This window comes from Burkholderia sp. YHN3-13 (assembly GCF_055810675.1).
In genome coordinates, this window is record NZ_JBVVNQ010000002.1 from 340045 (window position 1) to 455387 (window position 115343).

General features: G+C 68.3%; 99 protein-coding genes and 1 tRNA gene (2 of these 100 only partly in view). 50 read left to right on the forward strand and 50 right to left on the reverse strand.

Annotation, left to right across the window (positions count from 1 at the left end):
* The 3 genes from AC0KUR_RS06440 to mreB all read right to left on the reverse strand — a co-directional run.
* On the reverse strand, positions 1–2310 hold the 5' portion of the coding sequence (locus tag AC0KUR_RS06440; protein WP_473375565.1) for an autotransporter-associated beta strand repeat-containing protein. Its footprint begins 6237 nt before the window's first position; 2310 of the gene's 8547 nt are visible here — the first part of the coding sequence; the start codon lies at positions 2308–2310; the stop codon falls past the left edge of the window.
* A gap of 779 nt (positions 2311–3089) precedes the next feature.
* On the reverse strand, positions 3090–3749 hold the full coding sequence (locus AC0KUR_RS06445; protein ID WP_473375566.1) for a YdcF family protein: 660 nt from the start codon (positions 3747–3749) through the stop codon (positions 3090–3092).
* Between the two features lie 230 nt (positions 3750–3979).
* On the reverse strand, positions 3980–5014 hold the full coding sequence (gene mreB, locus AC0KUR_RS06450) for a rod shape-determining protein (protein ID WP_034189331.1): 1035 nt from the start codon (positions 5012–5014) through the stop codon (positions 3980–3982).
* Positions 5015–5284: 270 nt separating this feature from the next.
* On the opposite strand from mreB, the gene AC0KUR_RS06455 reads away from it, so the two are divergent.
* Positions 5285–7693 (forward strand): patatin-like phospholipase family protein, encoded by a 2409-nt coding sequence (locus AC0KUR_RS06455; RefSeq protein ID WP_034189330.1) that lies wholly within the window; start codon positions 5285–5287, stop codon positions 7691–7693.
* An 18-nt stretch (positions 7694–7711) separates the two neighbouring features.
* Here the strand turns inward: AC0KUR_RS06455 and AC0KUR_RS06460 are convergent, their stop codons facing one another.
* Together AC0KUR_RS06460 and AC0KUR_RS06465 are read right to left on the reverse strand one after the other, a co-directional pair.
* On the reverse strand, positions 7712–8842 hold the full coding sequence (locus AC0KUR_RS06460; protein WP_034189329.1) for an ATP-binding protein: 1131 nt from the start codon (positions 8840–8842) through the stop codon (positions 7712–7714).
* Between the two features lie 64 nt (positions 8843–8906).
* On the reverse strand, positions 8907–9617 hold the full coding sequence (locus tag AC0KUR_RS06465) for a response regulator (protein ID WP_034189512.1): 711 nt from the start codon (positions 9615–9617) through the stop codon (positions 8907–8909).
* A 219-nt stretch (positions 9618–9836) separates the two neighbouring features.
* Between AC0KUR_RS06465 and AC0KUR_RS06470 the strand changes: the two genes are divergently transcribed.
* Together AC0KUR_RS06470 and AC0KUR_RS06475 are read left to right on the forward strand one after the other, a co-directional pair.
* Entirely contained in the window at positions 9837–10751 is a 915-nt protein-coding gene (locus AC0KUR_RS06470) for a glutaminase (RefSeq protein WP_049028318.1), read from the forward strand.
* Positions 10752–10962: 211 nt separating this feature from the next.
* Positions 10963–11361 (forward strand): hypothetical protein, encoded by a 399-nt coding sequence (locus tag AC0KUR_RS06475; protein WP_473375567.1) that lies wholly within the window; start codon positions 10963–10965, stop codon positions 11359–11361.
* A 431-nt stretch (positions 11362–11792) separates the two neighbouring features.
* On the opposite strand, the gene AC0KUR_RS06480 is transcribed toward AC0KUR_RS06475, so the two are convergent.
* Positions 11793–12578 carry an IclR family transcriptional regulator gene (locus AC0KUR_RS06480; protein ID WP_034189327.1) on the reverse strand — a complete coding sequence of 262 codons (786 nt, stop codon included), beginning with the start codon at positions 12576–12578 and terminating at the stop codon, positions 11793–11795.
* A gap of 188 nt (positions 12579–12766) precedes the next feature.
* Here AC0KUR_RS06480 and AC0KUR_RS06485 point away from each other — a divergent pair, with 188 nt between their 5' ends.
* Complete coding sequence (locus AC0KUR_RS06485) at positions 12767–14050, forward strand: MFS transporter (protein ID WP_034189326.1); 1284 nt, start codon at positions 12767–12769, stop codon at positions 14048–14050.
* A 4-nt stretch (positions 14051–14054) separates the two neighbouring features.
* A complete protein-coding gene (locus AC0KUR_RS06490; RefSeq protein WP_049028320.1) occupies positions 14055–14501 on the forward strand; it encodes a type II 3-dehydroquinate dehydratase in 447 nt (148 codons plus the stop codon).
* Positions 14502–14829: 328 nt separating this feature from the next.
* On the opposite strand, the gene AC0KUR_RS06495 is transcribed toward AC0KUR_RS06490, so the two are convergent.
* Together AC0KUR_RS06495 and AC0KUR_RS06500 are read right to left on the reverse strand one after the other, a co-directional pair.
* Positions 14830–15072, reverse strand: coding sequence for a hypothetical protein (locus AC0KUR_RS06495; protein WP_473375568.1), 243 nt, complete (start codon positions 15070–15072; stop codon positions 14830–14832).
* A gap of 153 nt (positions 15073–15225) precedes the next feature.
* On the reverse strand, positions 15226–16143 hold the full coding sequence (locus AC0KUR_RS06500; RefSeq protein WP_034189323.1) for a LysR family transcriptional regulator: 918 nt from the start codon (positions 16141–16143) through the stop codon (positions 15226–15228).
* Between the two features lie 113 nt (positions 16144–16256).
* On the opposite strand from AC0KUR_RS06500, the gene AC0KUR_RS06505 reads away from it, so the two are divergent.
* The 4 genes from AC0KUR_RS06505 (at position 16257) to AC0KUR_RS06520 (ending at position 20015) form a co-directional block, all read left to right on the forward strand.
* A complete protein-coding gene (locus AC0KUR_RS06505; RefSeq protein WP_473375569.1) occupies positions 16257–17129 on the forward strand; it encodes an alpha/beta fold hydrolase in 873 nt (290 codons plus the stop codon).
* An 83-nt stretch (positions 17130–17212) separates the two neighbouring features.
* Positions 17213–18004, forward strand: a complete 792-nt coding sequence (locus AC0KUR_RS06510) for an MBL fold metallo-hydrolase (protein ID WP_156444739.1) — start codon at positions 17213–17215, stop codon at positions 18002–18004.
* 75 nt (positions 18005–18079) lie between these two features.
* Positions 18080–19096, forward strand: coding sequence for a carbon-nitrogen hydrolase family protein (locus tag AC0KUR_RS06515; RefSeq protein WP_034189322.1), 1017 nt, complete (start codon positions 18080–18082; stop codon positions 19094–19096).
* 289 nt (positions 19097–19385) lie between these two features.
* Entirely contained in the window at positions 19386–20015 is a 630-nt protein-coding gene (locus AC0KUR_RS06520; protein WP_473375570.1) for a cysteine hydrolase family protein, read from the forward strand.
* A 157-nt stretch (positions 20016–20172) separates the two neighbouring features.
* On the opposite strand, the gene AC0KUR_RS06525 is transcribed toward AC0KUR_RS06520, so the two are convergent.
* Positions 20173–20904: a ribonuclease T2 gene (locus tag AC0KUR_RS06525; protein WP_034189320.1), complete on the reverse strand. Its 732-nt coding sequence runs from the start codon at positions 20902–20904 to the stop codon at positions 20173–20175.
* A gap of 230 nt (positions 20905–21134) precedes the next feature.
* Here AC0KUR_RS06525 and AC0KUR_RS06530 point away from each other — a divergent pair, with 230 nt between their 5' ends.
* Entirely contained in the window at positions 21135–21524 is a 390-nt protein-coding gene (locus AC0KUR_RS06530; protein ID WP_059556839.1) for an OsmC family protein, read from the forward strand.
* A gap of 83 nt (positions 21525–21607) precedes the next feature.
* Here the strand turns inward: AC0KUR_RS06530 and AC0KUR_RS06535 are convergent, their stop codons facing one another.
* On the reverse strand, positions 21608–22186 hold the full coding sequence (locus AC0KUR_RS06535) for a hypothetical protein (RefSeq protein WP_200086344.1): 579 nt from the start codon (positions 22184–22186) through the stop codon (positions 21608–21610).
* Positions 22187–22280: 94 nt separating this feature from the next.
* Complete coding sequence (locus tag AC0KUR_RS06540) at positions 22281–23684, reverse strand: HdeD family acid-resistance protein (protein ID WP_034189317.1); 1404 nt, start codon at positions 23682–23684, stop codon at positions 22281–22283.
* A 340-nt stretch (positions 23685–24024) separates the two neighbouring features.
* On the opposite strand from AC0KUR_RS06540, the gene AC0KUR_RS06545 reads away from it, so the two are divergent.
* From AC0KUR_RS06545 to AC0KUR_RS06575, 7 genes are all read left to right on the forward strand, one after another.
* Positions 24025–24663, forward strand: coding sequence for a hypothetical protein (locus tag AC0KUR_RS06545; RefSeq protein WP_473375571.1), 639 nt, complete (start codon positions 24025–24027; stop codon positions 24661–24663).
* A 37-nt stretch (positions 24664–24700) separates the two neighbouring features.
* Positions 24701–25258: a helix-turn-helix domain-containing protein gene (locus tag AC0KUR_RS06550; RefSeq protein WP_473375572.1), complete on the forward strand. Its 558-nt coding sequence runs from the start codon at positions 24701–24703 to the stop codon at positions 25256–25258.
* An 81-nt stretch (positions 25259–25339) separates the two neighbouring features.
* Positions 25340–25921, forward strand: a complete 582-nt coding sequence (locus AC0KUR_RS06555) for an HD domain-containing protein (protein WP_059556841.1) — start codon at positions 25340–25342, stop codon at positions 25919–25921.
* Positions 25922–25976: 55 nt separating this feature from the next.
* The gene (locus tag AC0KUR_RS06560) at positions 25977–26705 is read left to right on the forward strand and encodes a class I SAM-dependent methyltransferase (protein ID WP_473375573.1); all 729 of its coding nucleotides are present in this window, start codon (positions 25977–25979) and stop codon (positions 26703–26705) included.
* A 262-nt stretch (positions 26706–26967) separates the two neighbouring features.
* Complete coding sequence (macA, locus tag AC0KUR_RS06565) at positions 26968–28152, forward strand: macrolide transporter subunit MacA (protein WP_226252670.1); 1185 nt, start codon at positions 26968–26970, stop codon at positions 28150–28152.
* A gap of 2 nt (positions 28153–28154) precedes the next feature.
* The gene (locus AC0KUR_RS06570; protein WP_473375574.1) at positions 28155–30200 is read left to right on the forward strand and encodes a MacB family efflux pump subunit; all 2046 of its coding nucleotides are present in this window, start codon (positions 28155–28157) and stop codon (positions 30198–30200) included.
* A gap of 13 nt (positions 30201–30213) precedes the next feature.
* A complete protein-coding gene (locus tag AC0KUR_RS06575; protein WP_473375575.1) occupies positions 30214–31587 on the forward strand; it encodes an efflux transporter outer membrane subunit in 1374 nt (457 codons plus the stop codon).
* Between the two features lie 30 nt (positions 31588–31617).
* Here the strand turns inward: AC0KUR_RS06575 and AC0KUR_RS06580 are convergent, their stop codons facing one another.
* The gene (locus tag AC0KUR_RS06580) at positions 31618–33156 is read right to left on the reverse strand and encodes an MFS transporter (protein ID WP_473375576.1); all 1539 of its coding nucleotides are present in this window, start codon (positions 33154–33156) and stop codon (positions 31618–31620) included.
* A gap of 178 nt (positions 33157–33334) precedes the next feature.
* On the opposite strand from AC0KUR_RS06580, the gene AC0KUR_RS06585 reads away from it, so the two are divergent.
* A complete protein-coding gene (locus tag AC0KUR_RS06585) occupies positions 33335–34255 on the forward strand; it encodes a LysR family transcriptional regulator (RefSeq protein ID WP_069706733.1) in 921 nt (306 codons plus the stop codon).
* 43 nt (positions 34256–34298) lie between these two features.
* Here AC0KUR_RS06585 and AC0KUR_RS06590 read toward each other — a convergent pair whose 3' ends face one another.
* The 6 genes from AC0KUR_RS06590 to AC0KUR_RS06615 all read right to left on the reverse strand — a co-directional run bounded on the left by AC0KUR_RS06590 (position 34299) and on the right by AC0KUR_RS06615 (position 41849).
* A complete protein-coding gene (locus AC0KUR_RS06590; RefSeq protein WP_069706732.1) occupies positions 34299–35438 on the reverse strand; it encodes an enoyl-CoA hydratase/isomerase family protein in 1140 nt (379 codons plus the stop codon).
* The gene (locus AC0KUR_RS06595) at positions 35435–36226 is read right to left on the reverse strand and encodes an enoyl-CoA hydratase (protein ID WP_049031013.1); all 792 of its coding nucleotides are present in this window, start codon (positions 36224–36226) and stop codon (positions 35435–35437) included. Before AC0KUR_RS06595 ends, AC0KUR_RS06590 begins: the two co-directional genes overlap by 4 nt.
* Complete coding sequence (gene mmsB / locus AC0KUR_RS06600; RefSeq protein WP_049031012.1) at positions 36226–37125, reverse strand: 3-hydroxyisobutyrate dehydrogenase; 900 nt, start codon at positions 37123–37125, stop codon at positions 36226–36228. Before mmsB ends, AC0KUR_RS06595 begins: the two co-directional genes overlap by 1 nt.
* Positions 37126–37143: 18 nt before the next feature.
* Positions 37144–38673 carry a CoA-acylating methylmalonate-semialdehyde dehydrogenase gene (locus AC0KUR_RS06605; RefSeq protein ID WP_034189305.1) on the reverse strand — a complete coding sequence of 510 codons (1530 nt, stop codon included), beginning with the start codon at positions 38671–38673 and terminating at the stop codon, positions 37144–37146.
* A 109-nt stretch (positions 38674–38782) separates the two neighbouring features.
* Positions 38783–40489: an AMP-binding protein gene (locus AC0KUR_RS06610; RefSeq protein ID WP_473375577.1), complete on the reverse strand. Its 1707-nt coding sequence runs from the start codon at positions 40487–40489 to the stop codon at positions 38783–38785.
* Between the two features lie 226 nt (positions 40490–40715).
* Positions 40716–41849 carry an acyl-CoA dehydrogenase family protein gene (locus tag AC0KUR_RS06615; RefSeq protein ID WP_034189303.1) on the reverse strand — a complete coding sequence of 378 codons (1134 nt, stop codon included), beginning with the start codon at positions 41847–41849 and terminating at the stop codon, positions 40716–40718.
* 137 nt (positions 41850–41986) lie between these two features.
* On the opposite strand from AC0KUR_RS06615, the gene AC0KUR_RS06620 reads away from it, so the two are divergent.
* From AC0KUR_RS06620 to AC0KUR_RS06630, 3 genes are all read left to right on the forward strand, one after another.
* Positions 41987–43021, forward strand: coding sequence for an AraC family transcriptional regulator (locus AC0KUR_RS06620; protein ID WP_473375578.1), 1035 nt, complete (start codon positions 41987–41989; stop codon positions 43019–43021).
* A gap of 121 nt (positions 43022–43142) precedes the next feature.
* On the forward strand, positions 43143–44702 hold the full coding sequence (locus tag AC0KUR_RS06625; protein WP_473375579.1) for an NfeD family protein: 1560 nt from the start codon (positions 43143–43145) through the stop codon (positions 44700–44702).
* Positions 44699–45472, forward strand: coding sequence for a slipin family protein (locus AC0KUR_RS06630; protein ID WP_034186196.1), 774 nt, complete (start codon positions 44699–44701; stop codon positions 45470–45472). The genes AC0KUR_RS06625 and AC0KUR_RS06630 overlap by 4 nt, the downstream gene beginning before the upstream one ends.
* A 22-nt stretch (positions 45473–45494) precedes the next feature.
* Here AC0KUR_RS06630 and AC0KUR_RS06635 read toward each other — a convergent pair whose 3' ends face one another.
* A complete protein-coding gene (locus AC0KUR_RS06635) occupies positions 45495–46772 on the reverse strand; it encodes an HAD family hydrolase (protein ID WP_049035200.1) in 1278 nt (425 codons plus the stop codon).
* Between the two features lie 500 nt (positions 46773–47272).
* Here AC0KUR_RS06635 and AC0KUR_RS06640 point away from each other — a divergent pair, with 500 nt between their 5' ends.
* From AC0KUR_RS06640 to AC0KUR_RS06665, 6 genes are all read left to right on the forward strand, one after another.
* Entirely contained in the window at positions 47273–48172 is a 900-nt protein-coding gene (locus AC0KUR_RS06640; RefSeq protein WP_473375580.1) for a M24 family metallopeptidase, read from the forward strand.
* A gap of 38 nt (positions 48173–48210) precedes the next feature.
* Positions 48211–49998: an SDR family oxidoreductase gene (locus tag AC0KUR_RS06645; protein ID WP_124669659.1), complete on the forward strand. Its 1788-nt coding sequence runs from the start codon at positions 48211–48213 to the stop codon at positions 49996–49998.
* A 29-nt stretch (positions 49999–50027) separates the two neighbouring features.
* Complete coding sequence (locus AC0KUR_RS06650) at positions 50028–50933, forward strand: metal-dependent hydrolase (RefSeq protein WP_049035203.1); 906 nt, start codon at positions 50028–50030, stop codon at positions 50931–50933.
* Between the two features lie 79 nt (positions 50934–51012).
* Positions 51013–51300: a hypothetical protein gene (locus tag AC0KUR_RS06655; RefSeq protein WP_034186191.1), complete on the forward strand. Its 288-nt coding sequence runs from the start codon at positions 51013–51015 to the stop codon at positions 51298–51300.
* A gap of 251 nt (positions 51301–51551) precedes the next feature.
* A complete protein-coding gene (locus AC0KUR_RS06660) occupies positions 51552–51929 on the forward strand; it encodes a DUF2917 domain-containing protein (protein ID WP_049035205.1) in 378 nt (125 codons plus the stop codon).
* 326 nt (positions 51930–52255) lie between these two features.
* Entirely contained in the window at positions 52256–52630 is a 375-nt protein-coding gene (locus tag AC0KUR_RS06665; RefSeq protein ID WP_473375581.1) for a DUF2917 domain-containing protein, read from the forward strand.
* A 160-nt stretch (positions 52631–52790) separates the two neighbouring features.
* On the opposite strand, the gene AC0KUR_RS06670 is transcribed toward AC0KUR_RS06665, so the two are convergent.
* The gene (locus tag AC0KUR_RS06670; protein ID WP_034186190.1) at positions 52791–53069 is read right to left on the reverse strand and encodes a hypothetical protein; all 279 of its coding nucleotides are present in this window, start codon (positions 53067–53069) and stop codon (positions 52791–52793) included.
* Positions 53070–53828: 759 nt separating this feature from the next.
* Between AC0KUR_RS06670 and AC0KUR_RS06675 the strand changes: the two genes are divergently transcribed.
* Complete coding sequence (locus AC0KUR_RS06675) at positions 53829–55130, forward strand: NCS2 family permease (protein ID WP_034186189.1); 1302 nt, start codon at positions 53829–53831, stop codon at positions 55128–55130.
* Between the two features lie 238 nt (positions 55131–55368).
* On the opposite strand, the gene AC0KUR_RS06680 is transcribed toward AC0KUR_RS06675, so the two are convergent.
* Together AC0KUR_RS06680 and AC0KUR_RS06685 are read right to left on the reverse strand one after the other, a co-directional pair.
* A complete protein-coding gene (locus AC0KUR_RS06680) occupies positions 55369–55656 on the reverse strand; it encodes a DUF1488 family protein (RefSeq protein ID WP_011354308.1) in 288 nt (95 codons plus the stop codon).
* 240 nt (positions 55657–55896) lie between these two features.
* A complete protein-coding gene (locus tag AC0KUR_RS06685; protein ID WP_226103934.1) occupies positions 55897–56172 on the reverse strand; it encodes a DUF2964 family protein in 276 nt (91 codons plus the stop codon).
* A 185-nt stretch (positions 56173–56357) separates the two neighbouring features.
* On the opposite strand from AC0KUR_RS06685, the gene AC0KUR_RS06690 reads away from it, so the two are divergent.
* The 8 genes from AC0KUR_RS06690 (at position 56358) to AC0KUR_RS06725 (ending at position 61558) form a co-directional block, all read left to right on the forward strand.
* Positions 56358–58271: a sigma-54-dependent Fis family transcriptional regulator gene (locus tag AC0KUR_RS06690; protein ID WP_034186188.1), complete on the forward strand. Its 1914-nt coding sequence runs from the start codon at positions 56358–56360 to the stop codon at positions 58269–58271.
* A gap of 81 nt (positions 58272–58352) precedes the next feature.
* A complete protein-coding gene (locus AC0KUR_RS06695; RefSeq protein WP_049031263.1) occupies positions 58353–58655 on the forward strand; it encodes a 2Fe-2S iron-sulfur cluster-binding protein in 303 nt (100 codons plus the stop codon).
* A gap of 58 nt (positions 58656–58713) precedes the next feature.
* Positions 58714–59208 (forward strand): SRPBCC family protein, encoded by a 495-nt coding sequence (locus tag AC0KUR_RS06700; RefSeq protein ID WP_473375582.1) that lies wholly within the window; start codon positions 58714–58716, stop codon positions 59206–59208.
* Positions 59209–59300: 92 nt separating this feature from the next.
* Positions 59301–59675, forward strand: a complete 375-nt coding sequence (locus AC0KUR_RS06705) for a DUF2946 domain-containing protein (RefSeq protein ID WP_049031262.1) — start codon at positions 59301–59303, stop codon at positions 59673–59675.
* 96 nt (positions 59676–59771) lie between these two features.
* Complete coding sequence (gene copC, locus AC0KUR_RS06710) at positions 59772–60137, forward strand: copper homeostasis periplasmic binding protein CopC (protein ID WP_473375583.1); 366 nt, start codon at positions 59772–59774, stop codon at positions 60135–60137.
* 40 nt (positions 60138–60177) lie between these two features.
* Positions 60178–60624 carry a copper chaperone PCu(A)C gene (locus tag AC0KUR_RS06715; RefSeq protein WP_034186185.1) on the forward strand — a complete coding sequence of 149 codons (447 nt, stop codon included), beginning with the start codon at positions 60178–60180 and terminating at the stop codon, positions 60622–60624.
* A gap of 32 nt (positions 60625–60656) precedes the next feature.
* Positions 60657–60830 (forward strand): hypothetical protein, encoded by a 174-nt coding sequence (locus AC0KUR_RS06720; RefSeq protein WP_167361905.1) that lies wholly within the window; start codon positions 60657–60659, stop codon positions 60828–60830.
* A 98-nt stretch (positions 60831–60928) separates the two neighbouring features.
* A complete protein-coding gene (locus AC0KUR_RS06725) occupies positions 60929–61558 on the forward strand; it encodes a LysE family translocator (RefSeq protein ID WP_034186184.1) in 630 nt (209 codons plus the stop codon).
* Between the two features lie 13 nt (positions 61559–61571).
* On the opposite strand, the gene AC0KUR_RS06730 is transcribed toward AC0KUR_RS06725, so the two are convergent.
* A complete protein-coding gene (locus AC0KUR_RS06730; protein WP_301742224.1) occupies positions 61572–62885 on the reverse strand; it encodes a leucine-rich repeat-containing protein kinase family protein in 1314 nt (437 codons plus the stop codon).
* Positions 62886–63026: 141 nt separating this feature from the next.
* Between AC0KUR_RS06730 and AC0KUR_RS06735 the strand changes: the two genes are divergently transcribed.
* Positions 63027–63111: transfer RNA gene (locus AC0KUR_RS06735), tRNA-Leu, on the forward strand.
* 76 nt (positions 63112–63187) lie between these two features.
* Here the strand turns inward: AC0KUR_RS06735 and AC0KUR_RS06740 are convergent.
* On the reverse strand, positions 63188–64060 hold the full coding sequence (locus tag AC0KUR_RS06740) for a LysR family transcriptional regulator (RefSeq protein WP_301742225.1): 873 nt from the start codon (positions 64058–64060) through the stop codon (positions 63188–63190).
* A gap of 139 nt (positions 64061–64199) precedes the next feature.
* On the opposite strand from AC0KUR_RS06740, the gene AC0KUR_RS06745 reads away from it, so the two are divergent.
* Positions 64200–65441 carry an MFS transporter gene (locus tag AC0KUR_RS06745; RefSeq protein ID WP_473375584.1) on the forward strand — a complete coding sequence of 414 codons (1242 nt, stop codon included), beginning with the start codon at positions 64200–64202 and terminating at the stop codon, positions 65439–65441.
* Between the two features lie 41 nt (positions 65442–65482).
* Here AC0KUR_RS06745 and AC0KUR_RS06750 read toward each other — a convergent pair whose 3' ends face one another.
* The 10 genes from AC0KUR_RS06750 to AC0KUR_RS06795 all read right to left on the reverse strand — a co-directional run bounded on the left by AC0KUR_RS06750 (position 65483) and on the right by AC0KUR_RS06795 (position 86306).
* Positions 65483–66730 carry a RhtX/FptX family siderophore transporter gene (locus tag AC0KUR_RS06750; RefSeq protein WP_049032323.1) on the reverse strand — a complete coding sequence of 416 codons (1248 nt, stop codon included), beginning with the start codon at positions 66728–66730 and terminating at the stop codon, positions 65483–65485.
* Between the two features lie 22 nt (positions 66731–66752).
* Positions 66753–68264: a PepSY-associated TM helix domain-containing protein gene (locus tag AC0KUR_RS06755; protein ID WP_473375585.1), complete on the reverse strand. Its 1512-nt coding sequence runs from the start codon at positions 68262–68264 to the stop codon at positions 66753–66755.
* Position 68265: 1 nt separating this feature from the next.
* A complete protein-coding gene (locus tag AC0KUR_RS06760) occupies positions 68266–68529 on the reverse strand; it encodes a hypothetical protein (protein ID WP_034186179.1) in 264 nt (87 codons plus the stop codon).
* On the reverse strand, positions 68529–70649 hold the full coding sequence (locus AC0KUR_RS06765; protein ID WP_473375676.1) for a TonB-dependent siderophore receptor: 2121 nt from the start codon (positions 70647–70649) through the stop codon (positions 68529–68531). Before AC0KUR_RS06765 ends, AC0KUR_RS06760 begins: the two co-directional genes overlap by 1 nt.
* A 211-nt stretch (positions 70650–70860) precedes the next feature.
* The gene (locus AC0KUR_RS06770; protein ID WP_473375586.1) at positions 70861–72630 is read right to left on the reverse strand and encodes an ABC transporter ATP-binding protein; all 1770 of its coding nucleotides are present in this window, start codon (positions 72628–72630) and stop codon (positions 70861–70863) included.
* A complete protein-coding gene (locus AC0KUR_RS06775; protein WP_473375587.1) occupies positions 72627–74351 on the reverse strand; it encodes an ABC transporter ATP-binding protein in 1725 nt (574 codons plus the stop codon). The genes AC0KUR_RS06770 and AC0KUR_RS06775 overlap by 4 nt, the downstream gene beginning before the upstream one ends.
* The gene (locus AC0KUR_RS06780; RefSeq protein WP_473375588.1) at positions 74348–75400 is read right to left on the reverse strand and encodes a Gfo/Idh/MocA family oxidoreductase; all 1053 of its coding nucleotides are present in this window, start codon (positions 75398–75400) and stop codon (positions 74348–74350) included. Before AC0KUR_RS06780 ends, AC0KUR_RS06775 begins: the two co-directional genes overlap by 4 nt.
* The gene (locus tag AC0KUR_RS06785; protein WP_473375589.1) at positions 75397–80874 is read right to left on the reverse strand and encodes a non-ribosomal peptide synthetase; all 5478 of its coding nucleotides are present in this window, start codon (positions 80872–80874) and stop codon (positions 75397–75399) included. Before AC0KUR_RS06785 ends, AC0KUR_RS06780 begins: the two co-directional genes overlap by 4 nt.
* Positions 80871–85241: an amino acid adenylation domain-containing protein gene (locus AC0KUR_RS06790; protein ID WP_473375590.1), complete on the reverse strand. Its 4371-nt coding sequence runs from the start codon at positions 85239–85241 to the stop codon at positions 80871–80873. The genes AC0KUR_RS06785 and AC0KUR_RS06790 overlap by 4 nt, the downstream gene beginning before the upstream one ends.
* A 123-nt stretch (positions 85242–85364) precedes the next feature.
* Positions 85365–86306, reverse strand: a complete 942-nt coding sequence (locus AC0KUR_RS06795) for a helix-turn-helix transcriptional regulator (RefSeq protein WP_124669649.1) — start codon at positions 86304–86306, stop codon at positions 85365–85367.
* A gap of 218 nt (positions 86307–86524) precedes the next feature.
* Between AC0KUR_RS06795 and AC0KUR_RS06800 the strand changes: the two genes are divergently transcribed.
* From AC0KUR_RS06800 to AC0KUR_RS06820, 5 genes are all read left to right on the forward strand, one after another.
* Complete coding sequence (locus AC0KUR_RS06800; protein ID WP_059556867.1) at positions 86525–88177, forward strand: (2,3-dihydroxybenzoyl)adenylate synthase; 1653 nt, start codon at positions 86525–86527, stop codon at positions 88175–88177.
* The gene (locus AC0KUR_RS06805; RefSeq protein ID WP_034186170.1) at positions 88174–88947 is read left to right on the forward strand and encodes a thioesterase II family protein; all 774 of its coding nucleotides are present in this window, start codon (positions 88174–88176) and stop codon (positions 88945–88947) included. Before AC0KUR_RS06800 ends, AC0KUR_RS06805 begins: the two co-directional genes overlap by 4 nt.
* Positions 88944–89249, forward strand: a complete 306-nt coding sequence (locus AC0KUR_RS06810; protein ID WP_367188686.1) for an isochorismate lyase — start codon at positions 88944–88946, stop codon at positions 89247–89249. The genes AC0KUR_RS06805 and AC0KUR_RS06810 overlap by 4 nt, the downstream gene beginning before the upstream one ends.
* The gene (locus tag AC0KUR_RS06815; protein ID WP_034186168.1) at positions 89246–90670 is read left to right on the forward strand and encodes an isochorismate synthase; all 1425 of its coding nucleotides are present in this window, start codon (positions 89246–89248) and stop codon (positions 90668–90670) included. Before AC0KUR_RS06810 ends, AC0KUR_RS06815 begins: the two co-directional genes overlap by 4 nt.
* A gap of 377 nt (positions 90671–91047) precedes the next feature.
* Entirely contained in the window at positions 91048–92880 is a 1833-nt protein-coding gene (locus tag AC0KUR_RS06820) for an ATP-binding response regulator (RefSeq protein WP_473375591.1), read from the forward strand.
* Here AC0KUR_RS06820 and flhC read toward each other — a convergent pair.
* Complete coding sequence (gene flhC / locus AC0KUR_RS06825; protein ID WP_059556870.1) at positions 92877–93509, reverse strand: flagellar transcriptional regulator FlhC; 633 nt, start codon at positions 93507–93509, stop codon at positions 92877–92879. The two genes, AC0KUR_RS06820 and flhC, sit on opposite strands and share 4 nt — an antisense overlap.
* On the reverse strand, positions 93506–93829 hold the full coding sequence (gene flhD, locus AC0KUR_RS06830; RefSeq protein WP_473375592.1) for a flagellar transcriptional regulator FlhD: 324 nt from the start codon (positions 93827–93829) through the stop codon (positions 93506–93508). The genes flhC and flhD overlap by 4 nt, the downstream gene beginning before the upstream one ends.
* Positions 93830–94091: 262 nt before the next feature.
* Here flhD and AC0KUR_RS06835 point away from each other — a divergent pair, with 262 nt between their 5' ends.
* A complete protein-coding gene (locus AC0KUR_RS06835; protein ID WP_226252690.1) occupies positions 94092–94916 on the forward strand; it encodes a response regulator in 825 nt (274 codons plus the stop codon).
* Positions 94917–94930: 14 nt separating this feature from the next.
* Here the strand turns inward: AC0KUR_RS06835 and AC0KUR_RS06840 are convergent, their stop codons facing one another.
* From AC0KUR_RS06840 to AC0KUR_RS06850, 3 genes are all read right to left on the reverse strand, one after another.
* Complete coding sequence (locus AC0KUR_RS06840) at positions 94931–96244, reverse strand: right-handed parallel beta-helix repeat-containing protein (protein ID WP_034186165.1); 1314 nt, start codon at positions 96242–96244, stop codon at positions 94931–94933.
* Positions 96245–96923: 679 nt separating this feature from the next.
* Complete coding sequence (locus AC0KUR_RS06845; protein WP_473375593.1) at positions 96924–98231, reverse strand: dicarboxylate/amino acid:cation symporter; 1308 nt, start codon at positions 98229–98231, stop codon at positions 96924–96926.
* 299 nt (positions 98232–98530) lie between these two features.
* Complete coding sequence (locus AC0KUR_RS06850; protein WP_473375594.1) at positions 98531–99415, reverse strand: LysR family transcriptional regulator; 885 nt, start codon at positions 99413–99415, stop codon at positions 98531–98533.
* Positions 99416–99493: 78 nt separating this feature from the next.
* Between AC0KUR_RS06850 and AC0KUR_RS06855 the strand changes: the two genes are divergently transcribed.
* Positions 99494–100795: an aspartate aminotransferase family protein gene (locus AC0KUR_RS06855; protein ID WP_059556872.1), complete on the forward strand. Its 1302-nt coding sequence runs from the start codon at positions 99494–99496 to the stop codon at positions 100793–100795.
* Between the two features lie 72 nt (positions 100796–100867).
* Here the strand turns inward: AC0KUR_RS06855 and AC0KUR_RS06860 are convergent, their stop codons facing one another.
* Positions 100868–101617 (reverse strand): SDR family oxidoreductase, encoded by a 750-nt coding sequence (locus AC0KUR_RS06860; RefSeq protein ID WP_069705459.1) that lies wholly within the window; start codon positions 101615–101617, stop codon positions 100868–100870.
* Positions 101618–101718: 101 nt separating this feature from the next.
* Between AC0KUR_RS06860 and AC0KUR_RS06865 the strand changes: the two genes are divergently transcribed.
* The 3 genes from AC0KUR_RS06865 (at position 101719) to AC0KUR_RS06875 (ending at position 104007) form a co-directional block, all read left to right on the forward strand.
* Positions 101719–102636 carry an AraC family transcriptional regulator gene (locus AC0KUR_RS06865; protein WP_034186160.1) on the forward strand — a complete coding sequence of 306 codons (918 nt, stop codon included), beginning with the start codon at positions 101719–101721 and terminating at the stop codon, positions 102634–102636.
* A gap of 73 nt (positions 102637–102709) precedes the next feature.
* Positions 102710–103555, forward strand: coding sequence for an AraC family transcriptional regulator (locus AC0KUR_RS06870; protein WP_473375595.1), 846 nt, complete (start codon positions 102710–102712; stop codon positions 103553–103555).
* A 44-nt stretch (positions 103556–103599) separates the two neighbouring features.
* On the forward strand, positions 103600–104007 hold the full coding sequence (locus AC0KUR_RS06875) for a DUF2000 domain-containing protein (RefSeq protein WP_034186158.1): 408 nt from the start codon (positions 103600–103602) through the stop codon (positions 104005–104007).
* A 35-nt stretch (positions 104008–104042) separates the two neighbouring features.
* On the opposite strand, the gene AC0KUR_RS06880 is transcribed toward AC0KUR_RS06875, so the two are convergent.
* The 4 genes from AC0KUR_RS06880 to AC0KUR_RS06895 all read right to left on the reverse strand — a co-directional run bounded on the left by AC0KUR_RS06880 (position 104043) and on the right by AC0KUR_RS06895 (position 107395).
* Positions 104043–104393 (reverse strand): VOC family protein, encoded by a 351-nt coding sequence (locus AC0KUR_RS06880; protein ID WP_034186157.1) that lies wholly within the window; start codon positions 104391–104393, stop codon positions 104043–104045.
* Between the two features lie 65 nt (positions 104394–104458).
* Positions 104459–105382: a DMT family transporter gene (locus AC0KUR_RS06885; RefSeq protein WP_175026789.1), complete on the reverse strand. Its 924-nt coding sequence runs from the start codon at positions 105380–105382 to the stop codon at positions 104459–104461.
* A 13-nt stretch (positions 105383–105395) separates the two neighbouring features.
* Entirely contained in the window at positions 105396–106385 is a 990-nt protein-coding gene (locus AC0KUR_RS06890; protein ID WP_175026788.1) for a 2OG-Fe(II) oxygenase, read from the reverse strand.
* A gap of 29 nt (positions 106386–106414) precedes the next feature.
* Positions 106415–107395 (reverse strand): hypothetical protein, encoded by a 981-nt coding sequence (locus AC0KUR_RS06895; protein WP_069245987.1) that lies wholly within the window; start codon positions 107393–107395, stop codon positions 106415–106417.
* Positions 107396–107528: 133 nt separating this feature from the next.
* Between AC0KUR_RS06895 and AC0KUR_RS06900 the strand changes: the two genes are divergently transcribed.
* Positions 107529–108380, forward strand: a complete 852-nt coding sequence (locus AC0KUR_RS06900; RefSeq protein WP_034186154.1) for a LysR substrate-binding domain-containing protein — start codon at positions 107529–107531, stop codon at positions 108378–108380.
* An 89-nt stretch (positions 108381–108469) separates the two neighbouring features.
* Here AC0KUR_RS06900 and AC0KUR_RS06905 read toward each other — a convergent pair whose 3' ends face one another.
* The 5 genes from AC0KUR_RS06905 to AC0KUR_RS06925 all read right to left on the reverse strand — a co-directional run bounded on the left by AC0KUR_RS06905 (position 108470) and on the right by AC0KUR_RS06925 (position 113452).
* Positions 108470–109171 (reverse strand): ABC transporter ATP-binding protein, encoded by a 702-nt coding sequence (locus tag AC0KUR_RS06905; RefSeq protein ID WP_006484776.1) that lies wholly within the window; start codon positions 109169–109171, stop codon positions 108470–108472.
* Positions 109171–109944: a high-affinity branched-chain amino acid ABC transporter ATP-binding protein LivG gene (livG, locus tag AC0KUR_RS06910; protein ID WP_059556876.1), complete on the reverse strand. Its 774-nt coding sequence runs from the start codon at positions 109942–109944 to the stop codon at positions 109171–109173. Before livG ends, AC0KUR_RS06905 begins: the two co-directional genes overlap by 1 nt.
* Positions 109941–111212, reverse strand: a complete 1272-nt coding sequence (locus AC0KUR_RS06915) for a high-affinity branched-chain amino acid ABC transporter permease LivM (protein WP_049035043.1) — start codon at positions 111210–111212, stop codon at positions 109941–109943. The genes livG and AC0KUR_RS06915 overlap by 4 nt, the downstream gene beginning before the upstream one ends.
* An 11-nt stretch (positions 111213–111223) precedes the next feature.
* Entirely contained in the window at positions 111224–112150 is a 927-nt protein-coding gene (livH, locus tag AC0KUR_RS06920; protein ID WP_034186151.1) for a high-affinity branched-chain amino acid ABC transporter permease LivH, read from the reverse strand.
* Positions 112151–112333: 183 nt separating this feature from the next.
* Positions 112334–113452 (reverse strand): branched-chain amino acid ABC transporter substrate-binding protein, encoded by a 1119-nt coding sequence (locus tag AC0KUR_RS06925; RefSeq protein WP_006484706.1) that lies wholly within the window; start codon positions 113450–113452, stop codon positions 112334–112336.
* An 814-nt stretch (positions 113453–114266) separates the two neighbouring features.
* Here AC0KUR_RS06925 and AC0KUR_RS06930 point away from each other — a divergent pair.
* The gene (locus AC0KUR_RS06930) at positions 114267–114884 is read left to right on the forward strand and encodes a hypothetical protein (RefSeq protein WP_034186149.1); all 618 of its coding nucleotides are present in this window, start codon (positions 114267–114269) and stop codon (positions 114882–114884) included.
* A 78-nt stretch (positions 114885–114962) separates the two neighbouring features.
* Here the strand turns inward: AC0KUR_RS06930 and AC0KUR_RS06935 are convergent, their stop codons facing one another.
* Positions 114963–115343: the final stretch of an amidohydrolase family protein gene (locus AC0KUR_RS06935; RefSeq protein WP_473375596.1), read on the reverse strand. 552 nt of this gene lie beyond the right edge of the window; 381 of the gene's 933 nt are visible here — the last part of the coding sequence; the start codon falls outside the window, past its right edge; the stop codon is at positions 114963–114965.

A 115343-nucleotide genomic window follows, 5' to 3' on the forward strand; every position in this document is an offset into this window, starting at 1 on the left:
GCCGATCGCCAGCGTGCCGGCGTTGATCGTCGTGCCGCCCGTATAGGTATTCGCGCCGGTCAGGGTCGTCGTCGCCGCACCGCCCTTCACGAGCGCCCCCGTGCCGGAAATCGCGCCGCTCAGCCCGAGCGCATTGCTGCCGCCGAGCGTCAGCGTCGCCCCCGTGCCGAGATCGATCGCGTTGGCCACCGACAGGTTCGCATTCGTGTCGAGCGTCGCCGCGCCGCCGACGCTCAGCGCACCCGTGCCGAGCGCCGTGTTGTTGCCGAGCACCAGGCCGCCGGCGTTCAGCGTCGTGCCGCCCGTGTAGGTGTTCGCGCCGGAAAGCGTCGTGGTCGCCGCACCGTTCTTCACGAGACCGCCGCCGCCCGAAATCGTGCCGCCCAGACCGAGCGACGTGCTGCCGCCGAGCGTCAGCGTGGTGCCCGTCGCGATGTTGACGCCGTTCGCCAGCGACACGTTGGCGGTCGCATCGAGCGACGACGAGCCGTTCACGTTCACCGCACCGCTGCCGAGCGCCGTATTGCTGCCGACGACAACGTTGCCGCCGTTCAGGTTGGTGCCGCCCGTGTACACGTTCGTGCCCGTCAGCGATTGCGTGCCCGTACCCGACAGCGTCACGCTGCCCGCACCGCCGATCGTGCCGGCATAGGTTGCATTGATGCTGCCGTTGAGCGTCAGCGAATTGCCGCCGAGGTTCACGCTCGTCCCGGCCGCCCCCGCCAGCGCGCCGATCGTCCGCGCGCCCGAGGCGCCGCTCACGTCGAGCGCCGCGCCCGCCCCGGTCAGGTTGACCGTCCCGGTCGACGCCAGGCTGCCGGCGCCGCTCAGCGCAAGCGTGCCGCCGTTGATGGTCGTGTCGCCCGTGTACGTGTTCACGCCGGTCAGCGTCGTGGTCGCCGCGCCGTTCTTCACGAGGCTGCCGTTTCCGTTGATCGCGCCGGCCAGCCCGAGATCGTTGCTGCCGCCGACCGTCAGCGCCGCACCGTTGGCGAGATTCACCGTATTGCCGAGCGTCACGTTCGCGCTCGTGTCGAGCGACGCCGATGCGTTGACGTTCAGCGCGCCCGTGCCGAGCGCCGCGTTGTTGCCGAGCACCAGGCCGCCGGCGTTCAGGTTCGTGCCGCCCGCATAGGTGTTCGCGCCCGACAGCGTCAGCGTGCCGCCATCGTTCTTCGTCAGCGCGCCGGCACCCGACACCGTGCCCGACAGCGCGAGCCCGGTCGCGCCCTGCACCGTCAGCCCGCCCGCACCGAGCGTCACGTTGTTGGAGACGTCGAGCCCCGCCGCACCTGCCTGCAGCGCGCCGCCGGTGGCCGTGACGTTACCGGTGCCGAGCGATCCATTGTTGTTGATGATCGCGACGCCGCCCGCCAGCGTCGCGTCCTGCGCGGTCGACGCGCCGTTGATCGTCCAGTTGCCGTTCTGGACGTTCAGGTGATTGAAGTTGATGTAGTTGTTGGCCGCGATCGTGCCGTTCGCGCTGGTGCCCTGCTGCAGGTTGAGCGTGTTGTTGCCGCCCGCGCCGCCATCGACGACACCCGTCGCCGCGACGCCGATCGTGACCGGGCCGACGGTGATGTTGAACGCGCCGCCGGTGCCGCCCGCCGTGTTGACCGACGAGCCCGTCACGGCATTGAACGTATTGTTGCTGTTCGCGCCCATCGACACGCCGCCGTTGATCGTGCCCGAGTTGGTAAACGTGTTGCCCTGCCCGGGAGTGCCGTTCGTGCCAAGCGACACGCGGCCGTTGATCGTGCCGCTGTTCGACATGTTGACCGTGCCGCCGCCGTACGCGGCGACCACGGGCGCATCCGCGCCGGAGAGGGTCGCGCCGACCAGCGGATTGGACCCGATCGTGCCGGTGTTCGTGATGGTCGACGTCCCGCCCGTGCCGTTCTGGACCGACAGCGCCATGCCCGTCACGCCGCTGATCGCCACGCCGGTCGTGCCGTTCATCGTGCCGTTGTTGGTGACGGTCGTGTTGCTCGCGGACGCATTGCCGACCACCGCGCCGCTCGACAGCACGCCGAGCCCCGAACCGAGCGCGGACGGGTCGATCGTGCCGTTGTTGGTCAGCGTGTTGTTGTTGCCCGTCAGCGACAACGCGGTACCGCCGACGCCGAGCAGCACGCCCACGCTCGCGCCCGGGTTGACCGTCGCGTGCAGGTTGTTCGCGCTGTTCGCATAACTGGGCGCCAGCGGATTCGCGACGCCGGAGCAGGTCACCGTCGTGCCCGCCGTGCTGCAGACCGCATGGGCAGGCACGATACCCGCGCCGGACAATGCCAGGAAAACGCCCGTGGGCAACAGCAGTCTCGGAAACGGCTCACCGGCTTTTTTCGAACGCGCAAGGTTCATGCTTTCCCTCGTTTTTAGCTTTGGTTTTTGATATGGGTATTGCGGTATTTCGGCCGCACCGGACGGCGCGCAGCAGAAAATCACGGACAAAAGCGTCCGCCCCGGCGGTCGCGATGCGACGCCTGTTTATTCATGGCTGATTTTCAATCAGCCCGAATTCGGGATTGCAGACGCAAGACTAGTCGAATGACATGATGGCGGCCCCTGTTTTTCTGCAGCGACTTTCTGGTTTATTTGATTACTACCCTGCTTTTGTCAGACAAGGCTATATCAAACTCAAACCGTTTTCCAGTCGATGTTTACCCATCAGATCAAGGGATAGCGAGCCTGTATTTTTTACCCACCGCAAGATGTCCGGCGACGACGTTACGCATGTTTTTCGTCTTTCCGATTTGATTTTTCGCAAAAATAACGGAATCACCGCATCAGTGAAAACGCTGATGCGCAACTTCGATTCAAGGTATATGAATTCCGCAGCGCAGTATTTTAATTATCGAAATTGTAGAACTGAAAATCAGCGCTTACTTAACAATCAAATAAACCCCTGATTTTCAGGCACCCGGCCAAATTGCTTCGATTTTCGCCCCTGCGTTCAAACTGCAATGCGAATCGTTATCGCTTGCCACGCGGCGAATACATCCCGTGCCGGGGGGAGAGAAAAGGACAGGAAAACCGGAAGAAAAAACGGAACCGCGTGCACCCGAAGCGTTCGCCCCGCGGCGCGCGCGTTACGAAAACAGGCTCATCAGATAAAGCATCGGCCGGAACGACCGCGGCTGCGCGTCGGGATTCGCACACAACCGCACCGCATACATCGCGTAAGCCGGCACCTCGCGCCAGCTCGAATAGACATCGCGCCACTGGAAGCGATGCGGATACGCGGCGGAGATGTTCGCGCGCGCGATGCCGACGCGCTCGAACGCGAGCCTCGCCCGCGCGAGGTGATAGTACTGGCTGACGATCAGCACGCGCGACACGTGGTGCGCCTGCATGTAAGCGAGCGTGTGTTGCGCGGTCGCGAGCGTGTTGTCGCCCTGGTCGTCGACGGCGATCCGGTCGGCCGGCACGCCGCGCGCGACGAGATAGTCGCGCATGGCCGTCGCCTCGTTCAGCCCGGGACCGTCGATCGCGCCGCTGACCAGGAACGCCGGGCACTGCCCCGCGCGGTAACAGCGCACGCCGACATCGAGCCGGGCCGCGAGCACGGGCTTCGGCGCGCCCGTCTCGTCGAGTGCGTTGCCGAAGATCACGGCGACATCGGCCGGTTCGCCCGGCATGCGCATCCCGTACGCGACGATCGCAATGGCCGCCGCGCCCCAGAGGCACGCAAACACGGCCAGCAGGCGGCCCGCTCGTGCCGCAAGGCTCCGTCTGGTTCGATATTTCAAGGTGGTCGGTCTCTCGGGTCGTCAGGTGTATCGGCCGTTTCGGACAGCCCGGCCCTGGATGGGCGCAACGCGCCGGCACGACACGCTCGCGCATGGCCGCACGGCGAACCGATGCCGGACGATCAGCGGCCGGTCGGCACGATGACCGGCGATACGCGCCGGCAACAGGGAGATCGAAAGAATGTGACGGGCCGCACCGCGCAACGATGCCCGGGCGCCCCTGGCCCGGCTCAATCGACCGGACACATCGACAGCCGCCCCATCGCCTCGCCGGCGCCGCGCACCGCGCAGGTGGCCGGTTCGTCGGCAATCCGCGCGACCAGCCCCGTCTCGTCGTACAGCAGGCGTTCGAGGTCGGCGAGCAACGCGCCGCCGCCCGTCAGCACCACGCCGCGATGGGCAATGTCGGTCACGAGTTCGGCCGGCGCGTTTTCCAGCACCGACTTCACCGCGCCGATCACCTGCTTGAGCGGCGCGGCCAGCGCGTCCGCGACGTCATGGTTGGACAGCTCGACCGAGCGCGGCAGGCCGTCGCCGATGCCGCGCCCGACCGCGCGCGTCGACGTGCGCGGCACCGCGCTGGTGGCCGAGCCGATCGTCTTCTTCACGTGCTCGGCCGTCTGCTCGCCGAGCAGCACGCCATACAGGTTACGGACATGATTGACGATCGCCGCGTCGAACTGGCTGCCGCCCACGCGGATCGCCTCGCGGTAGACGATGCCGCCGAGCGCGATCACCGCGACTTCGGTCGTCCCGCCGCCGATGTCGATGACCATCGAGCCGACCGGCTCGGTGACCGGCAGGCCGGCGCCGAGCCCGGCCGCGAGCGACTCCTCGATCAGTTCGACGTCCGATACGCCGGCCGCGAACGCGGCTTCGCGGATCGCGCGGCGCTCGACGGCCGTCGCGTCGGACGGCACGCACAGCGTGACCTCGACACGGCGGCCGAAGCGCGACCGGGTGCGCGACATGTCGATGAAGCTGCGGATCATCTGTTCGGCCGCGTGCGCGTCGGCGATCACGCCATGGCGCATCGGCCGCACGGCTTCGAGATGCCCCGGTTCGCGGCCGAGCAGCGCCTTCGCGAGTTCGCCGACGGCCTCGAGCGTCGGCCGCGCGTCGGTCGCGCCGCCCTTGCGGAAGCAGACGACCGACGGCTGGTTCAGCACCACGCCGCGCTCGTGCGTATAAATCCGCGTACTCGCCGTTCCAGGGTCGATCGCAACGGGTTGCGCAAACAACTTTCCGAACAGCGGTGTCGACATATCAAACCTTTGTGAGCGAACGGGCCGGGACAGCCGCGCCGCATTGTCGCGGCGCGTGCGTGCCGCCCCATCACGAGCTTAGCGGCAAATCGTTCCGATACTTTAGGCAATTCCGATGATTTTTTCGCGGCGAATTTGCCGAAAATGACACTTCGCGGGCATCGGACTCCGAAACGGCCGCTCGCGTTGCGCCTGTAAAACACGGTAATCTCTCGGTCTTGCCTGCTCCCGGCAGGCCTCAGACGCCCGATCACGCCAGGTATTTCCACCATGACAGCGACCGTTTCCTCCCGCTGGGCGCGGGTGCGCCCGCTCTGCACGACGCTCGTCGCCTTCTGGTGCTGCACGGTCGCCGCGCAGCCGCTGCCGGCCACCGAACCCGCCGCCGCCCCGACCGTTACCGCTGCCGCGGGCGCACCGGCGGCGCTGCCCGCCGCGCCCGCTACGCCCGCGAACGCCTGCACGGCCGACGGCGGCCCGGCTGGCCGGCCGTCGGTCGGCCTCGTGCTGTCCGGCGGCGGCGCGCGCGGCTACGCGCACCTCGGCGTGCTCAAGGTGCTGGAAGACAACCGGATTCCGATCGACTGCATCGCGGGCACCAGCATGGGCGCCGTGGTCGGCGGCCTGTATGCGAGCGGGATGGCGGCCGGCGAGATGCAGAAGCGGCTGTCGGAGGTCAACCTCGCGGACATCGCGTTCGACGTGACGGACCGCGCGGACCTGCCGCAAACCAGCCGGGAAGACGAACGGCTGTACATCAACGGGCTGACGCTCGGCTTCGGCAAGAAAGGCGTGAAGGCGCCGGTCGGCCTCGTGCAGGGCAACCGGCTGCAGGCGCTGCTCGCGAACTGGACGGCCGCCGTGCCGACCAACCAGCCGTTCGACCGCCTGCCGATCCCGTACCGCGCGGTCGCCACCGACCTGCAGACGGGCCAGATGGTCGTGCTCGACCACGGCTCGCTGCCGCTCGCGATCCGCGCGAGCATGGCGATGCCGGGTCTGTTCGCACCGGCCGAGATCAACGGGCGCGCGCTCGTGGACGGCGGGCTCGTCAGCAACCTGCCCGTCGACACGGCGCGGCAGATGGGTGCGAACGTCGTGATCGCCGTCGACATCGGCTCGCAACTGCGCCCGCTCGACGCGCTTGCGTCGCCCGCCGACGTGATGCAGCAGATGGTGGGCATCCTGATCCGCCAGAACGTGACCGCGCAGCGCAAGCAGCTCGACACGCACGACGTGCTGCTCACGCCCGATCTCGGCGGGCTCGCGTTTACCGATTTCCAGAACGCGAAGCAGGCGATCGCCGCCGGCGCGGCCGCCGCGACCGCCGCGCTGCCGAAACTGCGGCGTTTCGCGCTCACGCCGGAGCAGTACGCCGCCTACCGGTCCGCGCACGCACAGCCGCTGCCGCCGCCGATCCGGATCACGCGCATCGACATCCAGACCAGCGGCGGCGTGCCGAAGCGGGTCGTCAGCAACGCGCTGCACGTGAAGCCCGGCGACACCTACGATCCGCAGACCGTCAGCCAGGACCTGCTCGGCCTCACGACGGGCGGCAATTTCGAGAGCGTCACGCAGCAGATCGTGAGCCACGGCGACGACAACGTGCTCGAGATCAACGCGCGCGAGAAGTACTGGGGGCCGAATTTCCTGCTGTTCGGGCTCGGCATGTCGAGCAGTTCGACCGACGAGGGCGGCTTCCGCCTGCACGTCGGCTACCGGCGGCCGTGGCTCACCGAATCGGGGCTGGAATTCCGCGCCGATACGACGATCGGCAGCGACCTGCAGTCGGCGCGCGTCGAATTCCGCCAGCCGCTGTCGATGGCGTACGGCGTCTACCTGTCGCCGTACGCGGAGTATCAGCGCCGCTACGCGAACCTGTACGACGACACCGGCGACGTGAAGATCACGCAGTACCTGATGCAGACGGCGCGCGCCGGGATCGATTTCGGCCTGCCGATCGCGCGGCTCGGCGATTTCCGGATCGGCATCGGTTACGTGACCGGGCACGGCTCGCCGACCTACAACCTGCCGTTCGACGACGGCAGCGGCCAGAACCTGCTGTGGCCGAGCTTCACGTCCCAGGCGCTGACCGCGCGCGCGCGGTTCGTCATCGATCAGCTCGACGATCCGATGTTCCCCCGCAAGGGCTACTTCGGCGAACTGCGCGTCGAACGCTCGCTGGTGTCGCGCAACGGCCGCTCGGCATCGGCATTCGACGACGGGATCAACAACGCGCCGTACACCGAGATCTACGGCAAGGCGATGATCGCGCAGCAGTTCGGGCGGCACAGCGTCAGCGCGACGATCGAGGGCGGCAAGAGCATCGGCGGCACCAACCTGATCAACGCGTTCAACTTCACGCTCGGCGGCTTCCAGCACCTGTCCGCGTATGCGGCCGACCAGCTGAACGGCAACGAGCTCGCGTACGGTCAGATCACCTACATGAACCAGTTGATGACGTTCAACGCGTCGCCGATCAAGGCGCTGTCGGTCGGCGCCAGCGCGGAAGTCGGCAACGTCTGGTCGAGCGGCCAGCAGATCGGCGGCGGTGCGCTCAAGCAGAGCTATACGTTCTTCACGAGCCTATCGACCGCGTTCGGGCCCGTCTATATCGGCGTGGCGCTCGCCCCCGGCGGCCGCCGCAACTTCTACCTGCAGCTCGGCCGCACATACTGAGCGCGCGGCGGCGTATCGCTAGACCGGCCAGCTGATCTCGAAGCGCGCGCCGCCGAGCTCGACCGGATCGACGACCGCGATCCGGCCGTTGTGCGCGTGGAGCACCTGCCGCGTGATCGACAGGCCGAGCCCGTAGCCGCCCGTGCGGCGGTCGAGGCGCACGAACGCGTCGAAGATCCGTTCGCGCTCGCTCTCCGGCACGCCGGGGCCGTCGTCCTCGACGAAGATCCCGATGTTGCCGTGCACGAGCGAGAGGCCGACGACGATATGCGATTTCGCGTACTTGCTCGCGTTGCGCAGCAGGTTGCGCATCGCGTACGACATCAGCCGCCGGTCCATCTTCACGCGCAGATCCGACGCGATCGCGATGCGCGCCTCGATCGCGCGCTCCGGATACAGCAGTTGCGCGTCGTGGATCTGGTGTTCGAACCACGCGACCGGCGCGGTCATCTCGAGGTTCGACTGCAGCGAACTGTATTCGAGCCGCGCGAACGTCAGGCTCATGTCGATCAATTCCTCGAGCTCGGTCACGTCCTGCGCGATGCTCTCGAGCGCGCCCTGGTATTCCGCCGCCGAAGCCGGTTCGCGCAGCATTTCGAGCGCGAAACGCACGCGCGCGAGCGGCGTGCGCAGCTCGTGCGAAATGCCGTTCGTCAGATCGCGCTGCGCGGCGATCAGGCGCTCCATGCGCATCGCGAGCGCATTCAGCGTGCGGGCGAGCGGGCCGATGATCACGCTGTGCGATTCGCGCGCGCGCGTGTTGAACCGCCCGCCCGTGAAGTCGATCGCGCGTTCGCGCACCATCACGAGATCCGACCACACCGGCCGCATCCACCGGTACGCCGCCAGGGCGGGCGCCGCGAACACGAACGCGAGCACGATATAGATGTCGCCGGGCAGCGCGTCGAACGCATGCCACACGACCTGCGGCGACAATTCGACGCACAGCGCGAGCGCCGGCACGAGCGCGGTCAGCAGGACGAGGCCGAGCAGATGCAGATAGGTGCGCACGTAGAGGCGCGACCAGCTCGGAATGCGGTCGGCGCGCGTGTCGGTCCACGCGCGGCGGAAATGCAGCCAGCGCCATTTGACGTAGCGCAGCGTCGGCAGCGGCGGTGCATCGGGGTGCGAACGGGTTCGTCGGATCATCGCGGCTCCCGGCCGGCGGGCGCAATGCCCGCGCGGAACGTGACGGCGTCGCGCGCTGGCGGCGTCATTCCCACGCGTGCTTGCTGAATTGATAACCCTTGCTGCGGATCGTCTTGATCCGCTGCGGGTTGCTCGCGTCGTCGCGCAGCTTGCGGCGCAGCTTCGAGATGCGCCCGTCGATCGTGCGGTCGAGGCCGTCGAATTCGACGCCGCGCAGCTGCAGCATCAGGTCGTCGCGGCTGACGACTTCGCCCGCATGGCACACCAGCGCCCACAGCAGGTCGAACTCGGCCGACGTCAGGTCGGGCGTGCTGCCGTCGGGCAGCACGACGGTGCGGTCGGTACGGTCGATCGAGAACTTGCCGAACGCGTAACGCTCCGGCTGCGGCGCGGTGCCTTCGGCCGCGCGCACGGGTGCGCGGCGCAACTGGGCCTTGATCCGCGCGAGCAGGATGCGCGGCTCGACGGGCTTGTGCACGTAGTCGTCCGCGCCGAATTCGAGGCCGAGCAGCTCGTCGAACGGCTCGTCGCGCGCCGTCACCATGATGATCACGCCGTCGTATTGCTTGCGCGCCTCGCGGCAGATTTCGAAGCCGTCCTTGCCCGGCAGGTTCACGTCGAGGATCACGAGATCGGGACGAATGGACAGGATCGCCGGCACCGCGGCGTCGCCATGCAGCACAGTGTCGACCTCGTAGTCGTTCTTGCGCAGGTAGCCGGCGATCAGCGTGGACAGGCGGGTGTCGTCTTCGACGAGCAGGATACGAAAAGACATGGGCAGCGGTCGGATCATCAGGGAAGCCGCGGCGGCACCGGCCGGTGCCGGACGCCGGCCATCGGCCGAAACGTACCGCATGATACTGCGACCGCCGCTTGCCCGTTTGGCGGTCTTGAAAATAAGGGCGCGATGTCGGTTGCGCTTGACGAATCGGCGCCGGGACGGTTCCATACGGGCTCGCCGGAATCCGGGACATGCCTCTACCCGCCTGACTTGATGAATTACCAGCCGATCCTCGAACGCATCCATACCGAACTCGCCCCCTGGATTGGCCAGGGACGAGTTGCCGACTACATTCCCGAACTCGCGAAAGTGCCTGCCGACAAGTTCGGGATGGCCGTCGTGACACTCGACGGAAACGTTTACACGGTCGGCGACGCGCACGAGCGTTTCTCGATCCAGAGCATTTCGAAGCTGTTCGCCTGCACGCTCGCGTTCCAGTTGCTCGGCGACGAACTGTGGGAACGGGTCGGCCGCGAGCCGTCCGGCAACGCGTTCAATTCGCTGGTGCAGCTCGAAAGCGAGCGCGGCAAGCCGCGCAATCCGTTCATCAACGCGGGGGCGCTGGTCGTCACCGACGTGCTGTGCCGCCGCTTCGTCAAGGCCGAAACGGCGCTGGTCGAATTCGTGCGGCGGACGATCGGCGCGAACGACATCAACTACGATTCGCGCGTCGCGCTGTCGGAGTTGCAGCACGCGGAGCGCAACCGCGCGATGGCGCATTTCATGGCGAGCTTCGGCAACATGCAGATGCCGCCCGATACGGTGATCGACGCGTATTGCCGCCAGTGCGCGATCACGATGAACTGCGTCGAGCTTGCCAGCGCCGCGCTGTTCCTTGCGAACGGCGGCGTCGCGCCGGTGACGGGCGAGCGGATCGTCGATCCGAGTTCCGCGAAACGGCTGTCGGCGTTGATGCTGACCTGCGGCACTTACGACGCGGCCGGCGATTTCGTGTATCGGGTCGGGTTGCCGGCGAAGAGTGGTGTCGGCGGGGGGATCGTCGCGGTGCTGCCGGGTGAAATGGCCGTGTGCGTGTGGGCGCCGGGGCTGGATGCGAACGGGAACTCGCTGGCGGGGACCAGGGCTCTTGAATGGTTGACGACCTATTCGGGGCGCTCGATCTTTTGAAGCGTCGAAGTCAAGCGTGCCTCATGTGGCGCGACGGCGGCAGATTCATATCGGCGTGCGCAGAGCGCTCAATGGGGAATTCGGCCATCGGTAGCAATCGACCCATAACAGACCGTTGAACTTGCCGATAGCAGCCGCTCACCCTCACACTTACAGCATCGGACATTTGGTCCCATCGATAGTTTGTCGTTCTTATGGGCGGTCAGTCCCTATGAATAGAAAAATCGTCAACGAGATAATTAGGCTCGGTGGAGATCCAACCGACGAGGTTTGGCGCTGGCTGGCGACACGTGGGCCGCACGGAAACTCATTCACTTGGGGACAGACTCGACGAGAGCCGCCGGGCTATGTGGGCGTGGATCACTTGCGGAGAATTGTTGAAGAATTCTCGCAAACCATCCCGGATTTCAGCGAGAGAGCTTGCGCTGTAGTGCGGACGGCGTTGGCATCCGAGCAGCCCGATTTGGTCAGGCGCGCCATTCAAATTGCGGCGGTAATCAGCTGCCCAAGCGAAATGCACATGATCCGGCAACTTGTGGTTAGCCCACACGGCGAAGTCGCCGCTGACGCCAAAGCCTGTATTTTTTATCTTACGAAGGTTAAGGCTTAACAGCGCCCGTCTACCGTTCCGGTCGAAGAAAGTTGCCTGTCTGCGGTGACTATCGACAGTCGGCAACTGTCTAGCGAAGGCAGAAACTGGCCAAACTCGGTCGTCGAAGGCAGCACGGCACTCGCCCGTCCGTCGGTACCGATGGAATCACATGCGAGTTTATATATTCGTAGCGCAGGGACGCTGGCGCTGGAGTGGCTGACGACTTATACGGGAAGGTCGATTTTTTGAGGGGGCGGAGTCAGGCGTGCGTCACCCGGCGCAACGGCGGCAGATGAGTATCGGCCGCGATGGCCCCGCTTCAGCCGGTCGCGAAGTCGGGCATTCGGTGCTTGCGAACAGCGCGCCTCGGCCATCCACGCCGATGTATCGGAGAAGCCGGTTCGAAGCGCATGGTGTGGGCCGGCGCAGAGCGCCGGGCTCGCTCCGGATCACCCCTTGCCCAGAGGGGGCCGGCCTGGAAAGCCGGCCATGTTGCTCAACTGGGCGAGTTCATTGGCGGCCTCGCGCAGCAATTCCGAATACACGTGAATCTTTTCCGCCGTCAGCCGCTTGCGCGGACCGGCCAGGCTGATGACGCCGACGCAACGCGAGCCGCTGACCACGGGTGTCGCGACCGCCGCCATTCCCGGCGCAAAGACCTCATCGATCATCGCGTAGCCGCGCACGCGCGCGGCGTGCAGGAAACCGAGCAGCGCCTTGAGCGTGGTCGGCGCGTTGGGGCCGAACTCGTTCGGCTCACCAAAGCCCTGCTTCAGGACGAGCGCAGCCGCCTGTTCGTCGGACATCGTCATGAGCCATGCGTGTCCGGTCGATGTACATGAGAGCCGTGCCGCCTGCCCCATGTCGGGATCGTAACGAAAACCGGTGCGCTGGCCATCCGCTTTTCCCACCCAGATGATCGTCTCACCGTCCACCAGCGACAGGCGCGCCAGTTCGCCGGTGCGCGCGGCGACGCGTTCGATGATCGGCTGGGCAATATCCGCGATGCCGGTCAGGCTCAGGAACTCCAGGCCGTTCGACGTCATGCGCATGGTCAGGATGTAGCGGCTGTGATCGGCCAATTGCCGCACGTAACCGCTCTCGACCAGTTCCGCGAGAACGCGATGGCACGAACTGCGCGGCATTCCCAGCGCATCCGCGATCTCGACAAGCCCCGCGCCCTCGCCTTGTGACGCGAGGAAATCGAGCACTCTCAGGCCGTTCTTGAGCGACATCGTTCGTCGACATTCCGCAATATGAAATGCAGTTCCGGTGCGGAACGCACCGCTTCCGCAGCGCAAACAATAGCACCTGTTGGTCGCGAGAAACGCGGTTACACCATACCGATAATCCAGGAGACACCATGTCAGATATCGCTGACCCGAACATCGCCGCAGGCGAAGGGTCCCCACAGGCTCACTTGATGGCCCGTCGCGCGGTGGCGGGCGCCACCGTCGGCACGGCGCTGGAATGGTTCGACTTCGCGTTGTACGGTGTGGTCGCGGCCACGATCTTTCCGAAGCTGTTCTTCCCGTCGCTCGATCCGACCGCGTCGCTGCTCGCATCGCTGGCGAGCTTCTGGGCGGGACTCGCCGCCCGTCCGCTCGGCGCGGTGATCTGCGGCATGCTCGGCGACCGCTGGGGGCGGCGCAACCTGATGCTGGTCACGGTTTCGGTGATGGGCGCGTCGTCGTTCCTGATGGGCCTGCTGCCCACGTATCAGCAAGTCGGCATTCTTGCGCCAACCTTGCTGGTTTCGCTGCGCATCATTCAGGGGTTCGCGCTCGGCGGCGAATCGACGGGCGCGCAACTGATGGCGGTCGAACACGCATCCGCGAAAAAGCGCGGGCTGTACTCGGGCCTGCTCGGCATCTGCTCGCCGCTCAGCCAGATCCTCGCCAACTTCGCCCTCTTCGCGCTGTCCGGCCTGCTTTCGGCCCAGGACTTCGAATCGTACGGATGGAGAATTCCGTTCCTCGCGAGCTTCGTGCTCGTGCTGCTGGGCATCTATATCCGCATGAAGGTCAGCGAGACGCCGGCATTCGAGGCGCTCAGGAAAAAGGGCGAAGGCGCACGCGCCGCCAATCCGCTCGGCATCGTCTTCAGGTTTCACTGGCGCACCGCGCTGCGTCTGACGCTGTTCTTCTGCGGTCCGGCGGCGCTCTTCTACCTGATTGTGGTCTTCTCGCTCAGCTATCTCACGAAGAACCTCGGCGTGCCCAAGCAGACTGGCTTCATGCTGCTGATGGTGGCGAACGTCTGCGCCATCGCGGGCGCACTGGCGGGCGGCTACCTGAGCGACAGGATCGGACGTAAAGGCGCGCTGCTGATCGGCTCGTTCTGCACGCTGGTCTGCTGCCTGATCTACTTCCCGATCCTCAATCAGCACTCGGTCGCGACGACGATGGCCGTGATGGGCGCCTTCCTCGGCTTCACGCAGTTCCAGAGCGGCATCCAGCCGGTGTGGTTCGCCGAATCCTTCCCGACGGAAGCGCGCTATACCGGCTCCGCGCTGTCCTACTCGGGCGCCAACCTGCTCACCGGCGGGCCGATGCCGATCGTCGCCGTGGCGTTGCTCAACGCCTTTCATGGTTCGCCGTGGGCCATCGTCGCGGTCTGCGGCTCGCTGAACCTGCTTTCCTTCCTCATGATCGCGACGTCGCGGGAAACCAAAGACACGGCCCTCGAACGTAGCGCTACCCACTGACGCCATGACTCGCAAACTCTACATCCTCAACGGCTCCAACCTGAACATGCTCGGCGCGCGCGAGCCGCACCTCTACGGCCATACGACGCTCAAGGACATCGAACGGAACTGCCTCGCGCTGGCCGCGGATCTCAAGTTCGATTGCGTGTTCCGCCAGACCAACAGCGAGAGCCAGTTGATCGACTGGATTCAGGAAGCCTTCCTGCAGGACGCCGCGCTCATCATCAACCCGGCCGGTTTCTCGTTCGGGCGCATTCCGGTGCTCGATGCCGTCAAGCTGGTTCGCCGGCCGGTGGTGGAAGTGCATATCACGAACATTCACCGGCGCTCCGAGGAATACCGTCATTCGACAATCTCGGTGGCCGCTACCGCCGTCATCTGCGGGGCTGGCGCGAACGGCTACTTGCTGTCGATCCGTGCGGTGGACGATCTTTGGAGCAATCAAAGTTGACCCTGATGCCCGCTCGGAGCGCTTTCGGCACGATGTGCGCGCTGAACATCTGGCGAGTTTCAGGTTGGAACAGCCGTTCGGGAGAGGGCTTCATGGCTCGGACGAGCGGCCGAACCGGGTCTGACGGCTTGCCCAGTCGTCCAATCCGTTGCAATAGCGAAGAGCCCCGGCGAATCCGCAGGCTGCCGGTTCTTTTGAAGCGATCGATCAATACACCGAATTAGGCGTTTACGCTCGCAGAGCACAAACGCCTTTCCCGGCCGATTCCCTTAAACGGCATCAGAATCACCGGAATTCCGAGTCCCGGAATTGGCCGACGAAGCAACAGTCAGCAAGCTGCCAGCGATTTCGCGTAATCCCGCCCCTCGTGGATCAAATCCCGCGCGACGTCGGACAAAACGCCATGGCGCTCGATCGTAGAGAAGCCGGCGTCGAGCCGGGCACGATACAGCGCGAGCATCTCCTCGATCGTGGCCCGATCGGCGTCCAACAGTTCCGCACGCTCAAAAATGTGCGTGAACGCGACCGACAAGCGCCGTATAACGAACGTCGCGTGATAGATCGCAAGCATGTCGCGGTCGTCCCGGCGTAGCGGAGACGCATACTTTACTTCGGGGCTGTCGGCCGTAGCCGATCCTGAACAGCCCGGCGCAGACGAAACTACAGGGACGGCTTCCCGGGAGCACGCAGTCACGCCGGTAACGCATGACCATCCGCCGCTCTTTCAAAGCTTCGCCATTCGATCCCAAGGGGGGTCATCACCAAACGCTTCCGTGAGGTAATCGACAAAGCGGCGCACTTTAAGCGGTATGCGTCGCGCGCTCGGATAAACGGCCTGGATCGCCAACTCAGTGGCACGGTAGGCCGGCAGCAACGGCACAAGTTCGCCCCGACGCAGGTGCTCGCCGAATACGAAGGTTGGACCGTACGCGATGCCGGCGCCGGCGAGTGCGGCGGCGAGAAGCATTTGCGTGTTGTTGGCGGCGATCCGGCAAGGTCCGTCGATGACATACGCGCGGTTTCTCGCATCGAACAAGGTCCAGTCACCGGCCGACACGGCCTCGCTGAAGGCGAGGCGTGGTGCCCGCAGCAAGTCGCCAGGCTTGCGTGGCATCCCATGCCGCTCGAGGTACGCGGGTGACGCGCACACGACCATTCGACACGGCGCAAGCCGGCGTGTGACGAGTTCCGGCTCCCGCAGCCGCCCGATCCTGATCGCCACGTCAACGCCCGCATCGATGAGGTCGACATAACGGTCTCCGAGAAGCACGTCCACGTTCACTTGCGGATGGTCCTCTACATAACGGGCAAGAACGTCGCCCAAATGCATCGCGCCGAACGTGACGGGCGCCGCGACGCGCAAAACGCCGCGCGCCGTACCTTGCGAATCGCTCGCTTCCCGGTTCGCATCGTCGAACGCTTCGAGGATCTGCTTGCATCGCTCATAGTAGGCCTGGCCAGTATCGGTCAAACTCAGGCGGCGCGTGGTTCGTTGGAGCAACCGCGCATTCAGTTCGGACTCGATTGCGCTCACGTGCTTGCCGGCCATCGCCGCCGATAGCCCGAACCGCCGCGCCGCAGCAGCAAAGCTGCCTTCCTCCACTGCGGCGACGAACACCCCGAGACTCGTCAGTCGATCCATTGCGCCTCCTCAATTCGATAACACCATTATCGACTGCCGCTACTGATGCAGCAATTATCAAATACAAGACAGGGATCTAACCTCGACACAACTCATGAAGAAGGGGCATCCCAATGGAAATCGAAACGAACGGCACGCGGATTCACATCAAACAGTGCGGCAGCGGGGATTTGGCGCTCGTGTTCCTGCATTACTACGGCGGCTCGTCGCGAACCTGGGACCGGGTGGCAAACCAGTTGTCCGACCGGTATCGCATCATTGCCACCGATCATCGAGGCTGGGGCGAATCCGAAGCACCCGCAGACGGCTACCGTATCGCCGATCTTGCTGCCGATGCCGAGGGCGTCATCGAATCGCTGGGATTGCCGCGCTATGTTCTCGTCGGTCACTCGATGGGCGGCAAGGTTGCGCAACTCATCGCATCACGGCGGCCGCGAGGGCTCGAAGGCCTCGTGCTCGTTGCACCGTCGCCGCCGTCGCCGATGCTTGTCTCCGACGAGCAACGCGCAACCTTGGCTGCCGCCTATCTGTCGCGCGAATCGGTCGAATTCGTCATCGACCAGGTGCTGACCGCGAAGCCGCTGGACGCCGACTGCCGCGAGCAAGTCATAGAGGACAGTCTGAAGGCCGCGCCGCAAGCGAAGGCGGCATGGCCGAACGTGGCCATGGCCGAAGACATCACCGCCGCAGTGGCGTTGATCGACGCCCCGACACTGGTCATTGCCGGAGAGCTGGACCAGGTGGATCGCGTCGCCACGCTGCAGGCCGAACTGCTGCCCCGAATTCCACAGGCCGCGATGTACATCCTGCCTGGAACCGGACACCTGTCGCCGCTTGAAGCGCCGGCCGAGGTGGCGGGGGTCATTGCACATTTCGTCGCGGCGCTCGAAGACAAGGCCACCGCGTGCGGCGCACCCGACCAGGTCGCAGCTGCTTTTGACGCTGCGGTGAACGCGGACGATTTCGATGGCCGGACTCGACTCTGAACGTGACGCTACCGGATGGCCCGCGGCACGTGGAATTCGTCAGCGCGACGCGGCGCCGTCAACTGCTCCGAAGGAAAAACATCTTGACTACCCCGTCAATCGTTACGGTCCCGATCCTGCCGTTTGGCATGGTCCATTGCCACCTGATCATCGGTGAAACGGGCTGCGTCCTCGTCGACACCGGCACGCCGGGGTCGCAAGGGAAGATCGAGCGTGCCTTGAAAAAACATGGTCGCGGTTTTCGCGATGTCACCTTGATTGTCGTCACGCATGCTCATACGGATCATGCCGGATCAGCTGCCCGACTGCGTGAACTCACGGGTGCACCGATCCTTGCCCATGCGGGAGATCTGGACTACTACGAGCGGCGCGAGGAAATGACATACTGCGTCGCCCATTGGTGGGGCCCCCTCTTCTTGAGCTCCGGCGTGCCTCGTGAGCCCTACCTGCCCTTCACGCCCGACATCCTGCTGCAGGACAGCGCAAGTTTCGATCTGAGCGGCCATGGAATTGACGGTCTGGCCAGGCATACCCCTGGCCACACGGCGGGCTCTGTCTCGGTTGAACTGAGCAGTGGCGACGCATTGGTCGGCGATTTGCTCGCATCGGGCGTCTTGCTCGGGGGAATCATCCGCAAGACCCACGCCATGCGCCCTCCCTTCGAGGACGACCCGAAAGCTGTCAGCGCGGAACTGATCGGCATGGTCGACGCGGGAATGCAACGCTTCTACATGGGGCACGGCGGTCCGCTGACCGCCAAGGAAGTGCGCCGACATGCTCACTCACTGCAAGTCCTTGGACCCGGACGCAGATACGGCATGAAGGCGATCGGGTGCGGCTGTTCCCGGCGCAAGCTCACGCAAATCGCCGACTAGGACTCTCGACTTCTCGAGCACCCCTTCGCAAACATCGGAAGTTGCCCGGACCACGAAACCTTCAAGCGATTCACCATGCCCCTCACTCATCCGCAATACAAGGTCGCCGTTGTTCAGGCAGCCCCGATCTGGCTCAACCTCGAAGCCGGCATCGACAAGACCATTGCCCTTATCCGAGAGGCGGCAGCGAACGGCGCAAAGCTCGTCGCCTTCCCGGAGACCTGGCTGCCTGGCTATCCGTGGCATATCTGGATGGGGGCGCATGCTTGGCAGGTAAGCCGTGGCTTCGTTCAGCGATACTTCGACAATTCGCTAAGCTACGACAGCCCGGAGGCCCTACGACTCAGCGCCGCAGTCAGGCAGGCCGGCATCACGGCGGTCATCGGCGTTTCCGAGCGAAGCGGCGGCAGCCTCTACATGGGGCAATGGCTCATTGGCGCCGACGGCGAGACCATCGCCGTTCGCCGCAAGCTGCGCCCCACTCATGTGGAGCGTGCCGTGTTCGGCGAAGGCGATGGATCGGATCTGACCGTGTATCAGATTGAAGGCCTTGGACGTGTGGGCGCGTTGTGCTGTTGGGAGCATTTGCAGCCGCTGTCGAAGTACGCGATGTACGCGCAAAACGAGCAAGTGCACGTTGCGGCATGGCCGAGCTTTTCCAACTATGAGCCGTTTGCTCACGCACTCGGGTGGGAAGTCAACAATGCTGCGAGCAAAATCTATGCGGTCGAGGGATCGTGCTTCGTACTGGCACCCTGCGCTGTCGTAACACAAGCGATGATCGACGACCTGTGCGACACACCGGAGAAGCACGGACTCAACCACGTGGGCGGCGGTCATGCGATCATTTACGGGCCTGACGGGAACGCGCTTGTCTCCAAGCTGCCGGAAGACAGCGAGGGCATTCTGTACGCGGATATCGATCTTGCGGCCATCGTCATTTCGAAGAGCGCCGCCGATCCCGCCGGGCATTATTCCCGCCCCGACGTTACTCGCCTGATGATCAATCGAACCCGTATGAGACGGGTTGAAGCGATCACGCTACCGGTCGACAGCTCCGAGACTGGAACGGTGGCGGGCCAGGAAAACTGAGGCGTCGAACACGATATCATCGCGCGAGTGTCGACGCCCCCTGCTCGCATGGGCGGAAATTCGCCTGGTGATCCATGGAACAGGAACCTGAGGCTCGCGGCGCTACGTCTCTTCTTGGGCGAACCCGGTCATCGCAGGCACCACGGCTGCCCGCCCGCACGATGGGCGCCGGGACGGCATGCCGGGTTATCTTGCGGGAGTCCCGGCACGTTGGCGTTGTACGGGTTGGCGACTCGCACGATACGATCGATTTTCTGACACCCCCAGCGGTTACTGGAGAACATCAAGCATGCATCCGGACAACGCACCAGCAATCGTCACGACAGCCTGCACGAACGCCGACGCCTCCGCATCGATTCCCGCGATCGTGCCGTCTCGCACCGCACTGCTTGTCATGCATTACCAGACCGACATCCTCGGCCTCTTTCCGTCGGTCGCGCCCGAGCTGCTCGCCAACACGCGCCGGTTGTGCGACGCGGCGCGGGCTGCCGGCGTCGGCGTCTGGTTCGCGAATCTCCGCTTCCGCCCCGGCTATCCGGAAGTCAGCCCGCTCAACAAGAACGGCCAGGGCATCAAGCAGCTTGGCCTGTTCATCAACGACGACGTCTGCCCGGAATTGAGCCGGCAGGCCGACGAACCGCTGATCGTCGCGCACCGCGCCAGCGTGTTCTTCGGCACGGATCTGCAGGCTCGGCTGGCCGCGCGAGGAATCGACTCGCTGATCCTGGTCGGCATCGCGTCGACCGGCGTGATGCTGTCGTCGATCGCCCATGCGAGCGACGCGGATTTCCGCCTCTATACCGTCAAGGACTGCTGCTACGACCCGGACCCGGTGGTTCACGAGCATCTGTTCGCCACCGCGTTCGAATCGCGCACGATGGTGCTGTCGCTCGCCGACGCGTTGCACCTGCTCGCGTAACAAACCGGCGCCTCACCGGGAACCGCCCGCCGCAGGCCGGCTCACCGGGCCGTTCCGATCCCCGCCAGAATGAGGTCGATACCGACCGGAAATTGCGCGCGCTGCGCCGTGACCGGCGGCGACATGCGCGATCCCGCCCGCGTCGCGCCGTGCCCCGTTACCTGGCGATAAACACGCCCGACGTCGGGCACGTGCCCTGCGTGTTGCCGTCGGTCACGAGCGACGCCGCGCTCGGGAACTGCGCGGCCGCATTCGTCTTGACCGCGATCCAGGCTTCGGTGAAGTAGCTCACGCCGTTCGTCTTCGTGCACTTCAACGACACCGCGCTGCGCGTGTTGCTGCCGAACGCGCCCTCGAACGCCGACAGCAGTTGGTTACGCGTCACCGTCTTGCCCGCGTTCGCCTGCAGGAAGGCGTTGAACGACGTGTTGCCGAGCCGGCTGATCATGCCCGACGCCTGGTTCCAGTACGCGTCGGGCGTCGCCGAGTTCGAGCAGGTGCCGTGCTTGAACCATTCGTGCTTGTCGAGACACGAAGCGACGCCCGGCATGTACGTCGACAGCGTGTTGCGGGTCGCGCTGCTGATCGGATAGGCGTCCATGCTGCACCACTGGTGCGCGTTGTCGAGGTCGATGTCGTTCTGCGGCACGCCGCAGTAGAACGGCTGGTTGCCGTCATAGCGGTTCGGCCAGAGCCCATGCAGCGACAGGCTCGTCGCCGCATACGAGCCGGCGAGGTTCGTGCATTCCGGCGTATCGTGCGACGCGCAGAAGCCGGGCTCCCACGAGGCGGCGAGCAACAGGTAGTCGTAGCTGGTCTGCGCGGCGGCGTGCAGTGAAACGGAAGCGACGGCGAGGGCGGCAGCGGCGCGGGCGAGCGTCTTGAGCATGGCGTGTTTCCTCGGAAAAGGCATGCGGTCGCGGGATGCGCCGCAAGGTTGTCGAATGTCTGCCCACGATTGTTGCTGTCGCAACGTGGCACGAATGTGAAGGTGGACGAAAGAACTCGCGGGTCGCCGCCCACCCTGTTACAAACGGTACCGGTACCACCCGTTGCCTTCCGCCACGGGCGGCACCCGCGTACCCTGTCGCCACCCTCACCCTGCTATGGAGCATCGCGATGGTAACCGCCACACGGTTCGGCAAGCCCTATTGCGTCGAGATCGGCAACGGGCGCAGCGTCGTGCGTGCGGACACGCACAAGGAAGGCCAAGGCGGTGACGCAGGCATGCGGCCGCACGAGCTGCTCGAAAGCGCGCTCGCGGCGTGCGTCTGCATGTCGATCGACCTGGCCGCGCAACGCGCGGGCGTGACACTGCCCGCCTGCACGGCGGACGTGACCGTCGACCGCCTCGACCACGAAACGGGTTTCGATATCGCACTGCGCTTCGCGGCGCCGCTGTCGCCCGCACAGCAGACGCTCGTGCGCGACGCGGTGCGGACTTCTCCGGTCGCCCGGACGCTCGGCAAGCCGATACGGGTCAGGCCGGCCACGATCGCGAGCGGTTGACCGTCCCGGCATGCGCCGAACGCGGCACTATCGATGCCGGCACGTCGACGGCGGCACGGCTCGCACCTGTGGCATCCGGGCGCTCACGACCCGGTGCCGAGCTGCGTGCACGCGCGGGCGGACGCTTCGGGGCCCTCGAGCGCGAGAATCTGCCACACACCGATACTGACGCGCTGGCGCGCGGCCGTCGACGCGTCGGCCAGCAACGCCTCGACACGCGGCGCGGCATCGGGCGCCTTCTGCCGCAGCGCCGCGTGATGCCGCGCGCGGGACGCCGGCTCGGATTCGTACACGTCGCAAAGACGCACCATGCCGGCGAGCCCGGCCACGTCGTCGTCCTTGTCGATCGCGCCGGGTTCGACGGGCGCGAGACCCTTGCGCTCCTCCGGCGGCAGCTTGTTGCGCGCGCCTTCGTCGATCGCCGTGGCGGACGCCGGCGGCAGGCCGCCGATCGCCGCGACGATCCGGCTGCCCGCGGCGATCATGTCGCCCTGGCACGCGATCTTCTCGGCGGCCGCGACGTTCGAGCAGAACGACACCGACGTCCGGTACACGTCGTTGCTCATGCGCGGCACTTCGTCCGAACTCGCCTGCGCGAAACCGGCGCCGGCCAGCACGAGCGCAGCGGGAATCAGGATGCGAAAAGCTCTCGTCTCGTTCATTGTTGTCGTCTGTGGGTCGTGATGGCGGGCACACTCGCCGGGTCGCGCGGTGGCGACCCAAGTGACGCCGGGCCCTCGTCCGGCGCCACGCGTTTCACTTCATCGACGCCGCCTCCGATCGGCCAGGCGACAGCGCCGCGCTGTCCTGCTCGCGCCACGCGCGGCGCGACGCCATGATCGCATTCACCGCCGAGCGCGCGACCTTCCACCACGCGAACGGCCGCGGATCGGCGAGCATGCTGAGCGCGCGCGCATAGTCGAGCGTGAGGCCGGGCGTCCACGCCATCGTCACCGCACGCTTGCGGATCTGCGCGGCCACCCACAGCTCCGGCGTCAGCAGCAGCCGCACGAACGCGCCCCACCCGGCCCGCGTCCCCTTCAGTCGCCACACCGCGCCGTCGAGCGCGGCTTCGAGCGCATTCGATACCGTGCTCGAGCAGTTGCGGTGCGTGAGGTTGTACGTGACGTTCTGCCGATACGACGACCAGAAGGCTTCGAGCTTCGCCGGATCGTAGTTGCGGATGCGTACGCGCACGGTCGACGGGCACCACGCTTTCGACTCCGTCGCATAGTCGGGCTGGAACAGGCCCGGCACGTCGTTCTCGCGCGTCGCGCGCAGAATGCGCGTGAATTCGTCCGGAGAACGATCGATTTCGACGCCCGGGTACAGGCTGATGTAGATGCCTTCGGGCGACTCCAGCGCCGCGTGCCCGGTCGAGATCACGCCGTTGACGTCCACCGCCGCGATGTAGCGGTCGATCACCGGATAACGCTGCGCTTCGGCCTTCGACGTGCCGGTCGGCGTCCACACGTGCACGGTGAGCGCGTGCTCGCCGTCGGCCGGCGGGCCGTCCCATTCGGCTTGCGCGAACCGCGGCTGCTCGCGCGCATCGTCGAGATCGGGTACGAGCGCCGGCGCGGGCGACGTCGCGAACGCGGGATTGCGCGTCAGGCGCCGCACGCGCGCGGCGAGGCTCAGCATGTGCATTCCGCCGAACATCAGCAGCAGGCCGAGGCAGTACGGCACGGTGCCGACGTAATGCGTCGGGTACGGCTGGAAGAAGAAGACCGCCAGCAGGATCTCGACAATGCCCCACGCGAAGGCGACGTTCCAGCGCCGGTAGCGCACCATCCACGCGGACGTGCACTGCAGCAGCCCGTCGACGAGGAACAGCGTGCCGAAGATCATCGACAGCAGGAAGTGGCCGTGGTGATGGCCGGCGAACACGAGCCCCGCGGCCACGACCACCACGATACCCTTCACGTAGCGCAGGATGCGCTGCCCGCCGACGCCGCTGCCGGCCATGGCGAGCGTCGCGAGTCCCTCGATCAGGAACAGCCACGCGAACAGCTCGATCGGGAAATGCAGCGCGCCGTCGAGCGCGTCGACGAAGATCCCGACGCCTGCCGCGACCCACACCCAGCCGAGCACGGTCAGCCCGCGCCAGCGGGTTCGCAGATATTCGATGCCCAGCAGCAGCAATACCAGTCGTACCATCGCGCCCTCGTGTCATTTTTCGGGATACGCGCGGCCTCGCGTGCCCTGTCATGTCGACCACGCGCCGTGCGACGCGGCGGCCGAAAGTCGGTCATCGTTGCCGGCGCGTCGTGCCGTTGACATCACCGACGGCGGCCGGCATGCGCCGCTCTCGCCGAATAATAAGATATGGCGGAGCCGGTTGAAAGCCTGGCGAAAACGTTTTCGGCGGGGCACGAAGCGATCCGGCCGCCCGCTGCCATGACAGATTTCCCTTCGACAACCTGCCGCCGATACGCGAGAATCGCGCTTCCGAGGGCGCAAGCCACTGAACCGAACCGCACAGACGGGACAACAACAAATGAGCACATCGATCACGCGCCGGCGCCTGCTGGCCGCCGCCATGGCCGCGAGCAGCCTGGCGCTGTCAGGCTGTTTCACGCCGAAGCTGTACAAGGACGACGCATACAGCGAGTACGTCACCAGTTTCATGATCACCCAGGACGGCAAGAAGCTGGTCGTCCTCGGCACGCGCTACCATTACATCTTCGATCTGCCGGCCCAATTGCGGCCGGTGCTGCTGTCCGGCTACCGGAAATCGCTGCATACGACGTTTGCCGACTTTCACGCGAGCGGCGGCAGCATCACCGGCCACTACCGGATCGTGTTGCCGAAGGACGCGTCGGACGACGATCGGCAGGCTGCCCGTGCCGACGGCTTCACCGCCGCGCCGGCCGGTCTCGTGCTCGAAGGCGACATCGGCGGCAAGCGCTATTCGACGGAAGGTTTCGCCGAGCAGGACAAGGGCGCCGCGCAAGCGTTCAACGAGCAGTACCGGGTGTACATCCGGGAATCGCCGTCCGTCGTCGGCATGGGCCTGCGGATCCTCGCCACGCCGATCACGGTGGCCGCCGACGGCGTGCTCGTGCTGGGCGGCATCGTGCTCGTGCCGTTCGCGGCCATCGCGATCCAGGCAAACGGCGGCATCCGGATCATGTAACGGCGCGCGCGGCACGCGCCGCCACGGGAGCATCGTCATGACCGCCTCACCGCTTCACACGCCGCCGCTCGGCCCGCAACTCAAGCGCTGGCGCGCGCTGCACCGCGTCAAGCAAAGCCATGCGGCCGAACTGTTCGGCGTCGCGCAATCGACGATCTCGCGCTGGGAAGCCGGCCGCCAGCAGATGTCGCCCGACGAGCGCGCGACGGCCGAACGGCTGCTCGCCGCGCGTCTCGATTCCGCCGGCGACCACGCGCTCGCGCGGCTGATCGCGGGCAGCGCGGGCCGCCTGCATCTCGTGTGCGACCTCACGCATCGGCTGCTCGCCTGTTCATCGGCGCGCGCGGCCGAGTTCTCGCAGCCGCTTTCGATGCTGCTCGGCACGTCGCTGTGGCGCTATGCGACGCCGGAAATCGTCCGCATGGAGGCCGCGCTCGATCCGCTCGGCTGGCACGAGCGCGCGGGGCCGCCGAGCGTCGAGTTCGACACGGGCGCAAACGCATCGCGCGTCGTGCCGATCCGCGGCAGCCGGTGCCGGTGGACGCGCATGACGCTGTCGGACGGCTCGGCCGCGCGACTCGTCGAGACGCTTTAGCGCGCGCCGCGCATATTTCATGCGTGGACGAACCGCGATCGGGCGGCGTACGCTGGACGGCTCATCGCAAGGACGCCGACCATGAACCCCGATACGATCCGCGCACGGCTCGATTTCCTGCGCGAAGCCGAACGCCTGAAGGACGTGCTGCGTAGCGGCCACACGTCGAACGGTCGCCCCGAAAGCACGGCCGAGCACAGCTGGCGGCTGTGCCTGATGGCGCTCGTGTTCGCCGATGCGCTGCCCGGCATCGACATGCTGAAGCTGCTGAAGCTGTGCATCGTCCACGATCTCGGCGAGGCGCTGCACGGCGACATCCCCGCGATCGAGCAGGCCGCGCATCCCGACAAGAGCGTGCACGAACGCGATGACCTTCTGACACTGGCCGGGTCGCTCGACAATGCGCAGCGCGACGCGATCGTCGCGCTGTGGGACGAATACGAAGCGGCCGCATCGCCGGAAGCGCGCGCGGCGAAGGCGCTCGACAAGCTCGAGACGATCCTGCAGCACAACCAGGGCAGCAATCCGCCCGATTTCGACTACGCGTTCAATCTCGGCTACGGCCGGCGCTACACCGACGCCGCGCCGCTGTTCAGCGCGATCCGCGAGATCGTCGATGCCGACACGCAGCGCAGGATCGACGCGGGCAGGCAGCACGCGTAAGCTCGCGGGTTCGGGCGCACCGCACCGCGTGCCCCGCTCGCACGAGGCGCGCCGCATGACGCAGAACATCTACGACGACCCGGCCTTCTTCAAAGGTTACAGCCGCCTGAACCGCTCGATTCACGGGCTCGACGGCGCGCCCGAATGGCCCGCGCTACGCGCGCTGCTGCCGGATCTGCGCGGCCGCCACGTGCTCGATCTCGGTTGCGGCTACGGCTGGTTCAGCCGCTGGGCGGCCGATCAGGGCGCGGCCGGCGTGCTCGGCGTCGACGTGTCCGAATGCATGCTCGAACGAGCGAACTCGACCGCCGCGCATCCGGCCATCACGTACCGCCGCGCCGACCTCGAAACGCTCGTACTGCCGGACGCCGCATTCGATCTTGCCTACAGCTCGCTCGCGTTCCACTACATTGCGCACCTCGACACGCTGCTGCGCACGATCCACCGCGCGCTCGTGCCGGGCGGGCGGCTCGTGTTTTCGATCGAGCATCCGGTCTATACGGCGCCGCGCCGGCCCGGCTTCGTCATCGACGCGCAGGGTAACCGCACCTGGCCGCTCGACGGCTACCAGCGTGAAGGCGAACGCGTGACCGACTGGCTCGCGCCGGGCGTCGTCAAGCAGCACCGCACGCTCGGCACGCTCGTGAACCTGCTGATCGGCTGCGGCTTCACGCTCGCGCATCTCGGCGAATGGGGGCCGACGCCCGAGCAGGTCGACGCGATGCCCGCGCTCGACGAGGAGCGCGACCGCCCAATGATGGCCATCGTCGCTGCACATCGGTAGCGCGAACGTCGGGTCGTTCACACATCGCCACAATCACGCGGCCTGGCCCCCTTGCGACACGGCGCTCGCACAATTCAGCACAATTTCCACACGATTCGGCGCGAATTCCTCGCTTACCATGGGCGCCTGATTCGGCCCGGCACGCCCGCGCGATGCGTACGCGGATGCCGTCGCGGGCGACATGCCCGGCATGCGACGCCGGCCGGATCGTCCCGCCCGGCCGCACGCATCGCCGGCACCGCTTCATCCTCGCAGTGTTCTCATGGCCCAGAAGACCCATTGCCGCCGGCGCATCGTGCTGGCTACCCTTGCCGTCGTCGCGATCGCCACCGGCGTCACGCTGAAAGCCTGCGCGCCCGACAAGCACCCGCAGTACCTGTCCGCGCCCGTCACGCGCGGCGATCTCGAGAACGCGGTGCTCGCGACCGGCGCGCTGCAGGCGTTCAGGCAGGTCGACGTCGGCGCACAGGTGTCGGGGCAGTTGAAGACGCTGAAGGTCAACCTCGGCGACAAGGTCGCGAAGGGTCAGTGGCTCGCCGAGATCGATCCAGTGATCTCGGAAAACGCGCTGCGCCAGGCGCGCGCCAGCGAAGAAAGCCTGCGCGCGCAGCAGCAATCGGCGGCCGCGCAGCTGACGCAAGCCGAACTCGCGTTCCGCCGCCAGCAGGCGATGCTGCCCGACGACGCGACGTCGCGCGAATCGTTCGAAGCCGCGAAGGCGACGCTCGACGTGCAGCGCGCGACCCTCGCGTCGCTCGCCGCGCAGATCCGTTCGGCCCGCATCCAGATCGAGACCGCGCAGGCCAACCTCGGCTACACGCGCATCGTCGCGCCGATCGACGGCCAGGTCGTCGCGATCGTCACGCAGGAAGGCCAGACCGTGATCGCGCAGCAGCAGGCGCCGGTGATTCTGAAACTCGCGAATCTCGACACGATGACCGTGAAGGCGCAGGTGTCGGAAGCCGACGTGATCCGCGTGAGCGCCGGCCAGACCGCGTATTTCACGAGCCTCGGCGAACCGGACAAGCGTCATTACGGCAAGCTGCGCGCGATCGAACCGGCGCCGCAGAACTACGCCGACGTACAAAGCCCGCTCGGCGGAGGCGGCGCGAAACCGAATGCCGCGGTGTTCTACAACGCGCTGTTCGACGTGCCGAATCCCGAGCACCGGCTGCGCATCGCGATGACCGCGCAGGTCAGCATCGTGCTCGGCAACGCGCGCAACGCGCTGAGCATCCCGGCCGCCGCACTCGGCGAGAAACGCAAGGACGGCACCTATGCGGTGCGCGTGCTGCGCGCCGACGGCAGCACGGACACGCGCAACATCCGCATCGGCATCAACAACAACGTGCGCGTCGAAGTGCTGGCCGGCCTGAAGGACGGCGAGCGCGTGGTGCTCGGCGAGGCCTCGGCGGACGACCACGCGCTGCTGTCGGACGCGGTGTGACGATGCGCCAGCCCCTGCTCAAACTCGCCGCCGTGACACGACGCTTTCCGGCCGGCGACAAGGACGTCGTCGTCCTGAACAACGTGAACCTGTCGATCGACGCGGGCGAGATCGTCGCGATCGTCGGCGCGTCGGGCTCCGGCAAGTCGACGCTGATGAACATCCTCGGCTGCCTCGATCATCCGAGCGAAGGCACGTACACGGTCGGCGGGCGCGACACGCACATGCTCGACAGCGACGAGCTCGCGCAATTGCGCCGCGAGCACTTCGGCTTCGTGTTCCAGCGCTACCACCTGCTGCCGCACGCCGACGCGGTCGCGAACCTCGAAATGCCCGCGATCTATGCAGGCACCCCACGCGCGGCGCGGCACGCCCGCGCACGCGAACTGCTCGCCCGCCTCGGGCTCGCCGATCGCGCGCATCATCGCCCCGGGCAGTTGTCCGGTGGCCAGCAGCAGCGCGTGAGCATCGCGCGCGCGCTGATGAACGGCGGCCAGGTGATCCTCGCCGACGAGCCGACCGGCGCACTCGACACGAAAAGCGGCCAGGAGGTGCTCCGGATCCTGCACGAGCTGAACGCGCTCGGCCACACGATCGTGATCGTCACGCACGACAAGACCGTCGCGCGCCATGCGCGGCGCATCATCGAGATCAGCGACGGCGAGATCGTCGCCGACCGGCCGAACCGGCACTACGCGGAAGCGCTCGCCGAAGCCGGCATCGATACGGCCGAAGCCGCCGAAACCGCCACGGCTGCCGGCTCGTCGGCAGTCGATCGTCACGATACGGCCACGCCCGCCGACGCCGACGCGAACGCCGATACCGATCCCGCCCCGCGCTTCGCGGCCGGCACCGGCCGCTTCGCCGAGGCATGCCGGATGGCTTGGATCGCGCTCGTGTCGCACCGGCTGCGCACGCTGCTGACGATGCTCGGCATCATCATCGGCATCACGTCGGTCGTGTCGATCGTCGCGATCGGCGAAGGCGCGAAGCGCTACATGCTCGACGAGATCGGCAGCATCGGCACCAACACGATCAACATCTATCCGGGCACCGACTGGGGCGACAGCCGCGCGGACACGATCCAGACGCTCGTGCCGGCCGACGTCGCCGCGCTCGCCGAGCAGCCGTACGTCGACAGCGCGACGCCCGAAACGTCGCGCACGCTGCTGCTGCGCTACCGCAACGTCGACGTCAACGCGCTCGTGAGCGGCGTCGGCGAGCGCTACTTTCAGGCGCGCGGGATGCGTTTCGCGCTCGGCGCCGCGTTCGACGACGACGCGGTGCGCCGCCAGGCGCAGGTCGCCGTGATCGACCAGAACACGCGCCGCAAGCTGTTCGGCGCGACGCGCAACCCGGTCGGCGACGTGATCCTGGTCGACAACGTGCCGTGCGTCGTGATCGGCGTGACGGCCGACAAGAAGAGCGCGTTCGGCAGCGTGAAGAGCCTGAACGTGTGGGTGCCGTACACGACCGCGAGCGGGCACCTGTTCGGCCAGCGTTATCTCGACAGCATCACCGTGCGCGTGCGCGACGGGCAGCCGAGCGCCGCCGCCGAGAAAAGCCTCGAGAAGCTGATGATCCAGCGCCACGGCCGCAAGGACTTCTTCACGTACAACATGGACAGCGTGGTCAAGACCGTCGAGAAGACCGGCCAGTCGCTGACGCTGCTGCTGTCGCTGATCGCCGTGATCTCGCTCGTCGTCGGCGGGATCGGCGTGATGAACATCATGCTGGTGTCGGTCACCGAACGCACGCGCGAGATCGGCATCCGGATGGCGGTCGGCGCGCGGCAATCCGACATCCTGCAGCAGTTCCTCGTCGAGGCCGTGCTCGTCTGCCTGCTCGGCGGCACGATCGGCATCGCGCTGTCGTTCGGGCTCGGCGCGCTGTTCTCGATGTTCGTCGTGCAGTGGAAGATGGTGTTCTCCGCCGGCGCGATCGTGACGGCGTTCGTGTGCTCGACGCTCACCGGTGTGATATTCGGGTTCATGCCCGCACGCAACGCGTCGCGGCTCGATCCGATCGATGCGCTCGCGCGCGATTGACGAAAGACCTGCCATGACGCATTCCTCACCGCTTCGCCGCCTCGGCGCATTCGCGTGCGCGGCCACGCTGCTCGCCGGGTGCGCGGGTGCGCGTCACGATCCGCTGCCGGCCGTCGCGATGCCCGCGCACTGGGCCGCGCCGGTCGCGGCGAACGCGCCGGCCACCACGCGCGACTGGTGGCGCAGCTTCAACGATCCGCAACTCGACGCGCTGATCGACGACGCGCTGCGCGCCAACAACGACCTCGCGATCGCGGCGATCCGCGTCTATCGTGCGCAGCTGCAGGCCGGTCTCGCCGATACGAACCTGACGCCCAACGTGACGGCCGGCGCGAACGGCACCGTGTCGCGCACGCTCGTTACGCACCGGACGAGCCGGTCGAGCGGCATCAACGGTTCGCTCAGCTATGAAATCGATCTGTGGGGCCGGCTGGCCGCGCTGCGCGACTCGGCGCGCTGGGAAGCCGATGCGACGGCCGCCGATCTCGAAGCCGCCCGGCTGTCGCTGATCGGCACGACCGCGTCGCTGTACTGGCAGCTCGGCTATCTGAACCGGCAGATCGCACTCGGCGACGCGAACATCGCGTATGCGGTGCGCACGCTCGCGCTCGTCCGGTCGCGACACGCCGCCGGCGCCGTGTCGGGGCTCGATCTCGCGCAGGCCGAACAGAGCCTCGCCGCGCAACGCGCCGCGCAGACGCAGCTGATCCAGCAACGCACCGAGAATCGCCACGCGCTCGCGATCCTGTTCGACCGGCCGCCGCAGCAGCTTGCGGCCGAACCGTCGGCGCTGCCCGACGCAGCGCCGCCCGAGGTCGCGGCCGGCCTGCCCGCGAGCCTGCTGGGCCGCCGCCCCGACCTGCGCGCCGCGGAATTCCGGTTGCGCGAGTCGCTTGCGCAGGTCGACGCGACGCGCACGAGCTTCTACCCGACCTTCACGCTGACCGGCAGCGCCGGCACGACGAGCACGAGCCTCGAGCGCGTGCTGACGAACCCAGTCGGCACGCTCGGGCTCGGCCTCGCGCTGCCGTTCATCCAGTGGAACACGATGCGGTTGCAGATCAAGGTGTCGAAGTCGCAGTACCAGGAGGCGGTGGTCGGATTCCGCCAGCGGCTCTACACGGCGCTCGCGGAAGTCGAGAATGCGCTGTCGGCACGCGTGCAGCTCGAACGCGAAGCCGGACAGCGCGCGCTGTCGCTCGAACAGGCGCAGCGCGCGGAACGGCTGGCCGCCGCGCGTTTCGCGGCGGGCGCGACCGCCGTGCAGCCGTGGCTCGACCAGCAGCAGGTGCTGAGGAGCGCGCAAGGCGCCGACGAACTGACGCGCCTGAACCGGCTCAACAACCAGATGACGCTGTACCGCGCGCTCGGCGGCGGGACGTCCTGAGCGGCGGCGCGGCGCCGCGCGCGGGCCGCGTCATTCGCATACCGCTGCCCGGCGCCGCGCGGGCGCGAACGCCACCGCGCTCGCGGTCGCGAGCACGGCAACACCGGCCGCGCCGTAGACCATCACCCAGCCGAAGCCGTGCACGAGCGCCGCATGCAGCGCCGCGCCGCTCGGGTCGGCCTGCGCGAGCGCGGGTGCGATCGCGTGCAGCCCGTCGGTGCGGCCCGACGCGATTTCCTGCGCGAGCCTGCGCAGCGCGGCATCGTCGATCGCGCCGGCCGCCCCGCCCTTCAGGCTCGCGACGATCCCCGCGACCAGCACGAAGCCCATCGCCGCGATGTTCAGCGCAAGCGAGATCATCCGCGCGCTCATGTCGATCCCCGACGCCATCCCGGCCCGCGAACTCGGCACCGCGCCCGTCGTCGTGTTCGTGACGGGCGTGTTCGTCAAGCCGAGCCCGATGCCGGCGATCACGCAGCCGGGCAGCATCGTCAGCCAGCTCGCATGCCCGGCCGCGCTGCCGAGCCGCATCAACGCGAAGCCGGCCGCGATCGTGAACAGGCCGCCCGGAATCACGACGCCCGGCCCGTAGCGCAGCGCGAGCCGCTCGCCGAACGGCGGCGCGACCAGCGTCGGCAGCGTGTACGCGAGCAACGCGAGGCCGGCCGTCACGCTGTCGTAGCCGAGCGCGACCTGGAACCAGATCGGCAGGTAGATCATGAACGGCCAGAAGCTGAAGTTCATCCCCATCGAGCCGAAGATCGCGCCGGTGAACGCGCGGATCCGGAACACCGAGAAGTCGAACATCGGCCGTGCGCTGGCGCGCTCCGCGACGACGAAACCGATCAGCGCGAGCACCGTGGCCCCGAGCACGCCGAGCCCGGCCGCGCTCGCAAGCCCGAGTGCCGCGCTCTGCGTGATGTAGAACGCAAGGCCGAGCACCGCGAGCGACAGCGTGACGATGCCCGCGACGTCGAGCGTGCCCGCATGCGGATCGCGCGACTCCCGCACCGCGCCGCCGATCAGCACGAGCGCGACGGCCGCGAGCGGCGCATGGACGAGGAACACCCACGGCCAGCTCGCCAGCGCGACGATCGAGCCGCCGACGATCGGCCCGAACCCGAGGCCGATCCCGAACACGATCCCCCAGATCCCGAATGCGCGGCCGCGCTCGCGGCCCTCGCGGAACTGGTGCGACAGCACGGCGATCTGGCAGATCAGCATCGCGCCGCCGCTCGCGCCCTGCAACAGCCGGCCCGCAACGAGCACCGGCACGTTCGGCGCGAGTCCGCACAGCAGCGACGTCGCGCCGAACAGCACGGTGCCGATCACGTACACGCGCTTGCGGCCGAACCGGTCGGCGAGCGTGCCGGCCGCCATCAGCACCGTCGTGCACGCGATCGTGTATGCGTTCATGATCCACTGCATGCCGTTGAAGTCGCCATGCAGCACGTGTTCGAGCGTCGGCAGGATCACCGGTACGCTCGAAATCTCGAGGCCGAACATCAGCGACGTGAGACAGACGGCCGCGAGTGCGACCGCGTTCCTGCGGGAGTCGGATCGTGTCATGCGTATTGCGCGGCGGCCCGGCGACAGGCCGCGCGCCTCCAGGTGAGTAGGATTCGCCGCGTGCGGCCGGCAACGCACGCTGGGCGGGAATCGGTACTATAGTGAGAATTTCCCTCCCCATTGACGCATGCATTTCCACGAACTGGGGAATTTCAGGAATCAATCACGGCAACTTGCGATGACCGACAGACTCGACGGCGTGACGACCTTCGTGCAGGTAGTGGAATCGGGCAGCTTCGCGCTCGCGGCGGAACGGCTCGACATGACGCGCTCGGCGGTCGGTAAGGCGATCGCGCGGCTCGAGAAGCGGCTCGGCGCGCGGCTGCTGCAGCGCACGACGCGCAGCCAGAGCCTGACCGACGACGGCCAGGCGTACTACGACCGCTGCGTGCGCGCGCTGGCGGAACTGGAAGCGGCGGAGGCCGATCTCGATTGCGGCCGCAACGAGGCGCGCGGCAAGTTGCGGCTGAGCGTGCCGCTCGCGTTCGGGCACCACTGCGTGACGCCGATCGTGCTAGATCTCGCACGCCATTACCCGCATCTGCGGATCGACGTGTCGATCACCGACCGGTTCGTCGATCTCGTCGAGGAAGGCATCGACCTCGCGGTCCGGATCGGCACGCTCGCGGACAGCACGAGCCTCGCGGTGCGGCGGCTCGGCACGCAATACGGCAGCCTCGGCGCCGCACCGTCGTATCTCGCGCGCCACGGGATGCCGAAGACGCTCGACGACCTGAAGCATCACCGGACGATCGCGTATTCACGCTCGGGCGTGGTTCAACCGTGGGACTTGCGCGCGCCGGACGGCTCGACGGTGCGGATCGACATGCCGCATCAACTGAGTTTCGACGACGTGCAGGCGATCGCCGCGGCCGGCGCATCGGGGTTCGGCATCGCGTGGGTGCCGAGCTGGCTGCTCGACCATTACGTGAAGCGCGGCGAGATGGTGGTCGTGCTCGATCGCTGCTTCGTCTGCGAAGGCGACATTCACGCGATCTGGCCGAAGACGCGCTACCTGCCGCGCAAGACGCGCTGCGTGATCGACGCGCTCGCGCAGGCGATTCCGCCGATGATCGAGCGCCCCGACGAACTGCGATGAGACCGGGGGGAACCGGCGCGCCGCCGCGCGGCGCGCCGGGGCATCACGCCGCGCCGAGATCCGCGAGCGGATGCGCGAACAGCTTCCACGGCGATGTCAGGAAATGCCGCACGCGTTCGGCGCGCACCTCCACCAGCGACGCGGGCGCCCAGCGCGGCTTGCGATCCTTGTCGACCAGATGCGCGCGCACGCCTTCGCAGAAATCGCCCTCCTCGATCGCGCGCGCCACGATACCGAGCTCCATCCGGAACGATTCGGCGAGCGTCATCTGCCGGCCGCGCAGCAGCGCCTCGCGTGTCACCGAAAGCATCGTCGGCGAATGGCTCGCGAGCGCGTCGAGCGTCGCCTGCAGCCATTGACGGTGCTCGCGCGACAGTTCCTCGCGCGCCAGCTCCTGCGTGAGCGTCGCGACGATCCGCTCGACGGTCGAGCGCTTGTCGAAGTGACGGACGATCCACGGCATCTGGCTGTCGAGCGCCGCATGCGGCACCACGTTGCACGGCGGCTCGAACACCTTGCGCAGCAGCGGCAGCGCGTCGCCGTCCCACCTGACGCTTTCGATGCGCGTCTCGAACGTGTCGAGCCATGCGGACGGCACGCACAAGTCCGCGAGCTTCGCGCTCAGCGCGTCGGCGCCCGACAGCATCGCGCCGGTCAGCCCGACGTACAGCTCGAGTTCGACCGGCATGCGCGCCAGGAAATGCGTCGCGCCGACGTCGGGCACGAGGCCGATGCGCGTTTCCGGCATCGCGATCTTGCTGCGCTCGGTCGCGACACGCAGCGCCGCACCTTGCGCGAGCCCCATGCCGCCGCCCATCGTCACGCCGTCCATCAGCGCGACGACCGGCTTCGGGAACGTGTGGATCGCATGGTCGAGCCGGTATTCGTCGACGAAGAACGGCAGCCAGGTCTCGCGCTGCGCGACCATCCGGTACAGCGCACGCACGTCGCCGCCCGCGCAGAAGCCCTTCTCGCCCGCGCCGCGCAGCACGACCGCGACGATCTGGTCGTCGTGGCGGCAGCGCTCGAACAACGCGGCCAGCTCGCCGATCATCGCGTACGACAGCGCGTTGAGCGCGGCCGGACGGTTCAGCGTGATCAGCGCCACGCGGTTCACCACGCGGAACAGCACCTCGGGCGCGTGCTCCGCGAACGCGTCGTGATTCGTCACCGGCGTGCTCATCGTTGCGGCTCTCCGTCGGTGTGCCATTGCGGCGCGCGCTTGCCGAGGAACGCAGCGACGCCTTCGCGCGGATCGGCCGTGTCGAACAGGTCGACGAAGCGTTCGCGCTCGACCGCGAGCGCCGCGCCGCGCGGCACGCCACGGCGCGCGAGGCCGATCAGCTCCTTGCTGTACGCGACCGCGTGCGGGCTCTGCCGCGCGACGTTGCGCGCGAGCGCCAGCGCCGCGTCGCGCGCGGCGCCGCTGTCGACCACGTCCTCGACGAGGCCGATCCGCAGCGCCGTCGCCGCGTCGACGCGCGCGCCGGTCAGGATGATCTTCTTCGCCCAGCCTTCGCCGACGAGCCAGGGCAGCGTCTGCGTGCCGAGCCCGCACGGCAGCAGGCCGACCGACGGTTCGGGCAACGCCATCTGCGCATGCGTCTCGGCGATCCGCAGGTCGCACGCGAGCGCGCATTCGAGCCCGCCGCCCATCGCGTAGCCGTTGATCGCCGCGATCGTCACGACGCGCGCGTCGTGCAGCGCCTCGAACGCCGCGCCGAAGCGCGCCGCCATCGCGCGCGCGACCGCGCGGTCGCCGTCGGCGAACGTGTTGAGGTCGGCGCCCGCGCTGAAGAACTTCGGCCCGTCGCCGGTGATCACCAGCGCGCGCACGCGCGGGTTCGCATTCAGTTCGGCGACGGTTGCCTGCAGTTGCTGCAGCCCGTCGGCGGTAAAGGCGTTCGCGGGCGGACGCTTGAGCGTCGCGCACGCGATCGCGCCGTCGTCGACGTAGTCCAGTTCGATCATCACGCGTCCTTCTTCGTTGCCGGTTGGTACAGGCGGATCACCGCCGAAAAATCGAGCTGGCCGTCGCCGCGGCTGCTCATCGTCTGGTACAGCTGCTGCGCGAGCGCGCCGAGATAGACGGGCTGGCGCGCCTGCTTCGCCGCGTCGTTCGCGAGCCCGAGATCCTTCAGCATCAGGTCGGTGCCGAAGCCGCCCGTGTAGCCGCGCGACGACGGCGCGGTCTCGATCACGCCCGGGTACGGGTTGTAGGTATCCGAGCTCCAGCAGCGGCCCGTCGACGTGTTGACGATGCCGGCCAGCACCTTCGGGTCGATGCCGAGCGCGACGCCGAGCGACATCGCCTCCGACACGGCCGCCATCGAGATGCCGAGCACGAGGTTGTTGCAGACCTTCGCGACCTGCCCCATGCCGGTCGCGCCGCAATGGACGATGTTCTTGCCCATGCCGGCGAGCACGGGCTTCACGCGCTCGAAATCCGCGTCGCTGCCGCCGACCATGAAGGTCAGCGTGCCGGCCGCCGCGCCGCCGGTGCCGCCCGACACCGGCGCATCGACGAACGCGCCGCCGTGCTCGCGCACCAGCGCGCCGAACGCCTGCGCGCTGGCCGGGTCGATCGTGCTCGAATCGATCACGGTCGCGCCCGCGCCGAGGCCGGCCAGCACGCCGTTTTCGCCGGACAGCACCGACCGCACGTGCGGCGCGGCCGGCAGCATCGTGATCACGAACGTCGCGCCCGACGCCGCGTCGCGCGGCGACGCGGCCACCTGCGCGCCGGCGTCCTGCAACGCGCGCAACGCATCGGCGCTCAGGTCGAACGCATGCACGTCATGGCCGGCTTTCAGCAGGTTCAGCGCCATCGGCGCGCCCATGTGGCCGAGGCCGATAAATCCGATTTTCATGGTGGTATCCTCCGCCGCTCAGTGCAGCCGGATCGTCGTGTTCACCGGGCCGGCCGTCGCGTCGTCGTCGAACCAGCGCGCGGTGACCGTCTTGGTCTGCGTGTAGAACTGCACGACCTGCTTGCCGTACGGCCCGAGATCGCCGAGCTTCGAGCCGCGCGAACCGGTGAAGCTGAAGAACGGCACCGGCACCGGGATCGGGATGTTGATGCCGACCTGGCCGACGTCGATCTCGCTCTGGAACTTGCGCGCGGCCGCGCCGCTCTGCGTGAAGATGCCCACGCCGTTGCCCATCGGATTCGCGTTGACGAGCGCGATCGCGTCGTCGAGCGTGTCGACTTCCATCACGACCAGCACCGGCCCGAAGATTTCATGGGTGTAGACCGTCATGTCGGTCGTCACGCCGGAGAAGATCGTCGGCCCGATGAAGTTGCCTTCCTCGAAGCCCGCGACCTTCACGCCGCGGCCGTCGAGTTCGAGCTTCGCGCCCTCCTTCACGCCCGCCTCGATCAGCGACAGGATGCGCGCCTTCGCGCCGCGCGACACGACCGGGCCGACGTCGGTGCCCGCTTCCGCGCCCGCGTTGACCTTCAGCGTCTTCGCCTTCGCGACGAGATCGGGCAGCCAGTCGCGTGCCTTGCCGACGAGCACCGCGACCGACGTCGCCATGCAGCGCTGGCCGGCCGCACCGAAACCGGCACCGACGAGCGCGTTGAGCGTCTGCTCGCGATTCGCGTCGGGCAGCACGATCGCATGGTTCTTCGCGCCCATCATCGATTGCACGCGCTTGCCGTGCGCGCTGCCGAGGTTGTACACGTGCGTGCCGACCGCCGTCGAGCCGACGAACGAGATCGCCTTCACGAGCGGATGCGTGCAGATCGCGTCGACGACTTCCTTGCCGCCGTGCACGACGTTCAGCACGCCTTTCGGTACGCCGGCCTCGATCGCGAGCTCGACCAGTTCCATCGTCGACATCGGGTCCTGTTCCGACGGTTTCAGCACGAACGTATTGCCGCAGACGATCGCCATCGGGAACATCCACAGCGGAATCATCGCGGGGAAGTTGAACGGCGTGATGCCCGCGCACACGCCGAGCGGCTGGCGCAGCGTGTAGGTGTCGACGCCGCCCGCGACGTTCTCCGCGAATTCGCCGAGCTGCAGCGTGCCGATCGAGCACGCATGCTCGACGACTTCGAGGCCGCGGAAGATGTCGCCTTCGGCGTCGGGGATCGTCTTGCCCTGCTCGGCCGTCAGCGTCCTCGCGATGCGCTGCTGGTTCGCGCGCACGAGATCCTGGAACTTCAGCATGATGCGCATGCGCGCGGAGATCGGCGTGTTCTTCCACGTCGCATACGCGGCGTGCGCGGCCTGCACGGCCGCATCGACTTCCGCGACGGTCGCGAACGGCACGCGCGCGAGCACCTGCTGCGTCGCCGGGTTGACGATGTCGCGCCACTCGTTCGTGGCGGACTCGACGAAGGCGCCGTCGATCAGCAGCTTGACCGTCGGCACGTCTTGCCCCGTACGGGGCGTCGGATTCGCATTCATCGATCCTCTCTCCTTGCAGAGGGCCGCGAAGCGGCGTTCCGCCGCGCGGCCGGTTCAGTTCGGCGGCGGGCAACGGCCGCGACATGCGGCACGTGAGGCCCGCAGCCGGTCATTTCAGTTCGGCGGCGAAATCCTCTTCCCAGTATTCGCCGGGCATGCGCGCGGTCGCGTCGTCGCCGCGCTCGATTTCGCGGCGGCGCAGCTCGACGCGGCGGATCTTCCCCGAGATCGTCTTCGGCAGCTCCGCGAACTGCAGACGGCGGATGCGCTTGTACGGCGCGAGCTTCTCGCGCGAGAAGCGGAAGATCTCCAGCGCGAGCGCCGGGCTTTCCTCGTAGCCCTGCCGCAACGTGATGAACGTCTTCGGCACCGACAGCCGTACGGGGTCGGGGCTCGGCACGACGGCCGCCTCGGCGATCGCCGGATGCTCGATCAGCACGCTCTCGAGCTCGAACGGGCTCAGCCGGTAGTCGGACGACTTGAACACGTCGTCCGCGCGGCCGATGTAGACGTAGTAACCGTCGTCGCGGCGCATCGCGATGTCCGACGTGCGGTAATGGCCGTCGCGCACCGCGTGGGCCGTCGCGTCCGGGTTGTTCGCATAACCTTTCATCAGCCCGACCGGGCGCGTGACGTCGGCGCCGATCGGCAGCGCGACTTCGCCTTCGGTCACCGGCGCGCCGTCCGGATCGAGCAGCGCGATCCGGTAGCCGGGCAGCGGCCGGCCCATCGAGCCCGCGACGACCGGCTGGCCCGGCGAGTTGCCGATCAGGCAGGTCGTCTCGGTCTGGCCGTAACCGTCGCGGATCGAGATGTTCCATGCCTTCTTCACGCGCTCGATGATCTCGGGATTCAGCGGCTCGCCCGCGCCGACGATCTCGCGCAGCGTCACGTCGAACGACGTGAGCGGCTGCTGCACCAGCATGCGCCAGACGGTCGGCGGCGCGCACAGCGTCGTCACCCGGTATTTGACGAGCGCATCGAGCACGACCTTCGGCTCGAAGCGCGCGTAGTTGAACGCGAACACGCAGGCCTGCGCATTCCACGGCGCGAAGAAGCAGCTCCACGCATGCTTCGCCCAGCCCGGCGAGCTGATGTTCCAGTGGATGTCGCCCGGCTGCAGGCCGACCCAGTACATCGTCGACAGATGGCCGACCGGATAGGTGCGGTGCGTATGCTCGACGAGTTTCGGCTTCGACGTCGTGCCCGACGTGAAGTACAGCAGCATCGGATCGTTCGCGTGCGTGACGGCGTCCGGCTCGAATTCGGCGCTCGCCGCATAACCGTCGTTCATCGCGAGCCAGCCCGCGCGCGGCGCGCCGGCGACGATCTTCCGCGCGAGGCCGAGGTCCGGCTGTTCGAACTTGGCGGTTTCGTTCTCGTCGACGATCGCGAATTTCGCGCCGCCGATCCGCACGCGGTCGCGCACGTCGTCGGGCGACAGTTGCGTGGTGGCGGGCAGCACGATTGCGCCGAGCTTCATCGCGGCGAGCATCGCGTCCCACAGTTCGACACGGTTCGGCAGCATCAGCAGGATGCGATCGCCGCGCACGACGCCGATCGAGCGCAGCCAGTTCGCGATCCGCGACGAGCGCTCGGACATCTGCGCGAACGAATACGGATCGCCCGAGCCGGTCGCCGCGTCGACGATCCACAGCGCGGGCTGCGCGTTGCCGCGCGCCATCGGGTCGAAGTAGTCGAGCGCCCAGTTGAATGCATCGAGCACCGGCCACTCGAAATCGCGATACGCGGTTTCGTAGTCGGTGCGATGGCGCAGCAGAAAATCGCGTGCGTCCAGGAATGCCTGTACCGTCATCGTGTCGTCTCCTGTCGATCCGCGTCGACGCTTCAGCGCTTGCGTGGATCCCATGCCTCGCCGTCAACCGGTGCGCGCGCTGCAGCGCGTGCCCGGTTTCCTCTGTTGCGGCGCACGGTCACGTCGTTGCGTGCCGCGTTCACCGCGCTGCCCTCGTGCCCTGCCTGATTGCCTGTCGTATGCCGGCTCGCCGGTTCGCGTGGCGGCCGGCGGCGCGCATCGCCGCTCAAAGCTGCCGCGCGATCACCATCCGCTGCACTTCGCTGGTGCCTTCGTAGATCTGCGTGATGCGTGCATCGCGATAGTGACGCTCGACTTCGTAATCGACCAGGTAGCCGTAGCCGCCGTGAATCTGGATCGCATCCGAGCACACGCGCTCGGCCATCTCCGACGCGAACAGCTTCGCCTGCGACGCTTCCGACAGGCACGGCAAGCCGGCCGTGCGCAGCTTCGCCGCGTGGTGCACGAGCAGACGCGCGGCGTTGATCTGCACGGCCATGTCGGCGAGCTTCTGCTGGATCGCCTGATGCTCGGCGATCGGCTTGCCGAACTGCACGCGCTCGCCCGCATAGCGGCGCGCCTTGTCGAACGCGGCGCGCGCGATGCCGAGCGCCTGCGCGGCGATGCCGATGCGCCCGCCCTCGAGGTTCGACAGCGCGATCTTCAGCCCTTCGCCGCGGTTGCCGAGCAGGTTCTCTTCGGGAATCGCGCAATGCTCGAACGTGATCGGGCACGTATCCGATGCGCGGATGCCCAGCTTCTTCTCGGGTTTGCCGACGATGAAGCCCGGTGTGTCGGTCGGCACCAGGAATGCGGAAATGCCGCGCTTGCCGGCTTCCGGATCGGTCATGGCAAAAACGATCGCCACCCCGGCACGCTGGCCGTTGGTCACGAACTGCTTCGCGCCGTTCAGCACCCACTTGCCGTCGCGCAATTCCGCGCGGGTACGCAGGTTGTTCGCCTCGGAACCGGCGTGCGGCTCGGTCAGGCAGAACGCGCCGATCACGCGGCCGGCCGCCATGTCGGCCAGCCAGCGATCCTTCTGCGCCGGCGTGCCGAAACCGAGGATCGGCCCGCAGCCGACCGAGTTGTGCACGCTCATCATCGTCGCGCACGCGGCGTCGCCGGCGGCGACTTCCTCCATCGCCAGCGCGTAGGCCACGTAGTCCGTATACGAGCCGCCCAGTTCCTGCGGCACGATCATCCCGAGCAGCCCCAGCTCGCCGAGCTGCGCGACGATCGCGTCGGGCAGGTGCGCGTCGTGGTCCCACTGGGCCGCGTTCGGCGCCAGCCTCTCGGTGGCGAACGCGCGCGCGGCATCGCGGATCATCCGCTGGTCTTCGGTGTAAAGCTCGTCCATGGTGCTGCTGTCTCCCGCGGCCGCCGGGCGCGACCGTCCATGCGTTTCGATGCAACAAGTGTAGGCAAGCAGGCGCGACTGTTCGATGCTCGCGTCGCTCATTTACACTGAGCGTTTTTGCCACACCGGCGACACCGATGAAGCAGGAAGACAAGGGAACCGTCGCGATCAGCCTCGTCGCGTACAGCGTCGCGCTCGCCACGCGGCGCGGCGTCGCGGCCGAGCCGCTGCTCGCTCAGGCCGGCATCGCGCCCGCGCTGCTCGCGCAGCCGCGCGCACGCGTGACCGCGCAGCAGTACGGCGCGCTGTGGAACGCGATCGCGCGCACGATGGACGACGAGTTTTTCGGGCAGGATCGCCACCCGATGCGCAGCGGCAGCTTCATCGCGATGAGCCAGTCCGCCCTGTCCGCGCGCGACGGGCTGCATGCGATGGCGCGCGCGGTGAATTTCATGCACTGCGTGCTCGACGACCTGCACGCGGAGCTCGACGCGAACCCGCAGCGCGTGCGGCTGCGCTTCGTGCACCGCAACAACGGCGCGACGCCCGCGATGTTCACGTACGCGACCTATTTCATCATCGTGTACGGGCTGACCTGCTGGCTGATCGGGCGGCGCATTCCGCTGCTGCATGCGAGCTTCCGCTGCGACACGCCGCCCGCCGACCACGAATACCCGTCGATGTTCTGCGACGACATGCGGTTCAACGAGCCCGATTCGTATGTCGATTTCGATCCCGAATTCGCGACGCTGCCGGTCGTGCAGAACGCGAAGACGCTGAAAACCTTCCTGCGCAACGCACCGGCCAGCTTCATCGTCAAGTACCGCAACCCGAATGCGCTCGCGCAGCGCGTGCGCGCGGTGCTGCGCGGGATGCCGCCCGCCGCGTGGCCCGGCGCGGGCGGGATGGCCGCACGGCTGCACGTGGCCGAGGCCACGCTGCGCCGCAAGCTGCACCAGGAGGGCCAGGCCTACCAGTCGATCAAGGACACGCTGCGGCGCGACCTCGCGTTCGAGGCGCTGGCCGACCCCGCGCGCACGATCGCCGACGTCGCGGCCGCCACCGGTTTCGCGGAGCCCAGCGCGTTCTATCGCGCGTTTCGCAAATGGAGCGGCCGCAGCCCGGCCGACTACCGCGACGAAGTGCTCGCGCGCGGCGGCGGCGCGGTCTGAATCCGGCCGGCGCGGCCATGGCTTCGCGCTTTGCGCCGAAACCGCCTAATCTTTAAGCATCGGGCCCACGCCCATTCCGCGAGCCGGACGGCGCGCGGCCGCGCGCCGCCTGGACGCCCCGATGCGCTTTCACCGTCATGAGCCGCCGCCGGCGCCTGCCGCGCCCGACGGTCGGCCCCGTCACCCGCTGTCCGCGCGGGTCGCGCGCGCCGCGCTGTTCGCGGCGCTGCTCGTCGTATGTGCCGCGGTCGCCGCGCCGTCGCCCGTCGACGCGCCCGCCGCGCGCCCGGTCATCGTGATCCCCGTCAACGGCGCGATCGGCCCGGCCAGCGCCGATTTCATCGTGCGTGCGCTCGAGCGCGCCGCCCGCGAGCACGCGCCGCTCGCGATCCTGCAGCTCGACACGCCCGGCGGCCTCGATACGTCGATGCGGCAGATCATCAAGGCGATCCTCGGCTCGCCGGTGCCGGTCGCCGCGTTCGTCGCGCCGGGCGGCGCACGGGCCGCGAGCGCGGGCACCTACATCGTGTATGCGAGCCACTTCGCGGCGATGGCGCCCGGCACCAATCTCGGCGCGGCGTCGCCCGTGCAGTTCGGCATCGGCGGCGCCGCGCCGCCGGGCGGGAACCCTGCCGCGCCGCGGCCGACCGGCGCATCGGGCGCATCGGGCGCATCGGAGGCGTCGGCCACGGCGGCCGCGCTGCCGACCGATACGCAATCGACCGAAATCCGCAAGGCGATGCAGGACGCCTCCGCCTACATCCGCGGCCTCGCGCAGCTGCGCGGGCGCAATGCCGAATGGGCCGAGCGCGCGGTGCGCGAAGCCGTCAGCCTGTCGGCGAACGAGGCGCGCACGCAGCACGTGGTCGACCTGATCGCGCAGGATCCGGCCGATCTCGCGCGCCAGCTCGACGGCCACGGCGCGACGACCCCCGCCGGCACGGTGCGGCTCGCGACCGCGCATGCGCCGCTCGTCGTCGTCGAACCCGACTGGCGCAGCCGCTTCCTTGCGATCATCGCCGATCCGAACGTCGCGCTGATCCTGCTGACGATCGGCATCTACGGCCTGTTCTTCGAGTTCGCGAACCCCGGCTTCGTGCTGCCGGGCGTCGCCGGCACGATCTGCCTGCTGGTCGGGCTGTTCGCGATGCAGTTGCTGCCGATCAGCTATGCGGGCCTCGGCCTCGTGCTGCTCGGCCTCGGTTGCCTCGTCGCCGAGGCGTTCCTGCCGACCTTCGGCGTGCTCGGCTTCGGCGGAATCGTGTCGTTCACGATCGGCGCGCTGATGCTGATCGACACCGACGTGCCCGGCTACGGCATCCCGTGGCCCGTGATCGCGAGCCTCGCGCTCGGCGGCGGGCTGTTCGTCGCGGGCGCGTCGAGCGTCGCGCTGCGCGCGCGGCGGCGGCCGGTCGTGACGGGCGCCGAGGCGATGCTCGGCAGCGTCGGCGAAGTGCTCGACGACGGCCTTCATCCGGACCAGCCGCATGGCGCGGCCGGCACCGCGCCGTCCGCGGCGGGCTGGGCGCGCGTGCACGGCGAGCGCTGGCGCGTGGCGAGCAGCGCGCCGCTGGCCGCCGGCTGCCGCGTGCGCGTCACCGGCCGCCAGGGGCTGACGCTGACCGTCGCGCCGCTCTACGACATGCCTGCGCCGCCCCATCACCAGGGAGAACCTTCATGATCGGCTACACGTTCGGCTTCAGCGGCGTCCTGATCGTCTTCGTCGTCGTCCTCGTCGCGTCGTCCATCCGCATCTTCCGCGAGTACGAACGCGGCGTCGTGTTCATGCTCGGCCGGTTCTGGAAAGTGAAGGGGCCGGGGCTCGTGCTGATCATCCCGATCGTCCAGCAGGTCGTGCGGATCGACCTGCGCACCGTCGTGTTCGACGTGCCCCCGCAGGACGTGATCACGCGCGACAACGTGTCGGTGAAGGTCAACGCGGTCGTGTATTTCCGCGTCGTCGATCCGGAGAAGGCCGTGATCCAGGTCGCGCGCTTCTTCGAGGCGACGAGCCAGCTCGCGCAGACGACGCTGCGCGCGGTGCTCGGCAAGCACGAACTCGATGCGCTGCTCGCCGAGCGCGAGCAGCTGAACGCCGATATCCAGAAGACGCTCGACGCGCAGACCGATGCGTGGGGAATCAAGGTGTCGACGGTCGAGATCAAGCATGTCGACCTGAACGAGACGATGATCCGCGCGATCGCGCGGCAGGCCGAAGCCGAGCGCGAGCGGCGCGCGAAGGTGATTCACGCGGAAGGCGAACTGCAGGCGTCGGAGAAGCTGCTGCAGGCCGCGCAGCGGCTTGCATTGCAGCCGCAGGCGATGCAGCTGCGCTATCTGCAGACGCTCACGACGATCGCGGCGGACAAGAACTCGACGATCGTGTTTCCGTTGCCGATCGATCTGCTGGGGGCGTGGCTGGACCGCCTGGGCGCGCCGCGCGAGCGCTGAAACGCAGGCGGTGCGGCCCGCGTCAGGCCAGCAGCTTGCGATCGGACTTGCCGTACTTGATCGACTTCTCGTCCGGGATCATCAGGCCCGTGTGTTCGTCGCGCCCCTGCAGCAGGAAGCGCGCGTCCGGCTTGCCGATCTGCTCGGCCGCGAGCTTGCTGTCCGCGCCGATCTCGCCCTTCTTCATCCGGTTCACGATCACGCCGGCCGCGGTGTCCTTGAAGTCGCGCAGCATCCACGCATCGCCGTCGCTGTCGCCGAACACCAGCAGCGGGCCGTAACCCTTCTTCGACGCGAGGACGTTGCGGATGCCCACCGTCTTGCCGGGCCCCCAATTGAAGTGCCAGCCGGCCGGATAGGTACTCGTGTACTGGCCGTCCTGCATGTCGAGACGCAGGCCGATCACGTTCTCGGGCGCCACGCCGTAGCCATAGTTCGGATTGCCGGCGAACACGCGCACGACGTCGTCGAGCGACGCCGTGCTGACGTACACGTCGATGCCGTTCGCGCGCAGCGTATGCATCACCGCGCGGATTTCCTCGTGAATGCGGATGCCGTGGAAATGCGTGTCGGCCACCACGCCTGCCTTGCCCGGCAGCGTCTTCGGGCTTTCGTAGCGGACCTTGCGCAGCGCGTCGCCGATGCCGTAGTTGTTCGACGCTTCCGCCATCGCCTGCAGTTCGGCGGTCGTCATGTTCTTGTAGAAATAGATGATCCACTTGTAGCCGACTTCGAGCGGATGCGTGTCGCAGATCGCGTCGTACATGAAGTACAGCTTCGCGCGGAAATCCTTGAACTGGTCGGTCTCGCGAATCTCGTCGAGGCTCTTGTCGCCGCCGAAACCCTTGTAGTTCGCATGGAGCCAGCGGTAATCGGATTCGACGTCGGCGGCGAGATCCTCCATCGTCACCGGCTTGCCGTCGACGGTCGTGTAGTCCTTCATGAACGCGCCCTTCGGCACATCCTTCCACATCACGCCGACGAATTCGTCCGGCGTCAGCTTGTACTGCAGATGGTTGATCTGGTACATCAGCAACGCCTCTTCGCAGTCGTTCATGATGCACGTGTTGTCCCAGTCGAACACCGCATACGGGCGGCGCTTTCCGTCGTAGCGGGCGCTCGCGACGCCGTGCTGGTCGAGCACCGCCTGCAGGCGCGCGGCGTTGAACGGCGACCAGCGGCCCGGGTCCAGCGCGTCCGGCGCGGTCGCGCTCTTCGCGCGGGCCGTGCCGGCCTTGAGCATCAGCGACGACGCAGCGGTCGCTGCGGCAAGGGTGTTCATGAACTGGCGGCGTTGCATGGTCTCTCTCCTGGAAATGTCGAATCGGCTCCGGCCGCTGCCCCCGGACGCTGCGCGGCGCACCGCCACCGCAAAGCCGGGACGGCTTCGAATCGGGGGCGAATGATGTGACGAAATTATTTCGGCAATTTGACAGCGTCGCGCCGCGACACGACGGAGAGTTGATCCAGCACGACATGCGCGGCTGGCGGCGGAACCGCTCGTGACACCCGCTGCCGCGACGCCGATCCCGACGCGCAGGGAACGGCAGGCACGACAACCGCGAAAACCGTCATCCGTCAGCCCTGACAAGACGCGATCCGGCGCGGCGCGTCGCCACGTTCCAATCTAGAGGAGGCCCTCCATTCCGCGTCTCCATTAGGACAAATCCCCACGTCCGTCGCCCTGGAACCGTCTATGATCTTTACATCGATCAATGACACATTAAATGCTGACTGAATAACCCGCGACGGCGACGCCAGCGGGCGCGTTCCGGATCAGCGCCCATACGGAGACGCACCATGGCCGATCACCATCCGCTGCCGGAAGTCCACCTCGACGAGCTGCCGCAATTCCGCGCGGTCCAGCAGCTCGCGTACCGCTGCGTCGAAGCCGTCGGCGCGATGCTCTACCCCGGCATCACCGAAAAGGAAGCCGCGCGCCTGCTGACCGAGTGGCTGCAGGACAACGGCGTGCACGACTGGCTGCACAAGCCGTTCGCGTGGTTCGGCGACCGCACCGCGTTCGAAGGCTTCTCCGGCCTCAAGCACATGGGCGGCTTCAATCTCGCGTTCTTCCCGAGCAATCGCCAGCTCGAAACCGACATGCCGGTGATCCTCGACGTCGCGCCGGTGCTCGACGGCATCGTCGCCGACGTCGGCTACGCGCACTGCCTCGGCCACAACCCGATCCTCGAACAGCTGCAGGACGACCTGATGGACCATCGCGACATGATCGTGCGGCTCGTGAAGGCGCGCCGTCCGATGGCCGAGGTCGCGCAGGAAGTCGACGCGCTGTGCCGCCGCCAGGGCGTCGAGCCGCGCCACAAGGCCTATCCGTTCAAGGTGCTCGCGCATCGCGTCGCGAAGATCCACAAGCTGTCGAAGCCGCGCTTCGTCGCGCGCTTCGGGCTGAACGCGACGCGCAACCTGCTGCTCGACCAGGGCCGCGCGGCGAAGCAGCAGGGCTGGTCGCCGCTGTGGTCGATCGACCGCCGCTCCGAGCATGCGCCGGTGCCGGGCCTGTGGGCCGTCGAGCCGCATCTCGGCTTCGCCGGCGTCGGCGCGAAATTCGAGGAACTGCTCGTGATCACGGACGACGACGCGTACTGGCTCGACGACGACTTGCCGCACGTGCGCCGCTGGCAGCGCCGCCAGGCCGAACGCGCGCAGGCCGTTTCGACCGTGCCGGCCGCCGCCTGACGCGGCGCCCCTCCGACTCCCTGAACGACGGACTCACGATGCAGCCTCTTTCCGACGAAGCGCCGCTGGCCCTGTTCGAATCGGTTCACAGCGAGACGGCGGTCGCCTCCGGCGACCTGACGCTCGCGGTCAGGACCTGGGGCGACCCGGCCCGCTCGCCGGTCGTGCTCGTGCACGGCTATCCCGACGACAGCAGCGTCTGGCGGCACGTCGCGCCGCTGCTCGCGCGCAAGCACTACGTGATCGCGTACGACGTGCGCGGCGCGGGCCTGTCCGGCGCGCCGAAGCGCATGGCCGACTATCACCTCGCGAAGCTGACCGACGACTTCGTCGCGGTGATCGACGCGCTCTGCCCCGGCCGCGCGGTGCACCTGATCGCGCACGACTGGGGCTCGATCCAGGGTTGGGAATTCGTCACCGATCCGCGCCTCGCCGGCCGCATCGCGTCGTACACGTCGTGCTCGGGGCCGTGCCTCGACCACGTCGGCTTCTGGCTGCGCGAACGCGTGCTGCGCCCGACGCCCGCGTCGCTCGGCAAACTCGGCGGCCAGCTCGTGCGCTCGTGGTACGTGTACCTGTTCCATCTGCCGTTCGTCCCCGAACTCGGCTGGCGGCTGTGGCTCGGCCGCGCGTGGCCGCGCCTGCTGCGCCGGCTCGAGAAGACGCCGGCGATGCCGCGCCCGACGCAGGCCGACGACGGCGCGCGCGGCGTGCGCCTCTATCGCGCGAACTTCATCCGCTGCCTGTTCGCGCCGCGCGAACGCTATGCGCATGCCCCCGTGCAGACGATCGTGCCGCTCGGCGACAAGTACGTGAGCCCCGCGCTGTCGGAGAACCTGTCGCGCTGGGTGCCGCAGTACTACCGCCGCGAAGTCGCGGCCGGCCACTGGCTGCCGCTCGCCGATCCCGCGCGCTTCGCGGATCTCGCCGGGCAACTGATCGACGCGGTCGAATCGGGCACCGAGCCGCCCGCGCTCGCGAACGCGCGCCGCCGCGCCACCAGCGGCCGTTTCAGCGGCAAGGTCGCGGTCGTCACCGGCGCGGGCAGCGGCATCGGCCGCTGCGCGGCGCTCGCGTTCGCCCGCGAAGGCGCGACGGTCGTCGCATGCGACATCGATCTCGCCAGCGCCGAACGCACCGCGCTGCTGCTCGGGCTGACCGGCGCGCACGCGCATGCGAAACGCGTCGACGTCGGGTCCGCCGACGAGATGGAAGCGCTCGCGGCGTGGGTCGGCAGCGAACTCGGCGGCGCGGACGTCGTGATCAACAACGCCGGCATCGGCATGGCCGGCGGCATCCTCGACACGAGCGCGCGGCACTGGGAGCGCATCCTGCACGTGAACTTGTGGGGCGTGATCCACGGCTCGCGGCTGTTCGCGCGGCAGATGGCCGCGCGCGGCACCGGCGGGCACATCGTCAATACCGCGTCGGCCGCCGCGTTCGGGCCGTCACGCGACCTGCCCGCGTATGCGACGACGAAGGCCGCGGTACTGATGCTCAGCGAGTGCATGCGCGCGGAACTCGCGGAGCAAGGCATCGGCGTGACGGCCGTGTGCCCGGGTTTCGCGGAGACCGGAATCATGGCGTCGACGCAATACGCGGGCGCCAATGCCCAGGACGAAGCGCGGCTGCGCAAGCGCGCGACGAAGCTCTACCAGATGCGCGGCCTGAAACCGGAAACCGTCGCACAGGCGATGGTCGACGGCGTGCTGCGCAACCGCCCCGTCGTCGCGGTCGGCGGCGAGGCGCATGCGATGCGTTTCGTCGGCCGCTTCCTGCCGTGGCTCGGCCGGATGATCGCCCGCGTCAGCATGGCATCGCATTGACGGCGCATGACGCCGCACAGGGAGACAACATGACCGATACCGCCGACTACCACAAGATCAAGGCCCGGCACGTGAAATTCGACTTCAGCGACACGCCGGTCACCTGGGTGCCGAACGATCCGGGCAGCACGCACATCATCAACACGCTGAACCTGCTGTTCCCGGAAGGCGAGCTGTGGTTCTGCCGCGTGTACAACAAGGCGCTGCCGCTGATCACCGATGCACGCCTGCGCGACGAGGCCGAAGGTTTCCTGCGCCAGGAAGCCGTGCATTCGCGCTCGCACGGCGGCGTGCTGAAGCACTACTACGACCGGCACGGGATCGACACGAAGCCGTTCACGCAGAAGCTCAACCGGCTGTTCACGCGCGTGCTCGGCGAACAGCCGCTCGGGCTGAAGATCGGCCACACGCGTTTCTGGCTGCGGCAGCAGCTGGCCGTGATCGCGTCGCTGGAGCACTTCTTCGGTTATCTCGGCAACTGGGTGCTCAACGCGCACGGTCTCGACGAAGGCCGTGCCGACCCGACGATGGTCGACCTGCTGCGCTGGCACGGCGCCGAGGAAGTCGAGCACCGCACCGTCGCGTTCGACATCTACCGGCACCTGGACGGCACCTATCCGGAGCGCTGCGTGCACATGGCGTTCGTGATCGTGCTGCTGCTCTACTACATCACGACCGGCGCGAAGTTCATGTACCGGCGCGACCCGGACGCCGGCCGCTACCCGGGCTTCGTGCTCGCGTGGTGGCAGGGCTCGCGGCGCGGGCACCTGCCGTCGTTCTGGAAGGTGATCGGCGCGGCGCTACGTTATTTCAAGCCCGGCTATACGCCGCACCACGAAGGGTCGACCGAGCAGGCGCTCGCGTATCTCGCGCGCTCGCCGGCCGCGCAGGCGGCCGCGCACGGCGGCAACTGGGGCACGGCGAAGGGCGCGTAACCGGGTTTCCGGCCGGTTCGGCGGGCGGCGCGCGCCGAAATGCGTACAATCGCGGCTTCAATTTCCCGGAGGTGCCGCGATGGCCATGAAGAAAACCGATCTCGAAAAGAACAAGGCGCTCAAGCTGACGCACGCGATGAAGCAGTCGAACTCCGCGCGTTTCGGCAAGGGCGCCGACGACGCGGCCAAGCTCGACCGCCGCGCGCAGCGCAAGCTCGACCAGGAACAGGGCCTCGTGCCGTTCGCGTGCAAGCTCAACGCCGAACTCGTCGAGCAGCTGAAGGCACGTGCGGCCACGCACCCGGAAGGGATGACGGGCCTGCTGTCCGAGCTGCTCGTGAACGGCCTCGCGCAACGCGACGCGTGACCGCCACGTATCTCGAAATTTCCGTTGACATTGCCGCGCTGCCACGACACACTCGTTCGCATGCCTATGCTCAAGCCCATCGCCATCGCGCATGAAAATCGAGTGAACGCCCATACGTGGCGAGCACCGGAGGCGCTTGTGCATTAGCATCGCGATTCAGTTACGCATGTCACAAGGCCTCGCCGGATTCGGATGAGGCCTTTTTGTTTTGGTGCGCGTCATCCTGTCCGGCTCAACGGATGGAGATGACGATGGACCAAGCAAGCCTGCTGGTTGTTTGCCGCGATCGCTGCCGCACCGATACGATCGCGTTGCCGAGAGTCGAGTTGCACTTCACGGTCGCGCCGCGCACGACGCTGGCATGGCGCGCGCAGCACGATGCCGAGGTCCGCGCACACGACGCGACGCTGTGGATCACGCGGCTGGGCTGCCTCGACGATTACTGGATACGAACCGGCGACGTGCTGCGCCTGCGGCGCGGCGATCGCATCTGGATCAGCACCGACGACGAGCGGCCCGCCGCGGCGTCGATCACGACCGCGTACGTGATGAAACGCGACGCGTGGCCCGCGCGTGCGCTCGCACGAATGCGCCGCATGCTGGGCGGGAGACATCGAAGTCGCGCGTGACGCATGCATCGTCGCGCGTGCGATCCGGGCTCGCCTCGACCTCATGAAACACCGCGCACGCGCGCCATCGGCTCACCGTCGCATATCCCGAAAATAGTCGTTGACAACACCGCGGCCCGACAACAAAATCGTTCGCATGCCTACGTTCAAGCTCATCGCCGTCGCGATTCATTGCTCGATGAACATTCGAAAGAATGATTCACGGGAGGCGCTTGTGCGTTAGCAATCGAGCAGTACCGCATGTCACACGAGGCCTCACCGGAAACGGATGAGGCCTTTTTGTTCTGGTGCGCGTCATCCGTCCGGCTCACTGAATGGAGAAGACGATGGACCAGGCAAGCCCGTTGTTCGACCGTCCCGATCGGCGCCACGCCGGCACGATCGCGTTACCGACCGTCGTGATCCGTTTCGCGGTCGCCCCGCGCACGACGATGACCTGGCGTGCGCCGCGGGATGCGGAGCTCCGCACGCAGGGCGCGGCGCTGTGGGTCACGCGCCCGCCGAACGTCGACGATTTTTGGGTGCGGCCCGGCGACGTGCTGCGCATCGCGCGCGGCGAGCGCATCTGGCTCGGCACCGATGGCGACCGGTCGGCCGAAGCGACGATCACGACCGCGTACGTGCGGCGCGGCGAGCACTTGAGGCGCATGCTCGCGCAAGTGCAACGTTGGCTCGTCGGGACAGGGAGAAGAAGCGGATGAGCGACGTGCGGTCACGCACGCGGGACGCGGAACGGCCGCGGCCGGAAACGGACGCACCCGCGGCGCAATGCGCCGCGGGTGCGCATCGAATGTCGCGGCCCGCGAGTGCGGGCCGCGAGCGATCGCACGCCGTGCGCAACAACCGGATGCAGTGCGTGCATCAGGTGCTGGCGGCGAGACGCGGGCCCGTGCTCCGGGGAGTGGAATCGACGTCGGGACGTTGCGCTGCCTGCGAGGTCACCCACGGATCGATGCCCTGCTTCTGCACCTCTTCGAGGAATGACACGCGTGTGCGCCAGTAATCCGCTTGTAATTTCGCATCGATGACGCGCTGTTCGGCTGCGAACAGTTCCATGCGCGCCGTCACGAGCATCGACGCAGCGGTTTTTTCCGGCGTGGGGGCGTGTCGCATCGCCCAACGGCTGATCCAGTTCAACATGCTGACCTCCGTGATTACGGACGAACCCGCATCGGGCAATCGCAATCGGCCGTGCCTGCCCGAACGCGCAACGGCCTTGACCGCCATTCACCGCCTGGCCTGCACGGACTGCGACTCCCCCGCGTCGGCAATTACCGGCCGGCGTGTGCATGCGCGGTGTATCTATCCTAGAAAGACTTGCCGGTTTACGCGATGGGGTCTTGCAATCTTTTACACAGAAACCACAGTCGCCTCCGCATCGCGAAATGACAGTTGCGGACGGGACGGCTTCGGCGCAGCATAGCCCGATACCTGCCACCGCCTGGGCTGACGAATGCCCGCCGCACGTCGCCGTCGTGCATTCGCACCGGCCGCGCGCGGGCGCCGCCTGCACCGTGTTCGTGCAGCATGCGGGCGCGCCGTTTGCGTCGCCGGTCGTCGCGCATCCGCCACGCGCGATGCGGCCGCCGCGCAGTTGCACACGCATCGGCCGGTTTCGCCCGCCCGCCTGCCATCGTTTCCACCGTTTCCGCCATTTCTGCCGGCCCGTGCCGCGCGAACCGGTAAAATGCGCGCCTTCGTCGCGCGGCCGGGCTGCCAGACCGTTCGCGCGCAGGCAACCGATCGTGCCCTCCAACTATATCGTCCGAGCTATCCGCGCTATTACAATCCGCCGATAGCCAGGAAATAGTGGCTGGTTACATTAAGCCCGCCGCGCGCTGCCTGCACAACAATTCGGCACAACAATCAACACGACAACCCGACCGGAGAAACGCCTTCATGGAATCCATCAAGCGGTATTTCGGCTTCGCTGAAGCCGGCACCGACTTCCGCACCGAAATACTCGCGGGCGTCACCACGTTCCTGACGATGGCCTACATCATCTTCGTCAACCCCGCGATCCTCGGCGACGCCGGCATGCCGAAGGAATCCGTGTTCGTCGCGACCTGCCTCGTCGCGGCGCTGGCATCGATCATCATGGGGCTGTACGCGAACTACCCGATCGCGTGCGCGCCCGGCATGGGCCTGAACGCGTATTTCGCCTATACGGTCGTCAAGGGGATGGGCTTCACCTGGCAGGCCGCGCTCGGCGCGGTATTCATTTCCGGCTGCCTGTTCCTGCTCGTCACGCTGTTCCGCGTGCGCGAGGCGATCGTCAACGGCATTCCGAAATCGCTGCGGATCTCGATCACCGCCGGCATCGGCCTGTTCCTCGGCATCATCTCGCTGAAGACGTCGGGCGTGATCGTCGGCAACCCGGCCACGCTCGTCACGCTCGGCGACCTGCACAAGCATGAGACGATCCTCGCGATCGTCGGCTTCTTCACGATCGTCACGCTCGACCACCTGCGCGTGCGCGGCGCGATCCTGATCGGCATCATCGGCGTCACGGTCCTGTCGTTCTTCTTCGCCGGCAACCAGTTCCACGGCGTGTTCTCCGCGCCGCCGTCGATCGATGCGACGCTGTTCAAGCTGGACATCGGCGCCGCGCTGTCGACCGGGATCATCAACGTGATCCTCGTGTTCTTCCTCGTCGAGCTGTTCGACGCAACGGGCACGCTGATGGGTGTCGCGAACCGCGCGGGCCTGCTCGTCGAAGGCAAGATGAACCGCCTGAACAAGGCGCTGCTCGCCGACAGCACCGCGATCGTCGCGGGCTCGGTGCTCGGCACGTCGTCGACCACCGCGTACATCGAAAGCGCATCGGGCGTGCAGGCCGGCGGCCGCACGGGCGTGACGGCCATCACCGTCGCGGTGCTGTTCCTCGCGTGCCTGTTCATCGCACCGCTCGCCGGCGTCGTGCCGGCCTACGCAACGGCGCCGGCGCTGCTGTACGTGTCGTGCCTGATGCTGCGCGAGATGGTCGAGGTGCCGTGGGACGATGCGACGGAAGCCGTGCCGGCCGCGCTGACCGCGCTGCTGATGCCGTTCACGTACTCGATCGCGAACGGCGTCGCGTTCGGCTTCATCGCGTACGGCGGCCTCAAGCTGCTGACGGGCCAGGCGCGCACGGTCAAGCCGATCGTCTGGATCATCGCGGCCGTGTTCCTGTTCCGCTTCTTCTATCTCGGCAGCGAGTAAGCGACACGCCGCGCCGCGGATGAAAAAACGCCACCTTCGGGTGGCGTTCTTGTTTTCGCACTTTCGCACGACTCCTTGCGCGATCCCGGCGCGTCGACGCACCGTGCCGTACTTATGCGCCGGACAACCGGCGGCGCCCATACGAAAATGCCGCCCGGCCCGCCGAACGGCATTGCATGGCAACGTCTTCGCGTGCGCCGCGCTCGATCGCGCGCGCCGCGAGACGAGCGTCGTGTCGTCAGCGCCAGTTGGCCTCGTAGAAGCGCACGTAACCGCTGCGCAGCGTCACGCATTGCGCGCGCGTCTCCGACAGCAGGCGCCGCGCAGCCGCCTCGATCCGGTCGCGGTGCTGGTCGAATGCGCCGACCATGTCCTCGAAGCGCGGCGATGCCGCACCGAAGTGGTCTTCCAGCGCCTCGGCGGTGATCTGACATTGGACGCGCTCGCCATTGACCAGTGCCGTGAACGCAAGCATCAGGTCGCGCCCCGAATACTCGGGCTTCTCGTTCGTGAAATGGATCTGCATGGGAGCCGCCTCGACCGGTAGAAAACGAATGACCGCGTCCGTCGTCCGCCACCGGCCGGACGAAATGTACGCGGGCTCGCCGGCGGAGGCCACGACCGCGGGGGATGGGGCGGTCGACGCATGCCGGTTGCTTTCCACTTTAGACGGTTTCGCGCAGGAGACAAATTTTCCCGCATGCGTCGTTCCGACGCGCCATTCCTCAGATCAGCACGGCATCGGGCACCGTTTCGGAAACGGGCTTCAGTGCGGATCGGTAGGCCAGACGTTGAGCGCGATCGCGGCGGTCGTGACGCCCACCGCAATCGCGGCCGCCCCGTATTGGACCGCATCGGCCAGATCGAACAGCAATCCATGGATCGCCACGGCGATGCCGCCCAGCATGATGAACGTGGCGATGGCCGCCAGCACGACTCTCAGTTCCGTCCGAACCATGATGCGTCTCCCGAACGGATGCATGTCGCGTCGCATGCATGTTGCAATGCGGAACACGGCGCGTGCGTGCTCCATTTCCATCATTGCAGGCGGGCGCCTGAAAGCAAGGAGATTTTGTTCCCGGTCGCGCATCGCACGTGGCGCTTGTATGATGATGCGTACCCGGACGGACGGCTGTTGCGCCGGATGGTGCACCGCGAGCGGAGACGCACTCCGCCGCCGGTTCCGATTCGGTCGGCCCGGGCTGCCCCGGGAACAGGAGACAAGTCATGCCGCAACCCTTCGTGCTGCCCGTCACCGCGGGTCGCACCGACCTGCTCGCGCAGGCGCATGCGCGTTCGACCGCGGTCGGCCTGCGCGCGCACGAACGCCCGGATTTCACGCCGCTGTCGCGTATCGCGCTGCGCGAACTGCTCGACACGAATCACACGCTGTTCTCGCACGCGCGCCCGGTGATGGAAGACCTCCACGCGCAGATCGCCGAGACGCAAAGCCTCGTGCTGCTGACCGACGCCGACGGCGTGATCCTGCACAGCATCGGCGACGCCGACTTCATCGAAAAAGCCAACCGCGTCGCGCTGCGCACCGGCGTGTCGTGGGCCGAAGGCGCGCGCGGCACCAATGCGATCGGAACCGCGCTCGCGTCGGGCCAGGCCGTCGTCGTGCACGGTTCCGAACACTTCCTGCGCGCGAACCACATCCTCACCTGCTCGTGCGCGCCGATCGTCGATCCGTTCGGCCGCACGCTCGGCACGCTCGACGTCAGTGGCGACCCGCGCGGCTCCAGCCCGCATACGCTCGCGCTGGTGCGGATGTCCGCGCAGCTGATCGAGAACCACCTGTTCGCGAACCAGTGCGGCGAAGCGCTGCGGCTGCGCTTTCACGCGCACGAGGATTGCGTCGATTCGCTGTTCGCCGGGCTCGTCGCGTTCGGCCCCGACGGCGGGCTGATCGCCGCGAACCGCAGCGCGCAATTCCAGCTCGGCGCGTCGTTCGACGCACTGCAACATCAGGCCAGCGACGCGTTGTTCGGCATGCGCTTCGCGCAGCTCGCGCAGCAGGCCGCCCGCGCGCCGGGCGCCACGTTCCGCCTGACGCTGTCGACCGGCGTGCGCGTGCTCGCCCGCTGCGAATTCCCGGACGCGCAGAAGACGGCCGTCGCCGTCACGCCGCCCGCGCCGGCCGCGCGCGTACGCGCGCCGGACCCCGACGCGATCACGTTCGCGACGCTCGACACCGGCGACGCACGCATGGCCGCCGTGCTCGAACGCGTCGCGAAGATCCGCGGGCGCGACCTGCCGCTGCTGATCCTCGGCCAGACCGGCACCGGCAAGGAATGGCTCGCCCGCGCGCTGCACCAGGCGTCGCCGCGCGCGGACGGCCCGTTCGTCGCGGTCAACTGCGCGGCGCTGCCCGATTCGCTGATCGAGGCCGAGCTGTTCGGCTATGAAGACGGCGCGTTCACGGGCGCGCGCAAGCGCGGCAGCCCCGGCAAGATCGCGCAGGCCGACGGCGGCACGCTGTTTCTCGACGAGATCGGCGACATGCCGCTCGCGCAGCAGGTGCGGCTGATGCGCGTGCTGCAGGAGCGGGCGGTGATGCCGCTCGGCGGCGCGCGCGCGGTACCGGTCGACGTGCGCGTGGTTTGCGCGACCCATCGCGACCTGCGCGCGATGATCGCGGACGGCACGTTCCGCGAAGATTTGTTCTACCGGATCAACGGCCTCGCAGTCACGCTGCCGGCGCTGGCCGCGCGCACCGACCTGCCGGTCCTGGTCGACCGGATTCTCGCGCGGCTGGCGCGCAGCGAACCGATGCCGCGCCGCATCGCGGCCGACGTGCTCGATGCGTTCAAGCGCCACCGCTGGCCCGGCAACCTGCGGCAGATGACCAACGTGCTGCGCACGGCCGGCATGCTCGCCGAAGACGAAGCCGAAATCGCGCTCGCGCATTTGCCCGACGATTTCTGGCTCGACTGCGACGATGCATCGGCCGCGCCCGCTGCCGCCACGCCGGCCACGCCGACCGTGCCGGCCGGCACGCACGAAGGCACGACGCTGCAAAGCCGCCAGGCCGCGGTGATCGACGCCGTGCTTGCGCGGCACGGCGGCAACGTATCGGCCGCCGCGCGCGAGCTCGGCCTCGCGCGCAATACCGTGTACCGCTACCTGCGGCGGCATTGACGCCCACGGCCGGCGGACGCTGCCCGCCGGCCGGTTCGGGTATGCTTGGCGCGTTGCCGCCGACCGCCGCCCGCTTCAGTCATGACCGATCCAGACCACCCGCCCCTCGTGCGCATCGAGCCGCTCGGCGCGACCTTCGACGCGCCCGATTCGCTGACACTGCTCGAGGCCGCCGCGTTCGCGCGCGTGTCGCTGCCGCGCTCGTGCCGCAACGGCACGTGCCGAAGCTGCCTTTGCCGGATCGTCAGCGGCAGCGTACGCTACACGATCGAATGGCCGGGCCTGAGCCGCGAGGAAAAGGCCGACGGCTATACGCTGCCGTGCGTGGCCGTCGCGACGTCGGACCTCGTGCTCGACGTGCCCGACGCGGCCATGCTCGACTAGACGCGGCGTGCGGCCACGCGCGCCGTCCTGCAACGCCCGATCCTGCGTGGAGAACGCGATGACCCAGTCAACCGATCGCATCGAGAAACAAGTCCAGCTCGCGGCCTCGCCCGACCGCGTGTGGGAAGCCGTCAGCAATTCCGGCGAATTCGGCCAGTGGTTCGGCGTCGCGTTCGACGGGCCGTTCGCGGCCGACCAGCCGCTGTTCGGCCGCATCACGCCGACGCGCGTCGACGACGACGTCGCCAGGGCACAGGAACCCTATGCGGGCACTGTGTTCGAAATCGTCGTCGATCGCATCGAGCCGCAGCAACTGTTCTCGTTTCGCTGGCATCCGTTCGCGATCGACCCGCATTTCGATTACGCGTCCGAGCCGATGACGCTCGTCACGTTCACGCTCGCCGCCCAGGCCGGCGGCACGCTGCTCACGGTCACCGAAACGGGTTTCGACCAGTTGATCGAAGCGCGCCGCGCGAAAGCGCGCGAGATGAACGACCAAGGCTGGGCCGCGCAGATGACGCTGATCACGAAATACCTGGCGAAGCACGCGTAGCGCGCCGCTTCGCCGCATGCCGCCGCCGTCCCGCGCACCGGCGTGCGTGGCATAATCCGCTCCATCGTCGCCCATACGCCGCCGCGCATCGCATGCTGAGTCGTCGCCTCCGGAAGATCGGCAGTCTGATCGGGATGCTCGCCATCCTGATGACGGCGCTCGCGCCGACGATCTCGCAGGCGCTCACCACGCAAGGGCGTGTCGACGCGCTGCTGGCCGGCTACTGCACGGCCGCGCCGGCCGCCGGCGGCCACGCGTCCGATCCGTCGACCAGTCTCCACGCGCATCTCCAGGCATGCGGCTATTGCAGCCTGCTTGCCCATACCCCCGCGCTGCCCGCCCCCGAACTGACGTTCGCGGCCCACGTACGCGTGATCCAGCATCGCGCGGCCACCCGCTTCGAAAGCCTGCGCCGCGCGCTGCCGCTCACGGCCGCGCAGCCGCGCGCCCCGCCGTTCACGTCCTGATCCGCTGTCGTTGCACGTGATGCCATCGCGCATCGCGTGGTCCGCGCACGCCGCTCGCGTGCGTGACATGTCACGTTTCGAAGGACGCTCACCCTCATGCATACCGCCACGCTCTTTCGCGGCGCACTCGCCGCGCTCGGCTTCGTCGTCATCCAGGCTGCCCATGCGCACGCCATCCCGAAGAAGCAGGTCCCGGCCGCCGACGCCACGCTGTCGGCCACGCCGCACGCCGTCACGATCGATTTCAGCGAAGCGCTCGAACCGGCCTTCAGCTCGATCGCCGTCACCGACGGCCATGGTCAATCGGTCACCGACGGGAAATCGGCCGTCGACGCCGGCAACCGGAAACGGATGCACGTCGCCCTGGCCAGCCTGACGGCCGGCGCGTACACGGTCGCGTGGGTCGCGGTGGCAAGCGACGGCCATCGCACGCAAGGCCGCTACACGTTCACGCTGAAGTAACGCGCACGCTGCCCCGGCCCCCCCATCAGGAGAACAAACGATGAAACACCCGATTCCGACCGCCCTGCTCGTTGCCGTGTTCGCGCTGCAAGCGCCCGCCTCGTTCGCCGCGCCGGCCGTGCAGGCCGATGCGTGCTGGATCCGCGCGATGCCGGCGACGGTGCCGTCGTCCGGCTACTTGACGCTGAAGAACGACGGCGACACGCCCGCCACGCTGACAGGCATCGACAGCCCCGCATACGGGATGGCGATGGTGCATGAAACGCAGACGAACGGCAGCACCGCGAAGATGGTTCATGTCGACTCGGTCGTCGTCCCCGCGCACGGCTCGCTGACCTTCAAGCCGAAGAGCTATCACGTGATGCTGGAGGAACCGCGCAAGGCCGTCGCGCCCGGTTCGAAGGTGCCGTTCCGGCTGCATTTCGCGGACGGCTCGACGGTGTCGGTCACCTGCGACGCGAAGGCGCCGACCTACGCCGGCCAGTAACGCACCCGGTATCCCGATCGAAGGAGACGCACATGAAAGACCGCCTGCCGCTGGCCGGCCGGATCGTCCGCTACCGGACGCCGCTGAATCTCGCCGTACTGATCGTCTGCGGGTTGTGGGCCGCGTGGATCGCGTGGATGACGCGGCCCGCCGCGATCGACACGCCGCCGTCGATTCCCGCGTACTGCATGCGCGACACGCACTGACGCGCCGCGCCCGCACGGTTCCGGCGGCGGCCCGCGCCATTATTGGCGTGGCACCATCGCTGCATCCCGTCCGCCGGAACCGTCACCCGGAGCAACGCATGGCCCTTCAGACCTGGATGCTGTTTGCCGCAGCCTATCTCGCCACGACACTGTCGCCCGGGCCGAACGTGCTGCTCGTGATCCGCAACACGGTGCGCTACGGCACGCACGGCACCGCCGCGACGATCGCGGGCAATCTCGTCGCACAGGGTGTGGTCGTGCTGCTCGTCGCGCTCGGCGTCGGCGCCGTACTGGCCGCGATGCCGCCGCTGTTCGTCGCGATGAAGGTCGTCGGCGCCGCCTACCTGATGGTTCTGGGTGTGCGGCAACTGCGCGGCGACCGCATGGCCGCCGCGTCGGGCGGCGCCGCGCAAAGCGCCATGCCCGACCGCGCGAAGCTGTTTCGCGAAGCGCTGTTCGTATCGGGCAGCAATCCGAAGACGATGGTCTTCCTGTCGGCATTCATGCCGCAGTTCGTCGTGCACGATCGCCCGCTCGCGCTGCAGTTCGTCGTGATGTACGCGACGATCGCCTGCACCGTCGTGATCGTTCACAGCGTCTATTCGGCCGGCGTGCGCCGATTCCATCGCGATTTCGGCATGCGTCGCGCAGCACGTGCGCTCAAGCGCGCCAGCGGGCTGCTGTTCGTCGGGCTCGGGATCAAGCTGCTGACCGCACGGCAGGCGTAAGCGGGCAAGCGCGTCAGCGCATGTGCGCGGCGAGCGCCGCGGCAATCTCGCCGAACGACGGGCGGGCGTCGATATCCTCATTCAGGCAGGCCGCCGCGAGGGCATCGAGGGCATCCGAGCGCGACTCGCATCGCTCGAGCAACTCGCCGAGCAGATAGCCGAACGCGCGCACTTCGAGCCGCTCGAACCTGCCGCCACGCGTGCGGTCGTTCACGTCGTAGAGCGACGCCGCGCCGAAATCGCCCAGCAACGCGCCGCCTGCCCCGTCGTGCAGGATGTTGTGCGCATACAGGTCGCCATGCATGATGCCGCGCGCATGCAGATGGCCCGCGACCGACGCGATGCCGTGCGCGATCCGCACCGCTTCGGCCGGCGCGAAGCGCGCGTCGGCCGCATACACGTCGCGCGTGCAGGAAGCGAAGCTCGGCGGCCCGGCGAGATTCCCGAGCGCGGGATCGACCAATTCCATCACGAGGCCGTGCGTGCCGTCCGGATGCCCGCTCACCTTGCCGATCACCGGGATCAGGTCCGGGTGGCGGCCGGCGTGCAGGCACGCGGCCATTTCGCAATCGGGCAGGCCGTCGCTCGTCACCGCGCCCTTGAACAGCTTGACCGCGACCGCGCGCGACGGGTGGCCGTCCATACGCCACTGCGCCCGGTAAATGACGCCCGATGCGCCCTCGCCCAGCTTCCGTTCACACGACAGCGACGCCCAGTCGATCTGCGCGACGTCCGGCCCCGCCGACGCCGCCGCCTCCGGCGCCGCACTGAACGGATTGCCGGCCGTGGCGAGCCACGCGAGACGCGGCAGGCGCAGCAGCCAGTCGGGCAACGCATCCAGCCGGTTCGCCGACAGGCGCACCAGTTCGAGCGCGCGGCATGCGGCCATTTCGGCCGGCAGCGCGCGCAGCCGATTGCCCGCGAGCATGAGCTTCTGCAGCCGCGAACAGTCGCCGATGTCGGCCGGCAGCGCGTCGATCGCGTTGTCGGTGAGGATCAGCCAGCGCAGCGCGCGCGGCAGTGCGCCGCGCGGCACCGTGCGAATCCGGTTCGCCTTGAAGCCGATCATGTCGAGTTGCCCGCACGCGCCGAGCACGTCGGGGAACGCGGTGAAGCGGTTGCCGGATGCAAACAGGATGCGCAGGCGATGCAGCCGCGGCAGGTCGTCCGGCAACGCGGACAGCGCATTGCCGGTCAGGTCGAGCACTTCGAGCGTGTCGGCCAGATCGAGGATCTCGCGCGGAAATTCGGTCAACCCGCATGCGAGCTTGAGTTGCCGTGCGCCCGACAGTTGTCCGGCCTGCAGTTGTTCGAGGGTGTGGGTCACGGGTGAAAACGGGTTGCGGTTGCGACGGTCGCCAGACCGATCCGACGAATTCTACCGGGATCGCTGCCGTGCAAAATCATGACGTTGTCACGGCCCCTTCACAAACGCGCAATGTGACGTTAGAATTGCGCCCCTTGCAGTGCCGACGTGGTGAAATTGGTAGACACGCTATCTTGAGGGGGTAGTGGCGAAAGCTGTGCGAGTTCGAGTCTCGCCGTCGGCACCAAATGCAGCTTCAACGTTTTCCGCGTATTTTCCGAAACCCGCGACAGCAGATGGCTTCGCGGGTTTTTCGTTTTCGGCTACGCCAGCCGCAGAAAATTCCGCACCACCGCCGACGGCTCGTCGCATCGCGACACGATGGCCAGCCTGGCGCGCAGCCCGTTACCCGCGAACGGCCGGTACACGACCCCGGGCACCTGCACCTGCGTGATCGCCTTCGGCACGACCGATACGCCGAGCCCGGCCGCCACCAGCGTCACCGCGGATGCCATCTGCGGCGCCGGCTGCGCCATGCGCGGCTCGAATCCGGCGGCCTTGCACGCGGCGACGATGTCGTCGAACAACGCGCTGCCGGCCTCCCGCGGCACCTGCACGAACGACTCGTCGGCCAGTTCCGCCAGATCGATACGCCGGCGCGGCGCGAGCCGATGCGCGACGGGCAGCGCGACGAACATCGGCTCCTCGTCCCAGTCGGCGGTGCGCAACGTCGCGGCGACGCGCCGCACCGGCCGCACGATCGCCACGTCGAGGCGCCCGGCATCCAGTGCCTCGAGCAGGACACCCGACGTCGCTTCCTGCAACGTCAACTCCGCATCCGGAAACGCCTCTCGAAAGCGGCGAATCAGATCCGACACTTTCGGGTTGAACGCCGCCGTCCCGGTGAAACCGACCCGCAGATGGCCGGTTTCGCCGCGCGCGGCACGCCTGGCCGCGCGTGCCGCGCGCTCGGCATCGTCGAGCACGCGTCGCGCCTCTTCCGCGAAGACCTCGCCTGCCAGCGTCAGCCCGGCGCCACGCGCGGTCCGCTTGAACAGCTCCACGCCGAGTTCGCTTTCGAGCGCCTTGATCTGCTGGCTCAACGGCGGCTGACCGATGCCGAGCAGGTCGGCGGCCTTCGTGAAATTCGACGTGGCCGCGACGGCCAGAAAGTATCGGAGATGCCGGAGTTCCATTCGTGAGCGACCTTGCGGGAAGTCGAGGCGGCCTTCAAGCCAGTGTTAAAACATATCGCTGCGGTTCTTTTCATATATTGGACATATACATGACGATGCGCAAGAATTCGTGCATTCCCGTCGCACATCGAGTGCATCCATGTCCGCCCCCTCGATTTCCCGCTCCATGCCCGGCCCGCAGCAAACCGCGCCCGATGCCCTGCCGGCCGGCGTGTCCCCGCGCTCGGCCGCGTACAAGCGCATCGCGCTCGCGCTCTTTCTCGCCGGCTTTTCCACCTTCTCGCTGCTGTACTGCGTGCAGCCGCTGCTTCCCGCGTTCGCCCGCGAATTCAACCTCGGCGCGGCGTCGAGTTCGCTCTCGCTGTCGCTGTCGACCGGGATGCTCGCGGTGTCGATCCTGTGCGCCGGCGCACTGTCCGAACGCGTCGGACGGCGCGGGCTGATGTTCGCGTCGATGACGCTGGCCGCGCTGTTCAACCTGCTGGCCGCGCTGTCGCCGAACTGGAACCTGCTGCTGCTCTGGCGCGCGCTCGAAGGCTTCGCGCTCGGCGGCGTGCCGGCGGTTGCGATGGCCTATCTCGCGGAAGAAATCGCCGCCGACGGGCTCGGCTTCTCGATGGGCCTCTACGTCGGCGGGACCGCGTTCGGCGGCATGATCGGACGGATCGGCATGAGCGCGCTCGAAGAGCACTTCTCGTGGCGCACGGCGATGCTGACGATCGGCGTCGTCGACCTGCTTGCGGCGATCGCCTTCGTGATACTGCTGCCGACATCGCGCCGCTTCGTGAAGCGCACCGACCTGACGCTGCGTCATCACATCCGGCTGTGGCACGCGCAACTGCGTCACGTGCGTCTGCCGTTCGTGTTCGCGATCGGTTTCCTGGTGATGGGCGCGTTCGTGACGATCTACAACTACGCCGGGTTCCGGCTCATGGCCGCGCCGTTCAACCTGAGCCCGACCGCCTGCGGACTGATCTTCGGCGCCTACCTGTTCGGGATGGTGTCATCGTCGAGTGCCGGCGCGCTCGCCGACCGCCTCGGGCGGGCCCCGGTGCTCGTCAGCGGCATCGTCGTCTTCGCGGCGGGCCTCGCGCTGACGCTGTCGCACTCGCTCGTCGCGATCGTCGTCGGCATCGTGCTCGTCACGATCGGCTTCTTCGTCGCCCACTCGGTCGCGAGCGGCTGGGTCGGCAACCTCGCGGGGGCCGCGAAGGGGCATGCGGCCTCGCTCTATCTGCTGGCCTACTACGTCGGGTCGAGCGTGCTCGGCTCGATCGGCGGGACGTTCTGGCAACACGGCGCGTGGGCGAGCGTCGCCGCGTATGTCGCGGTGCTGCTCGCGCTCGCGCTGCTGGCGGCGCGACGGTTGACGCGCGGCTGAGGTGACGCAGCGCGACCGGCGCGCGCCGGACCGCGCCGCCGTCACGACGCCAGCACATCGCTCCCCTTCGCCGCATGCGCTGCCTCCCGCCGCCGCAGCGTCATCGCGATCAACGCGGCCAGCACCGCCAGCCCGACACCCGTGAGAAACCCGCCCGTATAACCGACCTTCGCGGTCAGCGACAGGATCGTCGACGACGCGATCAACTCGCCGAGATCACGCGTGCTCTGCACGGCCGTCACGTCGGTACCGGCCTGGTCGCTGCCGCCCGCGAAGCGCATGCCGGCCGTCATGATCGACACCGACGTGATCCCCGTCGCCAGCGAGCCGAGCACCGTGCACAGCCACGCCCACGACGGCGACACCGGTAGCCATCCGCTCGCCTGCGCGAACCACAGCAACGCCGCCGCGCCCGCGCAGCTCACGCCGGCCGTGAACGCACGCCATACCCCGAGCCGCCTCACGAGCCACGCGCCGCCGCCGCAACCGAGCACGACCGTCACGACGCCGCCCGCCATCCCGAGTTTGCCGATCGCGTCGAGCGTCCAGCCCGCATCGTTGAGAAACAGCTTCGACAGGCCGAAGCCCGATACGGCCGTCATCGCCGACAGCAGCGCGAGCGACAGCAGCGACCACGAACGCGGCCGCTTCGCGAAACGCACGAGGCTCGCGTCGTGTGCCGGCCGCGCCCGCGCACGGTCCGCATCGCGCGGCAGCACCCACAGCACGCAGACCAGGCTCGCGAGCGGCACGGCCGCCAGCGCGAGAAACGCGGCCGGCTGGCCGAACAGGCCGATCAGCGTCAGTGTGCCGGCGCCGCCGCCGAAGAAGCCAATCATCACGCCGGCAATCTGGATCGCGTTGATCCTCGCGAGCGTGTCGCCGCTGAAATGCTCGGCGGCCATGCCGTCGTTCGCGATGTCCTGCGTTGCGCTGGCAAGCGACGCGACGGCCAGCAGGCCGACCGCCCAGCCGGCCGTCGCGACCGTCATCCCGATCTGCGCGAGGCAGCCGAGACACACCACGACGAGGGTCTGCATCGGCAGCATCCAGCTGCGCCGCCGCCCGAGGCGTGGCGACCAGCGGTTGTCGACGACGGGCGCCCACAGGAATTTCACGACCCACGGCAACCCGACGAGCGGCAGGAACGCGAGTGCGTGAAGCGGCGCGCCGTCGTGGCGCAGCAGTGTCGGCATCGCATCCATCGCAATACCGATCGGGATGCCCTGCGACAGGTAAAGCAGCGTGATCGTGATGACCAGGCGGCGATGTTCGAGCAGATCGCGCATCGAAGTCTCCAGTTGCATGAGGTTAAAAAGGTTCGACGCCGGCCGGCACGCGTGCGGCCGGCATCGCATCGCGCCGCGGACGGCGGGCGGCACGCAGCAGCAACACGCCGAATACGACGAGTGCCGTGTCGATCCACCCGTACACGGGTGCGCCCGCGCCCAGCAGCGCGAGTGCGCAATGCGTCGCGCCGGCCAGCCCGTAAGCGGCGCCGGCCGCACGCATCAGCACGCGCAGCCATGCCGCCCGATCGGCCGCCCGGGCCGCGACCGCAATCGCACCGGCCCACACGGCCCAGAACAGCATCGCGAGCGCATGGTCGACGTGCACGCCGTCGGGCAACGCGCGCCCGGCAAACAGCAGGACACCGCCCGCGAGCACGAGCCCGCCGCATGCGCCCACCGCGACGGCGGCCAGCACGCTTGCCGAGCGATCGCGCTGCGCGCGCCGCCGCTCGATCCACAGATGCAAGCCCGTCGCGCACAACACGCACGCAGCAAGCCCCATCAGGAAATGAAGCGCGCGCAGCACACCGCCCGCCGCACCGACCCAGCCGTATTGCGCGAAATGCAGCGGCTGCATCGCGATGAATGCGCGCAGCCAGAAGCCGCGACCGCGCGACGTCGCATCCGCGAGCCATTGCCCGTCCGCCGCGCGATACAGGTGACGCTCGAACACCGCCGTACTCGGCAGCCCCGCGGTCGTGCCGGCAATCTCGACGGTCGCGTTCGCGTCGCCCCAGCGATGCAGCGCGACGGCTTCGCGCCGGAAGTCCGGCCTGCGCGCCGCATCGCACCGCAACAGCGCGTCGAGATCGGGCGCGTGCTGCCACGGGCCGCCGGCCTCGGCGGGCGGCGGCCCGCCGAGCAGTTCGGCGAACGCGCGCTGCGGCTGCCCCGGATACGCGACGCCCGCGAGCGACACCGTGCCGAGCGCGCCGAGCCCCGACAACGCGCCGGTGAACGCGAACAGCACGAGCCACGGCGTCCCCCACAGGCCGATCCACGCATGCAGGTCGAACAGCGCGACGCGCAACCCGTGGCCGCGCCGGACGCGTGCCGCATCGGGCCAGCAGCGGCGATGCACGACCACGCCCGCGACGACGAGCACGAGCAGCACGATGCCCCACAGGCTGACGAAGATGCGGCCGGGGAAACCGGCGAACAGCGTCTTGTGCAGCGTGACGATCAACCTCGCCCTTCCCGCGTCGGGCAGCGGCGCGCCCGTCGCCGGATCGAGCGCCAGCGTGCACGCCTGGCGCGCATCGCAGAACCGGATCGCCGGATCGGCCGGCCGCGGCAGCACGATGCGCACGTCGCGCAACGCAACACCGTGTGCCGCCGCGCGCGCGACGAGCGCATCGAGCGGCAACGCCGGCCGCGCGACCGCCACCGGCGGCGGCCGCCACCAGCCCTGCATCGAATCGAACGCGAGACTCCAGGTGCCGCTGAACAGCACGACGAACAGCACCGTGCCGAACAGCGCGCCGGCGCCGCGATGCAGCGCGCGCCAGCGCGAACGCGACGACGCCTCCATGTCAGCGCCCTCCCCAGAACAGCGCGCACGGCACCAGCACCGCAAGCCACACACCCGCGCGCCACACCGCCTGCCGCGGCCCGGGCGCGACGAGCATCCACAGCAGCGCGGCCACACTCGCGGCGAGCGTCAGCAACACGGCCGCATAGAGCCGGTTCAGGCCGTCGGCCGGGTAATGACGGGCCAGCGTGACCGCGAGCGCCACCGCGCCCGGCAGCACGCCGCCGATCGCGATCGCCGAGCGCGTGCCCCAGCCGGGCGCCATCAGAACTGCCCGCGCACGGTCAGCATCACGTTGCGCGGTTCTCCGTAGCGGTTGTTCCAGCCCGGCTGGCTCAGGCTCAGGTAATACTGGCGGTCGAACAGGTTGTTGACGTTGAGCGCGGCGCTCCAGTGCTTGTCGTAGCGGTAGCCGAGCCGCACGCTCGCGAGCGCGTAGCCGCCCTGGCTCATCGTCACGCCGTTGGCCTGCGCCGAGTAGCTGCTCTGCACCTGCAGGCCGCCGCCGACGCTCCAGCGCCGCTCCTGCCACGGCAAGTCATAGTTGGTCCACAGCCGGAACAGGTGGCGCGGGTTCAGCAGCGGCGCGAACGTGCCCGCGTTCGCGAGGTTGTCCGCGTAGCGCATCGTGTCGTACGTGTAGCTCGCCCACACGCTCCACCACGGCGTGATGCGGCCGTTCGCCTCGAACTCGAAGCCCTGGCTGCGCACGCTGCCGCCGTTCACGTAATAGCAGCTCGGCCCCGCGCACGGATGCGCGATGTCGACCTGCGGGTTGTTGTCGAGGTCGATGCGGAACGCCGCGAGCGACACGTTGAGCTTGCCGCCGGCCAGTTCGCCCTTCACGCCCGTCTCGTAGGTGCGCCCCTTCACCGGCGTCAGGATGCCGCCGCCCCACATCGACTTGGTCTGCGGCTGGAACACTTCCGCGTAGCTCGCGTACCACGACCAGTCGCGCGCGAAATCCCAGATCAGACCGCCGTAAGGCGTGAACTGGTGACCGGTGTTGTAGTGCGCGCCGAGGCTGTCCTGGTTCCACCAGCTCATCCGGCCGCCGAGCACGAGCGTGACGGGTTCCGCGAGCTTGATGCGGCCGAGCCCGTAGACGCCCTTCTGCGAAATGTCGTTCTGCTGCGACTGCTGGTACGGCCCGATGCCGGGCTCGGGCACGCTGCCCGGGTTCCAGCGGTACACGTTCACCGGCGTACCCGACACGTTGCCGAGCAGCGGCGCCGTCATCTGCCCGCTGCTGCTGTTCGCGTAGGTGATGCCGAACAGCAGGTCGTGCGTGAGCCCGAACGCATGCACGGGGCCCTGCACGTTCGCGTCGAGGCTGCGGCTGTAGCTGCTGAACTGGTACGCGCTGCCCGTCAGCCGGCCGCCCGCGCCGGTCGCCGGATCGATCGCGCCGAACGAGCCCGCGTACTTCAGGTCCGAGCGCACGCTCTGGTACTCGCCGCTCACTTTCGCTTTCCAGCCGGCGCCGAGCTTCTGCTCGACCGACGCGAATGCGCGCGTCGTGTCCCAGTTGAAGTGGCCCCATGCGGTGTCGAGGAACGTCGAGCGCGACAGGCCGAGGCTCGACCCGTCGCGCGCCATCGGCACGCCGGACATGTCGGGAATCGACGACGTCGTCTGGTACTGCGCGCCGAACGTGAGCAGCGTGTCGCGCGTCAGGTCGACTTCCGTGACGCTGTAGATCGAACGCGTGTCCTGCTTCGCGTGGTCGTAGAAGAAGTGACGATCCTCGTATGCGGCGACGAGCCGGCTGCGTACGGTGCCGGCCGCGTTGAGCGGTCCGCCGATGTCGGCTTCCGCGCGATAGCGGTCCCAGTTGCCGATGCTCACGGACGCGTTCGCGGAGAACCGGTACTGCGGCCGCTTGCGAACCAGGTTGACCGTCGCGGCCGGATTGCCCGAGCCGTGCAGCAGCCCGTTCGCGCCACGCAGGATTTCCACGCGCTCGTACACCGACATGTCCTGCGGCGCGCTCGCCATGTCGCCGATCACGACCGGCACGCCGTCGAATTCGAACGAGTCGACCTTGAAGCCGCGCACGAAATACGCGGTGGTCAGCAACACGTACGGCTGCACGGTCACACCGGCCGACTGCTGCATCACCTCGTCGAGCGAATACAGGTTCTGCTGCTCGATCCGCTCGCGCGTCGTCACGCTGATCGACTGCGGAATCTCCCGCAATGCGAGCGGCAGCTTGCCGACCGTCGCGACCGACGGATCGTCGGCCACGCCGCGCGACGCGTTCACCGAAATTGCCTTCAGCTCGCTCGCCGCCGGCTGTGCGGCGGCCGCTTCCTTCCGGATCTCCGTGCCGGCCGGCGGCGCCGTCTCGGCGAACGCGGCCGCCGGATGCGCCGCGATCAGCAGGCCGAGATACAGCGACGGCCGCCAGCGCCGCCGCCCCGAACGGGCGACGTGCGCGCCCTTCATCACCGATCTCCCAGGTTCCCGTACCTCGTACCGCATCACGCCCCCGTATTTGATAATCATTCTCATTATCAAATAGAACCGGCAGGCGATTTTTCGATCGAGGGGCTTTTCCTATCGATTCCGGGCACGGCGGCCCGCATTGTTCACGTCAGTGTGCGGATTCGGCCGGCCGGGCTTCCTGACCTGCGCCTGCGCCGGCATACGATGCGTCGTCGTGCCGGCGTCCCGCGCGGGCGAAGGTCGCGTACCACGCATCCGCTTCCACGAGCTGCGCATGCGTGCCGGTCGCCCGTACGCGGCCCCCCTCGAGCACGACGATCGTATCGGCGGCCGCCGCGAGCGCCGGCTGGTGCGTGACGACGATGCGCGTGCGCTGCCCGCGCAACGCGACGAGGCTGTCGCGCACGCGCCGCGCGCCGAATTCGTCGAGGCTCGCGGTCGGCTCGTCGAACATCAGCACCGGCGCCCGTGCCAGCAACGCACGTGCGAGGCAGGCTCGCTGGCGCTGCCCGCCGGACAGCAGCTGGCCGCCGGGCCCGACGTCGGTGTCGAGCCCGTCCGGCAGCCGCTCGGCGTCGCGCAGCAGGCCGACCGCGTCCAGCGCGGCGCGCAGTTCGGCGTCGGTCGCGTCCGGACGCCCCATCCGCACGTTCCATGCAAGGCTGCCGCGAAACAGCGCGTTGTCCTGGAACACGAGGTTGCGCGTCGCCGCGAGCGTCGCTTCGCTCAGGTGCCGCACGTCGGCGCGGCCGAGCAGCACGCGCCCGGTGCCCGGATCGTCGAGCCGCGCGAGCAGGCCGAGCAGCGTGCTCTTGCCGGCGCCCGTCGGGCCGACGATCGCGACGAAACCGCCGGCCGGGCAATGGAGGTCGATGCCGTCGAGCAGCGTTGCGCCGCTGGCGGACCGGTAGCCGACACGCATCGCGTCGACGCTCGCGTCGCGTACCGGCGTGCCGCGCTCGGGGCTGTCGAAACGCGGCGCGTGCAGCACCGCGAGCACCGTGTCGAGCGCGCGCCAGCCGCCGCGCAGCGCCTGGTCGAGCTGCGTGAGGTGCGCAAGCGGCTCGATGAAGCGCACGAGCAGCACGAGCACCGCGACGGCCGTCGCCGCATCGAGCCGGCCGGCCGCGACGGCCCATGTGCCGCCCAGCAGCATCGCGACGAACACGCCCTGCACCGCGCCCGCGAAACCCAGTTCGATCGGCAGCGAGCGCCGCATCAGCGCACGCGTGCGGCGATGCTGCTCGTCGAACGCGCGCTGCAACGCCGCGCGCGCGTCGCCCTCGCGGCCCGCGAAGCGCAGCAGCCCCTGATGCGCGGCGAAGGTCTGGAGCTGCACGGCCATGTCGCGCTCGCCGGCCGCGCGCGCCTGCTCGAACGCGAGCGTGCGCGTGCCGCCGCGTTCGAGCAGCGCGAACAGCAGCACGGCCGCGGCCGCGAGGCACGACGCGATGCGCCAGTCGATCCACGCGAGCCCCGCGACGACCGCGAGCGGCGTGACGACCGCGGCGATCAGCGGCCCCAGCAGGTGCGCGGGCATCCCCATTGCCTGCATGACCGGGCCGCGCAGCAGCCCGGCCGGATGACTGTCGCGCACGGCCTGCCAGGACGCGATGCGCGGCAGGTGCCGCACGAGGCGATCGACGAGCCCGGCCGCGAGCGCGCCGCCCGCGCGATAGCCGCCGCGTTGCGCGACGTACATCACGAGCGCGTGGCACAGCGTCAGCGCGCCGAGCGCGATCGTCCAGCGCAGCGCGGCCGCATGCGCGCCGGCAAACCACGCGCGGATCAGCGGCACGAGCAGCAGCCCGCAGGCGCCGTCGAGCAGCGCGGCGGCCACCGCCCAGCCGACACCGCGCCGCAGCGCGCGGCGGGTTTCGGGCGGCAGACACTGCAAACGTTTGAGCGACTTCATCATCGTGCGGCCTCCCCGCCCGCGGCATCGCGTTCGCGCCACAGCCGCGCATAAAGGCCGCGCGCGGCCAGCAGCGCGGCATGCGTGCCGCGCTCGACGATGCGGCCGCGATCCATCACGAGGATCTGGTCCGCGTGCCGGATCGCGTCGAGATCGTGGCTGACGATCACGCGCGTGCGCCGGTCGCCGCGCAGCGCATTGCGCAACGCGCGCGCGGTTTGCGGATCGAGCGCCGAGCCCGGTTCGTCGAGCAGCAGCAACGGCGCGGGCGACAGCAGCGCGCGCGCGATCGACAGGCGTTGCAGTTCGCCGCCGGACAAACGCACGTCGCGCCCGCACACGCAGTCGTAGCCGCCCGGCAACGCGTCGATGCGTTCGTCGAGACAAGCCGCGCGCGCGGCGGCGCGAATCGCGTCGCGATCGGCATCGGGCCGGTAGAGCGCGATGTTCGCGGCAATCGACACGTCGAGCGCGGTGGCTTGCTGGAACACCATCGCGACCTGCGCACGCCGCGTATCCGGCGCGAGCAGCCGCAGATCGGCACCGCCGAGCTGCACCGTGCCGCGATCCGGATCCATGAAGCGCGCGAGCAGCATCAGCAGCGTGCTCTTGCCCGCGCCCGACGGCCCGACGATCGCGGTGACCGCGCCGGCCGCGATCGTCGCGTCGATGTCGTGCAGGATCGGCGTGCCGTCGAGGTCGACACTCACGCCGCGCAGTTCGACCGACGCATCGCGCGGCACCTGCGCCGCGCCGTCGGCGGGCTCGGACAGGCCTGGCTGCGCGAGCAACGCAGCCAGGCGCGCGGCGGCCGCGCGCGCTTCGCGCAATGCATCGGCGCCATGGCCGAGCGCGCGCACCGGCGCCGCGACCGCCCAGATCAACAGCGCGAACGCGCACAGTTCGCCGACCGGCAACCGGCCGGCCGTCAGCCACGTCGCGCCGAACACGACCCAGGCGAGCAGAAACGGCGTGCCGAGCAGCACCTGCGTGCAGGCGCCGGGCCCGCCGACGCGGCCGACCCATGCCGAAAATGCCCGATCGAAACGCGCGGTCGACGCCAGCGCGGCCGCCTCGATGCCCGCGCCCGGATACTGCCGCACGAGCGCCGGGTTCTGCGCGAGTTGCGCATAGTCGCCCATCAGGGTTTCGAGCGCCGTGTTGCGTGCCGCGACGGCCGGCGCGAACCGCGCCGACCGCATCCAGCGGAACAGCGCGGCGCCGGCCAGAAGCGGCACCAGTGCAAACGCGAGCAGTGCGGGATTCAGGTAAAGCAGGCTCGCCAGCGCCGCGCACGGCACGACGACGAGCTGCGTGACGTCGGCCGGCGCGTGCGCGACGAGCTGGTGCAGCGCGCGCACGTCCTGATCGACGTGACGCGCGACGCGATCGCTGCCCCCGCGGGCGAACCAGCCGAGCGGCAAACGCTGCAGATGATCGGCGAGCCGCTTGCGCAAGCGATCGCCCAGATCGGCGTCGACGCGATGCGTCAGGTGAAGCGCGACCGTCTGGCCGCCGAGCCAGCACACGCCGGCGACCACGGCCGCGACGAGCCAGCCGCGTGCCGTCGCGTCGAGCGCCTGCGACCCGCGCCATGCGTCGGCGATCCGGGCGAGCGCGAGCCATGGCACGAGCGACGCGACACCCGCGAGCGCCTGCAACACGACCGCCGCCGCGAGCGGCACGGCAAACGGCCGCAACATCGAACGCAACGGCCCCTTCATGCGGCACGCTCCAGCAGCATGCCGAGCGTCGCCGCGCACGCATCGCCCGGCGGCTGCGCCGGGAAGCCGAGTTGCGCGGTCAACTGCCGCCAGATGCGCGTCACGTCGATGCTGCGCTGGTTATGCGGCGGCAGCCCTTCCCCGGACACGAGCCGGTCGACCGCGCGCACGGCCGCCTGCGGCCAGCAGCGCGAATGAATCTCGCCCCACGTGTCCTGCGCGTCGTCGCAGATCTGGAGGCTCGGCATGTCATCGCCCGCCGAGTCGCCGAAGATCGGGAACAGCCCGTCCTCGGCCATCGCCGGTTCGCGCAGCGCGGGCGCCCACCACAGCGGCCCGTGCGGCGAGGCGAGCGTCCAGGTGCCGGCGTCCGTCGTCAGCGTGATGCCGAACAACAGGCTCATGCGACCGTCGTCGGCCGCCGCCATCTCGTTGTGCACGCGCAGCGATACCGGCGTTTCGGCCAGCACCATCGCGCATTCGCGCATCGACGACAGCGCCGGCCCGATCGGCTCGACCGACCAGGGCCCGACGCCCTGCAGCGCGGCCGCCAGCACGTCGAGCGCCGCGTAGCTCGCCTGCACCGAGCACACGACGTCCGCGTGCACGGGAGCACTCGTGTCGCGCAACCGCCGCGCGACCGCGATGAAGCGCGCGACGACGGGCAGGTTCGGATAGAAACTGTTCAGCAGGCAGCGGCGGCCGTGGCGCGACGCGGCGCGCAGCACGGTATCCCATTCGTCGGGCAGCAGCGGATGCTCGATCACGACGTCGATCCCGCGTTCGAGCAGCCGGCACGCGAGCGCGGCCCCTTCCGCGCCGCGCGCCGCGCCGCCCACCGCGACGCAGGCGACACGCACGTCGTCCGGCAGCGCCTCCGGGCAATCGAACACCGGTGCGCCGACGCGGGCGGCCAGTGCGGCGGTACGCGCGCTGCCGCGGCCGAGCAAGCCCGCGACGCGATACGAACCGGACGCCGCGAGGCCCGCCGCGTAGAACTGGCCGAAGCGGGAGCCGGCCACGACGACCGGCAGCGGGTGAACCTTCATCGTGCCTCCTTCAGGCGGGTGTCGACGAACGCGGCGTTCAGGCAGTCGAAATGACCGCCGGGGATGTCGGCGGCCGTGATGCCGCCGAGCGCCTGCGCCGTCCAGTACTCGGCGAGCGCCGCGCGCTGCTGCGGAATCAGCGGGTTGCAGCGCTCGGGCACGAACAGCCGCAATGCGCCCGCATACGGCGCATCGCCGGCCCAATGGCTCGCCTGCACGGAATGCATGAAGAGCCGGTACAGCCGTTCGCGCTCGTCGAGCAGCGGATGCGCGACGTCGTCCTGCATCGACAGGCCGGCCGCCGCGCGCAGCACGCGCCGGCGCAACTCGTCGAGCGGCTCGCAGCGATCGCCGAAGATCTCGAGCTGCGCCTGCAGGCTGCCGGGCGCGAGCCGCGCGGGGTCGGCCTTCAACGCGTCGGCGAGCGCATCGGCGAGCACGTACGTTTCCGGAAAGCCGAGCGCGTCGAGCGGCAGCCCGAGCGTCGCCGCGAAGTTGAACAGCACGAGCCGTTCGTCCTCGATCAGGTAGGGAATGCGGTAGCTCGACACGATGTCGAGCGTGCGCACCGCGACGCCGAGCTGCACCAGCGATTTCGCCATTTCGAGTGCGACGAGCCCGCCCGAGCAGTAGCCGAGCACGTCGACCTCGCGCACGCCGCTGCGCCACAGCGCATCCGCATAGCGCCGGCCGAGCGTCGCGTTCAGGTGACGCGCCGGCAGGTCGAGATAGTCCTGCGCGTCGCGCACCGCGAAGCCGAGCACCGGGCCGAGCCGCGCGAGTGCCGGCAGTGCCGGACGATAGGCATGCACGGTGCCGAGCCCTTCGTGCACGATCACGCGCGGCACGCCGTCGCCCGGCGCGAGCGGAATCGGCCGCACGTCGGCGCGCACGCGCGGCGCGGGTGCGTGGACGACGGACGACGGCTGCATCGCGCGCGGTGCGGCCGCGCCGGCCGGCGATACGGCGGCCGACGGTTGCGTCTGCGCTTCGCGCAGGCATCGGGCGAACGCCGCCGGCGTCGGCTGCGCGAGCACCCAGCGCAGCAGCCGGTCGAACGGATGGGCCTGCGCGAGCGGCTCCTCGCCACGCAGCCGCGACACGAGTTGCGCGATCAGCAGCGAATCGCCGCCGGCGGCGAAGAAATCCTGATCCGGCGTGACGTTGAGCGTATCGAGGACCGTCTCCCACCATCCGATCAATCGCGCCAGCAGCGGATCGGCGGCGGGTGTCTGCGAGGGCCGAACCGCCGCCGGTTCCGGCTCGCGAATGTCGGCAATGCCGGCCAGCGTCCGGCGGTCGATCTTGCCGTTCGCGGTCACGGGCAGTCGCTCGAGCACGCGCAGTTGCGACGGTACCATATAGCCCGGCACGCGCTCGGCAACGAACGACAGCAGCGCATCCGGCGCGATGCGGGCCGCGCCGCGCTTCACGTGCGCGAGCAGGATGTCGTAGCCCAGCGCGTCGAGCGGCGAGCCGGCCGTCACGCAGCCGAGTGCGCGATCGCCGTCGTCCCCCTGCAGCCATTCGAGCCACTGCGCGCGCGGTACGAACAGCCGGCACGACCCGGCCCGCGCATCGCGCGGCGTCTCCATCATCAGCCCCTGGCTGATGCTGATCTCCGGATGCTCGGCCGTCAGTTCCTGGATCACCCACCATGCATCGGCCGCCGACAGCGCGCGCAATCCGGCGATCAGTGCAACCGTGTCGCGCGCGTTGTTCAGCGCGCCGGAGCTGATCGTCATGTCGATCGAATGCGGCGCGATGCCCTGCGCGTCGAGCGCTGCATTCATGTCGAAACGCACGAACCGCATCCACGGATACGCGGCGAAGCGCTCGCGCGCGGCCGCGAGAAAGTAGCTCGACACGTCGCTGAACAGGTAGTCGATCCGCGTGCCCGCTTCGACCAGCGGCGCGAGCGCATCGACGATCGCGCGCGTCGCGGCGGCCGTTCCCGCGCCGATCTCGAGGATTCGCCACGTACGCCGCGGCTCGCGCGCGACGATCTCGCGCACGGCTTGCGCCATCCCGCGATGCAGCGCATGCGCGTGTTCGCCGTTGCTGTACATCGCTTCGGCGATATGCGACGCGCCTTCGGGGAACATCAGGCCGGCCGGCGAAACCGTGCCGTCCACCTGTACGTCCAGGCAGCCCGCGCTGTCGCGGAAGTAGTCGATGAGGACCGGCGGCCACAGCTCGGGCGATGCATGCAGCGCGAACGCATCCCAGCATGCGTGCGCGTCGGCATGGCTGGCGTCGGACCGTCTACGCCAGCCGCCTTCGGCATCCGCGTGCAGCACGCCGTGCGTCACGAGCATCGCGAGCCAGTGGCGCAGCAGATGCTGCCGCGCCGGCGGCACGCGCAGCCGCTCGCACAGCGTCGCGAAACCGGTTGCGTCGTCGGCCGTCAAGCCGCCTGCCGGTACGATCCACGCGGCCAGCGACGCCACGCATGCCGTTTCGAGTTGCGCGACCGACCGCGCCACGTCCGCTTGCGCGGGCCAGCGCACGGCGTCGAACGCAGCGCGGACCGGTGCCGCGATCTCGTGAAGGGCGGGGTCGTGCGCCGACGGGTCAGGCGCCGCACCCTGCAGCGACACGAAGCTCGCCAGCCGGCGCTCGGCGCCCTCGCCGAGCACGATCGTCGCGGCCGCGCCGACCAGCGGATGCGCGGTCAGCGCCGCATCGATCTCGGCCAGCTCGATCCGGTAACCGCGGATCTTCACCTGATCGTCCTGCCGGCCGAGGAATTCGAGCGAACCGTCGACGCGCACGCGGCCGAGATCGCCGGTGCGATAGAGCCGGCGCCCGTCGCGATGACGGATGAAACGTTCGGCCGTTCGCGCGGGATCGTTCGCATAGCCCGTCGCGAGCCCGACGCCGCCGATATGGATCTCGCCGCGCACGCCGGGCGGGCACGGCCGGCCAAGCACGTCGAGCACTTCCATCGTCTGCCCAGTCAGCGCGCGGCCGTACGGAATGCTGGCGAGCTGCGTGTCCTCCGGGCGGATCGGATGCTCGATCGACCAGATCGACGCTTCGGTCGCGCCGCCGAGACTGAACAGCGCGCTGTCGGGCCAGCGTTTCCACCAGCGGGCCGGCAGCGTCACCGGAATCCAGTCGCCCGACCACAGCACGCGGCGCGGGCCCGGCACGTCGAGCGCCGGTTCGCCCTCGAGGTAATCGATCAGCATCTGCCCTTGTGCGGGCACCGAGTTCCACACCGTCACCGCATGACGTGCCATCAACGCCGCCCAGTGCGACGGATCGTGACCGCGCGCGGGGTCGGGCAGCACGACGCACGCACCGCGCGCGGTCGCGCCGAAGAAGTCGTAGACGGACAAGTCGAAGCTCAGTTCGGCCAGGCCGAGTACCACATCGCCCGCACCGACCGCATGGCGTGCGTTGATGTCGGCGAGCGTGTTGCACACCGCCGCGTGGCTCAGCATCACGCCCTTCGGTTCGCCGGTGGAGCCCGACGTGTAGATCACGTAGGCCAGCGCCGCGCCGTCGACGTCGCACGCGGCGCGCGGCGGCCATTGCGGATCGGCGGGCAGCGCATCGGCATCGATGCGCACGCATCCTTCATGCTCGAACTCCAGCGCCCGTACGCTCACGACCGCGCGCACCCGCGCATTGCGCAGGATCGCCTGCCGGCGCAACGCCGGCTGGCGGCTGTCGACCGGCACGTATGCGGCGCCCGCCTGGACGATCGCGAGCACGGCCGCGAGCTGGTGCGCGCACTTCGGCATCAGCACCGCCACCGTGTCGCCCACGCCGACGCCGGCCTGTTCGAGCGCGGTACGCAGCGCCGCCGCATGTTGCGCGACATCGCGGTACGTGCGGGCGCCCTGCGCGTCGATCACGACCGGCGCATCGGGCGTGCGCAGCGCCTGCGCGGCAAACCCGGCCGCGATATGCGTCTCCGCGTCCGGATGCACGTCGGCAACGGGCGCGGCGCACGGCAGCACGATGTCGCCCGCACGCGACCACCATCCGGCATCGTCGGCAAGCCGGCCCAGCAGCGCGACGTACGCGTCGAACATCGCGGTCGGCAAGCCTTCGGGAAACAGATCGTCCCGCACGTCCCAGCCGATCTCCAGCCCGCCGAACTGGTCGGTCACCTGGCAGTCGAGCCACACCTGCGGCGTCTGGCTGATCATGTAGCGCGGCGGTTCCGCCCGGCCCGCCTGCTCGCCGAGCAAGCGGCCGACGCTGCCGATGCCGCTCGTGAACACGACCGGCATCAGCGCCGCCTCCTTGCCGCGCCGCCGCGCGAGTTCGCGCATCACGTCGACGCCGGTGAATGCGCGATGGTCGAGATCGTCGAACATCCGCGCACCGATCGTACGCACGCGCGCGATGAAATCGCCCCCTTGCGTCACGTCGACGGCGAGCAGGCTCAACGCGGTGAAATCGCCGAGCACCGCGTCGATGCGCGGATGCACCGGCGGACGGTTCAGCACCGTCAGGTTCAGGCAGAACGCCGGCGACTGGCTCCAGCGGCCGACGACTTCCGCGAACGCGGCCAGCGCGACGCTCGCCGCACTCAGCCCGAAACGGCTTGCATGGCCGCTCAGCGCGCCCCATTGCGCGCGGTCGAGCCGCGCATGGCGATGCGTGAAACGCGGACGGGCGTCGGTGCGCATCGCGGGCACGACCGGCAGATCGGGGCGCGCCGGCAGATCGTCGATGCGCGCGAGCCACCAGGCCTTGTCGCGCGCATGATCGGCGCCCGTGCCGGCCTGCGCCTCGTGAGCCACATAGTCGCGAAACGTCGCGTCGAGCGGCGCCGGCTGCCATTGCGGATCGTCGTAACGGCGCCGCCATTCGGCAAGCAGCAGTTGCAGGCTCGCGTAGTCGATCAGCGTGAAATCGACGGACAGGTGCAGCAGCGCGCCATCCGGCCCGAGGCTCACTTCGGGCTGCAGCACGGGCCAGCGGTCGAGCGCATGGACCGCGTGGTCGAGCCGCTCGCGTACCCGCTTCACGTGCGCGTCGAATGCGTGCGCATCGCCGTCGCGCAGGTCGTGCACCGTGAGCCGCTGCCATGGCACGTCGGGCAGCACGCGCTGCCATGCGTTGTCCTCGACGATCGCGCGCAGCATCGGATGCCGCGCCACGCACGCATTCCACGCGGCCTCGAAGCGCGCGCAGTCGAGATCCTGCCGCTCGTCGTATTCGACGTACAGATGGCATGCGCTGCCGCCGAACTCGAACGACTCGTGCCGGCCGAGCACGTACGCGGCCTGTACCGGCGTCAGCGCAAACCGTTCATGCTGGCGCGCCGGATCGCTGCGCCACGCGCCGCCCCGCAGGAAGCGGACGAACGCGTCGCGTTCGGCCTTGATGCGCGCGGCCAGGTCCGCGTCGAGCGCGCCGGCCGGTGCGCGATAGCGCAGCTGACCGCCGTCGTCGCACCACAATTCGATCTGCCGTTCGCGGCAGAGATCGAGTACGTCGTCGAAGCTCACAGCACGCCCTCCTCGATCGTCGCGACCGATGCGCTGCCGTCCGCCGTGACCGCCGGCGCCACATCGTCGAGCTGGGCGGCAAGACCGGCGAGCGTCGGATCGCGGTAGAACGCGGCCATCCCGATCCGCGCGCCGAGCCGTTCGCGCAATTGCGCGAGCAGGCGCGTCGCCAGCAGACTGTCGCCGCCGAGCGCGAAGAACGTGGCGTCGCGGGCGTTCGCCCGACAGCCGAGCGCCTGCTCCCAGCACGCGAGCAGCGTCGCATGCCGTTCGTTTGCCGGCACGAACGCGTCATGCGCGGCCGGCGCGTCGCCGAGCGCGCGCGCAAGCGCGTCGCCCACCGCGCGCCGGTCGATCTTGCCGTTCGCGTTGAGCGGCCAGCGCGGCAGGCACCACAGTGCGTCAGGGCGCATCGCATCCGGCAGCCGGTCGCGCAGCCAGTCTGCCAGTACCGCTTGCGTCGCCGATTCGCCGACACGACGCGCGTCGAGGCATGCAAACGCGGTCGAATACCAGCTTCGGGAGTCGGGCGTGAAGCCGCTCGCCTGCGCGGCGGCGGCGATCGCCTCGGTCGTGAACGGCCGCGGCAACGAGGCATCGCCCGTCACGCTCGCGACGAGTTCGCGCAACGGCGAGTCGCGCAGCACGTCGGCGAACAGCAATCGGCCATTCCGCGCCAGCAACGCGGCCGCGATCCTGAACGTATCGCGCGGATCGTCGCGCAGGTGTGCCGCGGCGAAACTGATCACGCAGTCGAATGCGCCGAGATGACGCGCGGGCAGCAGGGCGTCCTGCAGCGCCTGAAGCGCGGGCCTCGTTCGCGTGAAGCGTGCCTGCGCGGTGTGCAGCAGACCCGGCGACACGTCGAACAGCGTTACGTCGAAACGCGGATCGTCGAGCACGTCGAGGCCCGCGTCGAACCATTGCCCGGCGCGGGCATCGAGCACCGCGACCCGCATCGCGTCCGTGCATGCAGCAGCCTGTGCATCGAGCGCGCCAGCAAACTCGCGCAGCACACGAGCGCCGTCCGGCAAGCGCGTCGCGAATGCAAGCGGCGCGACGCGCGGATCGAGCGCCACGCGCTGCGCGACGGTATCGGAATCGGCTGCGAGCGCGCGCAGCGCCGCCGTCAGGTCGTCGAGGTCGGTTGCATGCCAGCCGAGCCGATCGAGCGCGGCGTCGATCGAGATCGACGCATCGCCTGTCGCGTGCCGGCGCGCATGCAGCGACGGCGGCAGGCTCGCGCCGCCGTCGCTCAGCCGATCGGCGACGACGCGTGCAACGGCCGCTTCCGCCTGAACCGTATCGGCCGTGCCCGCAACCGCGAGCGGCGACGGCGCCGCATCGGCCACGCAATCGGACGGCACGAACGCCGCGACGATGCGCGCGACTTCGCCGTTCGCGACACTGGCACACGCGCCATCGATCCGCGGATGCGCGGCCAGTGCCGCTTCGATCTCGCCCAGTTCGATCCGGTGCCCGCGCACCTTCACCTGCCGGTCCTCGCGCCCCAGGAATTCGAGCGTCCCGTCCGGCCAGTAACGGCCGCGATCGCCGGTGCGATACCAGCGGCCCGACGCGTGCTGCACGAAACGCAGCGCGGTCAGCCCGGGATCGTTGCGGTAGCCGCGCGCAAGACTGTCGCCGCCGATCAGCAGTTCGCCCGGCACGTAATCGGGGGCGTCGCGGCCGTCGGCGTCGACCACGCGCCAGGCCTGCCCCGGCAACGGCCGGCCGTATGGAATCGAGCGCCAGTGCGGCGGCACGTCGCGTACCGTCTGCACGTTCGACCAGATGCCGGCTTCGGTCGCGCCGCCGAGCGCGTGGAATGCGCATGCGTCGCCGCAGCGCTCGCGCAGGCGCGCCGGCAGGTCGAGCGCGATCCAGTCGCCGGACAGCAGCGCCGCACGCACGCTGCGGCACGCGTCTTTCGCGACCGGCACGGCCAGCGCCATTTCGAGCAGCGCGGGCGCCGAATTCCATAGCGTCACGCGATGCTGCGCAATCAGTTCGATCCAGCGCGCCGCGTCGCGCGCGTCGTCCTGCGTGGGCAGCACGAGTTCGGCACCCGCGCCCAGCACGCCGAACAGGTCGTACACCGACAGATCGAAGTCGAGCGCCGACACCGCGAGCAACCGGTCGTCCGCACTCACGCCGAGCAGCGCGTCGATCGCATCGATCGTGTTGACCGCCGCCGCGTGCGTCATCTCGACACCCTTCGGCACGCCCGTCGAGCCGGACGTATAGATCACGTACGCCGTGGCCCGCGGCGCGACCGCGAGCGGTGCGGCCAGCGGCGCATGCCGCATCAGTGCGGCGATGCTCCAATGCGGCACCGGCGCATCCGTGCGCGCCGTGTCGCCGATCACGGCTTTCACGCCCGCCGCGCGCTCGATCAGCGCCTTGCGCGCGGCCGGCTGCGCGATGTCGAGCGGGACGTAGCACGCGCCGGCGGCCAGTACGCCGAACACGGCAGAGACCTGCGCCGGCCCGCGCGGCAGGCTGATCTCGACGGCATCGCCGTGCCCGATCCCGGCCGCGCGCAACCCGCCCGCGATCGCGAGCGCCTGCGCGGCCAGTTCGCCGCGCGTCACGACCTGCCCGCCGCACCGCAACGCGACCGCCGCCGGTTCGCGCGCGGCCCCCGCGAAGAAATCGCGATGCAGCGTGCGCGGCCGGCCGGGCGCGGGCTGCGCGTTGAGCGCCTCGCGCACCCGACGCTGCGCGGACGGCAATTCGACCGCGATCGGCAGCCGCCAGTCGCGATCGCACAGCGCCTGTACGAGCGTGACGTACGCGCCGAACATCGCGTCGACCATCCCGTCCGGAAACAGGCCGTCGACGCTGTCCCACGCGAGCAGCGCGCCGTCTGGCACGCGATAGAGCTGATGATCGAGCCACACCTGCGGCGTCTGCGAAATCATGTCGTGCAGATCGCCGAACACGCGCGCGAACGCCTCGGGCACGAACGGCGCGTCGCCGAGATTGCACGAGAACACGACGGGCGCCGCGCGCGGCGTGCCCTGCCGGCGCGCATCGCGCAGCACGTCGAGCGCCGGATACGCGGCGTGCGCGATCGCGCCGTGCAGCCGCTGCTGGAAAACGCGCACCGCATCGGCCGCGCTCGCGTCGGCCTGCACGTCGCATTCGACGAGCAGCAGCGTCGTGAAATCGGCGATCACGCGGCCGAGATCGGGTGCGTCGCCATGCCGGTCGAACAGCGGCACGTTGAGCAGGAACGCATGGCGGCCGCTCCAGCGTGCGAGCACCGCGGCAAACGCCGCGCCGAACACCGACGACAGCGTCACGCCATGCTGCGCGGCCCGCGCCTGCAGGCGCGCAAGCTCGTCCGTGCTCAGCGTGTGGGCGATGCGGCTGAAGCGCGGCGCGCGGATCGCTTCCGGCGCGCGGGCCAGCGGCAGCGCCGGCCCTTCCGGCAGCGTCGCGAGCTTTGCGTGCCATGCATCGCGCGCCGCGGCCCGCGCGTCGCGCGTATCGGCCGCGCGACGCGCGAGCCAGGCCGGGAACCACGTCGACGGCGCGTCGGGCAACGCCGACGGTTCGGCATACGCGACACCGATCTCCTGCATCAGCAGCCGCACGCTGTCCACGTCGGCCGCGAGCAGGTCGACACTCAACCACACGCGATCCTCGCCGCCGGGCATCTGCACGAGCCCCATCATGAAGACCTGCGCGTGCTCGACATCGAGACATTCGTGCGACCGGAACGCGCGCAGCGACGCCCATTCGGTTTCCGCGTCGGCGGCCGTCTTGCCGCGCCAGTCCGCATGCGCGAGCACCGGCGCGTCCGACGCCGCGAGGATCTGCTGACGACCGCCGGCGAAGCGCGCGCGCAGCATCGGATGACGCTCGCGCACACGCCGGCACGCCGCGTCGAGACGAACGGGATCGAGCGCCTGGCTGCGGAATTCCAGAAACGCGTGGCAGCTCACGTTGCCGAGCACTTCGCCGTCGCCGCGGCCGAGCCAGTACGCCTGCTGCACCGCGGACAGGTCGAACGGCGCGTGCACGTCGACATCCTCGCCCGCGACGTCGGGAGCCGGCCGCGCGACACGCGGCGCATTCGCCAGCAACGCGGCCCAGGCGCCGAGCGTCGGCGTGCGCGCGAGCGCATCGAACGTCAGCGCGTAACCGAGACGGTTCACGCGCGTCTGCAGATACATCAGCCGGATCGAATCGAGGCCGCAGCTCAGCAGGTCCTCGTCATCGTCGAGCGATGCGATTTCATCGACGGATTCGTCGAGCAGCCCGGCGATCAACGCAACGAGCTGCGAGCGAAAGTCGGTGGAGGAACAACAGGAAGGATCGGAATGGTCGATACGGGAATCGACAACGGTCTGGCTCATGGGCACGCCTTGTATGGGTCGTTCGATGGCGGATCCGCGCGGTGGCGGCCACCCGTGAATGAGAATCTATCTCATTCACTCCCATGTGCCCGGTCGATTCCTTTAGGCTGCCGGTCAGTTGTTTTAGATTGCCGCGCTCGTCAGTTCGTCGTCGTCGATCGCGTTCGACGACGCGCGAATATCGCTCGGCGAAATGCCGTAGCGCTTGCGGAACGCGATCGAAAAATGCGCGGGACTGTAGCCGACGCGATACGCGACGGTCGACACGTTCGCGTCCTCCGCGCACAGCATAGCGTGCGCGGTCCGCAGCCGGTATTCCTGCAGGTACGCATACACGCTCGTGCCGAACACCTTGCGGAACCCGGCCGTCAGCTTGCGCGAATTCATCCCGACGCGGCCCGCGAGCGCGTCGAGCGTCGGCGGCTGCTGGAACTCGCGCGTCAGGATGTCGCTCGCCGCATACACGCGCTCGACATCCGACGACGTGACGCGCACGTCGGCCGGCGCGAACTGCCGCTGCGTCGCGAGCAGCTGCGCGCTCAGCGCGGTCAGCTCGAACGCCTTCGCCTTCAGGTAGTACTCGCGCACCGCGCCCTCGAACGGGCAGGTGGCGATCTGCACCGCGAGCGCCTGCAGCGCCTTCGACGCCGGGCAACTGACGATGCGCGGATCGCCGCCCGTCGGAGCGAGCATCTTTTCCGGCAGCAGGCTCAGGTTGCGGTCGAGCGCGTCGAGGCCGAGCTGCACGATCGTGTAGCGCAGCGGCACGTCGCGATCGTAGATCTGGTGCGTCGTGAACTCGCCGTCGTTGGCGATCACGCACAGGCCCGGCCCCTTGATGCACTGCTCGGGCTGGCCGGGCACGCGGCAGCGCAACTGTCCGCTCTGCACGAGGACGAGCTTCAGCCCTTTCTCGAGCGGCTCCTCGTACCAGTCGCGGCTGTCCGAGCACAGCGTGCCGCTCATGAGTTTCATGCCCGCATCGACGTGCACCACGCCCGGATGGTTGCCGGGCACGAGCACCGGCGGGTGACGTCGTGACGAAGCGAAGGAGGTCGAGCTCATCGGAGGGTCCGTTGGTTAGGCGGCACGCGCGGACCGGCGCGCGCCGGCGGCAACCGGCCGATTGTCCGGCCGGACCGCGCGGGCGCCGCGCAACGGACGCCCGATCGAATGAAATTGCCGCGATATCAAAAGAAACGACGCTATCGCGGCGCGTGTTCCAAATGATAATACCTCTCATTTACATTTTTTGACAACTTGCCGGAACCCAAGATCTGCGCATGCAATCCTCCCTTCCCTCCCTGGCGCCGGCCGTGCCGGCCGACGCGCCCGACTGGCCCGACGACGTCGCGCGCCGCTACCGCGACGCCGGCTACTGGCAGGACACGACGTTCTTCGACGCGCTCGATGCGTGTGCGCGGCGCCATCCCGACGCGCTCGCCGTCGTTGACGGCGCCTGCCGGCTCGGTTATCGCGACCTGCTGGCGCGCATCCGGCGACTCGCGGGCGGCCTCGCTCGGCTCGGCCTGACGCGCGGCGACGCGGTCGTCGTCCATTTGCCGAACGGCGCGCGCTTCATCGAGACGTGCTTCGCGCTGTTCCAGCTCGGCGTGCGGCCGGTGCTCGCGCTGCCCGCGCACCGCCACTACGAGATCGGCGCGTTCTGCCGCTTTGCCGGCGCGCGCGCCTATCTCGGTGCGTCGCAACTCGGCGATTTCGACTGCCGCCCGCTCGCGGCCGCGTTGCAGGCCGACTGCCCGACGCTCGCGCACGTGGTGATGGCCGGCGACGATCACGCGTTCACGTCGTTCGACGCGCTGTATGACGCGCCGCCCGTACTCGAATGCGCGGCGCGCGCCGACGACATCGCCTGCTTCCAGCTGTCGGGCGGCACGACCGGTACGCCGAAACTGATTCCGCGCCGCCATCGCGAATACCTGTACAACGTGCGCGCATGCAGCGCCGCAAGCGGCTTCGGTGCCGACACCGTGTATCTCGCCGCGCTGCCGATGGCGCACAACTTCACGCTGTGCTGCCCCGGCACGATCGGTGCGCTGCTCGCGGGCGGCCGCGTGGTCACGACCGGCCGGCCCGAGCCCGAACAGAGTTTCGCGCTGATCGCGCGGGAACGCGTCACGCATACCGCGCTCGTGCCGCCGCTCGCGCTGCTGTGGCTCGACGAGCAACCGCAACGGCAGGCCGACCTGTCGAGCCTGCGCGTGCTGCAGGTCGGCGGCGCGCGGCTGATGGACCACGCGGCCGCGCGCGTGACGCCCGTGCTCGGCTGCCGGCTGCAGCAGGTGTTCGGGATGGCCGAAGGGCTCATCTGCTGCACGCGGCTCGACGATTCGCCCGAACGCATCGCGCGTACGCAGGGGCGCCCGGTATCGGATGCCGATGAAGTGCGCATCGTCGACGAAGCCGGCGAACCGGTCGCGCCCGGCGAGATCGGCGAGCTTCAGGTACGCGGCCCGTACACGATACGCGGTTATTACCGGCTCGCCGACCACGACGCAACGGCGTTCACGGCCGACGGCTTCTACCGCAGCGGCGATCGCGTGCGGCGCACCGCGGACGGCGACCTCGTCGTCGAGGGCCGCGACAAGGACCAGATCAACCGCGGCGGCGAGAAAGTGTCGGCCGAGGAAGTCGAGAACCTGCTGCTCGCGCATCCGCAGGTGCACGACGCGGCAGTCGTCGCAATGCCCGACACGCTGCTCGGCGAGCGTACGTGCGCGTTCGTCGTCGCGCGCGCGCCTGCACCGTCCAGGCTGGTGCTGAAACGCTACCTGCGCGATTGCGGACTCGCGGCCTTCAAGATTCCCGACCGTATCGAGTTCATGCCGCGTTTCCCGGAAACCGGCATCGGCAAGACCAGCAAGAAATCGCTGCGCGAGCTGCTGCGCCGCCAGTTGCAGGCGGCCGCCGCATGATCGCGCGCCCGACCGGTTCGAACTGGATCCGCGAGCTGCGGCTGTCGCCGTGCGCACGGGCGCAACTCGTGTGCTTCCCGCACGCGGGCGGCACCGCGAATTTCTTTCGCAACTGGAGCCGTGCGCTGCCGTGGGACGTCGATCTGCTCGCGCTGCAGTATCCGGGCCGCGAGGAGCGCTTCGGCGAACCGTGCCTGCAGTCGATCGAGGCACTCGCCGGCCCCGCGACCGATGCCCTGCAACGCTATGCGCACGCGCCGCTCGTGCTGTTCGGGCACAGCCTCGGCGCGGCGCTCGCGTACGAGGTCGCGTTACGGCTCGAAGCACGCGGCGCCGCGCCGCTTTACGTGGCCGTCTCCGCGCTGCCGCCGCCGCATCGCCAGCGCCTGTCGAATCTGCACCTGCAATCCGACGACGCGCTCGCAGGCGATGTCGCCCGGCTGTCCGGCGAACACGCCGCGCTGCTCGCCGATCCGGAAATGCGTGCGATCTACCTGCCGATGATCCGCGACGACTATCGCGCGATCGAGACGTACCGGCGCGACCGGCCGCCACGCATCGATGCGCCGCTCGGCGTGATGCATCCGCTCGCCGATACCGAACTCGACCGCGACGAAGCGCATGCGTGGCAGGACGTCGCGGCGCGCCCGATCCGCATCGAGACGTTCGACGGCGACCACTTCTACCTGCGGCACCAATACCCGGCGGTGATCGCGCATCTGGTCGAACGGATCGACCAGTCCCTTCGTTACGGAAAGGAGTACACATGAAAGCACCGGACGCCTGCAGGGGGCTTCCCGACATTCGCGACGCCATCGATCGCCTGGACGCCGACATCATCGACGCGCTCGGCCGGCGCATGCAATACGTGAAGGCCGCGTCGCGCTTCAAGCCCGACGAAGCGAGCATCGCCGCGCCGGAACGGGTGGCCGCGATGCTGCCCGACCGGCGCCGCTGGGCCGAACAGGCCGGCCTCGACGCCGACTACGTCGAGTCGCTGTTCGCCGGGCTGATCGCGTGGTACATCGCCCAGCAAACGCAGTACTGGCGGCAACAGCGGGGGCTCGCATGAACGCCGGCCTTCCGCTGCTGCACGACACGTTCGCGCGTGCCGCCCGACGCGCCGCCGCCACCGGCGAGCCGACGCTCGCCTCGGTGTCGGTGCCGCTGCGGCCGCTCGACTTCTTCGACCTGATCGCGGCCTGGGACGACGGCGTCACGCCGTGGTTCTTTCACGAAGCCGGCGACGCGTCCGTCACGCTGTTCGGCTGGGACCGCGCGCTCGAGCTGAACGCCACGGGCGATACGCGCTTCGCGCAGATCGACGCGCGCTGGCGCACGCTGGTTCGCGGCGCGGTGACGGCCGGCCCGCAGCCGCCGCGCGTCGTCGGCGGCTTCCGGTTCGATTCGCATGGGGCGCGCAGCGTGCACTGGGCGTCGTTTCCCGACGCGAGCATGACGGTGGCCACGCTGCTGATCGTGCGTGAAGGCGAAGCGCACTGGGCGGTCTGCCAGCACGTCGTCGCCGCGCACGACGATCCGGCCGCGCTCGCGCATGCGTGTCTTGCACGGATCGAGTCGCTCGGCGCACTCGCCGCCGCCCACGACGACGATGCATCCCACCTGCTGCACACGCAGGCACTGCAGGCAAGCGAATGGCAGCGCGAAGTCCGGCGCGCGGTGGACGCGATACGCGGCGGCGCGTTCGGCAAGGTCGTGCTCGCCCGCGACGTGCTCGACCAGTACGCGCGGCCCGTCGCGATCGCGCCGCTGCTGCGCAGGCTCCGCCAACGCGACGCGCATGCCCACCTGTTCGCCATCCGTCGCGCAAATGCATGCTTCGTCGGCGCCACGCCGGAACGGCTCGCGCGGGTCGCGGCCGGCGACGTGCGCACGCATGCGCTCGCCGGGACGATCCGGCGCGGCGCCACGCCCGACGACGACCGCGCGCTCGGCGCCGCGCTGCTGGGCTCCGCGAAGGAACGGCTCGAACACGCGCTCGTCGTCGACGCGATCCGCGCCGCGCTGACGCCGCTGTCGCGCATGCTCGACGTGCCCGAGCACCCGTCGCTGCACCGGCTGCCGAAACTGCAGCACCTGAGCACGCCGATCCGCGCCACGCTGCATGCGGACGCGACGCTGCTGCAGGTCGTCGCGGCGCTGCACCCGACGCCCGCCGTCGCCGGCCATCCGCGCGCGCCGGCACTCGACCATATCCGCGCACATGAAGGCTTCGATCGCGGCTGGTACGCGGCACCGATCGGCTGGATCGATGCGCACGGCAACGGCGACTTCATCGTCGCGCTGCGTTCGGCGCTGATCGAAGGCGGCGCGTGCCGGCTGTTCGCGGGCTGCGGCATCGTCGCCGACTCCGATCCGGTCAACGAGTATCAGGAAACCGAACTGAAGCTGTCCGGCATGCAGGCGGCGATCCGCGTGCGCGATGCGGCGGATGCCCACGGCCGCGCGCGCATGTCGTCGACGGTCGATTGAAGCTTGCCGTGGCCGCCGCTCGCTTCACGGCAACGGCGGCCCATTCCCACGCCGCACGCGTTCGGCAGGCGGCGCCGTCCGTGGCAACGACGATTTCTCCGCGAAAATGTCGGGTGCTCCAGCCATGCCGGCGCGGCCGCTGCGCTGCCGCATGTAACCGATTGCGCACTGCCGAGGCACAATCCAATGCAACCCCGTTCGAATCCAAACCGGCGATTCTCAATTACATCTGTAGTCCTGAGTAACTTTCAGATTACGTCAAAAAATACCGCGTATTTCGACACCGCAACGACTATGCTGATGTAACGGGAATACGCGTCTGTGCCAGGCGCGCCGATACGCCCCGCTGCCGTGCGCAGCGATCTTGGTGGACGCATATGCAGTCGCGAGACCGGATTGCCTCGGAACAGGTCAGGATCGTCTACGACGTCGTGATGCCCTACGCCGTCGGCAGCACGCTGCTTGCCCTCTTCGCGACCCTTTCGATCGGCTGGCTCGGCCGTCCGGCCCCCGCATCGGGCCTTGCGTGGCCGCTCTACATCGCCGTGTGCTCGACCGGCCAGATCGTGCTGTCGCGTCTGTATCGGCGATCGCCGTCGTCCGCGAGCCGCTGGCAGTGCTGGGCGCTGGGGCTCTCCGCCTTCAGCACGGCCACCGGCATGGGCTGGGGATGGGCGTCGATTCATCTCGCGGCGCACGCGGATTTCGAAATCGCGAGCCTCGTGGTCATCGCGACGACCGGCGTCGTGGCCGGTGCCATCCCGGTGCTCGGCACGTACTTTCCGGCGTTCATCGCCTTTCTGTTGCCGGCCACCCTCCCGTATATCGGCGCCGCGCTCCTGTCGACGAACGCGCTCCAGCGCACGACCGCGCCGATGATGCTGCTGATCGCCGGCGTGATCGGCTATCTCGGGCTGCTGGCAAACCGTGCGGCCACGCGGAACATCCGCCTGCGCTTCAAGGCCGAACGGTACGCAGTCGATCTGCAGGCGCAGAACGCACGGATCGAACGACTCGCCGTCGACCTCGACTGCCAGCGACACATCGCCGACCAGGCCAATCTCGCCAAATCGCAATTCCTCGCGGCGGCCAGCCACGACCTGCGCCAGTCCGCGCATGCGCTGAATCTGCTGATCGGCGCGCTGCACGGCATCCCGATGCCGCCGGACGGGCGCCAGCTCGTCGAGCGCATCGAGCGCTCGTCCGACGCGCTCAGCCGGCTCTTCGGCGCGCTGCTCGATCTTTCGCGGCTCGACGCCGGCAGCGTCGACGTGCAGCGCCGGCCGTTTGCCGTCGACGCGGTGCTCGAATACGTGTGCAACGACTGCCTGCTCGACGCGCAAGCGAAAGGCGTCGCGCTGTCGCGCGTGCCGTGCCGCGCGGTGGTGCAATCGGATCCGCTGCTGGTCGAACGCATCGTGCGCAATCTCGTTTCCAACGCGGTGCGCTACACCGCGCGCGGAAGAATCGTCGTCGGCTGCCGGCGCCGCGGCACCCGGCTTGCGATCCAGGTCTGGGACACGGGCTGCGGGATTCCCGATCACCTGCAGAAGCTCGTGTTCCACGAGTACTACCAGGTCGGCAATGCCGAACGCGATCACGAGAAAGGCTTCGGGCTCGGGCTCGGGCTCGCGATCGTGCGGCGGCTGGCCGCCCTGCTCGATGGCCGGCTGGCCGTGCACTCGACGCCCGGCCGCGGTTCGTGCTTCGAAGTCGCGATCGCGCTTGCCGCCTGCCCGCCCGATCCGCTCGACCTGCCGATCGCCGGTCACGACGACGTGCCCGGCACGACAGGGCGCGTCGTCGTGATCGACGGCAATCGCGCGACCCGCACCGGGTTGTCCGCACTGCTGGCGACGTGGGGCTACGAGACGATCGCGGTACGCTCGGGCAAGGAGGCGCTCGACCGGCTGTCGGCCGGCGCGCGGCAACCCGACCTGCTGATCTGCGATTACCTGCCGCCGCGCGGTGAAAACGGCATCGCGGTCATCGAGCGGCTGCGCCGGGCGCTCGACGCCGCCGTGCCCGCCTTGCTGATCAGCGGCGATACGACCGACGAACAACGGGCCGCGGCGCATGCGCGCGGGCTGGTTCTGCTGCACCGCCCGCTGCCGAACGGCAAACTGCGCACGGCGGTCGGTCATCTCGTCGCCGCCGGTGCGCGGCGGCGCTCGATGGCCGACGCGGACGCCCGCGGCGTCGCGATCTAGCGGCACCGCGCGTGTCCACCGGCGCTTGCCGGGTCAAGCCGGATCCGCGCGTTCGTGCCGCACGCGCTTCCGGCGGACGGCTCCGGCTTCACGTGGCCGGCGCGCTTGCCGGCCCGTGCCGGCGGCCGGCAGGCGACACAGACGCGATTGGGGCGCAGGTCGTGGCGATGGATCACGAATGCGGCATGGCACCGGACGCAGCGCGCCGTCGACAGCACGCCGCCGTCGACGAAGCGCACCAGCATCCACGCGCGCGTCAGGTCGAGCAGCGGATCGCAGTGCGCGGCACGGCATCGCCCCGCATACAGCCCGTACGCCTTCACCAGCGCGTCGAGTCGCGAACACCGCGCGTCGATCCGCAGGAAGCGGTAGATGTTGTGGAACAGCGACGCATGGATGTTGGCCATCCAGGTCATGTACCAGTCGCTGGAAAACGGCAGCAGGCCCTTTGGCGGCGCCACGCCGCGCACCTCGCGATACAGGCGGACCAGGCGCTCGTGCGGCAGCGCCAGCTCGATCTCGAGCATCTGCGGGCGCGCACCGAGCCGGATCAGCGTGACGGCATCGAGCACGAGCCGCGCGTGATCGGCAAGACTCGCCGCATGCGCGGCATCGGCGGCGCCGTTCACGGCATATCCTGGTCGAACGCCCCCATACTGGAGAACGCCAGCGCGACGTGCAGCGGCGCGACTTCGTCCGACGGCGCGTGCCGCGCGAGCGCGTCGACCGTATCGCATCGGTTCAGTCGCAGCACGCAGATCAATTGGCCCGACGATGCCAGGTTCAGCATCGATCGCATCGACAGGCTTTCCAGTGCCTCCGCCATATCCGGCGTCGCGCCGAGACGAAACATGCCGGTCGCACGATCCGTCCGCAGCAACCGCTGCGCCAGCCACAGATAAGACATGTTCAGGTCGCGAATTAAATCCTCTTCATTGATAGTTTCCATATTGCACCTTGATTGATATCGAATCAGGCCGATGGAGACGTCCGTCAAATCCGTGCAAAGGAACATGTCTGGTTTTACGGTGTGAATCGCCCGCCCCAGCGTCAATTGCCTGATTTTCAGAAGGCAATCAATTGAAATAATCAGCGCACCCCGTATTGGCACGTTCGGTTCTTTTTATCGTATAGTCTGCACCCGGGTTCGATCGCACCCCGAAAACTCTCGGCTTCCGCAGCTTGCCCGAGCCCTTGCCATCGCGATCTTCGTGACGCTCGTTGTGCGTCCCAGCGCACCGAAAACCGCGACGATTCAGTGTCAAACACGCTTGACCGGATGTAAATCCGACGTTAGCCCATGGAAAAACGGCGTCGCATACGACCAAAGTATTAAGACTTTTCGAAAACCCCGGATTCCCTATGAGCGAAAGAGATCTGCCTCCGACTTTATTTTTATTTTCATGAAAATACTCATTGTCGATGATCATCCGGTTCTGCGAGACGGCGTGGCGACGTTGTTGCGCCAGGACAATGGCGGGATGATCGACATTCAGGCGGGCAACGCCGACGACGCGTTGCGGCTGCTCGAGCTGCACACCGACCTCGACGTCATCGTCCTGGATCTGAAAATGAGCGGCATGGACGGTTTCGCCGCGATTGACGGGATCACGCAGCTGCGGCCCGAGTTGCCGATCGTCGTGCTGTCTTCGTCCGAGGACCCGCAGGACGTACGCGCGGCATTCACGCGCGGCGCGCTCGGCTACGTCCCCAAGTCCGCCACCGCGCACACGCTGCTGTCGGCCATCAAGATGGTGATGAACGGCGAGCGGTACGTGCCGCCGCTGCTGCTCGACATGCAATCGGCGCATCGCGACCCGCCGTCCGCGCACGAACCCGACAGCCCGCGCCTGACGTTGCGCCAGCTCGACGTGCTGCGCCTGATCGCGGAAGGCGTGCCGAACAAGCTCATCGCCGACCGGCTCGGCCTGTCCGAGAAAACCGTGAAAGCCCATATCACCGCCATCTTCAAGGCATTGCACGTGCGCAATCGCACCCAGGCCGCGGCCGCGGGCCAGCGCCTGGGACTCCTCTGATCGTCGTCGCGACGTCATCGTGCGGCGCCGGCCGCCGGCGCCGCACTGCCCGACGACTGCATCAGGCCGGTGCGCACCTGCGGCATCGCCGTCGTCGCCGCGCCCGCGGCCGCGATCGTGCCCGACGACGATGCGCCGACCGGCGGCACCAGTGCGACGCCATCCAGCGTATTGCCGCTGGCGACGATCCGGCTGGCCGTGCATCCGCTCGACAGCAACGACACCGCGCTACCCGCGATCGCTGCGAACGTGTTGCCCGCGACCTCGAAGTCGCATACGTTGCCCAGTGCCCGGAATCCCGCATAGCCCGATCCCGTCACGCGATTGCGCGTGACCGTCACGGTCGACACCGTGCCCGACCACGTGTCCAGTTCGAGCGCCGCCTGCTGCGTCGGCTGCAACCCGTTGTTCACGGTCGAATTCTGGACGTTGGTCACCACGTTGCCGTCGATCACGACGTTCGACACGCCGTAGGTCTTCCAGCTGTCCTCCTGCGCCAGCAGGATGCCCGCCGCCTTCTGCACGCCGTCGACCGTGTTGTTCGAGATCGTCACGGCCTGTCCGCCGACCACCGCAATACCGCGCCCCCACGCGTTTCCCGACACGGTGTTGCGATCGATCAGCACGTTGCTGCTGACGCGGCCGTCTCCCAGATAGCTGACGACGGCGATCAGGTCGTCGCCGGTCCCCTTCACCGTATTGTTCTGCACGAGCACGTTGGTCGAGCCGTAGGTCGTATGGATGCCGTCGGCCAGCGTGGCGCTCACCGTATTGCCGACGATCGCGACGTTGCTGCCGCCGAACACGAAGATCCCGGCGCTGGCGCCGCCCTGGATCGTCACGCCGAGCACCTGGACACCCGTGCCCGTCACCTCGACCTTGGTCGACGCCGGCGTCGTGAGCCGCGTGGTGCCGGTACCGACCAGCGTCACGCCCACCAGCGTCGAGCCGGCGCCGCTCATCACGATCGTCTGGTCGGACGGGTTGGTCGCGACGAGCGTCGCGCCGTAGCCCGACACCACGACGCCCGACGTCGCCACCGACAACGAGCGGCTGACCGTGTAGCGTCCCGGCGCGAGGATCAGCGTCTGTCCGGCCTGCAACGCGTTGAGCGCGGCCTGCAACGCATCGGTCTGGTCGCTGCCGTCGCTTGCCGCCCGGACCGTCACGGCCGCCGGCACGGCCCGTACCGCCGGACGCGCCCGCGCGGCATGGCGCGGCGCCGTGTACTCCGTGAGCGTCGCGGCGCAAACCTGAACCGGAAAGCTGGCAACGGCGCACGCCCATGCGACAACCGCGGCGCCGACGATACGAAATGACCTGGTCATGATGACCCCCTCGATAGGCATTCGCCCGACGCGGCGCACGATGCGACGGCATCCGGTCGCACGGCATCGACGGTCGGCCGGCGCACCGGCACGACGTGTGTCGACCCTCTGGGCGTAACGATTTGGTCCGGATCCGGTCCGGAAACAGTCGGGCAACGCCCGTGTCAGGCGATTGCCCCTCGTCTGCCGATACAGGCGGGCCGCTCCCCCAAGAGCGGTCGACGTCGACGGTGCCGGCAGCGTGCGACCGTCGGGCGACATGCCGAAGCGCTTGCGCGAGCGACGCGGGCCGGTCGGCTTCGTGTTCCGTCCCGTACGATCATGTCGCTCGATTGGAAGTCTATTTCGCCGTCGGCGCGCGTAAATCCGACAGAAGCCCCGCGACCGTCGTAGGACGGGTCCCGAGCCTGTATCGCCACGGAGAACGAGACGGCGTACGACTCGTCAGGCCGGCACGCGTGCGTGGTGCGGCATCGAGCGGAACGTCGGGAGAGAGGGGACGGGCCGCAACCGGGATCGAAATCCCGATCGGGCAGGTGCGGGTATCAGACGCTGGGGATGTGCCTGATATTCAGGACTGCGTTTTAATTCAGACTTGCCGATCCCGCACGGGACCGGACACGGACGACGTGCGCAGACGCATGATTCGGCGTCTGCGCGCGGAAGATGACACGGCCGCTCAGGCGCCGGCGGTCTGCTTGTTCGACGCGGCCAGTTCCGCGTCCATGAGCGCGGCGTGCGCCTGCGCATCGCTCTCCGACAGCAGTTCGCCCTCCCACTTGGCCACCACCGCACTGGCGATCGAGTTGCCGACCGCATTGGTGGCCGAGCGCCCCATGTCGAGAAACGTGTCGACACCGAGGATCAGCAGCAGGCCGGCTTCCGGGATGTTGAACTGGTGCAGCGTCGCCGCGATCACGACGAGCGATGCGCGCGGCACGCCCGCCATGCCCTTCGAGGTCAGCATCAGCACGAGCAGCATCGACACCTGCGTGCCGAGCGACAGGTGAATGCCGTAGGCTTGCGCGATGAACAGCGACGCGAACGTGCAGTACATCATCGAGCCGTCGAGATTGAACGAGTAGCCCAGCGGCATCACGAAGCTCGAGATCTTGCGCTTCACGCCGAAACGGTCGAGCGCATCGAGGATCTTCGGATAAGCGGCCTCCGAGCTCGCGGTCGCGAACGACAGCATGAACGCTTCCTTGATCAGCACCAGCAGCTTGAATACGCGCGGGCCGATGAACAGCAGCCCGGCCAGCACCAGCAAGGTCCAGAGCAACGTCAGGCTCAGGTAGAAGTCGGCCATGAACACGGCGAACTTGTACAGGATCGACAGGCCGTTGACCGCGACCGTCGCCGCCATCGCGGCCATCACCGCGAGCGGCGCAAGCTTCATCACGTAGCCGGTGATCTTCAGCATCATGTGCGACGTCTGTTCGATCACGACCACGAGCGCCGCGGCCCGTTCGCCGAGCGAAGCCAGCGCCACCCCGCAGAACATCGAGAACACGACGATCTGCAGGATCTCGTTGTTGGCCATCGATTCCGCGAAGGATTTCGGCACCATGTGCCCGATGAAATCCTTCAGCGTGAACTTCGCCGTCGCGAGATTCGCCGTCGCGCCGATATCGGGCAGCGGCAGGCCGAGGTTCTCGCCGGGCCGCAGGAGGTTCGACATCAGCAGGCCGAGCAGCAGCGACAGCAGCGACGCCGTCACGAACCAGCCCAGCGCCTTCGTGAACACGCGTCCGACCGACGCCGCATCGCCCATGTGCGCGATGCCGACCACCAGTGTCGAAAACACCAGCGGGCCGATCACCATCTTGATCAGGCGCAGGAACACGTCGGACACCAGCGAGATATAACCGGCGATCTCGGTCGCGGCCTTCTTGTCCGGAAAATTGGTGTAAATCATGTAGCCGATGATGATCCCCATCACCATGGCGGCCAGGATCCAGACGGCCGCGCCTCCCCTTCTCTTCATGATAAGGATTCCTTTTCATCAGGAACGAGTGAACCTCGTCGAAATTGATTGGCCGACCCGCCGCGATCCAGCGCCACGGGGGCGCTTCGATCCGTCTCCGCCGAATCGGGCCGGTCGCACCGGCGCCTTACAGATCGCTTCCGTACCTGCGTGGAAGGCACCGCCTGCTTCGCCGGATACCCGATCCTCCCGTTTCATATTCCGGCGCACAAGGCGCGCTGACATTCATTGACAATCCATCCGCAGACGGACCGAATCGATCCGGAAATCCATTCTCGAAAACCCGCGGACATCGCGCGTCACAACAGCGGCAACGCATTCCGGATGTGCTCGGCAAACGCTGCCGTCAGATGCGACGGCCGTTTCCGGTCGAACTTCAGCGTAATGCCGACAGCCGGCAGCGTCGGCAGCCGCGGGCCGCCGACGACGATCGCGAGGTCGGCCGGCACGGCCGTCTGCGTCATCACCGCGAACGCCTGCCCCGAGCGCACCAGCGCGATCAACCCCGCGAGGCTGCTGCTCGCATACGCGACGCGGTAATCGCGGCCGACGCGATCCAGCGCGTCGCACGCCGCGATGTGATCGAGCGTGTCGCGATCGGACAGCGCGAGCGGCAGCGGATCGAAATGCTCGGGCTCCAGCCCCGGATAACCGATCCACACGAGTTGCTCGCGGCGAATGATGTCGGCGTGCGCGCCGTCGTCCGGCAGCGAAATCATCGCGAGATCGACCGCGCGTTTCTCCAGCTGTTCGAGCAGCCGCGGCGTCGGCCCGCACACGACCTCGACGATCGCCTGCGGATGCTGGCTCGAAAACTGCCGCAGCAGCGACGGCAGCCAGACCGCCGCGTAATCGTCCGGGCACCCGAACCGGATCGACCCCGACAACCCCGTGCCGCACAGGTCGGCCATCGCCTCGTCGTGCAGCCGCAGGATGCGCTGCGCGTGCACGAGCAGCCGCTCGCCCGGATGCGTCAGCACCACGCCGCGGCCGGTGCGCTGGAACAGCGGCTGGTCGACGACTTCCTCGAGCCGCTTCATCTGCTGGCTGAGCGCGGACTGGGTCCGGCCGACGCGCGCCGCCGCGCGGCTGAGCGCGCGCACCTCGGCGATCACGACGAACGACCGCAGCAGGTCGATTTCAAGCGAAAGTCCCAAGGTATTAGCTCCTTTTCTACCTTGCATAAGAACTATTCGTTTCCATCAAACCAGAGGCGCGCCTAGACTGCAAGCGATCCCAGCCCTTTTGCGCGGAGACGCCCGATGTCCCTGAACGACGACGCAACCTTCTGGCGCAACGCCAGGCAGCACCTGGTCCGCTACGGCGGCACGTTCGAGCCGATGATCATCGAGCGCGCGAAAGGCAGCTTCGTCTACGACGCCGACGGCCGCGCGATCCTCGATTTCACGTCGGGCCAGATGAGCGCGGTGCTCGGCCACTGCCATCCGGAGATCGTGTCGGTGATCAGCGACTACGCGGGCAAGCTCGACCACCTGTTCAGCGGCATGCTGTCGAGGCCGGTCGTCGATCTCGCGACGCGCCTCGCCGACGTCACGCCGCCCGGGCTCGACCGCGCGCTGCTGCTCAGCACCGGCGCGGAATCGAACGAAGCGGCGATCCGGATGGCGAAGCTCGTCACCGGCAAGTACGAGATCGTCGGCTTCGCGCAGTCTTGGCACGGGATGACGGGTGCGGCCGCGTCGGCCACGTACAGCGCCGGCCGCAAGGGTGTCGGCCCGGCGTCGGTCGGGTCGTTCGCGATTCCGGCGCCGTTCGCGTACCGGCCGCGCTTCGAGCGCAACGGCGCGTACGACCCGCTCGCCGAACTCGACTACGCATTCGACCTGATCGACCGCCAGTCGAGCGGCAACCTCGCCGCGTTCATCGCGGAGCCGATCCTCAGCTCGGGCGGGATCATCGAGCTGCCGGAAGGCTATATGGCGGCGCTCAAGCGCAAGTGCGAGCAGCGCGGGATGCTGCTGATCCTCGACGAGGCGCAGACGGGCGTCGGCCGCACCGGCACGATGTTCGCGTGCCAGCGCGACGGCGTGACGCCCGACATCCTGACGCTGTCGAAGACGCTCGGCGCGGGCCTGCCGCTCGCGGCGATCGTCACGTCCGCGGCCATCGAGGAGCGCGCGCACGCACTCGGCTACCTGTTCTACACGACGCACGTATCCGACCCGCTGCCGGCGGCCGTCGGCCTGCGCGTGCTCGACGTGGTGCAGCGCGACGGGCTCGTCGCGCGCGCCAACACGATGGGCGACCGGCTCCGGCGCGGACTGCTCGACCTGATGGAGCGGTTCGACTGCATCGGCGACGTGCGCGGGCGCGGGCTGCTGCTCGGCGTCGAGATCGTCAAGGATCGCCGCACGAAGGAGCCGGCGGACGGGCTCGGCGCGAAAATCACGCGCGAGTGCATGAACCTCGGGCTCAGCATGAACATCGTGCAGCTGCCCGGCATGGGCGGCGTGTTCCGGATCGCACCGCCGCTGACCGTCAGCGAGGCGGAGATCGACCTCGGCCTGTCGCTGCTGGAGCAGGCGATCACGCGCGCGCTGTAACGCGCGTCCCCGCCTCTCGCGAACCGTCGTGCCGGGTTGCCCGACCGGCACGACGAACGCCCGCCCGATCGATCAGCCTGCTTCCGCCGCCCACGCCTGCGCATCGGCACCGGCCGGCATGTGCAGCGGGCTCGACGGATCGGTCGCCGCACGCCATACGGCTTCGGCGACATCCTGCGCATGGGTGATCGGCCCCGTCGCATCGAGCATCCGCGCGACGGCCTTCCCGACGAATTCCGCATACGCCTCGTGCTCGAAACCGTGCATGTTCGCGCGTGCGTTGTCGCCGAAACGCGTGTCGGGCGCACGGCCCGGCAGCACGAGATGCGTGCGCACGCCGAACGGCGCAAGTTCGACCGCCATCGATTCGGTGAACGCATTGACCGCCGCCTTGCTCGCGCGGTAAGCGCTGACCAGCGGCAGCGCCTTCAGCGTGACGCTCGACGTGACGTTCACGACCACGCCGGCGCCGCGCTGGCGAAACTGCGGCAGCACGGCCTGCGTGAGCGCGATCGTGCCGATCGTGTTGGTCTCGAACAGCGCGCGCACCGTGTCGAGCGGCGTCAGTTCGGCCGGTGCGGCCGCGCCGAAGCCGGCGTTGTTGACGAGTACGTCGATCGGGCCGGCCGCGTCGATCGCGGCGCGGATGCTGTCCGCGTTCGTCACGTCGAGCGGCAGCACGCGCAGGTTAGCCGACGGCGGCAGCACGTCCTCGCGCGGCGTGCGCATCGTCGCGACGACCCGCCAGTCGCGGGCCAGGAAATGGCGCGCGATCTCGAGGCCGAAGCCGGAGGAACAGCCGGTGATCAATACGGTCTTCATGCAAACTCCTGTGATGGGTGGGGCAGGTGTTCGTACGATAGATGGCTGGATCCGTATTCGCTACAATCTAAAATCCGCTTTTCATTTGCGAGAGTCCGGCGATGATCGACCCGCTGACCGAAGTCGTGACGCTGCTGCAACCGGGCGCGCGGTACTCGAAGTACGTGCGCGGCGCGAGCCCGTGGGCGATCAGCCGCACGGTCGCCGGCGAGCCTTTCTACTGCGCGATCCTCGACGGCGGGTGCCGGATCGCGATCGACGGGCATGCGCCGATCGAGCTGCTGCCCGGCGATTTCATGCTGATTCCGGCCGCGCACGGCGTCGCGATGTCCAGCCTCGAACCGCCGGCGCCGGGCGTCGAGACCGCACCGCCCGTCGCGCTCGAGCACGGCGAATACCGGATCGGCGATCCGGCCAACCCGGTCGACACGCGGATGATGGCGGGCAACTGCAGCTTCGGTTCGCCCGATGCCTCGCTGCTGGTGTCGCTGCTGCCCCGCTTCGTGCACGTGCGCGGCGAACCGCGGCTGACCACGCTCGTGCAACTGGTGCGCGACGAATCGCGCGCGCAGCGGCCTGCCCGCGAGATCGTGCTCGCGCGCCTGCTCGAAGTGTTGCTGATCGAGGCGCTGCGCTTCACGTCCGGCACGAACGCGTCGCCGGGCCTCGTGCGCGGCCTTGCCGACAACCGCCTGGCCGCGGCACTCCGCCAGATGCACGAACGCCCCGCGCACCCGTGGACGATCGTCGAACTCGCGAAGGAAGCCGCGCTGTCGCGCTCGACGTTCTTCGAACGCTTCAGCCGCGCGGTCGGCGTCGCGCCGATGGAATACCTGCTGACGTGGCGCATGGCGCTCGCGAAGGACCTGCTCCGCCGCAACGAGGGCCGCATCGCGGAGGTCGCGGGGCGCGTCGGCTACAGCTCGGCCAGCACGTTCAGCGTCGCCTTCACGCGGCACGTCGGCCGGCCGCCCGCGCAATATGCGCGTGAAGCACAGGCGGCGGCGAACGACGCATGAGCCGCGCCCGCCGCCGCCATCCCGCGACCTGCGTACACTATCCGTCACGCAACGACCACGCGCGAGGCATCCGATGACGACAACCGCCACGACCGACCACTGGCTCGTCGCACGGCGCGATGCGGAAACCGGCATCGAAAGCCTGCACGCGCATTTCAACGGCCATGCGTACGACGCGCACGATCACGACGACATGCTGGTCGGCTTCACCGAACAGGGCGTGCAGCGCTTCCAGTGCCACCGGTCGCTGCATACCAGCGTGCCGGGCCGCGCGATCCTGATCGAGCCGGGCGCGATGCACGACGGCCACGCGCCCGAGGCCGGCGGCTTCACCTACGGCATGCTGTACCTGCCGCAAGCGTGGGTCGAGCGCGCCGCGCGCCGGCTGGACCTGCCGGGCCTCGGCGGCGTCGAAGCCACGTTCGACCATACGCTCGTCGACGACCGCAGCCTCGTCGACGCGATCCGCAACGCATTCTTCGCGATCCACGACAACGAAGGCCGGCTCGCCCGCGACCAGACGCTCGACCGCCTGCTGACGCGGCTCGGCGGCGAACTGCGCGGCTCACCCGCGCTGGAAAGCGGCGTCGTGCCGCCCGCGATCGCCCGCGTGCGCGACCTGCTGCATGCACACATGGACGGCAATATCGGCCTCGATGAACTGGCGGGCGTCGCCGGCATCGACCGGTTCCGGCTGACGCGGATGTTCCAGCGCGCCTTCGGCACGTCGCCGCACGCCTACCTCGTCCGCCTGCGGCTGCGCGCCGCGCGCCGGCTGCTGGCGGCCGGCCGCACGCCCGCGCAGGCGGCCGCGGACGTCGGGTTTGCCGACCAGAGCCATCTGGGCCGCTGGTTCCGCCGCGCGTACCGGATCACGCCGGCCGCGTACCGGCAACTCTGCACAAACGTTCCAGACTGATCGCGCGCGGCATCCGATCATGGACGCTCCAACCAGGAGCAAGCATGTTCGATACGAAAGTAGCGCTGATCGTGCGCGACGATCTCGCCGCATGGCAAAAACTCAACGTGGTCGCGTTTCTCGCGACGGGGGTCGCGGCCGGCGCGCCCGACGCGCTCGGCGAACCTTACGAGGATGCGGCCGGCCGCCGCTACGGCCGGATGCTCGGCCAGCCGATGCTGGTATTCGCGGCCGACCTGAACGGGTTGCAGGCCGCGCACCGGCAGGCGCTATCGCGCGAACTGACGATCGTGCCCTACGTGCGCGCGATGTTTTCGACCGGCCACGACGCAGCCAACCGCGCGGCGTTTCGCGCCGAGGATGCGGCCAATCCCGATCTGGTCGGTCTGGCGCTGCACGGGCCGAAGAAGGCCGTGGACAAGGCGGTGAAGGGGCTGGCGTTGCATGCCTGAACGTCGCCGCGCGGAAGCTTGCCCGACGCGTCGGGTCAGCGATGCGCGAGCACGTTGACGAGCTTGCCGAACGGATCGCGCACGTAGAAGCGCCGCACGCCCCACGGCTCGTCGGCCGGCCCGTATTCGACGGGAATGCCGGCCGCGCGAACCCGTTCGAGCGCTTCGTCGACGTCGTCGACCTCGATCGACAGATCGGGGGTCGGCGTGCCCGATCCGCCCTGCGACGCGAAGCTGATCTGTACGTCCATCTGCTCGGCATTGCCGTAGGTCGCGATCCAGCCGTGATCCATCAGCAGGTCGAGACCGAAGATCTGCCGGTAGAAACGCGTTGCGTCGTCGACCGACCGTGTGTCGATGTTGGCGACGATCCGTTTGACTTTCATCGGGTTCCTTCGCGAGTCGGGTTGTCTCGCGACGCTACACCGGAATCGCCCGCGCGGCCAGCCCGTCAGCGCCCGGCCGCCTTCATCTCCGCCCGCCGCGCCCGCGGGGGCCGCTCGACGCGCCTGCCCGCCAGCCACACACCGATCGCGACGACGACGATGCCGAGATAGGTCGTCACCTCGATCCGGTCGCCGAACATCCATGCGGCCCACAACAGCGTCACCGGCGGCTCGAGATAGACGAGGGTCGCCACGCGCGTCGCAGGCATGCGCTTGAGCAGCGCCCACAGCGACAGGTACGCGATGAAGGTCGAGAACACCGTCAGCCACACGACCGACACCCATACGTTCGGCTGTGTCGGCACATGCAGGTTGCCCGTGACGATCCCGCACGCGGCGAACAGCACGAGGCTCACGCACCCTTGCACGAACAGCGGCAGGAACAGCCCGTCCTCGTTGCTGCGCGCGGCCGTCAGCGCGCGCCGCCGCTGATAGATCGTCGCGATCGACAGCCCCAGCGCGGACACCAGCGGCAACAGGTACATGACGATCCCGACCGACCCGGCCGGCAACGCATATTGCCCGCCGATCACGATGCCCACGCCGACGAACCCGACGACGAGCCCGGCCCACTGGCGCGCCCCGCTGCGCTCGCTGCCCTCGAGCGACGTCATCGCGGCCGTGATGAGCGGCTGCAACGCCGCGACGATCGCGGCGATGCCCGGCGGCAGCCCATGCTGAATCGCGATGTACACGCAGGTCAGGTAAAGAAACTGCGACAGGAAGCCGATCACCGCGTGATAGCGGATTTTTTCGAGCGTCAGGCGCCCCAGCCGCCGGTTGAGGACGACCGCCAGGCACAGCGTGACGAGCAGGAACCGCCAGAACAGCAGGTTGAACGCACCGGCCGTCTCCGCGCCGAGCTTCGCGCCGATGAAACCGGAACTCCACGACAACACGAAAACGAGCTGAAGCAGGAATAGCTGCATGGGGCGACGGCTCTCAGAAGGGGGCCGGAGACAGGCGCTGGTCGTCCAGGTCTTCGGGGCGAATCGGTTCGAGCCCCAGGCGGCGGTACTGCAATTCGGCGTCGTCCCGGAGGGCGCGCTGCAGCGCCAGCCAGTTGACGATCGTGCGGGGAATGCCGTCGTCCGACGCGAGATGCCAGAACCCGTTGTCGTCCTCGCGCGTGTACGGGCAATGAAACGACAGCACCAGCGACATGCGGCGTCCGGCCTCGACCGGCTCGACGCCATGGAACAGCTTGCTGCCGTAGATGAGCAGCGCGTCGCCCGCGCGGTCCAGGTTCGCGGTCTTCACATGCCGGCGTTCCTTGTCGTGACGATCGAACGTTTCCGCGGTCGATTCGTAGAACAGAAAGTTGCCGCCCTCGTAATCGGCGCGATCCGACAGCACGACGTTCAGCACGAAACTCGTGCCGTCGGTATGCCACATGCCGAGCGGCGCGTTGCCGCCTTCGCGCGAGTCCGTCGGATAGTAGTAATTGAACTGCGACCGCGCATTGACCATCGGATACGGAATCAGCGGGGCGCCGGCAAGACGCGACACCCGCATCAGGAACGCGCGGTCGTGCATCATGTCGTCGATGAAGCGCGACCGGTTCGTCACCGCGCGCACGCGCTTCGAGATGATCCAGTCGCTGCTCGACGCGCTGCGCTCCAGCGCGCGGCCGATCTCGCGCAACGCGCTCACCGCCTCGTCGGAGAACAGCCCGCGCAGATGGCACACCGCGTTCAGCGAATCGGAACGCGTGCCGCGCATCGGCACCTCGCGATAGCCGAGATCGTCGAGGTTGCGGCGGTATCGCACCTCGTAACCGTCGCGCAGGCATGCGCTCGTCCAGCGCATCGGTTCCGTCGCTGCGTCCAGCGTGCCGTCGACGTTCACGCCGGCCGACAGCGACGTCCGCAACGCGAGCCTCACCCGGTCGAACCCGCGCGCAAACACCGGCAATGCATTTCCCTTGTTCATCGCGTGCCTCGCTGTCGGCATTCCGGCATTCAGCCCTTGAACTGCGCGATCTGGTAGACAACGCTGCCGTCCCCGCTGCGCAGCTCCTCGATCACGCGGCAATTGCCGTGGCTCAGGCGCACGTTGCGGAATTGCTCCGGCGTGTACTTCAGGCAGACGTTGGTGATCAGATGCCCGTCGGCGCCCGCCCTCGACACCGGTTGCAGCGTGACCGCGACGTGAAACTGGTCGCCGAGCAGATTGAGCCGCACGATCGACACATGATGCTCGCCGAGCGGCTCGAAGCCCTGCTGCCGGCTGACGATTTCGGAGAACCGCACCATGTTCTCGTTGCGGTAGAAGTTGTAGATCGGCTCTTCGCGCCCCTCCACGAGCAACTGCATCTCCGATACGACGTAGGTCGACTTCCCGCCGAGCGTGCGGATCAGCCGGCCGATCGTCACCGGCAACTCGTTGCCCTCCTGGAACCCGAGCATCGTGATGAACGTCACGTCCTGGCCCAAGTGGATGTGGTTCCACTGCACGTTCCGGTAATCGTCGGCGATGTAGTTGAAACAGCCGGGCGTTTTCAGGAACGGCATGATTGCGTGCCGCATCGCGTCTTCCGACGACTCGTTGATGTCGACGGCCGTGTAGCGCAGATGGTCCGGCCCGCCGCCGCTGACGGCCCTCATCAGCTCGGTCGTCTTGACCGGCTCGGGCCCGAGCTCGATGTAGTGGACATCGCGGCCGCGCGACAACGTGGCCAGCCGCTCGCTCAACGCGCCGATCGCTTCGCGCAACGAACCGTTGCCGTCGCGATCCGCACACAGCGCCGGGCTCCGCACGCCCAGCTCGTTCAGGTTTCGCATCAGCGAGAAGACTTCGCGCCCCGCTGCCCTCCGCCGCGCATCATCGTCCGTGCGCTTCAGCGTCGAATACTTTTCGTGATTCTCGACCGTCCATACCGACTCCGCCTTCAGCTTCCTGTCCCGCACCAATGCATCTACGACAAAATCATTGATCGACATGAATCGTTCCCCGGATGCGTGCAACGCCCGACCGGCTGCCTGCCGTTGTCTGCCTGTTGACCCGAGAATATGGGATGCCCAATAATTCCGTCAATCGACATTACCTGAATCACTGATTCGGAAAAACCAAATCATGCCGCGCACCCTGGACGTCGACCTGCTGCGAACCTTCCACGCCGTCGCGAAGCTCGGCCGCTTCAAGGATGCGGCCGCTCACGTGAACCGCAGCCCGTCGTCGGTCACCGCGCAGATTCAGAAGCTGGAGGAAATGGTCGCGCAGCGCCTGTTCACGCGCAACAACCAGGCCGTCGAACTCACGCAGTTCGGCCACAAGCTGCTGAGCGACACCACCGAGTTCCTGCTGAGCCACGACCGGCTCGTCGAATCGCTGTCGCCGCAGATGCTGACCGGCAAGCTGCGGCTCGGCATCCCGGATTCGTACGCGGCGCACTTCATGGCGGAATTCCTGCCGCGCTTCGCCGCCGACCGGCCGCTGCTCGAACTGACCGTCGAGGCGCGCTCCAGCGAAGAATTGCAGCAGCTGTTCGCGCGCGGCCAGCTCGACATCACGATCGCCGTCGTGTCGAAAGCGCCGCCGCACGCCGAGCTGCTCAGCAAGACCCATCCGGTGTGGGTCGCCGCGCGCACGTTCAAGTTCAATCCCGATGCGCCGCTGCCGATCGCGGTGCAACTGCAGGGCTGCCCGTATCGCGACACCGCGCTGAACGCGCTGAAGAAGGCGAAGATCGCGCACCGGATGCTGCTCGAGAGCGCCAGCTCGCCCGCGGTCGAAGCCTGCATCGCGAACGGCCTCGCGGTCGGGCTGATCGAGCACGATCGCGTGTCGGGCAACCTGACGAGCCATGTCGCCGGGATCGTGCTGCCCGATCTGCCGCCGCATCTGATCACGATCCTGACGGACGACAGCAATCGCGCCGCGCTGCATCTGCGCGACGTACTGAAAAGCACGTTCAGGATCGGGTAGGAAAAGCAAGGCCGGGAACCGGCCCTGCATGCGGAAACGTCGAGAGCCGGACACCGCCGGCCCGTTGCAGGCCGGCGGCTTCCCGTCGCTCAGCCGCCGAGATACGCCTGCTTGATACGGTCGTTCGCGAGCAGGTTCGCGCCCGTGTCCGCCAGCACCACGCGCCCCGTTTCGAGCACGTAGCCGCGATCGGCCACACCGAGCGCCTTGTTCGCGTTCTGCTCGACGAGAAACACCGTGACGCCTTCGTCGCGGATCGTCCGGATGATGTCGAAGATCTGCGCGATCACGAGCGGCGCGAGACCGAGCGTCGGCTCGTCGAGCAGCAGCAGGCGCGGCTTGCTCATCAGCGCGCGGCCGATCGCAAGCATCTGCTGCTCGCCGCCCGACATCGTGCCGGCCCGCTGCGCCGCGCGCTCCTTCAGGCGCGGAAACAGCTTGAACACGTGCTCGATGCCGTCGTCGATCTCGTGGCGGCTCGCGAAGAAGCCGCCCATCTTCAGGTTTTCGAGCACCGTCAGGCTCGGGAACACGCGCCGCCCTTCCGGCGAGATCGCCATCCCCTGCCGCATGATCTGGTGCGTCGACATTGCGGTGATGTCGTTGCCCTCGAACAGCACGCGGCCCGACGAGGCGCGCGGCGTGCCGCACACGGTCATCATCAGCGTCGTCTTGCCGGCGCCGTTGCTGCCGATCAGCGTGACGATCTCGCCCTTGTTCACCTCGATCGACACGCCCGCGAGCGCCTCGACCGCGCCGTAGTGCGTATGGACCTGTTCCAGCTTCAGCATCACTCTTCCCCCAGATACGCCTTGATCACGCGCGGGTCGTTGCGGACCGCTTCCGGCGTGCCGATCACGATCGGCCGGCCGTGCTCCATCACGAGGATGCGGTCGGACACGCCCATCACGAGGCTCATGTCGTGTTCGATCAGCAGCACCGATACGCCGAATTCACGGCGCAGCGTATCGATCAGGTGCTGCAGCTCGATCTTTTCCTGCGGGTTGAGGCCGGCTGCCGGCTCGTCGAGCATCAAAAGCCGCGGATCGGTGATCATGCAGCGCGCGATCTCCAGACGCCGCTGGTGCCCGTACGACAGCGTGCCGGCCGGGCGGTTGGCGACCGAGGTCAGCCCCATCCGGTCGAGCCACACGGCCGCGCGCTCGAGCGCCTCCTTCTCCGCGTGACGATACGCGGGCGTCGCGAACAGCCCGTGCAGCAGCCCCGCCTTCACCTTGCGATGCTGCGCGACGAGCAGGTTCTCGACGACGGTCAGCGACTTGAATAGCCGAATGTTCTGGAACGTCCGCACGAGGCCCTTCAGCGCGATCTTGTGGCTCGGCAGCCCGGCGATCGGGTGGCCGTCGAGTTCGACCGCGCCGCCGGTCGGCCTGTAGAAGCCGCCGACGCAGTTGAACACCGTGGTCTTGCCCGCGCCGTTCGGCCCGATGATCGCGAACACCTCGTCGCGGCGCACGTCGAAATCGATGCCGTCCACCGCGAGCAATCCGCCGAAGCGCATCTGCAGCCCGGCGACCTTCAACAGTTCCGTATTCACGCTCATCGCGGCAGCTCCACGTGGGGACGGCTCGCGGGCAGCAGGCCCTGCGGACGCCACATCATCATCAACACCATCACGAGACCGAAGATCAGCATCCGGTACTCGGCGAACCCGCGCGCGACCTCCGGCAGCACGGTCAGCAGGATCGCCGCGAGAATCACGCCGAGCTGCGACCCCATCCCGCCGAGCACGACGATCGCGAGGATCAGCGCCGATTCGATGAAGGTGAACGATTCCGGATTCACGAGGCCCTGGCGCGCCGCGAAGAACGCGCCGCCGATCCCCGCGAACGCCGCGCCGAGCGTGAATGCCGACAACTTGATGCGCGTCGGGTTCAGGCCGAGCGAACGGCACGCGATCTCGTCGTCGCGCAGCGCTTCCCACGCGCGGCCCATCGGCATGCGGATCAGGCGGCTCGTCACGAACAGCGTGAAGCCGACCAGCACCAGCGCGATCAGGTACAGGAAGATCACCATGTGCTCGCCGCTGTACTCCAGCCCGATCAGTTCATGGAAGGTCTTCGCGCCTTCGACGCTCGCCGAGCGCGCCATCTCGAAGCCGAACACCGTCGGCTTCGGAATGCCCGAGATGCCGTCCGGGCCGCCGGTGAGGCTCGTCAGGTTGTTCGCGAGCAGGCGGATGATTTCGCCGAAGCCGAGCGTGACGATCGCGAGATAGTCGCCGCGCAGGCGCAGCACCGGGAAGCCGAGCAGGAAGCCGAACGTCGCCGCGGCGATCGCCGCGATCGGCAGGCACGCCCAGAACGACAGCCCGAAATACTGGTTCAGCATCGCGTACGTATAACCGCCGACCGCGTAGAACCCGACATAGCCGAGATCGAGCAGGCCCGCGAAACCGACCACGATGTTCAGCCCGAGGCCGAGGATCACGTAGATCAGCGCGAGCGTCGCGACGTCCACCGCACCGCGCGAACCGAAGAACGGCCACACGAGCCCGACCGCGAGCAGCACCCAGATGATCGCGCGCTGCTGCCGCGCGCCCATCGCGGGCGCCGCCGGCAGTTTCACGGCCGCTTTCGCGCGCACGAGCCACGGCTTGAACAACTGGAACAGGAACACGGCCGCGACCGCGATCCACACCGGCCGCCAATGCGGCGTCAGCACGACCTGGTAGCCGTCGAGCTTCAGCTGCAGGCCGAGCACCGGGATCGTGAGGATCGCCGTCAGCAACGCGGCGGCCACGGCATTTTTCAGCGCCTGGCCGAGCGAAGCGTCGGCGGCCGGGCGGCGAACGGAAATGACTTGACTCATCTGCGTCTCCCTCAGACCTTTTCGATGTCCGACTTGCCGAGCAGGCCGGTCGGGCGGAAGAGCAGGATCAGCACGAGCAGCCCGAACGCGACGACGTCCTTGTACTCGGCCGGCATGTAGCCCGCGGCGAAGGTTTCGGCGAGGCCGAGCAGCACGCCGCCGAGCATCGCGCCCGGGATGCTGCCGATCCCGCCGAGCACCGCGGCGGTGAACGCCTTGATGCCCGCGACGAAACCGATATACGGATTCAGCTTGCCGATCGTCAGCCCGATCAGCACGCCGCCGACGGCCGCCAGCATCGCGCCGAGCACGAACGTGAACGAGATCACGCGGTTCGTGTCGATGCCGAGCAGGTTCGCCATCTTCATGTCCTCGGCGCATGCGCGGCACGCGCGGCCCATCCGCGAATGCGAGATGAACAGCGTGAGCGCGATCATCAGCACGAGCGTCACGCAGACGATCATCAGGCGCGAATACGGGACGGTCACGTCGAAGTCGCCGCCGAGATGGATGTCGAACGCGCCGGAGATCAGCACGGGCACGGACACGTCGCGCGCACCCTGGCCGATCTGCACGTAGTTCTGCAGGAAGATCGACATGCCGATCGCGGAGATCAGCGGCACGAGGCGCGGGCCGCCGCGCAGCGGGCGGTACGCGACGCGCTCGACCGCGAAACCGTACAGGCCGGTGACGATCACCGACACGATCAGTGCGGCGCCGAGCACGAGCGGCAGCGGATAACCGGCGGAAATGCCGATGGCCGTGAGGGTCACGAGGCCCACGTACGCACCGATCATGTAGATCTCGCCGTGGGCGAAGTTGATCATGCCGATGATGCCGTAGACCATCGAGTAGCCGATGGCGATCAACGCATAGATCGCGCCCAGCGTCAGGCCGTTGACCAGCTGCTGGGCGAATTGCGGAAAGAAGTCAGTCATGTGCGGGAAGCTCCCGTTGGCGCTGGGTCGCCTGCCGCCGCCGGATCACGGCGTTCGGCCGCGCGCAACGCACGGTGTCGTCTCGGGCCGCCCGTTGGCCGCGCGATGGGCCGATGCGCGGCCAATACGCGCCCGCCCCGTCCGGGTCTCGGACAGGGCGGGCGCGCGGGCGGGTACGCCGTATTACTTGGCGGCGGTCTTCGTCGCGTCCTTGTGCCACGTGTAGACGACGAACTTGAACGCCTTCAGGTCGCCCTGCGCGTCGTACGCGACCTTGCCGATCGGCGTGTCGAACGTCGTCTTGTGCATGTACGCGGCGACCTTCGTCGGGTCGGTCGTCTTCGCTCCCGCGATCGAGTCGGCGATGATCTTCACCGCTGCGTACGACGGCATCTGGAACGGACCGTTCGGGTCGCGCTTCTTGTCCGCGAACGCCTTCACGAGCGCCGCGTTGGCCGGGTCCGCGGAGAAGTCGGCCGGCAGCGTGACGAGCATGCCTTCCGAGGCCGGGCCGGCGATCGCCGTCACGTCCTTGTTGCCCACGCCTTCAGGCCCCATGAACGTGGCCTTCACGCCCTGCTCGCGCGCCTGGCGCATCAGCAGGCCCATTTCCGGGTGGTAGCCGCCGAAGTAGACGAAATCGACGCCCTGCGACTTCAGCTTCGTGATGATCGCCGAGTAGTCCGAATCGCCGGCGTTGATGCCTTCGAACAGCACGACCGGGATCTTCGCGGCCTCGAGGTCCTTCTTCACCGACGACGCGATGCCCTGGCCGTACGACTGCTTGTCGTGCAGGACGGCGACCTTCTTCGGCTTCACGTTGTTGATGATGTAGTGCGCGGCGGCCGGCCCTTGCTGGTCGTCGCGGCCGATCGTGCGGAAGATGAAGTGGCGCTTCTTGCCTTCGGTCAGCTGCGGCGCGGTCGCCGACGGCGTGACCATCACGATGCCTTCGTTCTCGTAGATGTCCGAGGCCGGGATCGTCGAACCCGAGCACACGTGGCCGATCACGTACTTGATCTTCTGGCTGACGATCTTGTTGGCGACGGCGACGGCCTGCTTCGGTTCGCACGCGTCGTCCATCATCACCACTTCGAACTTGTTGCCGCCCGCACCGCCTGCCGCGTTGATCTGTTCGATCGCGGTCAGCGCGCCGGCCTTCACCATGTCGCCATACTGGGCGACCGAGCCGCTCATCGGACCAGCAATGGCGATCTTCACGGTTTCCGCTTGCGCGGCGGCGGCGCCGGCGGCGAACAGCACGGCGGCAACGGAAATGGACGTAAGACGGGACAGCGTCATCTGGGAGCTCCTCGATGTTGTTTAGTCATACGGGCAAAGGCGGCATGACTTGCGCAATCGAACAGCACCCGGGGCGAGGACATGGGACACGCCCGAGACACATAGAAGACGGAACTCCAGCGGAATGTTGCGTAGCGGGGCCCGGCTCTTGCAGTCCCCGGAGGGGGACGTCTGGTTCGGAAAGACATCGTGATGCGTCTTGCATTGCGCAAGCGTTTCGCCTGCCCCGCTTGCCAGATCGCTGGTTCGGAGGGATGGTCCGACAGCCATTGGCAAGGCAGTCGAAATTATATGGGCGTTTTTAAATCGTCTGTCAAAAATGCCTGTCGACTGAGGGAAAACACGTAGGGTTTGGGTGTTGTACGGTGGCGACGAGGGCGCAACCCCGGTGGGCGGGAACGTTTGCGTGGGGTGCAATCAGGTTGCGATAACAGGTGGCTGGATAGATCGGTGCCTTGTCGTGCAAGGGTTTGGGCGATTCGGCGCCGAGTCCGGCACGATCGGAGGGTGCCAGGAGGCCGATCGCGAAAAATCAATCAACTGACGATTGGGGCAGCAAGCACCAATGAGGGGCGTTCGCGCGAAGCGGTAAAACCTTCCGTTCGCCGACGATTTCATCGTCACAGAAAGCAAATTGTTATTTTCATGAAATAATACGAACTCGCTTCTGCAATCCAGCCAGCCTTCCCGCGAACCGCGCCACCGCGCTTCGCCGCGTCGCTTCAGGGCCGCACCAACGCCCGTCCGTCGTTCAGCCTCGCCAGCCAGTGATCTGCCGTTTTTCTCCATGCACATCACCTGACTGGGATCGCTGATGAGTCACGCTCTTCGCTTGTCTTTCGCCGCTGCGTTCGTGTGGACGCTTTCCGTTTCCGTAGCCGATGCCTCGGAGCGCGGCACGCTGGCCGATCGGTCGGCCGGCGCCAATGTGTTTCGCTCGGAGCGTCGTGCTGCCGGTCGCGACGAGGTGCGTGCGCGGCGCGTCACTCGACGCGCGCAGTATGCCGCGCCCGCGGAACGCAGCCCGTTCGATACGCCCGATACGCGGCCGTTGCGAGTGTCCGGCAATACGCTCGAAGCGAAAACGCCGGCCGGACATGCATCCGGCTTCGTCTTGCCTGCGAATCGCGTCGCGCTCGGCGCGGGCGGCAGCGACAGCCTCGGGCGCGCGTTGCCCGGATCCGAACAGCGCGCACGGAACTGGAACGAATACCTGCGGGACAACGGTTCGAAACCGGTCGGCAGCGGCGGGGCGTATGCGCCGACGCGGCCGTACGATGCCGCACGCGGTCCGCACGGGACGCCGAATCCGTACGATCCGTCCGTACCGCAACCGGAAACACGGACGTTTTTCGACAACGGTGCGGGCACGCATTGCACGGCTACCGGAGGCGCGGGGACGTCGTGGTCGTCCTGCAATATCGCCTGGTGACGCAGGGCGGTAACGCCGCGCGGCGCGTCAATCCAAGTCCGCGCATGCGCGCCCGTTCGCGACCTCATCCTGTCCGCGCTATGCAAACCCGTACAGCTTCGCGGGGTTCGCAACGAATATCAGCTGCTGCCAGTCCGGACGCCCGATCCAGCCGGCGATCACGTCCAGCAGGCTCGCGTCGTCCGGCTTGTCCGTCTTCTGCGTCGGGTGCGGCCAGTCGGTGCCCCAGAGCATGCGCTCCGGCGCCATGCCGATCAGCGCCTTCGCGACCGGGGCGACGTCCTCGTAGGCAGGCGCGCCCGTCTTGCTGTCGACGTACGGGCCGGACAACGTGATCCACGTATGGCCCTTGTCGACGAGGCGTTGCGCGGTACGAAGCGCGGCCGACGCCAGCCCGCCGGGCTGCGGCACGTGCGCGATATGGTCGATGACGAGCGGACAAGGCAGCGCCGCGAGATG

Coding starts and splice junctions, on each gene's coding strand:
- mreB (WP_034189331.1), bottom strand. CDS start 5,014: ATGTCGACACCGCTGTTCGGAAAGTTGTTTGCGCAACCCGTTGCGATC.
- AC0KUR_RS06455 (WP_034189330.1), top strand. CDS start 5,285: ATGACAGCGACCGTTTCCTCCCGCTGGGCGCGGGTGCGCCCGCTCTGC.
- AC0KUR_RS06460 (WP_034189329.1), bottom strand. CDS start 8,842: ATGATCCGACGAACCCGTTCGCACCCCGATGCACCGCCGCTGCCGACG.
- AC0KUR_RS06465 (WP_034189512.1), bottom strand. CDS start 9,617: ATGTCTTTTCGTATCCTGCTCGTCGAAGACGACACCCGCCTGTCCACG.
- AC0KUR_RS06470 (WP_049028318.1), top strand. CDS start 9,837: ATGAATTACCAGCCGATCCTCGAACGCATCCATACCGAACTCGCCCCC.
- AC0KUR_RS06475 (WP_473375567.1), top strand. CDS start 10,963: ATGAATAGAAAAATCGTCAACGAGATAATTAGGCTCGGTGGAGATCCA.
- AC0KUR_RS06480 (WP_034189327.1), bottom strand. CDS start 12,578: ATGTCGCTCAAGAACGGCCTGAGAGTGCTCGATTTCCTCGCGTCACAA.
- AC0KUR_RS06485 (WP_034189326.1), top strand. CDS start 12,767: ATGGCCCGTCGCGCGGTGGCGGGCGCCACCGTCGGCACGGCGCTGGAA.
- AC0KUR_RS06490 (WP_049028320.1), top strand. CDS start 14,055: ATGACTCGCAAACTCTACATCCTCAACGGCTCCAACCTGAACATGCTC.
- AC0KUR_RS06495 (WP_473375568.1), bottom strand. CDS start 15,072: ATGCTTGCGATCTATCACGCGACGTTCGTTATACGGCGCTTGTCGGTC.
- AC0KUR_RS06500 (WP_034189323.1), bottom strand. CDS start 16,143: ATGGATCGACTGACGAGTCTCGGGGTGTTCGTCGCCGCAGTGGAGGAA.
- AC0KUR_RS06505 (WP_473375569.1), top strand. CDS start 16,257: ATGGAAATCGAAACGAACGGCACGCGGATTCACATCAAACAGTGCGGC.
- AC0KUR_RS06515 (WP_034189322.1), top strand. CDS start 18,080: ATGCCCCTCACTCATCCGCAATACAAGGTCGCCGTTGTTCAGGCAGCC.
- AC0KUR_RS06520 (WP_473375570.1), top strand. CDS start 19,386: ATGCATCCGGACAACGCACCAGCAATCGTCACGACAGCCTGCACGAAC.
- AC0KUR_RS06525 (WP_034189320.1), bottom strand. CDS start 20,904: ATGCTCAAGACGCTCGCCCGCGCCGCTGCCGCCCTCGCCGTCGCTTCC.
- AC0KUR_RS06530 (WP_059556839.1), top strand. CDS start 21,135: ATGGTAACCGCCACACGGTTCGGCAAGCCCTATTGCGTCGAGATCGGC.
- AC0KUR_RS06535 (WP_200086344.1), bottom strand. CDS start 22,186: ATGAACGAGACGAGAGCTTTTCGCATCCTGATTCCCGCTGCGCTCGTG.
- AC0KUR_RS06540 (WP_034189317.1), bottom strand. CDS start 23,684: ATGGTACGACTGGTATTGCTGCTGCTGGGCATCGAATATCTGCGAACC.
- AC0KUR_RS06545 (WP_473375571.1), top strand. CDS start 24,025: ATGAGCACATCGATCACGCGCCGGCGCCTGCTGGCCGCCGCCATGGCC.
- AC0KUR_RS06550 (WP_473375572.1), top strand. CDS start 24,701: ATGACCGCCTCACCGCTTCACACGCCGCCGCTCGGCCCGCAACTCAAG.
- AC0KUR_RS06555 (WP_059556841.1), top strand. CDS start 25,340: ATGAACCCCGATACGATCCGCGCACGGCTCGATTTCCTGCGCGAAGCC.
- AC0KUR_RS06560 (WP_473375573.1), top strand. CDS start 25,977: ATGACGCAGAACATCTACGACGACCCGGCCTTCTTCAAAGGTTACAGC.
- macA (WP_226252670.1), top strand. CDS start 26,968: ATGGCCCAGAAGACCCATTGCCGCCGGCGCATCGTGCTGGCTACCCTT.
- AC0KUR_RS06570 (WP_473375574.1), top strand. CDS start 28,155: ATGCGCCAGCCCCTGCTCAAACTCGCCGCCGTGACACGACGCTTTCCG.
- AC0KUR_RS06575 (WP_473375575.1), top strand. CDS start 30,214: ATGACGCATTCCTCACCGCTTCGCCGCCTCGGCGCATTCGCGTGCGCG.
- AC0KUR_RS06580 (WP_473375576.1), bottom strand. CDS start 33,156: ATGACACGATCCGACTCCCGCAGGAACGCGGTCGCACTCGCGGCCGTC.
- AC0KUR_RS06585 (WP_069706733.1), top strand. CDS start 33,335: ATGACCGACAGACTCGACGGCGTGACGACCTTCGTGCAGGTAGTGGAA.
- AC0KUR_RS06590 (WP_069706732.1), bottom strand. CDS start 35,438: ATGAGCACGCCGGTGACGAATCACGACGCGTTCGCGGAGCACGCGCCC.
- AC0KUR_RS06595 (WP_049031013.1), bottom strand. CDS start 36,226: ATGATCGAACTGGACTACGTCGACGACGGCGCGATCGCGTGCGCGACG.
- mmsB (WP_049031012.1), bottom strand. CDS start 37,125: ATGAAAATCGGATTTATCGGCCTCGGCCACATGGGCGCGCCGATGGCG.
- AC0KUR_RS06605 (WP_034189305.1), bottom strand. CDS start 38,673: ATGAATGCGAATCCGACGCCCCGTACGGGGCAAGACGTGCCGACGGTC.
- AC0KUR_RS06610 (WP_473375577.1), bottom strand. CDS start 40,489: ATGACGGTACAGGCATTCCTGGACGCACGCGATTTTCTGCTGCGCCAT.
- AC0KUR_RS06615 (WP_034189303.1), bottom strand. CDS start 41,849: ATGGACGAGCTTTACACCGAAGACCAGCGGATGATCCGCGATGCCGCG.
- AC0KUR_RS06620 (WP_473375578.1), top strand. CDS start 41,987: ATGAAGCAGGAAGACAAGGGAACCGTCGCGATCAGCCTCGTCGCGTAC.
- AC0KUR_RS06625 (WP_473375579.1), top strand. CDS start 43,143: ATGCGCTTTCACCGTCATGAGCCGCCGCCGGCGCCTGCCGCGCCCGAC.
- AC0KUR_RS06630 (WP_034186196.1), top strand. CDS start 44,699: ATGATCGGCTACACGTTCGGCTTCAGCGGCGTCCTGATCGTCTTCGTC.
- AC0KUR_RS06635 (WP_049035200.1), bottom strand. CDS start 46,772: ATGCAACGCCGCCAGTTCATGAACACCCTTGCCGCAGCGACCGCTGCG.
- AC0KUR_RS06640 (WP_473375580.1), top strand. CDS start 47,273: ATGGCCGATCACCATCCGCTGCCGGAAGTCCACCTCGACGAGCTGCCG.
- AC0KUR_RS06645 (WP_124669659.1), top strand. CDS start 48,211: ATGCAGCCTCTTTCCGACGAAGCGCCGCTGGCCCTGTTCGAATCGGTT.
- AC0KUR_RS06650 (WP_049035203.1), top strand. CDS start 50,028: ATGACCGATACCGCCGACTACCACAAGATCAAGGCCCGGCACGTGAAA.
- AC0KUR_RS06655 (WP_034186191.1), top strand. CDS start 51,013: ATGGCCATGAAGAAAACCGATCTCGAAAAGAACAAGGCGCTCAAGCTG.
- AC0KUR_RS06660 (WP_049035205.1), top strand. CDS start 51,552: ATGGACCAAGCAAGCCTGCTGGTTGTTTGCCGCGATCGCTGCCGCACC.
- AC0KUR_RS06665 (WP_473375581.1), top strand. CDS start 52,256: ATGGACCAGGCAAGCCCGTTGTTCGACCGTCCCGATCGGCGCCACGCC.
- AC0KUR_RS06670 (WP_034186190.1), bottom strand. CDS start 53,069: ATGTTGAACTGGATCAGCCGTTGGGCGATGCGACACGCCCCCACGCCG.
- AC0KUR_RS06675 (WP_034186189.1), top strand. CDS start 53,829: ATGGAATCCATCAAGCGGTATTTCGGCTTCGCTGAAGCCGGCACCGAC.
- AC0KUR_RS06680 (WP_011354308.1), bottom strand. CDS start 55,656: ATGCAGATCCATTTCACGAACGAGAAGCCCGAGTATTCGGGGCGCGAC.
- AC0KUR_RS06685 (WP_226103934.1), bottom strand. CDS start 56,172: ATGATGGAAATGGAGCACGCACGCGCCGTGTTCCGCATTGCAACATGC.
- AC0KUR_RS06690 (WP_034186188.1), top strand. CDS start 56,358: ATGCCGCAACCCTTCGTGCTGCCCGTCACCGCGGGTCGCACCGACCTG.
- AC0KUR_RS06695 (WP_049031263.1), top strand. CDS start 58,353: ATGACCGATCCAGACCACCCGCCCCTCGTGCGCATCGAGCCGCTCGGC.
- AC0KUR_RS06700 (WP_473375582.1), top strand. CDS start 58,714: ATGACCCAGTCAACCGATCGCATCGAGAAACAAGTCCAGCTCGCGGCC.
- AC0KUR_RS06705 (WP_049031262.1), top strand. CDS start 59,301: ATGCTGAGTCGTCGCCTCCGGAAGATCGGCAGTCTGATCGGGATGCTC.
- copC (WP_473375583.1), top strand. CDS start 59,772: ATGCATACCGCCACGCTCTTTCGCGGCGCACTCGCCGCGCTCGGCTTC.
- AC0KUR_RS06715 (WP_034186185.1), top strand. CDS start 60,178: ATGAAACACCCGATTCCGACCGCCCTGCTCGTTGCCGTGTTCGCGCTG.
- AC0KUR_RS06720 (WP_167361905.1), top strand. CDS start 60,657: ATGAAAGACCGCCTGCCGCTGGCCGGCCGGATCGTCCGCTACCGGACG.
- AC0KUR_RS06725 (WP_034186184.1), top strand. CDS start 60,929: ATGGCCCTTCAGACCTGGATGCTGTTTGCCGCAGCCTATCTCGCCACG.
- AC0KUR_RS06740 (WP_301742225.1), bottom strand. CDS start 64,060: ATGGAACTCCGGCATCTCCGATACTTTCTGGCCGTCGCGGCCACGTCG.
- AC0KUR_RS06745 (WP_473375584.1), top strand. CDS start 64,200: ATGTCCGCCCCCTCGATTTCCCGCTCCATGCCCGGCCCGCAGCAAACC.
- AC0KUR_RS06750 (WP_049032323.1), bottom strand. CDS start 66,730: ATGCGCGATCTGCTCGAACATCGCCGCCTGGTCATCACGATCACGCTG.
- AC0KUR_RS06755 (WP_473375585.1), bottom strand. CDS start 68,264: ATGGAGGCGTCGTCGCGTTCGCGCTGGCGCGCGCTGCATCGCGGCGCC.
- AC0KUR_RS06760 (WP_034186179.1), bottom strand. CDS start 68,529: ATGGCGCCCGGCTGGGGCACGCGCTCGGCGATCGCGATCGGCGGCGTG.
- AC0KUR_RS06770 (WP_473375586.1), bottom strand. CDS start 72,630: ATGATGAAGTCGCTCAAACGTTTGCAGTGTCTGCCGCCCGAAACCCGC.
- AC0KUR_RS06775 (WP_473375587.1), bottom strand. CDS start 74,351: ATGAAGGGGCCGTTGCGTTCGATGTTGCGGCCGTTTGCCGTGCCGCTC.
- AC0KUR_RS06780 (WP_473375588.1), bottom strand. CDS start 75,400: ATGAAGGTTCACCCGCTGCCGGTCGTCGTGGCCGGCTCCCGCTTCGGC.
- AC0KUR_RS06790 (WP_473375590.1), bottom strand. CDS start 85,241: ATGAGCCAGACCGTTGTCGATTCCCGTATCGACCATTCCGATCCTTCC.
- AC0KUR_RS06795 (WP_124669649.1), bottom strand. CDS start 86,306: ATGAGCTCGACCTCCTTCGCTTCGTCACGACGTCACCCGCCGGTGCTC.
- AC0KUR_RS06800 (WP_059556867.1), top strand. CDS start 86,525: ATGCAATCCTCCCTTCCCTCCCTGGCGCCGGCCGTGCCGGCCGACGCG.
- AC0KUR_RS06805 (WP_034186170.1), top strand. CDS start 88,174: ATGATCGCGCGCCCGACCGGTTCGAACTGGATCCGCGAGCTGCGGCTG.
- AC0KUR_RS06810 (WP_367188686.1), top strand. CDS start 88,944: ATGAAAGCACCGGACGCCTGCAGGGGGCTTCCCGACATTCGCGACGCC.
- AC0KUR_RS06815 (WP_034186168.1), top strand. CDS start 89,246: ATGAACGCCGGCCTTCCGCTGCTGCACGACACGTTCGCGCGTGCCGCC.
- AC0KUR_RS06820 (WP_473375591.1), top strand. CDS start 91,048: ATGCAGTCGCGAGACCGGATTGCCTCGGAACAGGTCAGGATCGTCTAC.
- flhD (WP_473375592.1), bottom strand. CDS start 93,829: ATGGAAACTATCAATGAAGAGGATTTAATTCGCGACCTGAACATGTCT.
- AC0KUR_RS06840 (WP_034186165.1), bottom strand. CDS start 96,244: ATGACCAGGTCATTTCGTATCGTCGGCGCCGCGGTTGTCGCATGGGCG.
- AC0KUR_RS06845 (WP_473375593.1), bottom strand. CDS start 98,231: ATGAAGAGAAGGGGAGGCGCGGCCGTCTGGATCCTGGCCGCCATGGTG.
- AC0KUR_RS06850 (WP_473375594.1), bottom strand. CDS start 99,415: ATGCAAGGTAGAAAAGGAGCTAATACCTTGGGACTTTCGCTTGAAATC.
- AC0KUR_RS06855 (WP_059556872.1), top strand. CDS start 99,494: ATGTCCCTGAACGACGACGCAACCTTCTGGCGCAACGCCAGGCAGCAC.
- AC0KUR_RS06860 (WP_069705459.1), bottom strand. CDS start 101,617: ATGAAGACCGTATTGATCACCGGCTGTTCCTCCGGCTTCGGCCTCGAG.
- AC0KUR_RS06865 (WP_034186160.1), top strand. CDS start 101,719: ATGATCGACCCGCTGACCGAAGTCGTGACGCTGCTGCAACCGGGCGCG.
- AC0KUR_RS06870 (WP_473375595.1), top strand. CDS start 102,710: ATGACGACAACCGCCACGACCGACCACTGGCTCGTCGCACGGCGCGAT.
- AC0KUR_RS06875 (WP_034186158.1), top strand. CDS start 103,600: ATGTTCGATACGAAAGTAGCGCTGATCGTGCGCGACGATCTCGCCGCA.
- AC0KUR_RS06880 (WP_034186157.1), bottom strand. CDS start 104,393: ATGAAAGTCAAACGGATCGTCGCCAACATCGACACACGGTCGGTCGAC.
- AC0KUR_RS06885 (WP_175026789.1), bottom strand. CDS start 105,382: ATGCAGCTATTCCTGCTTCAGCTCGTTTTCGTGTTGTCGTGGAGTTCC.
- AC0KUR_RS06890 (WP_175026788.1), bottom strand. CDS start 106,385: ATGAACAAGGGAAATGCATTGCCGGTGTTTGCGCGCGGGTTCGACCGG.
- AC0KUR_RS06895 (WP_069245987.1), bottom strand. CDS start 107,395: ATGTCGATCAATGATTTTGTCGTAGATGCATTGGTGCGGGACAGGAAG.
- AC0KUR_RS06900 (WP_034186154.1), top strand. CDS start 107,529: ATGCCGCGCACCCTGGACGTCGACCTGCTGCGAACCTTCCACGCCGTC.
- AC0KUR_RS06905 (WP_006484776.1), bottom strand. CDS start 109,171: ATGCTGAAGCTGGAACAGGTCCATACGCACTACGGCGCGGTCGAGGCG.
- livG (WP_059556876.1), bottom strand. CDS start 109,944: ATGAGCGTGAATACGGAACTGTTGAAGGTCGCCGGGCTGCAGATGCGC.
- AC0KUR_RS06915 (WP_049035043.1), bottom strand. CDS start 111,212: ATGAGTCAAGTCATTTCCGTTCGCCGCCCGGCCGCCGACGCTTCGCTC.
- livH (WP_034186151.1), bottom strand. CDS start 112,150: ATGACTGACTTCTTTCCGCAATTCGCCCAGCAGCTGGTCAACGGCCTG.
- AC0KUR_RS06925 (WP_006484706.1), bottom strand. CDS start 113,452: ATGACGCTGTCCCGTCTTACGTCCATTTCCGTTGCCGCCGTGCTGTTC.
- AC0KUR_RS06930 (WP_034186149.1), top strand. CDS start 114,267: ATGAGTCACGCTCTTCGCTTGTCTTTCGCCGCTGCGTTCGTGTGGACG.